Genomic DNA, 115343 nt, shown 5'->3' with positions numbered 1-115343 from the left:
CCGATGCCGAACCCGTCGTCGTCTGAAATGCCAAATCGGTAAAGCTCCGGAACCCCGCTGGCGAGGACCCCGGCTGCTGCTTCGATCACACTTGCCTCAATGCATCCACCTGAAACGGAACCGACCGGCGATCCGTCTTCGGTGACAAGCATGGACGTTCCGACTGCCCGTGGCGCGGAGCCCTCCGTGCGGACCACCGTGGCCAAGGCGACATGTTGATCGCCCAGCAATGATTTCTCCAGCGCCTCCATCACCTCACGCATTTCCATCAGCCCCGCCTTGGCGCACACGCGCAGCGCGGATGCCGTTGTAGACGCGTTCAGGCGTCATGGGCAACGATGTCAGCTGTGCCCCGGTTGCGTCAGCGATGGCTTGGGCAATCGCTGGAGCAATGGGCAGCATGCCCCCTTCGCCCATCCCCTTGGTCCCAAAGGGTCCGGCCCCATGGCCCTGTTCCTGGGTAATGGAGGAAAAGCGCCGGGGAATGTCCTCAGCCAAAGGCACCCGATAGAGGAGCGCCTCACCATTCAGCAGCACACCGTCGTCGTAACGCAGTTCCTCGAAGAGTGCCTGCGCCAGCCCGAAGACCGCTGCGCCCTCGTCCTGGCCGCGGCAACCCAACTTGTTCACCACCTTGCCGGCGTCCCCACTGACCACCAGCTGCAAAAGCTCCACCCGACCGGTTTCCGGATCAACCTCCACTTCGGCAGCTGCCCAACCGATCTCCCAAAAAATGCAGGGTGCTTCCAGGGGTGCGCTGCTGGAGTTACGGACCTTGTAGTAGCCGTCCGCCGTAAACTCGAATCCCGTTCCGCCGAATCTGTCCATAATCAGCGGCGGGAGCTCATAGGTGATGCCTTCAGCATCGACGATGTGCCAGTTGTCCAAACGGATCGACTGCCGGTCCAGCATCAGGTGTTCGGCCGCCATGTCCAGAACGGAACACTTCACTCGCTCTGCAGCCTGCAGGACGGCATGACCCATGACTGCGATGCCCGAAGAGGCGTTGGTGCCTTGGTCGAAAGGGGTGTTGTCGGTGTCAATAGCGGCATACTTCACCCGCTTCGGATCGCATCCGAGCGTCTCCGCCACGATCTGGCACAACGCCGAATGACCGCCTTGGCCCATTTCCACCAGGGCGCAATTCAGGAACACATCGCCGTTGGTGGTCACCTTCACCCTGGCTTGGGCAGGCTTGTTGACGCCGCCACCATCTTTGATGCCGATGGCCACGCCCATGCCACGATTACTTGAGCGCGTACGGTCGCGATAACCGATGGCGTCCGCCACCAGGTTCAGGCCATGCCTAAGGTCCGAATCGATGGGCGTTTCTCCTGGTACGAACTCCTCCCCCAATTCCTTGGCGTTTTTTAGTCGAAGCTCAAGGGGATCAAAACCCAGCCGTTCGGCGATCAGGTCAACCTGGCGCTCACTGGCCCAGGTGGCCTGCGTTGCGCCGAAACCACGGTAGGCGCCGGCAGGAACGGAGTTGGTGATCACTGCTTGGCAAACGGAATCAATACGCTTCCAGCGGTAGGCCCCGGGCATCCGATAGCCCGCTTTCTCCGCCACCAGCGGGCTGGCATCCGCATAAGCCCCACCGTTGAGCAGCACACGCGACTTGCGCGCCATGAACTCGCCGTCAGCCTTGAGCCCCGATGTGACCGTGAGGATGGCGTCATGCTGGCTCAGTGTCAGGAAGACTTCCTCTGTGCTCATGCAGTAACGCACCGGCTGCCCACCCGACAACTGTGAGAGCCGGATGGCGATCGCCTCCGTTTTTGGGCCGTTCTTGGCGCCAAAGCCGCCGCCCAGGAGTGGGACGTTGACCCGAATGTCGTTTTCAGGCAGCCCAAAAACCCTCGCCAGTTCCTTGCGCATTGGGAAAGGGCTCTGAGTAGAGGTCCACACTTCGATTTCGTTCTCTGTCGCCTCGGCAACCGTGGCAAAGGGCTCCAGGTGCATGTGGTTCATGCGGGAGAAGGTAAAGGTGTCCTCGAAGATGTAGTCGCAATCCGCCCAGACGCTCTCCTCTCCCGTTTCGTAGCGGAATTCGTAGCTCACGTTGTGGGCAGTGTGTGCCGCTCCCGAGGCTCCATCGCCGTACTCGGGATAGGCGGCGAAGGGCTGGTCGGGAAAAATGGCGGGCGCGGAGGGCTCCATCGCTGCTCTCACATCAAAGACAGCCGGCAGTTGCCCGTACTCAACACGGATCAAATCCAGTGCTGCGAAAGCGGTGCGTTCGTCCACTGCGGCCACTGCAGCGACGACGTCGCCAACATAGCGGACCGACTCTGTGGCCACAATCGGCTGGTCTTTGACGTAGGTGCCGTACGAGTGCAGTCCGGTGATTTCCTCCCGGGTGACCACGGCAGTGACTCCTGGCAGGGAGCGGGCGGCCGAAGCATCGATGCTCAGAATCCGGGCATGCGCGTGCGGGCTTCGCAAGACCTTCGCGTGAAGCATCCCGGGCTTCACAATGTCCACCGTGTAGACGGCACGGCCGGTTACCTTCGCGGTGCTGTCCAGGCGTGGGTGGTCGCGTCCCACGATCGGCGCATCGTCCGGAGTGCAAGGATTCACGAACCCGGTCATTCGAAATCCTGATCCTGCTGCTTGTCTGAGGCCAGTTCTGCGGCACGCTCCACGGATTCCAAGATCATCTCGTAGCCCGTACAACGGCAGGTGTTCGAACTGATCCATTCCCGGATCAGGTCCCGGTCCGGTTGCGGATTCTGCCGCAGCAGCCCCGTGGTCAGCATCAGCATGCCGGATGTGCAGAAGCCGCACTGGAAGCCGCCACATTCCCTGAATGCCTGCTGTTGGGCACTCAACGTGCCGTCCTGGGCTGCCAAGCCCTCAACGGTTTCAACACGCGTACCGTCAACATCGAAGGCAAACGTGGAACACGCAGCTACAGGAAGGTCATCAACCAAAACAGTGCAGGCACCGCAGACACTGCGCTCACACGACGCACGGACCCCCTGTTTACCGCAGCTGTTGCGAAGCAGGTCCAAGACCGTGGCACTCGTAGGGACACGATGCCGTTCCGGGCTTCCGTTCAGCTCGAATTCAACCTTGTGGGTGAATGCTTGCTCGCTTGATTCCGGTGATTCAAGGTTCATGGCTGGCTATCCTTTCCTTTGGTTACCGGTTGCTTGGGCAAGGAGACGGCGGCAGAGAACGCCCACCAAGTGTCGGCGGTAGTCGATGGACCCCGCGTAGTCGCCCGCCTCGTCCGGAAGCTGAGCCGCCAAAACCCCGCCCACGGAGACCGGGTCAAGCTCGGCGATGTCAGTTGCCTCGGCAGTATGTGACAGCACGAAAGGCTGCCGGTATTCACTGCCACAGACAGCAGAAACGGTGAGGCCGGCCACAGGGTCCTTTCGTACAGCGAGGGACACGGTGCTCACCGGGCGCATTGACCGCTCGTAGCCGAACCACAACAGGGACGCAGTGTCGACGGCGACGGCGGTCAGAATGCCTGCGTTGCCAAGGTTCCGGTCCCGGAGTGAGTCCTGGTCCCACAGTGAGGAGACGGGCAGGGATTCAACGTCACCCCCTTGAAACTGCATCTGCCCACCCAGCGCCGCCAGAATGACAGGCATTTCGTATCTATATCGACGGGACAGGAGATTGCCTCCGAGGGTGCCGCGATAGCGGATTCGAACTGTGGCAATTGATCCCCAGGCTGCTGCCAGGGCAGGCAGGGTGGACAGTATTTCCGGGCTTCTGCTGCCTTCAGCGTGTCTCACCAAGGAACCAATGCGCAGAACCCCGGCATTATTCGATATGGCCCGCAATTCCTTGATCCGTCGCACGGAAATCAGCACCTCCGGCTCCAATCCCTCGCGGAATTGCGCCACCAGGTCCGAACAACCCGCCGCAATCACAGCCTCTGGATGCTGCTGGGCAAGGGCCACAGCAACTCCGAGCGAAGTGGGCTGATGCAACATAAAGGGTGGAAGGGCGGACTGGCTCTGGGCTATCAGCCCCGCCCCTAATTTCTGGCCTCGCATTGGTCAGCCTTCTTTCGCGTTCGCCCGGTAGGGGGCTTTTTGCCGGGCGGCCCGCAACAGGCCGCCCGGCACGGTTCGGGCCCGGACTATGCCGGGCGGTCGCCCTTCAGGGTGACCCGGTGCATCAGTCGGTAGTGCGGGTGGTAGTCCCCCACCGCATAATGTTGGGTGGATCGGTTGTCCCAGATCACCAGGGAGTTCGGTTCCCAACGGAAGCGAACCTGGTATTCCGGAGTCCTGGCGAGGTCGGTGAGCATGTTTCTCAGCGAGTCCCCCAGCTGGGTGGAAATGCCCGTAAGCCGGGTGGTGAACAACGCGTTGACGTAGACAAGCTTTCGACCGGTTTCCGGATGCTTACGCACAACAGGGTGCGTCATGGGTGGATACTTCCGCCGGGTCTCCTCGTAGCGCGCCTCGCCGTCGGGACCCTGGCGGACAACTCCGGTGAGTTCCTTTTCCCAGTCGTGCACCCCCTCAAGCCCGTCAATGACGCTTTTCACGTTCTCCGGCAGAGCGTCATACGCGGCAGTCATACTCGCCCAGAGCGTATCTCCGCCGCACGGAGGAATTTCCTGGGCGTGGAGGCAGGTAGCGGAATTCGGCGTCGCCTGCCAGGTCAAGTCCGAGTGCCAGACGTCGGTCCCCGCAGCCCGGCCACGCGACTCCAGCACCTCAATGTGCGGATATTCGGGGAGGGAGGGGAAGAACGCACTTACTTCCTGGGGGTCGCCGAAAACCTTGGCGAATTCGATTTGATCATCCGGCGTGATGTGCTGATCGCGGAGAAACAGTACTTGGTGCTCGAGGAAAGCTTCCCGTAGTTCCGTCCGGCATTCCGGGGTGATCTCTTCACGTAGATCCAATCCATGGATGTACGCCCCGATGGTGGGTGTTGCTCGTTCCAGGGTGAATGTTTTGAACTGTTGATCGTTGCCGCTCATGGTAGTTCCTTCCTTTGTTGGCGTTTGATACAGCGGAATGCTTTGTGTCACTCCGAATACGTGGATGCGGGGACCTCATCAGCCCCGATCGCATCGCTGCGTCTCCCAGCCCGCGATGCCTTCTTTCGTATGACCCGACCGAGCAAAACAGCGCAAGTGATGGACACCGTTCCAGCGACGAAGACGTAAAGCGACGTCGAGACAGACGCATTTGTCGCAGCAAACAGGGCACCGGCAATAAGGGGTGCAATGGCGCTGCCGAAGAGATTGCCAAGAGTAGTAGCCAAGGACAACCCGCTATAGCGGACCTTTGCGTCAAAGGCGGTTGAGAAGTATGCCGGTGACAGTGCCCATGGGATATAGACGGCCACCGTTGCCGCAACGTAGCACACGGCGATGAGGCCATAAGTGCCCCCATCAAGGGCAAAATACAGGGGGAAAGCAACGATGACGATGAGCGCAAGGCCCCACAAGTACACCCGCTGCCCGCCGAATTTGTCTGAGAGCGCACCGGCGATCGGGGTAACTACAAAGCCAATCGCGGAGGTGACGATCACCAGGACCAACATCGCCGTCGAGTCCAGGTCTCCGGACTTCCCTGCGTAAACAAAGTTGTACACGGTGATCAGGTAGAAGAAGATTCCCGGTGCCAGACTGGCGCCGGCTACAAGGAACACTTGCTTGGGGTGTGTCCGAAGCACCTCGACTACAGGCAGACGCACAACGCCGTGGTCAGCCTTGACTCGATCGAACTCCGGGCTCTCCGCGACCTTCACACGAATAACCAGGCCAGTGATAACCAGTACCGCGCTGAGCAGGAACGGAACCCGCCAGCCCCAGGCCATGAAGGCGTCCTCCGACATCGACTCCAGGGGTATATACAAGGTCATAGCCAGGATCAGCCCGACTGCAACGCCTGCCTGCGGCCAGCTGCCGAAATAGCCTCGCTTGCCTTCGGGGGAATGTTCGGTAGCCATCAGTACTGCACCGCCCCACTCTCCCCCGAGTGCGAATCCTTGGGTCAGCCGCAGTACGACCAGCAGAATCGGGGCGAACACGCCTATCGAGTCGTATGTGGGCAGTAGTCCAATGGCTACTGTGGCAATCCCCATGATCAGGATGGTGAGGACCATCATCGGCTTCCGGCCTGCCCTGTCACCGAAGTGGCCGAAGACGATGGCCCCAAGGGGACGGGCGACGAAGCCGGCCGCGAAAGTCGAGAACGCAAGCAGGGTCCCGGTTGTCGGGTCGAAGCCAGGGAAGAAGAGGTGGTGAAAAACGAGCACCGCTGCGGTGCTGTAGATAAAGAAGTCGTACCACTCGATAGTCGTGCCGATGAGGCTCGCGAAGGCGACCTTCCTCGGAGAACTCGCGCCCGATGGTTGTGCGACCACTGCACTCATATTGTGCCTCCAGGTAATTTTGCGAACAGTCGGCCCCGCAATGCGTGGACCCTGGTGATCAGGGCTGCCTTAGGCACCTGTCTCAGAATGAGCTTTGAAGTGATGCAGATTACTTCAGTAGTCATTATCTTATGACTGAGATGCTTTGTGCGCAAGATCTCATTTCTCATGGAATGCGGCCGGAAAACTCAGGCAGTAAGTGGACTGGAGGGCGCGCGGCCCCTCACTGCGGCGTGGGAGCGATGAGGCCCCTGGCAATCTGTTCAAGAATTTCCTGGATGCCGCGGATGTCCCGGAGGAACGGGGTGCGGACAACGCTGCTGATCACGTGCAACGCCGCTTTCACCCTGGTCCTCACCACTTCCTGATCGGCGCCGGGGTAAACGTCCTGGACCAGCGAGGCCACATCGGTGATGTAGTCCCCCTGGGCCTCCATCAAGTTTCGCAACTCCCGTTCGGGAAGGTGCGGACGTTCGGACACTGCCAATTGCAGGAATTCAGGGCTTCCCAAGGAGAACGCAATGTATGAGGAAAGGATGCGCTCCAGCGCCTCGGCCGCATCAGCGGCTTCAGTGAGAGCCCGCGACATGTCCATCCACCGCACTTCCTTGGCGCGATGCAGTGCTGCGGCAAGCATTTCCGCCTTACTGTCGAAATGGCGGTAAATGCTGGGACCCGCCACTCCAACTTCAGCGCCGATGTCGTCAAGGCTGACGGCGTCAAACCCGTTCGCAGCGAACTGCCGGATTGAGGCTGCCAGCAACGCCTCGCGGCGGGTGCGCGGCAAGTCAAGGGGCCCGCTACGGTGATTCGCCGCCGCTTTGATCGGGGGCATTGGCATGACCAGTAGTGTGCGGGCGAGCGTGGTCAGCTGGGATTCTTCGTCCGCGCTGGAGAGCCGGTTTGGGTCGTGCGACACACTGATCATTGCCGCAAACATGGCCCACGCGCGCAGGTCCGCCTCGGCAGCGGGCAGAGCGGAGCTGCCGGACTGCAGCTTGCCACTGATGGCGAACTTGATACCGCTGGCAATATCGAAGCGGATGGCAGGCGGGAGATGGCGGGATTCACGCTCCCACAGGACACCATTTTCCCGGTGCACCAGGATGGCCCGCCCCAGCGCCGTGATCAACTGTTCGAGGTCGCCGTCGGGCGTCTGGGTGATGCTATCCAAAACGGGCTCGAGGCTGGCCACCACTGCCTCGCGAAGAAGCTCACCCTTGCCCGGGAAATGTCTATAGAGGGCGGATGGCTGCACTGCCATCGCCTTGGCTACATCGGTCATGCTGACCTGGGGATATCCCTTCTGCGCGAAGAGGTCACCTGCAGCAGCAAGAATCAGGGCGCGCCGGTTCCGCGGCCTAGTGCCGCGCTCCGGGGCGGTGGAGGACTTTTTCATGTTCACAAGATTAGTCGCATTCACTTATTGCGCAATAGCCCGCCACGTGCCAAAGTTTAAGAACAACCTGCGGATCACTGAACTTCACTTACGGAAACGCCAGCTGACGCGAGACAGCGATGCCTCACCCTGGCAGACACGCGAAGGTTCCTCCGCAACACAAGCACCGGCCAAAAGTACTTCACAGCCGATGCCGATTCACTTACGGGACGCCAAGGTGGCTCGTAGACCAAGAGAAACAACGCAAGAACGAGACACCCCGATGGACAGGTTTTCCCGGGCGCCAGCGGCGCCCCTTCCGCGAGTTTCCATCCCACGCGATAACTCAAAGCACCGTCCCAACCCAAAGTTCAGTGCCGTGACAAAGGAGTCCCACATGAAACGACGTGCAATAGTCGCTGTTGCCGCACTTTGCGGCTTCGCAGCTCTGACAGGCTGCAGCTCCGGGAATGACGCCCCCAACGCCTACGCCGTTAAGACGGACATTCCAACGGCAGCAGCAATGGAGCCGGCAATCCTGGACGCCGCCCGCAAGGAAGGCTCGCTATTGGTTTACGGCGAGGCGAATGAGGCGACCATGAAACCGGTCCTGGCTGCGTTCCAGAGCCAGTACCCCGATATCAAGACCAGCTACATCAGCCTCGGCGGAACCGAAAGCTTCCAGCGCTATCTCAACGAGAAAGCCACCGGCGGAAAGACGGCGGACGTCATCGTCAGCCTCCAAGGCGCGAACTTCCTGGATCTGGTCAAGCGTGGTGACATCCAGGACTTCACACCACCTGCTGCGGCGCCGCTGCCCGACTTCGCGAAACTCGCCCCCGGTGTCTTCGCAATGGAACTGAACCCGGTCATGGCGTTGATCAACACCACTCTCCTGCCCGAATCCGAACAGCCCGATTCCCTTGAAGCACTCGCCAAGATGTCCGGCGACCCCAAGCTCACAGGCAGGATCGTCACCTATGACGGCACTACGGAGTTTGGCTACACGGTTAATCACGCCTACATAGCCAAGGCGGGAGAGGCCGGATGGGACGTCCTGGATCAACTCGGACAGAACACCAAGGTGGAAGCCAGCGCAGGTCCTATGTACAACAAACTTCTGCAGGGCGAGTACACCATGTCCTACTTCCAGTCCGGCGCTACCCGGCCGCTCCTCACAGGCGCTACCGCGAAGGTGCTGAACTACAAGTTCTTCAAGGATGGATCGCCCTTCATGCCCCGCGGTGCCGGAGCAACAACCGGGGGTAAGTCACCCAACGCCGCCAAAGTGTTCCTCAACTTCCTGATTGACAAGGCAGGCCAGACGGCCGGTTGCGCCGGCGGGTTCGCACCGTACCTGGACGGTGTGGACTGCCCGGTGAACCTCGCGAAGGTTACAGAGCAATTGGGTGCAGAGAACATCAACATCGCCACCTGGGATGAGGCCCTGGTGAACGATGCGCCGGCCTTCAAGAACCGCTGGAAAGAAGCATTCGGGCGATGAGCATCTCCACCCTTACAGACCCCAAGGCCCCGCCCCCGCCGCCGCCGGGTGTTGGAAACATCAAGCGGGCATGGCTGCCGGAGAAAGTCATCCACTACGGCGTCTGGATCCTCGCAGTCCTGCTGATCCTCGGCCCGATCGTGCCGATCGTCTGGTCATCACTGTGGTCCACGCCGCTCTACGAGGGCGGCGGCAGCGGCACCCTGGACAACTTCCGTAAACTGGCGACCGATCCACTTTGGTGGTCAGCCGTCGCCAACAGTCTCCAGTTCGCCGTCTTCGCCACCATCGGCTCAGTTCTGGTTGGAACCACAGTGGCCTTGTTGGTAGCCCGCACCGACCTCCCGCTGCGGAAGCTCTACTCAGCCCTGATCGTCCTGCCCTTGGTCCTGCCTGGACTAGTGCTCATCGTCGGCTGGCAATCAATGTGGTCGAAAAACGGATATGCCACACATCTGCTGGAACAGTACACACCGTTCACTGTCCCCTTTGACCTCTACAGTGTTGCCGGAATGGTGGTCATGGGTACTGTCCTCGGCTCGCCTGTGGTCTATCTCTTTGCCCGCGGGACGCTGTCCTCAGGTGATTCCACACTCGAGGAAGCGGCCCGTTGCAGCGGCGCCGGTCCCTTCCGTGCCTTGATCACGGTGACTCTGCCGTTGCTGCGCCCGGCACTACTCAACTCCGGGCTGCTGGTCTTCGCGTTGGCGCTGGAAACGCTGGGAATTCCGCTCATCCTTGGTACTTCCAAAAACATCGACATGATGTCCACGTACCTGTACCGGCAGTGGACCGGAAGCGCCGACGGCGGTGGAGGAGTTCTGCCTGCAGGAGCGGTCATGTTGTTGCTCGCCGTCACTTTGCTGCTGTTGCTGCGCAACCGCCTGGCCGGCGACCTCGCCCGCTTCACCACCACCGGCGGCAAGTCATCCAGGCCGGCAAACGTCGTCAAATTAGGCGCCTTTGGCTGGTTGCTGTCCGCCGGCGTCGGAATTGTTCTGGGTTGCGCAACCCTGGTGCCGCTCAGCGGGGTGGTTCTCGCCTCCGTCACCGCTGTTCTGACCCCCGCGATCAACCCGTTCAGCCTGCTGACGCTTGACCACTTCTCCGCGATTTTGACCAACCCGCTCTACACCGGAGCTATTGGCAACAGCTTGCTGATTGCCACAGTCGGCGCTGCCATCGCGACGGCCTGCATCGCCGTCATCGCCTTGGTTGCCCACCGTTCCAGCTTTCGGTTCCGTGGATCCCTGGAGCACATCGTGCTTTATCCCCGTGCCGTCCCGGGCTTGATCACCGGCATGGCCTTCTTCTGGACGTTTGCCATCCTGGACCAGTCCGGAACTTTCAGGGCCACACTTTGGGCGGTGGGTATCGCTTTCGGGGTGCGGGCGCTAGCCATGGGCTACGCCGCGTTCTATCCCTCACTTGCCGCACTGGGTGCGGACCTGGACCGCGCCGCGCGCTCGGCCGGGGCGGATTGGTGGACGGCGATGCGCACCATCATCCTCAGCCTCCTGAGGCCAGCCATGGGCATCTCATATGTCCTGCTGTTTGTAGCAATGCTCAACGAAGCCGACGCCGCAGTTTTCCTGGTAACCCCTGAAACCCAGGTTCTGGGACTGGCCATGCTTCAGATCGCAGCAAATGGCCTCGGCGGCACCGTGGCCGCCCTCGGAGTCATCCAACTCGTCATCACCGCAGCTGTCCTGGGCGCAGGACGCATTCTGTTTGGAGTTCGCCCTAATGTCTGATCTGGTCATCACCAATCTCACCAAGAAGTTTGGCCGTCTGACGGTCCTGGACAACGTTTCGGTGACAGCCACCGACGGACAGATACTGACGTTGCTTGGGCCAAGCGGCTGCGGCAAATCCACAACGCTCTGGTCCATCGCAGGACTGCTCAAGCCGGACGGCGGCAGCATTGTTGTGGGCGACCAGACCTTGTTCAACCACGATTCCTCCGCCTTCCTGCCGCCGGAACGCCGCGACTGCGGCGTGGTTTTCCAGTCCTATGCCGTGTGGCCGCATATGAAGGTCCGCGACAATGTGGGCTATCCGCTGCGGCTGCGACGCTACAAGCCCGAGGCACTACGCAGACGCGTCGATGAAGTGCTCGAGCTGGTTGACCTCTCTGATCAGGCAGACCGCTATCCGCATCAGCTCTCCGGCGGTCAGCAGCAACGAGTGGCGCTGGCGCGCGCCTTGGCTTTCCCTCCGCGCTTGCTGCTCCTGGACGAGCCGTTTTCCAATCTTGATGCCAAGCTGCGGGAACGTACCCGCGATTGGTTGCTTCAGTTGCAACGCAAGATTGGCGTGACCACGGTGTTTGTGACCCACGATCAAGACGAAGCCCTGGCAATGAGCGACAAAATTGCTGTCATGTCGGCCGGAACCGTCCGGCAGATTGGTACGCCGGAGCAGATCTACAACGATCCTGCCGATCTCTTTGTTGCTGATTTTGTTGGCACCAGCAACTTGCTGGAGGGAACAGTGATTGGCCGCTCAAAGGGAATCCTGACGATCAAGATCGACGGGTTGGACCAAGCGATCCACGTACCATCCGCCATTGATTCCGACGGCGTCGTGGTTGCCGTTCGTCCGGAAGCGCTGGCGTTGTTGCCTGACGATGCGTCGTCTGACGGCTACGAAATGACTGTCAACGGGCCCGTCCTTGAGAGGTCCTATCACGGCCACCATTTCCGGTACAGGGTGGGCGTCGGCGAGCAGTCCTTGGTGGTCGAAACCCGTGAGCGCACGGATTCCCCGCACGTTCGCGTGGGCATTCCACGGGACGGGTACAAGTTGTTCCAGCCCCGCACTGCCAAGGCGCCCAAGGCCGCACAGTGATTCCCGTCGGATCAAGCTACCCCATCAGAATCGACCTTTTCAGCGACACTATTACCCGGCCAACAAAAGCTATGCGCCAGGCCATGGCCAACGCCGAAGTCGGGGACGAACAAAAGGGTGAAGACCCCTCCACCAACGAACTGGTTGCCCTGGCACGGGAGCTCCTGGGCAAGGAGGAAGCTGTCTTCCTGCCATCAGGAACGATGTGCAACCAGATCGCCTATGCTCTGCACTGCCGCCCTGGCGACGCGATTCTTGTTGACGAGACTGCGCATTCGCTGTGCCATGAGGAAACCGGGGCGCCCGCCCTGGCCGGTGCCCTGTACAGGCCGATCAAAGCAGACCATGGCGTGTTCTCGGTTGCCCAGCTTGAAGCGGCGCTCCGCCCCGAGGGGAGATCATTCGCCCGGAATGCGGTGCTCTCCATAGAGCAGCCGTCCAACCTCGGAGGCGGCACATGCTGGTCGCTGGAGGGCATCACGTCAGTGACGAACGTGGCACGGGCTCAACAGATCAAAACCCACATGGATGGCGCCCGCCTGCTCAATGCGGTGGTGTCCACCGGCGTATCTGCCCACGCTTTTTGTGCCCCGTTCGACTCAGTCTGGCTGGACCTCAGCAAAGGACTGGGCGCCCCAATAGGAGCCGTGCTGGCAGGCGACGCTGATTTCATCAATGAGGCCTGGCGGCTCAAGCAACGGTGGGGCGGCTCCATGCGTCAATCAGGCATTGTGGCGGCAGCGGGTACGTTTGCCCTCCGCAACAACGTGGACAGGCTCGCAGACGACCATGGGAATGCCCGCCTGCTGGCTGAACTGCTTGCTGTCAACCCTCATATTTCGATCGATCCGCTAACAGTCCAAACAAATATTGTCCTCTTTGACCTGGTCGACTTCCCTGTCACCGCGCACGTGCTGGTGGATCGCCTGCTGCAGACCAGCGGGATCCGGATGGGCGCCTTTGGCCCGTCCACGATTCGTGCCGTCACCCATCTGGACGTTGACACGGAAGACGTACGCCTCGCCGCTGACGCGCTCAGGGAATTGCTGGACGAAACCTACTCGCTGCACGTAAGCCCAAGGAGCAACTAACATGACCATCACTTTTGATGTGGCCGACCGCCCCGTACCGTACAGCGTCAGCCGCGCGGCCCGGACAGGCGACGACGTCACCGTGCTGCTCAATGCACGTGTTGTTGATCCCGAGTCGGGGACGTCCGGTTCCCTGAGCGATGTGTGGCTAAAGGCAGGACAGATCTCCCGTATTGTTCCTGCCGGCAGTGAACCGGGCATGGGCAGCGTCCTGGATCTTAAGGGCAGGTTCGTGGCCCCCGGACTCATGGATGCCCATGTTCACTTGGCCTTCGATGGTGGTGATGACCCGAAGGGAACCTATCAGGGCAGCAGCGATGACGAGATCGTTGCGCAGGTGGTGGCGAATGCGCGGATTGCGCTTCGTGCCGGAATAACCACGGTACGGGACTGCGGGACACCCAGGCACCTGCTTGCTCCCATGAGGGCAGCCCTGGGCATGGTGTCCGATGTCGCCACCGTGGTTCATTGCGGTGCGCCGATCTGCCGCGTGGGCGGGCACGGTCACGACATGAACGGAGAGGTACGCACCCGTGAGGATATCGAGGCCATTATCGCCGAACAGCACGCGGCCGGCGCCACCTGGATCAAGCTCATGGCCAGCGGCGGCGGATTTACTCCCGGAACCAGTCCAAGCGTCTTTGAATTCGATCCCGTCCTGCTCCGGGAGGCGGTGGTCATCGCCGGCTCCTACGGCATGAGGACTGCAGCCCATGCCCATGCCAGTTCCTCAATGGCCGCATGCATCGAGGCACGCGTGCACTCCCTGGAACATGCCTCGATGCTGGGGCCGGACGAGCAGTGCGCTCCCGATCGCGAGCTGTTGCGAAGGGCGGCCGATGCCGGGATCCATATTGTGCCCACCGTCATTTCAGCGGACATCGTTTCCCGGCAGTTGCGAGAGGGCCACCCAGTACTATCCAACCCCCAGGACCGCAATGTGGTGGCGCGGTTGGAATCGCGGTTTACCAACGTGACCGAGTTCCTCCGCTCCGGCGTGTCAATCGTGGCAGGGACGGACGCCGGCCCTGCCCACGTCACCTTTGATCTTCTTGCCCGCGAGTTGGAACGCTATGTCGACGCCGGACTGGCAGCACAGCATGCACTGAAATCTGCCACGTGTGAAGCCGCCGACATGCTTGGGATGGAGACGCAAGTGGGTCGCATCCGGCCCGGTCTGTGGGCCGACCTCATCGTCACGGCGGAGGACCCCATGCAGGACATCAGCACTCTCGCAACACCCCTTGGAGTCCTCAAGCGAGGACTACTGATCTCCCAATAACTGCTCGCGCCACCCCTGAACCACCAACACACCCTTAAGGCATCCCATGAACCTGACCCCAGTCAATGATGACTTGGCGGCGAAGACCGTCCCGCCCCTCGACGACCCCCAGCTGGAAGCACTTGCTGTGATAGAACGCCGTGTCCTGTGGCTTGCGACGTCCATCATCCACCACGCAAACAAAGTGCGGCCCAACACATCCGGCATCAAGGTGGGCGGGCACCAAGCCTCGAGTGCCTCCATTGCCACGATCATGACCTCGCTCTGGTTCGGGCAGCTCCGCGCCGAGGACCGTGTCTCGGTGAAGCCCCACGCCTCGCCGGTGCTCCACAGCATCAACTACCTGTTGGGCAGCTTGGATGAAAAGTACCTCACGACGCTGCGTGAGTTCGGCGGGCTGCAGAGCTACCCCAGCCGTTCCAAGGATCCGGATCCCGTTGACTACTCCACTGGCTCTGTCGGTATCGGGGCCACCGCGCCGATCTGGGGTGCCATCTCGCGGCGTTACATCGAGACCGTAAGCGGCACACCGAACCGTGGGCGCCAGTACTCGCTGGTCGGCGACGCCGAACTGGACGAGGGCGCTGTCTGGGAAGCCGTGCTGGACTCGAATGTTGCGGATCTCGGCGAGATCGTCTGGATCGTAGACCTGAACAGGCAGTCCCTTGACCGGGTGGTGCCAAACATTGCCGCGGGCAAGATTGAGCGCCTCTTCGCGGCCGCTGGTTGGCAGGTCATTACCGTGCGTTTCGGCCATCTTTTGGAAAGTCTCATGGCCAGGCCAGGAGGCGATGCACTCCGGGCACGCATTGTTGACATGTCCAATCCCGAATACCAGCGGCTTCTGCGTTGCTCCGCCGAGGAGCTGCGCCGCAGGCTCCCGGGTGAGGGCGCCGGGGGTGCGGCCATCGCGGAACTTATTGCCGGCGTCGAGGACCAGATCCTGACCCGGGCCATCAGGAACCTGGGCGGGCACGACCTTGCCGCGTTGCGCGAGGCCTACGCGCAGATCGATGACACCCGCCCCACCGTCATCATCGCCTACACCGTCAAGGGCAACGGGCTGCCCACCGAAGGCCATCCGCAGAACCACTCCTCGCTGCTTACTATCGATCAGTACCGACAACTCGCCCACGGAATGGGCGAGAACCCCGACGCGCCTTGGACGCGGTTCGACCCCGCAAGCACCGAAGGGCAACTGGTGGGAATGACGGCCGAAACCCTTCAGCGCTCCGCGCAGCCTGCTGTCGCCCCGCCCTCAGTACCGGCAGATTTCGGCAGGACGCCCTCGGGCACGGCAACCACGCAGGCGGCTCTGGGCCGTACCCTGCTGGACGTCACCCGTGCGGCGCCCGATGTGGCGCGCCGACTGGTGACCGTCAGCCCGGACGTGAGCTCCAGCACCAACCTCGCCGGCTGGCTGAACAAGGTGGGCGTCTGGTCAGTGGAAGAGCGCCGGAACTGGTTCAGCGACGATACCGAGACGGTCATGCACTGGCGTGAAAAGCCCACAGGGCAGCACATCGAACTCGGCATAGCCGAGGTCAACCTTGTCAGCCTCTTGGGCGAGCTTGGCGCAACCTGGAGCCGTTGGGGCCAGCCGTTGTTCCCGATCGGCGTGCTCTATGACCCATTCGTTGAGCGTGCCTTGGAACCTTGGTCCTACGGTATCTACGCCGGGGGGCAGTCAATCCTGGTAGGGACGCCGTCGGGCGTGACATTGGCGCCCGAGGGCGGTGCCCACCAGTCCATCAAGACGCCTTCCATCGGACTGGAACAGCCCGGCTGCACCAGCTACGAACCGGCCTTCGCGATCGACGTCGAGTGGACGTTGCTCGCCTCCATGTCCCAACTCGGACGCTCGGACGGCAAATCCGCGTACCTGCGTCTTTCCACAAAACCCGTCGACCAGCAACTGGCCGCCGTCCCGGAGGATCCCGCCGCCCGTGAGCGTCGCCGTCGCCAAGCGGTGGCTGGCGGCTACATGCTGCGCGCGGCCGCGACGCCGTCGGCGACGATCGTCGCCATGGGCGCCCTGGTCCCGGAAGCGCTTGCGGCCTCCGAGCGGCTCGCCGCCCAAGGCACCCCCGTGGACGTTGTCTGCGTTACGAGTCCCGGCCTTCTGTACGAAGCATTGCAGGGACGCAACGGGCAGAAGCAGGACGCACCGTCCTGGATTCTGGATCAAATCCTGCCCTCTGAGCGTGCCGTCCCCATGGTCACCGTGCTGGACGGTCACCCCCACACACTGGCGTTCCTCGCCAACGTGCACCAAGTCAGAAGCCGCAACCTCGGCGTCGATACCTTCGGCCAGGCGGGCGGTATTGACGACGTCTACCGCTACCACGGGGTGGACACCGACAGCATCGTCCGCGCTATCCTTGACCTGCTTTAGTGACAGCTAGTCAGGCATTGCCCGCACAGACGTGATGTGGTTGTCCCGCTTTGTTGACACTGCAACAGACAGGTGCCTTGCTTCATATTCACGGTGTGTATGGACTTAATAACTAAAAGACCTTTATGATCACGGCAACAGCTAAATTTGCTTACACGCAAAGCCTGCTGGAGCTGTAAAGAAACGCCTACTTGGCGATAGCTCAGTATCGCAAATCAGCCATAAATGACTCGCAGTAATTCCGTTCGCACCCGGGTCTCCCGCCAATGAGGCAATTGGCGGGAGACCATTTTATGTTTTATGAGAGAGCGCCCCTTGAGCACGTCACCTGATACGCCTATGCCCAGCCCCAAAGCGGGGCACCCCCGAAGGTCCCTCTTTTCCCGATCCAGCCGAACCGTCATGGTCGGCATTTTTTGTGCCTCCTTGGTACTTACCGGCCAGACGGCAGCAACAGCCGCCGGCGAAACAGAAAATGCCGTGACATTCACCGACGTACCCGCAGGCATGATGTTTGCGAAAGAAATGTCCTGGCTGGCAAATGAAGGCATCTCCACCGGCTGGTCCGACGGAACATACCGTCCTTTGACCGCCATCAATCGCGATGCAATGGCCGCGTTCCTCTACCGGCTGGCAGGATCGCCGGAGTTCACGGCACCAAGCACCTCCCCGTTCCAGGATGTCAGCCCCGGCCAGCAGCACTACAAGGAAATGGCATGGCTTCACCAGGAGGACATCTCCACCGGGTGGGATGTGGGAAACGGTAAACGGGAGTACCGCCCTACGGCCCCGATCAACCGCGACGCCATGGCGGCCTTCCTCTACCGCTTTGAAAACAAGCCTGATTTCCAGGCACCAGCAACGCCACCCTTCTCTGACATCACCAGCACGACGCAGTTCTACACCGAGATTTCCTGGCTCCATGCGAAGGGAATCGCTACCGGTTGGGATAACGGAGACGGCACGGCTTCCTACCGCCCGCTCTCACCCATCAACCGTGACGCCATGGCGGCATACTTGTACCGCTTATCTTTGCCCCCTGCAGCGGATGGTGTTGTGACCTCGCCGGATACCCTGGTGATTGATACCAACACCTTGGCACAGGAATACGTTCAGGGCGATACAACCATCACGTTCAACTCCGTGGGTGCGGGAGCACCGGATATCGACCCCGGCAACGTGCTTGTTTCTGGTTTCTCGGACTTTACTCCGGACGGAATGTTGGTTCGCGTCCAGCAGGTTACTAATGCTCCGGACGGAAAACAGACAGCTGTTGTCCAACAGGCCACCCTGCCGGACGCCATTTACGACACCAACGGTTTGGTCACCCCCACCACCACCATCGTGAAGCAGGAGTTCATTCCAGCGGATGGTGTGGACATTGTTGATAACGGGCAGGCCTCCGCGGCTCCCTTGAACCGTAACGGCGGTCGAATTCCAGCGGACGAGTTGGCCACCCCAAGTGACGTGTCCCTGCCCATCTTCGAGAAAACGTTCAAATTCTCTGACACCCTGAGCAAATCCGTCACAGGAACTGCGTGGAAGACCGTGGATGTGGAGGGCACCGGAACTCTGGCACTCAGCAGTGAAGTCGGTGTTGATTCTGCTGTCAACGCAGAAGTGGATATTCACTGGGCGTCACTGAAGGAAGCGAAGTTCACGCTGGACACTGGTTTGTCCGCCGAAACAACTGCACGCGCAACGGGAACGCTGACCGGAACCGCGGAAAAGAACCTTGGCACGGTCAATACCTGGGCGCATATCCAAGTTGGCCCAGTCCCTGTAGACATTCAGTTCATCTCCTCAATCGACCTCAAGGCCAAGAGCGAATGGACCGCAGATACCTACGTCACGGCTGCAGCATCTGCAACCACTACGGTTGGCATGTCCTACAAAGACGGCAACTTCCAGCCCGTCGCAGAGTACGGCGGCAACGCCGAAGCTACCTTCCAAGGCCCTCAGCTGACCAGTGAATCTTCAGTAACCATCGGACCCACACTGACCGCAAAGCTGTATGGAATCGCGGGACTTACGGGTGGATTCGACGCATACGCCAACTACGCCACCGGCCCGGAAACCTGTGCACACGAGGTAGGCCTGGCTGGCCGCATAGGCGTGATCGCCGGCGTCGAGGTCTTCGGCATGAAGCTGACAGACGAGTGGAAGAAGGAGATCACCAAGAACCTGGTTCTTTGGGAAGGTAACCTCTGCAAGCCCACACCGCCCGTTGGCGACGTCTCTGAGGAAGTATTCGGCGACGGCATCGCCGTGGAAGAAGACGGCGGAGCAGGTGACTCGTCCCAGTGGGGCAGGGCAACTGACTATGGTCCCGGTGGCGCCGCATGGATCCTGTCCACGGGCAACATGCAAAACTCCGTTGGCACACCTGAACAGCAGGCGTCCAGCGATCTGGGAACACCAGGAAACGCCACGCTGTCCAACTTCATCGGCGATCTGCCCACTTTTGATGCAGCCTCCTACTGGGCCAAAATCGTTCCTTCAGGCGACACCCTCCATGTTCGTTACTTCTTTGCCAGCGAGGAATACCCCGAATACGTGGGCAGCGCCTACAACGACGTCATGGGCGTCTTCGTCAACGGAACCAACTGCGCGTTGGTACCCGGTACCCAGAGCCCAATCAGTGTAAACAACGTCAACGATCACACGAATGAAAGTTATTACATTGACAATGCCGCCGGAGCAAGCGGATTCAACACCGCCATGGACGGGATGACCACCGCCCTCACATGTTCGGTTCCCGTGCAACCGGGCGTACCAGTCACCGTGGAAATTGCCGTTGCTGATACCAGTGATGGCATCCTCGACAGCGCCGTAGCGCTGCTCGACGGAGGCATCTGGTCCGACTAAGCGTTTAGAGAAAGACGAAAGGGCCCTCCGCCACATGGCGGAGGGCCCTTTTTCAGCGAAGTGAAATTCGACGACGACGGTCGGTTCCGCAGCGAAGGTCCCGGTTGAGCCTGCGGTCGCCGTGGTAGAGGATCGATTCCCAATCAACTTCCTCGGCCGTTTTGGGGACAACCAACGATTCGGGCTTTGCTTTCGGTTTGGGCGTCACGTAAAGCCAATTGACTGCTCCCAGGACAACATCCACCGCCGAGTTCCACAAGCCGATATACGACTGGATGCACATCATGGCCAACACTGCATTCAGTGAGGCGAAGGCAACGTTGCCCCAATTCCCCTGCTGGGCGTCCCTCCAAACGGTCAGTACCGAGAACGCGACGATTGCGTAAGGAATCAGGACATAAATGGCGGGGGCGGCTGTCCGGTCCTTGACCTTGGGGGTTCGGACAAAGGGGATCTTGTCCCCCGTCAGTCCTTGCTGGAGTGATTTCAGGACGCCGGCGAGGTTGACCGGCAGCAGGATGAGGTTGAAACCGTATATCCGGAAGATGTCGCTAAAACGATGGCCGCAATCGCGAAGGTCTGAACCCATGCATAGGAAGTACGGCAGGGCAGCTATAAAGACTGCAGGACTAAGGAGCCTGCTGTCATAGGGATAAGCCAGCAGGAAAAGGAGCCCGAAGCTGGCCCAGGTAATCGACGCCATGTAGTTCACGCGCAGGAGAACTTCGCGGATGAGTATTCTTTGCCGCTGGTTCCGCCGCTGCGAAAGTTGGTTCCAGAGCTTGGGAAGGATGAGCAAGCCACCGTTGGCCCAGCGTCGACGCTGCACCACCAGTGAACCGAAGTCCGGTGGTGTTGCACTGTAACTCAGGCGCTCCGGATAATTTACGAGCGTCCAACCGTGAGTGCCCAGGTCAATGCTGGATTCGGTGTCCTCAATGACGGTGCGGTCCTGGATATAGGTGCGGATTTCGAACCCGCCAACCGTCTCAACTTCAACGATGTCCTCGAGGGCGCGCTTACGGATAATCGCATTGGCACCCACCCAGAAAGTGGCTCCATAGTACGTCATGCCTTGGTGCAGAATGTGCTGGATATCCGTGGTGGCACCGGCAATCCTCTCAATCCGGGTAGGTGCACCCCGGAATGAGGAATACGGTGTTTGCGTCACTGCCACACGCTCGTTACCCGCAGATTCCAGGAAGTACACCAAGCGCAGGCAATAGTCCCGCAGCAGCAGGGAATCAGCATCCAAGGTCAGCAAATAGGTACTGTCCGGAACCAACAGATCGTCATCACGTGGCACCAGGGATGGACGCAGAACCATGCCTCCAGCAGTCTCTTCCCGCCGCCAACGTTTTCCCATGAGGGAAATGTAGGCGTTGAGGTTCATGGCCTTGTTGGCTTCGTGGGACAGACTGGCATACCTTTTACGCTCAAAAGTCTCGGTTTGAACGTTGAAAATCCACGTGAGCCTCAGGTAAAGCTGTTCCATCCGCTCCGGGTTTGGAGCCGTGTTCTGCGCCTCCGCTGCATTCAGCGCCAACAAAACCAAGCGAAGTTCACGAGCCAGTCCCATGATGACCAGGTCCACGAAGAATTCGTCCACATGGTCTTCCACGGTTTCAGCCTCAGCCATCGCTTCCAGCCACTCCACCGCTGCCTCATACTCCGCAATCAGGAGTTGGAGCTCGTCCGCTTCAATCGTGGCAGGGGTTTCCGCTGCAAGGGGCGACGCGTGTCTCTCCCGGAAAGTAGCCAACGCCTTGTTTGCGCGCTCTGCCGGAGCAGATAACGCATCTGCAATTTGCCCCGCCAGCGCCCTGGTCTGTTCAAGGCGGTGGATCTTCTCCGGCTCGGTAGGATGCGGAGGATCGTCCAGCAGGAGCACCACCCGCAGATCCGGGAATTCCTGAAGGGCGGCCGACCACAGCGTACCCCGCACAACCTGGGGTTCTTCTGCGTAGGACGGTACCAACACCGTCACGGCCTCTTTGTAGTTGGCGAAGTGATTATCAAGTTCACCTCGAGGGACCCTGCGATGTTCCTTGAACCGGTACAGAGCACCTTGCCGCGCCATAAGGTACATCAGGGCGGAGAACGTCAGGAACGTGACAACAATAAGGTACGAAATCGACTCAAATCCGAAGCGGAATCCTGAGTTCGGATTGTCAACAAGCTGCCGAATGATGGTGGAGACAACGTAATACAGCCATGCCCCAACCGTCACGAGCATGGCAAGCCTGCCAAGAACGATCTTTCGCGACGACGGCGTTGGGTGAACAATGGCCAACGGTTCGGACCGCCGTTCCGACCCCCACTGCCTCTTTCGCCCTGTATTTTCCAGACGCTCCGCGGGAAGCTCTTTGGTGTCCCGCTCTACATCGGACAAATCAACCAACTGGTCCGTCATTATTCCCCATCAAAACTGTGAACCGCGCCCTTCCGGCCCTGTAGCCGGTTGAACGTCCACCTTCTGTAACAAAGGCGTCGCCGATTGCCCTTATAGTAATCGATAGCAGGAGCCTTACGATTCCCGTGTGGTCCACGGAATTTGCTGAAACAGTTTCTTGGCCTCATTCATGGGTTTTAACTCTGCTCACTCGAATTTTTGGGTCTCAATGTTGGGGGATTAATGTCCAAGCACTTTCCTGGGCGAAAGCTGTCCTGGATTCGGCTCTCCGTACTGCTGGCTGTCATAGCTGTGGTGGTGGGGGCCGGCGTCGTTTCCTGGCGTAACTACACTGATACCCGTGCCGCGGCAGCGTCACCTTCACTTTTCGCTGGGTACGTCGACGTAACGGCGACACCTCGGTACGCGTTCGAGCAGCCAGTCAGCGACACCACCAAGTCCGTGGTTTTGTCCTTCATCGTGGCCGACGCCAAGGACGGGTGCACGCCATCCTGGGGCTCCTTCTACAGTCTGGACGCGGCCGCCTCAGACCTTGATCTGGACCGACGCATTGCCAGGCTCCGGCAAACCGGCGGTGACATCGCCGTTTCCTTCGGTGGGCTATCGAACAAGGAACTCACCACCGCCTGCACCGACGACGACCGGCTTCAGCAGGCCTACTCGAACGTGGTCGACCGCTACGACCTCAACACCATTGACCTCGACATCGAGGGAACCGCCCTGACGGATAAGGCAGCCATCACACGGCAAGCCAAAGCCATCGGCGCGGTGCAGCAAGGACGGCGGGCCGAGGGCAAGGGCCTCTCCGTCTGGCTGACGCTACCCGTGGCTCCGTCGGGGCTGACTACAGACGGGACGGCCGCCGTCGAGCAGTTTCTCTCATCCGGTGTGGAACTTGCCGGGGTGAACATCATGACCATGGACTACGGCGAAAGCCGAGTGGCCGGACAGTCCATGCTGCAGGCCTCAATCGCCGCAGCCGAGGCGACCCACTCCCAGCTGGGTGAAATCTACTCCGCAGCGCAGCAAAACCTTGGGGCACAAACCCTGTGGCGCAAAATTGGGTTAACCCCCATGATCGGCCAGAACGACATTGTGGCCGACGTTTTCACCCTCGCCGACGCCCAAGGTTTGCACGACTTCGCGCAAGGCAAAGGCATTGGCCGGATGTCCATGTGGTCCTTGAACCGGGACGCCGAATGCGGCCCGAACTATCCCACTTTGACTGTGGTGTCCGACGCCTGCAGTGGCGTGCCGCAGCGTGACACACGTTTCTCCGATGTGCTGGGTGCTGACATTGACTCAAAACCCACGGACTCCCCCGCTCCGGTGCAGCCAACGGGCACAACAACCGCCACGGCAGTAGTGGACGACCCCGCCACCAGCCCTTACCCGATTTGGTCTCCCGTGGCCACGTACGTGCAGTCAGACAGGATCGTTTGGCACGGCAACGTCTACGAGGCCAAGTGGTGGACCAAAGACGACGTGCCCAACGATCCCGTCCCGGACAAAGCTGCGGCGCCGTGGAAACTGATCGGCCCTGTCCTGCCCGGCGACCGGCCCAAGCCTGAAGTCACTGTTCCCGCCGGAACATATCCGGCATGGTCAGCCACAAGCGTTTATCACAAGGGCGACCGCGTGATGCTGGGTCAGCACGTCTTCGAAGCTAAATGGTGGGTCCAGACACAGAGTCCGGAAGCCGCGCTGCAGGGGTCCACAGATTCGGGCTGGATGAAACTCTCCAATGAGGAACTGACCAAGGTGCTATCTGGCGAAGCGGCAAAATAGCCTTCTCCCGCGTGTGGATATCCGAGCAAGCACGGGATCCGATGCGAACAAGGTCTGACCTGATCAGTGCATAAAGCCACTGCCGTCCCAGTCCCGGTCGTATTTGCCGCAGCGGGTGCATCGCCTGTACCGACCGCTGCCATCCTCTGCGGATTCAACGTGCCAGTGGTGATGGAGGTTTAGCTTGCACATGATCATCTGGAGCATGGCACTCTCCGTTCTCAGCACGCTGAGCCGCTAAGCGCGTTTCATACGTGTGACTAAGTTTAGGCCGCACGCCTTGTATTCTCTATCTGAGCCACGTCTTGTTGGCCTTTTCTGGTTTGGAACTACGCCCTGCAGGTGCTGAACCATGGACGTTCCTGGGGGAACCATGATCCAGTCCCGATCCGCACCTACTATTCGTCGGCCCTGTTGGACGCCCGGACCGGCAAAGCGAGCCTCACGAAACCTGTCTCTGTCCGACCTACTCGCCGTACAACGGTGAGGGGTGCGAACAAGGGCGGGACCCGTTGCGCGCAAGTAACCTAGCCCTTGAAAATCGGCGCCCGCTTCTCCTGGAAGGCACGGAAACCTTCGGCGTAGTCGTCCGTCTTGCAAAGCCGTGCCTGCTCTGTGTTTTCCTCGGCCATGGATGTCCACAGGCCCAGGCGCTGGTCTCGGATGTGTGCCACGAGTTCCTTGGACGCGTTGAAAGCACCTGTCGCCCCCGTGGCTACCCGCGACACGATCTCCCGCGTCACCGGCAAGAGGGAATCGGCCGGCATCGCCCGGCTGAACATCCCCTGTTCCACGGCTTCCGCGCCGGAAATGAGGTCGGCGGTGTAGATCAGGTCCAGCGTGCGGTGCATGCCCAGGCGTTCCGTGAAGTACCAGTGCCCTCCCGAGTCCAACGTGGCCCCGAGCTTGGCGAAGGGTGAACCGAACTTGGCGTTGTCCGCCACGTACACCACGTCCGTGGCCAACAACAGCCCCAGCCCTACCCCCAGGCAGGCCCCGTGGGCGGCAGCAAACGTGGGCGCCGGAAACGCTGCCATCTTCTTCAGCAGTGGTTCCACGAGTCCGCCGAGGTACGCCTGGGCATCATCGGTTTCCGGCGTTACTCCAGAGATGTCGCGGCCGGCACAGAAGGCCCGGCCTTCTCCGCGAAGCAGTAGCGCCCGCACTTCACCGCGTGAGGCGGCGGCAGCAGCAGCGTCGTCGTACGCTTTGTCCAGTTCGGCAAGCGCGTCCTCGTTGAGCGAGTTCAGCTTGTCCGGGTAATTAAGGACGATTTCGGCAATGCCGTTGGCAATGGAGAGCTCGATCATGGGGACTCCTTAGACGTCGAAGTCGACGGTAACTTCTTCGCTGGTGGGGTGGGACTGGCAGGTGAGTACGTAGCCCTTGTCCAGCTCGTCCTGCTCAAGGGCGTAGTTCTCATCCATGGTCACCGTACCGGTGACCAGCTTGGCGCGGCAGGTGCCGCAGACGCCACCGGCGCACGCGAACGGAACGTCCGGGCGAACACGCAAGGCAGCGTTGAGGATGGATTCGCGGGCGTGGGTGGGACTGGCGACGTCGCCGGTGAGACCATCCAAGGTAAAGGTGATCTTGTACGTGTCCTGCGACTCGTCCTCCACAACCGGTCGGCCAGCGTTGCCCTCGGGACGGTCCGGACGGCCAGTGGTGAACAACTCGAAACGAACGTGCTCGGGCTCAACACCGCGGGCAGCAAGGGTGTCACGGCACAATTGAACGAGCTCGAACGGCCCGCACAGGAACCACTCGTCCACATCCTCGGCACGGATGGCACTGCTCAGCAGCGCCTGCAGCTTCTCCGAATCAATGCGACCCGTCATCAGCGGAGCGATCCGCTGCTCGCGGGACAACACGTGATGCAGCGCCAGGCGGGACGGGTACTTGTCCTTCAGGTCCGCCAGCTCTTCAAGGAACATGACGTCCATGGCAGCTTTGTTGGCGTACACCAGGTCAAAGGTGGTCTCCGGATTGGCCGCCAGCAGAGTGCGCGCAATAGCGATGACCGGGGTAATGCCCGAACCAGCTGCGATTGCCACGAAGTTGCCCGGCTCCCCCGCCAGCTCCTCCGGGTGGTTCATGGAGTTCATGACGTTGTGCTGAACCGACGCGCCGTCCTTGCCGTGCCGCGAGATGAACGCACCCTGCGGGCTCATCACATCCAGGACATCACCGGCCTTCAGTTCGGCGTTGGCCCACGTGGAGAAGAGGCCGCCCAGGTCTTTCTTGATGGCCACGCGGATCTCGCTGCTGCCGTCCTCGAAGCTGCGCGGCTCTGCGCAAATCGAGTAACTGCGGCGGACCTCGTGCGGCTCGCCCTGCTCATCCGGCAACGTGGTGCGAAGGGCCACGTACTGGCCGGGCAGGTAGTCGTACTGCCCGGCAAGCTCGGCAGGAACACCAAACGTGACCTCAATGGCATCGTCCGTCAGGCGCCGGACCTCCGAGACAGTCAGGTTGTGGAAAGACGCACGACGGCGGCTGGCCGTCTGGGTTTCGGTGGTCATGGAATTCCTTAGAGGACTTTGAAGTAGTCGAACGGTTCCTTGCAGTCCTGGCAGACGAACAACGCCTTGCAGGATGTGGAACCAAAGCGGGTGAGTTCCTTGGTGTTCAACGATGAACACTGCGGGCATTTCACGGCCAGGCTCAGGCGGACGGGACCGGAATGGCCACCTGCGGCAGCCATGCCGCTGGGCGGGGCGATCCCGTATTCCTCCAGTTTGGCCTTGCCGGATTCGGTCATCCAGTCAGTGGTCCACGCCGGGGACAGCACCAGGTTGATGTGCACGCTGGCGTAGCCCTCATTCTCGAAGGCCTTCCGCAGATCGTCACCAATGGCGTCCATCGCCGGGCACCCGGAGTAGGTGGGCGTGATGGTGACCTCGACGGCGGCACTTGAGGCGCCGCCGTCGTGCTGGCTTGTTGTGTTGGTCGCCACCGGGACAACCCGCACGCTGCGGAGGATCCCCAGGTCCTCAATGGTGAGGACCGGGATCTCCGGGTCGCAGACCGTGGACGCAATGTCCCAGGCCCGCTGCTCAGCGGTCTTTTCCTGCGTCCGCGACAGAGTCGTCATGCTGCTCACCAGCTCGCGCCGGGGTGTTCGCGGGCCAGGACCTGCATTTCAGCAAGGATGTAACCCAGGAATTCGGAATGCTTGCCGTTGCGGCCGCCGCCCAGTGCCTGCGGGACGCCGGGAATTTCCAGCTCCGCTTCGGCCATGATTTCTCCGGTGAGGCGATCGAATTCTGCGCGGAGGCTTGAAGGCTTAACAGTGACGCCAGCCTCGGCCAAGCGGGTGGTCAGTTCGTCATCTTCGAAGAGTTCGTCCACATACGGCCACACGAGCTTGAAGCCCTGGATGATGCGTGCCCGGGACTCATCGGTGCCGCCAGCCAGGCGAAGCACCCACTGCGCGCTGTGATCGCGGTGGTAATCGACTTCCTTCACGGCCTTCGCGGAGATGGCTGCGATGGTGGCGTCGGTGGACTCCATGAGCTTGGTGTAGAGCTCGTACTGGTAGAAGCTCACGATGAACTGCCGGGCGATGGTCACGGCGAAGTCGCCGTTGGGCTGCTCAAACAAGTGGGCAGAACGGAACTCGTGCTCCCTGCGGAAGTAGGCGAGGTCATCCTCGGACTTGTCCCAAGCGGCACCGGCATAAGTCAGAAAAGAACGGGCGTGGCCCAACTGGTCCAGGGCGATATTGCCCAGGGCGATGTCTTCCTCAAGCTCGGGAGCACGGGAAATCCAATGGCCCAGGCGCTGGGCGAGGATCAGGCCGTCGTCGCCGATGCGCAGGGCGAACTCTGCAGCGTCCTCAGTGGGCTTGACCTGCCCGCGGCTGATTTCGAGCGCGATGTCTTCGGGGCGCAGCGCGTTGCCCGGCGTGATGCGGGTGGCACTGGCCGAGCCGTCGCCGGACGCGCCGGCTCCATGGACGCCCACTGAGATGTCGCCGTGGCCCTCAATGGCGAAGTCAGTGTCTTTAGCAGTTTCTTGAGTGCTCACAGGTGCTTCACGCCTTCGCTCTTGGTGTAGTACGTTGCGTGGCGGTAATCCTTGCCCTGCGGGGACTCGAAGAAGGAACCCTTGGAGTCGGGATCGCTGGAGGAAATCGCCTCGGCCGGGACAACCCAAATGGAGACGCCTTCGTTGCGGCGCGTGTACAAATCGCGGGCGTTCCGGAGGGCCATGGCCGCATCCGGTGCATGCAAGGAACCGGCATGTACGTGGGACAGGCCGCGGCTCGAGCGGACGAAGACCTCCCAAAGGGACCAGGGGGTTTCTTCCTTGGCGCCATGCGAGGTGATGTCCGGGCCTGAGGCGGGCGCCGTCGTCGTGCTTTCAGCGTTGGTTGCCGCAACCCTGGGGGCCTCGCGGTTGATTTCGCTGGCGGCGCTGGCCGGTGCTTCCGGGTTACCGTGAGGAGCCATTATGCTGCGTTCTCTTTCTGTGCTTGCTTGCGGGCGTAGGCCACTGCGGCTTCGCGAACCCAGGCACCGTTTTCGTGTGCCTCACGGCGGCGCTCGACGCGCTGCGAGTTGCAGGGACCGCGGCCGGCCAGGACTTCCTTGAACTCGTTCCAGTCCAGGGGTCCGTGCTCCCACTTTTTGGTTTCTTCGTTGAAACGGATGTCCTTGTCAGGCAGGGTCAGGCCGAGGACACGGACCTGCTCCACCATCATGCCGACGAACCGGCTTCGCAGTTCGTCATTGCTGAACCGCTTGATGTTCCATGCCATGGACTGCTTGGAGTTGGGTGAGTCGTCGTCCGGCGGGCCGAACATCATCAGCGACGGCGCGTACCAGCGGTTCACTGCGTCCTGGGCCATCTGCTTCTGCGCAGGCGTGCCGTTGGACAGCTCCAGCAGGATCTCGAAACCCTGGCGCTGGTGGAATGATTCTTCCTTGCAGATGCGCACCATTGCGCGACCGTAAGGACCGTACGAGGCGCGGCACAGGGGAACCTGGTTGCAGATGGCTGCACCATCAACAAGCCAGCCGATGGCCCCCATGTCAGCCCAGGAAATCGTGGGGTAGTTGAAGATGGACGAGTACCGGGCCTTGCCGGCAATCAGGTCTTCCATCATCTGGTCCCGGGACTGGCCCAGGGTCTCAGCGGCCGAGTAAAGGTACAAGCCGTGGCCGGCCTCGTCCTGGACCTTGGCCATGAGGATGGACTTGCGCTTCAGGCTCGGTGCCCTGGTGATCCAGTTGGCTTCCGGCTGCATGCCGATAATTTCCGAGTGCGCGTGCTGCGAGATCTGGCGCAGCAAAGTCTTGCGGTAAGCCGCCGGCATCCAGTCGCGCGGTTCGATGCGCGAGTCCTCCGAAATGATGCGATCAAAATACGCCTGTCCGGCTGCCTCCCGCTCCTGCTCTTCCGGGGACAGCTCAGCGGGCACTGACTGCAGATTCTGCGATGCCATGGTTGCTCCTAATAAATTACCGACCGTTCGTTCAGAATATGCGGACCGGGTGATTTCAGTCAAGCGTTCGAGCCTTTGGTGCGGCCGGCGCTTGGTCCTGTTTGCGTGGCCCTGCGTTGTTGACAAGGTCCTCGCTGCCCGCCGTGTTAACTTGGGGTGGGACCTCAGCTGTCCCAGTCACCGCTAGAAAAGAGCCTTACGTGGAATCGCCCCATCCCTTCAGGATTCTCACCGTCTGCACCGGGAACATCTGCCGCTCCCCCGTGGCCGAACGGTTGCTGCAGACCGGGCTCAACCAGGTCAGTCCCGGGTCCTTCGAAGTCCGCAGCGCCGGCACTCGCGCCATGGTGGGTGAGCCCATCCAGCCCCTCTCGGCCCGGATCATCAGCACTTTCCGCGGAAACCCTGACGGTTTTGCGGCCAGGCAGCTGACCCCCAAGATCCTCAAGGAAACCGACCTGGTGCTGGCCATGACGTCCAAGCACCGCGGCGAAGTCCTCCAGTTGGACGCGTCCCTGTTAAAGCGCACCTTCACCGTGCGGGAATTTGCCCGGATGCTGTCCGTGCTGGAGAACCGGGGCGATACGGCCCCGACCGGGGACATCACGGAGTTCTGGCGGGCGCTTCCCACCCGGGCAGCCTCAGTCCGCCACCTCGCGCTACCGTCCGATCCTGCAGACAACGACGTGGTAGACCCCTACCGACGAGCGGAAGAGGTCTACCACCAGATGGAGGATGAGCTGGCCCCGGCCATCCTAGGCATCCTCCGTTTCGCGCGCCTGACGGCGCCGGCCTAGTTGGTTATTGCTTAGTTGAGGGCGATCACCAGCATCTGGCTGGTGCCGGGGATGCAGGTCTGCAGGACAACTGCAGGGAATCCGCCGAACACTGCTGCGACGTCGTTGGTGCTTCCCGGGTTGGGTACCTGGCCCCGGCCCGTGGCCGTGAACGTTCCGTAGCCTGGGATCGACACCGTTTCCCCGACACCGATTCCCGAGAACCGTCCCCAACCTCCACAGAAATCGTGCTCCGTGATGAACGTCGCGTAGGCGTTGGTGGGCGTGTAGTGGATGGGCCCGATGCAGGCGTCCACCATCGACTGGCCACCGGCACCAGCCACGTAGATGGTCCGGACAGCGGGAGCCGGTGCGGGGGCCGGAGCTGCTGCGGGAGCTGGAGCAGCAGCTGCGGGAGCGGCCGGTGCTGGCGCGGGGGCAGCCTGCGCGGCGGGAGCGGCTGGAGCCGGTGCGGGAGCGACTACCGCGATGGGCGGTCCGGTGAGCTTCAAAACCTGTCCCGGGACAATCACCGAATAGGCGCTGAGCCCGTTGGCAGCCAACATCGCAGTGACATCCACCCCGAAACGGGAGGCAATGGCACCTACTGTGTCCCCGGAAGCCACCGTGTAGAGGTTGGGGTCACCAGCTGGCGCGGCGGGGGCCACCTCGACAGGAGCGGGAGCTGGTGCGGCTGGCTCAGGAGCGGGAGCGGGTGCTTCGGCAGCGGGAGCTGCTGGCGCTTCGGCTGCCGGAGCCGCTTGTACTTCCGGCGCTACCTCCGCTTCGGCATCCTGGACCGGCAAAGCTGCGGGTGCTTTTGCACTGTCGCCTTTTGAAAAAGGCGCTTGTTCCTGGGAAACATTTTGGTCGGTGTCACCCGCCGGTTGCGTCGCCCAGTTGACGACGCCAAAAAATAATGGGATCAACGCTAATATCGCGAGCACTGCGCCGGCAATCAACAGTTTGGATTTACGGGAGTGCGGCCGCCGAACATCGCCATTGCTCTTGGTTGACAGGGAAGATTGAAGATCTAAGTCATTCATGTTCATGGGAAACCCCGGACTCCATGGCTCTGGACCGCGCAAGACAGGCCCCTGTGGACCTGGGTAGGAAAGCGCAGCTACGTATTGGGAGGGGCACCGCCCACAATTGGTGGGGGTGCGGTCCACCGCTGAGCCGGAGGAACGGAATTGCTATAACCCTAGGAATTTCAATGGTAGGAATAGGTCCATGCCCGCCGCACGAGTAGGAACTACTCGACTTTCCTTCTGAAGGCTTGAATGGTTACTTGGGCATTACGCAGTTTCCGGAATTGGACTACTTGCTCCCGGGCACGCCGGCCGCCCTAACTAACTGGCATTTGTGGCTCTCCCAGCTCTGGTGGCAGCTACAAATGCGAGACAGTTGGGTTTCATCTCGCCCTCACCCTCCGTTCACGCTGGCCACGCACTGTGGAACCATGACTGACCTCTCGCGCCGCTCACTCGTCAAGACTTCCCTTGCCACGCTCGCCCTCGCCGGCATTACCACCAGCACAGCCGCACCCGCGTCCGCTACCCCTTCCGCCATCCCCCTGGTGCGCAAGCGGCTCACGCTTCCCACGGGGATTGCCACCGGCGACGTAACAACGGACTCCGCCGTCCTCTGGTCCCGCGCTTCCGGCCCTGGCCGACTCACGGCACAGCTTCAGGCGGTGGACAGCGCGGGCGAGATCCTTCGCGGACGCTACGGTTTCAGCCGGACCATCCGCGGACCTTTGGCCACGGACGCCAGCGACTTCACCGCCAAAATCCATGCCAAGGGCCTTCCCGCAGGCACACGTTTCGCGTTGGAACTGACCTTCGAGGACGAAAACGGTCCAGGCGAGGCAGTTCGCGGCACCTTCAGCACAGCGCCGGGTTCCACCGACGGAAAGCACGACGACGGCACTGAAGACGCGCGCGGAGGCGGCAGTTCGTCGTCGAACGGGCAATCCTTTGTGTGGACCGGCGACACCGCGGGCCAAGGCTGGGGCATCAACGAGGAACTCGGCGGCATGCGGGGCTACAAAGCGATGCACGCTACGAAGCCAGACTTCTTCATCCACTCGGGCGACACCATTTACGCCGACGGCCCCATTGCCGCAAGCGTGACTGAGAAGGACGGGCGAGTATGGCGGAACATCGTCACCGAGGAAGTCTCCAAGGTGGCCGAAACCCTGAAGGAGTACCGGGGCCGGCACCGCTACAACTCCCTGGACGCCAATATGCGGGCAATGTTCGCCGATGTCCCGGTGATTGCGCAGTGGGACGACCACGAAACCACCAACAACTGGTACCCCGGCGAAATCCTGGACGACCCCCGCTACACCGAACGGAACGTCAATGTCCTGGCGGCGCGCGGCCGTCAGGCATGGCAGGAGAACATGCCGATCGCCGACGCCGACGCACTCTGGCGCCCCGGGACGTACAACGCTGGCCAATACCAGCCCGCGCGCATCTACCGGAAAATCTCCCGCGGCCCGCAGTTGGACATCTTCTGCCTGGACATGAGGACCTTCAAGTCCCCCAACACCGACGGCAAGGAACCCTACGCCACCAACATCCTGGGCCAAGAGCAGGTGGACTGGCTGATCAAGGAAGTCCGCAAATCCAAAGCGACATGGAAGGTGATCGCCGCGGACCTGCCCCTGGGGATCATCGTTCCCGATGGCGCCGTGAGCCAGGAAAGCCTGGCCAACCGTGACCCCGGCGCTCCACTGGGACGCGAGCTGGAAATTGCCGGAGTGCTCAGCGCCTTCAAGAAACACGGGGTCAAGAACACAGTGTGGCTGACCGCTGACGTGCACTACTGCGCCGCCCACCACTACTCCCCCGAGCGGGCGTCGTTCACCGACTTCGACCCCTTCTGGGAGTTCGTGGCCGGGCCCATCAACGCCGGCTCCTTCGGTCCGAGCGAAATGGACAAAACTTTCGGGCCCGAAGTTCTGTTTGCCAAGGCCGGGCGCTTCCCGGGAGAGTCACCGCGTGACGGCGAGAACCAGTACTTTGGCCACGTGGACCTCGCGGCGGACGGTGTGTTCACGGTGAGCCTGCGCAACGCTTTGGGAGCGGTGATCTACTCGAAAGCCCTCACCCCACAGCGCTAACCCACGCAGCCTCACCCAACTGAGTCGCAGTTAATGCCGTTTTGAGCCCTCAAAACGGCATCTACTGCTACTTACTTGGGTTTCGGCGTATGCTCTCCTCAGCGCAGGCAAGACGCGTTGTTCGCTTTTGGGTGGGGCCACGTTCGAAGGCAGGGGTTCAGTGGCAGGAGTGAAGCACGGGGTTCTTCCAGTGCGCTCGTCGTTGCAGCAGGTTTGGCCACTCTTTCTGGTGCCCGCTGCCGTTTGTTTGGTGCTGCTGGCTTTCGGGCTGGCAAGCGGAGTAGGAACGACGACGGCGCAACTCGCCGGTGACTTAGCCATCCTTCTCGCCGCACTCACCGCGCTGACCACCCACACCCTCGCTGCCCGAAGGCGCCGGGACCACAAGGCAGCACGCTGGTTCGTAGTGGCGGGCTTGGCGCTCTGGTCCTGCGCCCAAGCATTCTGGGCGTTCAACGGAGTGGCACTGGACCACGCCTATCCCTTCCCCTCCGCCTCGGATATCGGGTTCGTTGGCTATGCGTTGCCCGTCGCCGTCGGGCTTGTCCTGCTCCCCAAGGGTGACGGGCCCCGGATGTCACTGTGGCGGGCGGTGCTGGATGTCGGGACGGTGGCGAGCGCCGTTTTGTTCATCGCCTGGGGCACCGTTCTTGGACCACTGATCGAAGCCGGCAACACTGACATTCTGGCTTTCCTGACCACACTGTCCTACCCGTTTGTGGACGTAGTCATGGTCTCGCTGGTGATCGTCCTGACCATGAGGGCCGCCCGTGGCCGAAGACTTCCATGGCTTTGCCTGGGGCTCGGCTTCCTGGTTCTGGCGCTGACCGACCTCACGTATGTGAGGCTGACCAGCGAGGGCGTCACCGGCATCACAGGATCTCCCCTGGCGATCGGCTGGGTTCTCGCCTTCCTGCTGGTTGCACTCAGTCCGCTGGCACCGGAGACGCCCAGCACCCGTAAAGACGGCCGCAGCTACGCGGCCATCCTGGAACTTTTGCCGTACGTCCCGGTGTTCATGGCCGTGTTCTTCAACCGAAGCCAGGCCATCAACATCAACGACCCAATCCTGCTGGTCACCGGCCTGGCTGTCCTGGGTTTCGTCATCGTGCGGCAGGTGCTGATCGTCGTCGAAAATGTCACGCTGACCCGCGAGCTCGAGTCAAAGGTTGCTGAACGGACGGCCGAACTTGAGGGTCTCGGAGCAATCGTGAACTCCTCCGGCGACGCCATCATCGGCGAAACCCCGGATGGCGTCATCACCAGCTGGAACCCGGGCGCCGAGCGTATTTTCGGCTACCCGGCGTCGGAAGCCGTTGGCCGGAAAGGCGACTTCTTTGTTCCACAGGACTTGGTGGAGAACGAACGCCAGGCGTTGGAACTTACTGCCCAAAGCGGCGGCGTGCAGAACTACGAAAGCCAGCGCCTACGCGGTGACGGAGAGGTTATCCCGGTGTCCGTGACACTGTCGCCGGTTCGGGGTGACTCCGGCATTCGTGGCGTCGCCACCATCTCCCGCGACATCACCGAACGCAAAGCCGCGGAGAAGGATCTCCTCGCCGCCCGCGAAGCAGCTTTGGAGGCCAGCCGTCTCAAATCCGAGTTCCTGGCCACCATGAGCCACGAGATCCGGACTCCCCTCAACGCGGTGATCGGCCTGACCTCGCTCATGATGGACACGCCCCTGAGCGAGGGCCAGCGGCAGTACGCCCAGGGAGTGAAGGGCGCCGGCGAGGTCCTGCTGACCCTCATCAACGACATCCTCGACTTCTCCAAACTCGAAGCCGGCAAAGTTGACCTGGACATCAACGTCTTCGACCCCCGGGCGCTGGTGGAAGAAGTGGCGGGACTGGTTGTGGAAGCTGCGCAGGGGAAGAACCTGGAGCTCATCTCTTACTGCCACCCGGACGTTCCCGCTCGCCTGATGGGCGACGCCGGCCGCATCCGCCAGATCCTCCTGAACCTCTCTTCCAACGCGGTCAAGTTCACTCCCTCCGGTGAGGTGGAAGTCCAGGTCTCCGTTCTTGCCCAGGACGCCGGCAAGGCGTCGTTGCGCTTTGAGGTGAGGGACACCGGCATTGGCATCACCGCCGAAAATCACCAGAGACTTTTCGAATCCTTCGCCCAAGCGGACGCCTCCACCACACGCCGCTACGGAGGGACGGGACTGGGCTTGGCCATCTCCCGGCGCCTCACGGAAGTCATGGGTGGCAGGATCGGCCTGGACAGCGAGGTTGGAGTTGGCAGCAGGTTCTGGTTTGACCTTGATCTCCCCGTTGGCCCGGCAGCCTCAGACACGGAATCTTTGCCAGCCAGCCTCTCCGGACGCCGGGTATTGGTGGTGGACGACAACGCAACCAACCGCCTGGTGCTCGAAACACAACTGGCCAGCTGGGGAATGTTTCCCCTTTCGGTTGCCGACGCCGCGTCCGCACTGGACGAGTACCGGTCCGCGGCCCTGTCCAGCCACCCCTACGACATCGCGGTGGTGGACATGTGCATGCCCGATATCGACGGCCTCCAGCTTGCCCGCAACATCAGGGACGAGAGCAACGGCTCCGGCAGCCCGGGGATCATCCTGCTGACCTCCACCATGCAGGTGGAAAGGAGCGACCTCACTTCGGCGGGAATTCGCGAATACCTCACCAAACCCGTCCGCAGCTCCGAACTCTACAACCGTCTGTTGCGTGTGCTGGCCACAAAGACAGCTGGCATGCCTACCCCGCCGCCAATGGCCCACCCGGTTGAATCGGCGGATCCTGTGCCGCGGCTCGGCAAGCTCCTGGTGGCCGAGGACAACGAAGTCAACCAGTTGGTGGCACGCGGCATGGCAAACCGCCTCGGCTATGAAGTGCACATAGTGGACGACGGCGAACAGGCCGTTTCCGCCGCGCTGACCGGCACATACGCAGCAGTGCTCATGGACTGCCACATGCCCGTCATGGACGGCTTCGATGCAACCCGGGCCATCCGAGCCCGCAACGGCCACTCCGCCCGAATACCCATCATCGCCATGACGGCCGGTGCGCTGGATGAGGACCGCGAGCGCTGCTTCGCTGCGGGCATGGACGACTACATCAGCAAGCCCGTGGATCTCGCCACACTCGCTGAGGTCCTCTCGCGCTGGGTACCGCAAACATCGACGGCGGACGTCGGGGTGGATGCCGCGGCTGCGGCGGACGTCCCGCAACAGCAGGCGGCAGCACCGGCGTCGAACTCCGTTGTTCTTGAACTCGAGCGGCTGCAGATCCTGCGCGAACTTGGACCTGCCGACGGTTTGGGCCTGTTGCCCGAAGCCGTCAGGGCTTTTCGGCAGGACTCCCAGGGAGCCTTGGATACATTGCGTGCTGCACTGGAAAACGGACAAGCCGCGGAATTGGAAGCGGCAGCCCACAAACTCGCGGGCGCGGCCGCCAATATCGGAGCGGTGGGCGCTGCCGGCCTTTGCAAGGAACTGGAACGGCTCGGACGCGATGCTGGACCGGAACTGGGATCCACCGGAGCGCTGCTGCTGGACCAATTGCACACTGAACTTGCCCGCGTGGACGAGGCACTCGAGCGCACACTTACTGAAGCACACTCACCTGGAGCACCGTGAAAATCCTCATTGCTGACGACGACCAGATCTCCCGGATGATCACCAAGGCCGCCGTCGAGCAGTCGGGCCACGAGTGCATCGTGGCCGTCGACGGTGACTCGGCGTGGCAACTCTATAAGGAGCACAGCCCGGAGGCTGTTGTGACCGACCTGATGATGCCCGGCCTCAACGGGCTGGATCTTTGCCGCGCCATCCGGGCGGCTGAAGAGGACCGGTATACCTACGTGATCCTGGTGACCTCGCACGGTTCCCGGAAAGACGTGCTGGCCGGAATGGAAGCCGGAGCAGACGACTATGTCACCAAGCCCCTGGATCCGTTCAGCCTGCACATCAGGCTCCTGGCTGCCCAACGCATTACCTCTTTGCATGCAGACCTGGCCCGGTACCGTTCCGCGCTGAGTGAGCAGGCTCGTACCGACCCCCTTACAAAACTCCACAACCGCCTGAAATTGGCCGAAGACCTGGGTGCCCTGCATAGCGGGGGCGTGACCGGGCACAACTACTGCCTGGCCATGGTGGACGTGGACAACTTCAAAAGCTACAACGACATCTATGGCCATCAGGCGGGCGACGCCGCATTGGTTGCCATCGCCTCGACGCTGGCTGGCGAGGTCAGGAAATCCGACGCCGTCTACAGGTTCGGCGGTGAGGAATTCCTGCTGGTCCTGCGGGATCAGGAGGCTCCCGGCGCTCGTATGGTCATGGAGCGTGTCCGCTCTGCAGTGCAGTCCCTGCGCATCGAGCACTCCGGCGATCCCGACGGCGTCCTGACCATCAGTGCGGGCATCTCGGCGTACACCGAGGGGCGCCGTGCAGGAACCGAGCAACTCCTGCGTGAAGCCGACCTTGCCCTGTACGCAGCGAAAGCCTCCGGCCGGAACCGGGTGTCCCTGGCCGATGCCCTCCGCTCAGAGTGAGCTTGCCGCAGACTTCAGCTGCTGGATGACTTCTTTGTAGTCATCCGTGCTGACACCACTGGCTTCCTCCTCAAAAAGGTCCTCTTCGAAGCCAAACAGGAACATTGTCATCCCACATTCCAAGGCGTACCCCGGAGCCGTACGCAGTTGTTCGGCGAGGCTGTGTGACTGCGGTGAGCCGCCGGTGAAAGGTGCATCGGGAGGACCGGGGTTTTCACCGACCAGTCCCAGCCCGGCTCGCCGAGCCAAGGCGCTCGTGTACCTGTGGGAGGACCACTGTGATACGTCGTCCGTCAGCACGTTCTCGGTGTCAGTGGGAAGGCAGTGGTCCTGGCGCGGCACGGCAGCGGCCGCTCTCACGGCCGATACGTCATCCAAGCCGGTGAAGTCCACGTCTACGCCCGGCAACGTTGCGAGCACAGCGAACTGAGCAGAATAGTCCAAGCCGCGTTCCTGGGCGCCATCCGGATTGGCCTGGCCGTCCAAGCCTCCTTCTATGGCTTTTGCTTTGTCATTCGGCAAGACTCCGCGGCCCGCTACCGGAACATGCACTCGCCCTTGATACCCAAGTTTCCGTAGCTCGCTTATCTGCCATACGGCTGCGTCCACCGTAGATCCGGAATACCAGTCCCACCACCGTTGGACCTGCTCGTCAGTTACGGACCGCCCATGCCATGAACTGGAGCCCGGAATCCACCCCGGCATGGGGGAAGGCGCAACGCCCTCAGCCAAGCCGATGCCGTACTGGGGGGCGTCACCAAATGCCCAGTACTCGCGTTCGTTTCCGCCGTCACTGGGCCCTGGGTACCCCAACTCCCCGCTGGCATTCGTCCCGACCCGTATTGCTGCTATGCCCTCAAGCCCTAGGTCCGACGCAACAATGGCCAAGTACTTTTGCGCCGCATCCCTCGCCGCGGCACTGAATACTAGCTCGGCCCCCTCGTCCTCCGGGACGCCCCCACCGCTTCCCCTCAGCACACCTCCGGGCAGACCTCTTACCCAATCCGGTGGGTAATGCAGGCCAGGGGACAGAACCACAGCCATACCGGCCTCACGGCAACTGTTCAGGCGTTCACGAACCTCTGCAACGTAGTGATGGTCCACTCGTCCGGCTCCCGGCTGGTACCGATCCCAGGCCAAGGGTAGTTCCACTACGGAAACTCCGGCATCGTGAAGTGCAGCCAGGCGTGCAGAGGCGCATGTGGCGCCTAGGACACCGAAAGACATGTGCTCCGGCGCTGGCTGGGTCTCCGCACTGCAACCGACGATCACAGTTGCCATGAACAGCAAGGCAACACGAAGCAGGCCTCTCACGGGTATCCGCCGCTCACGGGAGGGAAATTCAGCCCTCCTGCGACTGCAGCGTCCAGCTTGATGCGGTCCAATTGCCACACAACGGTGTCGCCTGATGTCGGTCCCCTGAAGGTGAAAACCGGTTGGGCGTTGTCCTCCAGCCAGTCCAGGAACTCAGGTGCAGCGAAGCCGTATCCCTCGCTCAATTGCCTCCCCTGTGTCAGGACGTACTGGGCATCGCGGTCATGCAGGGACTGCAAGGATGGCAGGACCTCCCACCCCTCATGAGGCATGAGGGCGAACTCACCGGTCACTGACGTCAAACCCACTTTGGAGGACGGTGGCAACTCGGCGTTCATCCAGTCCCGGGCACGGACAAGTCCGTCATCGACTACTGATCTTGCCTGAACACCCAGAAAAAGACTGAGCATGGTCATGATTACTGCGGCAGCCATGACGACCCCCCGGAGGCGGGGCCGCCATTTCACCACCATCACAGCGGCTACAGGCACCGAGACCAGGGCAGCCAGCACCACGCAGTAGCCAAACTGCTCCTCTGCCGCCCCGAAGAAGACGGAGTAGATACCCACTAAGCCGGTAAAAAGCGAGAACAAACCAATAGCCCGCCGTTCCACCAGCGGAGACATAGCAGTCACTGCCCCCGCAACGATGGAAAGGCCCAGAAGCAGATAGCTGGTGCCGAAGCGTCCGGCCAAGTCAATGAGGCGGTCTATAAGGCTAACGCTGTGGACTGAATTGAAGCCTGTCATCTGAACGACGCCCATCATCCGTAGGACACCCACAGACTTTTGTTCAATGAACTGCGGAAACAGCCCGCTGGCAGCGATCAAGCCCAGATAAAGCAGGTAGGGAACTGTGGAGCAGGCGAGGATCCGCAAGGCTGTTTGCAGGGGCACTGTCCTGCGCCAGACCACCGCGGCAAGCAACGGAACCACGGTGAACACGGCCGTCATGTCTTTCATGGCAATGGCCAGTCCGAAAACCAACCCGGCGCTGATTTCAAGCCACAGACGGGTTCGCCCCGACTTACGGTCGAGCAGCAACAGGACCAATAACCATCCCGATAGGACCGCCAGGCCAGCTGGAGTCTCCATCATCAACCGCCCATCCATGCGAAGGACAAACGGGTCGCTGGCCAGGATGACGCCAGCCACAACAGCAGGTGCAACACCCACCAGACGGCGAACCAACAGGAAACAGACAACCACCGCAACTGCTCCGAGGACACTATTGACCCAGCGCAACTGCAACACCAAATCCGTGGAGTGGCCTTCCAGGCCCAACACGCGGATCACCACAGCATTAAGGGCGTATGAGCCTGGGGGGTGCAGGAAAAACGGGGTGCCAAAGATTGATGGCATGTGCCCGTCCGCTATCTGCCTTGCAATGTCTGCGTAGGTTACTTCGTCAATGAAGACGTCATTGGCCCGTTGAACACCGAACACCCGGAAGACCGTGGCCAACAAGCCTACAAGGACTGCAACCCACAAGTGTCCCCGCAACGCCCTCTGCGAGGCACGGGCAGACCTCCGCGCTCGATTCCTCGGCCGAGATACCTTGAGTGCAACAGAAGTCATCAGGCACTGCCGTTAGTAAGTCCGGGTACAAAGTACGTTTCCGGTTTCCGTGGGATTACTCCGCTGGGGAATAGGGCATCTGCCTGCGTGGAATACTGCCTGATTCGCCCGGGTTTTGCGTCGAGTCCGGTATCCCAGGTCCATGGCACAAAGCCCAATTTGGACATATGCGTTTCGTCCGGGCCGGCTGCCAAATCATAGGGGAAGTCTGAATACATCACAACGTTGTCCGGGTGTCCTTTGCCTACCTCCCGGGTGATCAGGTGGTCCACATGCTTCCCCACCCCCGCGGGGCAAAACAAAAGCTCAGCTTGGGTTTGTGTCATGAGTCCGGCGACGTCGGAACGGAGTTGGCGGATGAGTGCTCGATCACCCTGGGCGATCCTTCCCAGCGCGATGTCGAACCGGTACGTGGGGTAGCGGTGGGTGAGCTCCGGGAGCAGCCTCTCCCACGCGCTGCTCCCCAGCACCGGTGGCTTGCGCCGTCGTCGAAACAGCGCGTCCACTTCACCGAGGTGGATGGATTGAACTCCCATGTCCTGCAGCACTGCGCGGTCCTCTGACTGCCTGGCTCGGAACAGTTCCCCCGCATCCGAAACGGTGCATTGGCGCATGAAGGAGCGGGCTGCACGCGTATGGGGTGATGGCACTGCCTCAGTGAACAGCGTGGCCACAATGATCTGCCGCCCTTGGGCCTGGGCTTCAATAAGCGCGCCGCATGACAGGACTGCATCATCAAGATGGGGTGACAGGAACAGCCAGGGGGCATCGCCCGCCATGGAATGTTCGACTCGTGATCGGAGCGGCATTCAAGCCCTTTCTGCGTCGCCGGCCTGTGGCCGCCGGATTTGAGGATTCTTCAGTTCAGTGAGAGCAGTGCGGTAAGCCTGCGCCTGCAAATCGGCGAGCGCATCCCAGTTGTAACCGGCGGCAAATTTCCGCCCTTGCTCAGCCACGTGCTCCAGTCCCGTCTGGGAGTAACGGGAGGCAATTTCATCAGCCAGTGCCAGAACATCGAAGGCCTCGACTATCCAGCCCGTACCCGGAGGAATGATCTCTCTCAGGCAAGGAATGTCGAAGGCAATAACCGGAGTGCCTGCCGCGAGTGCGTCGATGGCTACTAGCCCGAACGTCTCGTGCCGCGAGGGCACTACCAGCAACCGGGCGTCGGTGAGAGCCCGGAACTTTCTTTCCCCGGACAGCCACCCGAGCATCTGCACGCGCTCGGAGAGACCGGCCTCTTGAATTGATGTGCGCAACCGTTCCTCGTCCGGGCCTGTGCCCGCTATCAGAAGGTTGCCCTCAACCCTCTCGCAGGCATGTGCCCAGGCTTCCAGGAGGAGATCCAAGCCCTTGTGCCCGTACTCGAGGCGTCCGACGAAAAGGACGTCCTGCCCCAGTCGGGGCTCGTTGTTCCATACTGCGGGATCCACGCCGTTGCCGATGACGTCCACATGCACGTTGGGGTTCAGTCCCTTTAACCGATCTCCGATGCCTTGGGAAACCGAGATGAGCCTGCGGTGTTTCCGCACGCCCAGTCGCTCTATCCAGTGAAGAGGCAGCTTGTACTGCCGTGCTTTGTCCTTGGCATGCAGCCATTGGACAACACCGATGGTGGGGCGCTTGGTCCATAGCGGTGCGGCCATGGTGGAAAACGGGGCGAAGAAATCCTCCACCACCAGCTCAGCAGTTGACCGGCGCTTCCATACCTCGAAGGGCAGCCGGGCAACATAGGCCAACAGCCTGGTCAGGCGGTTACTGCCCGTTCCGAAGCCAATGGGCACATAGTGCACACCGTCTTCGATGCGTTCCTGCCAGCCCGGATAGCGCGTCGTCAGTACTGTGACATGGAAGCCCCTTCCCGCCAGGCGGCGATTGATTTCCTGGGTTCGCACGGATCCTCCGCCTGCCCCCGGCATGCGTGGATCTTCAAAGCCCAAATGCAAAACTCTCATCGCTGTCTTTCCGTCTCTGAATCTCTGAAGGGCATCCTGCCCGGTACACCTCCCCTGAATCAGGAGCAGTGGCATCGGCTTTGGGAAGCACGTCCGTGCGGTGCCTTATGCGACCGGCGGCCGGTTGATTTGCTGCGCCTGCCAACCTGCCGACGTCGGGAAATCTTGAAGTCATTTCTGCGCGGCAGCATGCCGCGCTGGTGGGCAAGAACGGTGGCACCGCTGATGCCGGCGAGAAGCAACCAGAGCAAGGGCTGCAGGTGGGCGGCGACGGCGAGGACCATGATCAAGGCGAACGCCAGGAGGGCGAACCTGCCCGTCCCCTTTCCCGGGTTGGCAGACGCCAGCACGGGACGCGCCAACAGTGTCAGGACCAAGCCAGCGGTGACCGCACCGACGGCAGATCCCACAGCCATTCCCGAGACGGCGTTTAGCTGCCAGCCGATCCACAGCCCGCCAATAACCAGAAGACACGCACAAGCGAGGCCGATTTGGCAGCGGCGGTAGGCACGCATGGCAAGGAGTATGGTGGCGAGCACCATCAGGACGGCATAGCCGAGGCCGGAAGCCGCCAGCCATGGCAGGAGTCCAAGGGAGCCGTGATACTTCTGCGGAACAATGACGCCGGACATCAGGGGCGGTGCCGTGGCGATGATGGCGAAGGCCACCACCACAAGCTGCCCGAACGAGGCGAAGGAAGCGCCCAGCACCTCGCCAACTTTGACCCCAGGGGTTCGAAGCAAGGGAAATGCAACCAGCGCGGTTCCCGCAGCTACGTAAACGGGCCCCTTTGCAATGGTGGCGAGCGCTTGGAAACCTGCCGCCTCAGCCGAGCCATTGTCCAGAAAGCCGACCACTACGACGTCGATCCCCACCAGCACGGACACGACGCACAGAACCGACGCGATATCGCTCGTTTCGGCCCATCGCCACTTCTCGAGCAACACCCGCGGACGCCAGCGGAGATCCCGATAGAACGACCACGGCACCACCAGCGGTGCCAGGCACCCCACGACAAAACCGAGGACAGCTCCCCCGGCACCCCATGCCATCACGATCACCAGCAGGCTGAAGATCAACCGCAAGACAACCTCGCCGATGGTTGACACTGCGTACCACGTGAAGCGGAGTTCGCCCTGAAGCCACCCGGCGGGCGCATTCACAACGAAAATGACAAAGGCTGCCAGAGCCACCGCTGCTGCCAGGACGGGAGTGGCAAGCGCGAGAGTTACGCCGCCGGCAATGGCGGCTGCGGAAGCACCCGCCAGGCAGGACACGAAGACGGAGAAGGCCACGCCGTTCCGCCGCTCTTCGGAGCCTTCCGGATGCACCGCAACCACATGCGACAGCGGAAGCGGAACCATCGCATTGGCCACGATCCCCACAACGCCGAGGATCATTGCGGCAGCCGCGAACTGTGTGTAATCCGCTGTCCCCAGCATGTTTGCCATCAGCAGCGTGCATGCGTAGCTCACCACGCCCACCAGGCCGGCGGACACAGCGAGGAAGCCACTGTTTTGAGCTATGTTGACGTCTTGGTCCGGCGTCCTTTGCCTGCTTTCAGCCCTGGGCCTCAAGTTCACTGCGGTGGTTATGGCCTGTTCGGATAAATCCACTGATCAGCTACCGTTGCTGGCCATCGTTGGCTTCGGCCGGAGCAAAGACACTTCCCGGTCCGGCAAGAAGCGTGCTGCGGCCTGCCGATCGGATGTCTGCAGTGGCCACGCCGATCTTCTTCATCGCGGCGAAAGCCTCGAACTCGTCCCTGCCCTTCATGATGATTGAGACGTGACCGTCGGCCAGGGCATACTCGTCGGTCGGCCTCAGGGCGGCTGTGAAATCAATACCGTCAGGCACTTCAAACTGCGCAGGCACTTCGAACTGAACCAGGGTGGACAAGTCCGAGTGGAAGGCCCGTGGATCTCCGCCGTCGCGGCGCATCTTCGCTTCCTCCAAGAGCACCCCTGTGAGCAGCATGGTGGTGCGGTCCCAGGTAAAGCAGCGGGCCCATTCACGACACTCGCCGGAGACGATGATGGCTGCCTCGGGTTCGGTCAACTCAGTGACTGCATCAACCATGGCAGATCCGAAGTCCGTGGGATGGTCCACCAGCCATCCCGTACGGCCGTCCACTACCGAATCCCTGATTCCGGGAACCCGCAGCGCCAAGCACGGCACTCCCCAGGCTGCGGCTTCGATTACTGAACAACCCCAGCCTTCTGATGCCGACGTGGTGGCAGTCATCCATGCCCGGCTCAACAGGTTGTCACGGACCTCGTTGGGTTGGTATCCGTGGAAAGTGATGGCGTGGTCCAGGCCGAGGTCCATGGCCAGTTGCTGAAGCCGCGCCCGTTCGGGACCGTCCCCGACGATGTCCATCCGCAGGTTGGGAAGTCTCCGGGCGGCCACGGCGAACTGGCCCAGCAGCAGGTCCAATCGCTTGTGGGGCACCAGCCGGCTCACGACGGCGATAGTCGGCTCAGCGGCCCGCGCGGCGACTGTGGGCGGAATGTCGATGGTACCGTTCGGCACCACGTGGATGGGGCCCCCGAATCCAAGCTTTCGCAGTTCCATGCGCGTTGACGGCGATACCGCTACGATGGCGCGCTGCCCATACACGGTCTTGGCGCCACTGCTTTCGAGGAAGCGGCCTACGGCGGCCATGGGCGGGGAGAACCGAGTGCGGAACTGCTCTTGGTGAACGTGGTGGACCAGTTGGACGATCGGGATTTCCCCGCGCAGGAACAACGGAGAAAAGAAGGGTATTCCGTTTTGGCAATCCACCACGGCATCGAACTGACCGTTGGTGCGCAGGAGCCTGAGTGCGGCCTGCCCATAGATGGAGAGCGCTCCGCCACCGCGCAATATACGGATGCCGTCAATGCTCTCCTCGGCTGACTGGCCGATGTCCTGGCCGGTAAACCATGTGACACGAACTCCGCTGTTCACCCATCTACGGGAGATCTCATGCATGTACTGCTCGGCGCCGCCAGCCTGCGAGTGCTTGACGTCGCGCCAGTTGAGCACCAGTACGTGCTTCCCAGCGAGTTGGGTTGGGGAGTTCATGTCAGTTGAGCCGTCCGTCACGATGTTGCTTTCTGAAGTTGAATCACTGAGGCAAAGCTGGCCACTCCGTCCTGGAAGGGACGGAACGTGGACTCGGCTCCATCGGTCCAGGCCACGGGGAGTTCCACAATGCTGGCGTCGTTGTCCTGGAGCCGAAGAAGCAGTTCCACATCGAAGGCGAAGCCCGTGCTGCGGCACTGCACCATGGCAGCGGTGAGGGCATCACGTTCGAAAAACTTGAAGCCGCACTGGGTGTCCTGGATGCCTTTGACCTTTGATTTGGTCAGAGCCCGGAAGGCCGTGCCGCCCATTCGGCGCCCGATGTGCTGGGGCACAACAAAGGTGGATCCCGGGGCGTGACGGGAGGCGATAACCGCTGCAGCGCCACTCGCGAGTTGCGCCATGGCTTCAGTGAGCGTCGCCAGCGGCGTGGCGAGATCGGCGTCAAAGAAGCCCGTGTACCTGGACGTCCCGCTGAGGAGGCCACGGCGGACAGCTGCCCCTTTTCCGCGACGGGAACACCCCAGCACTGAGATCGGCACTGCATCTCCCTTTTCCCGGGAGATCCGGTGGACCACCGCAGCAGTCTCATCCACGCTGCCGTTATCCACCACCACAATGCGCGAAGACCACGGCTGAACGGCCAGGAAGTCCACTGTTTGCGTCAGTGTGCTGGCAATTCTTCCTGCCTCGTTGTAGGCAGGAATGATGACTTCGAGGTCTACGTGGGAGCGACGCAACGAGTCTGGATGTCGCCGTGCTTGAAGGCGACCCCTCTTGCCGACATGAACGCTGTGTGCGTGAAGCGGAACCATCAGAACCTCCAATATCCGGGAACGGGGACAAAATTCGTGCTCGCAATATATGCAGTGGGGTTACTACGCAAGTCATGACGCGAATCCGGGCGTTGTGCTCCACGTCATGGATTAATATGGCTGCCAAAGGTGTCCCGGGCGCTCTGAGCGAAATTGCTGGTTCTGTGTCAGAGCCCGTCTATAGAGTGGCCACATGAGCCACACTTCTTCCGCGCCTGCCGCTGCCAAGGAACCCACACTCCAGCCTCCTGTCGCCAAGCAGGTCCCCACCCGCCGCGAACACCATGGCGATGTCTTCGTGGACAACTACGAGTGGCTCAGGGACAAGGAATCGGCCGAGGTTGTTGACCATCTCAAGGCAGAGAACGCGTACCAGGAAGCGGTGACGGCGCACCAGGAACCGCTGCGCGAAGCGATGTTCCGGGAGATCAAGGGCCGCACCCAGGAAACGGATCTGTCGGTACCCAGCCGCAAGGATGGCTGGTGGTATTACAGCCGTTCGGTGGAGGGCAAGGAGTACAGCATCCAGTGCCGCGTCCTGGCCGCCAACACGGGCGATCCTGTGGCTGACTGGACTCCCCCGGCGGTTGAAGCAGGCGTTGAGCTTCCCGGCGAGCAGGTGCTCCTGGACGGCAATATTGAAGCAGAGGGCCAGCCGTTCTTCAGCGTGGGCGGTGCCGCGGTGACTATCGACGGCAACCTTTACGCCTACGCGGTGGACAACTCCGGAGACGAACGCTTCACCTTGCGGATCAAGGATCTGCGGACCGGCGAGCTTCTCCCGGACGTTATAGAAGACATCTTCTACGGGGTGGCTTTCTCCCCCGACGGCACCAGGCTCTTCTACACCGTGGTTGATGATTCGTGGCGTCCCTACCAAGTAAAGGCCCACGTCCTGGGCACGCCTGTGGCTGATGATGAGGTCCTCTACCAGGAGGACGACGTCGCCATGTGGCTCGGCTTCGACCTCTCCTCCGACCGCCGCCACCTGGTGCTCAGCATCGGCTGTTCCGAGTTCAGTGAAACGCGGCTGCTCCGCTTCGACGATTACGACGCCGGCCTCAGCACCGTCATTTCCCGCGACCACCGTGTCCTCTACGAGGCCGAGCCCTTCCTCCTTGACGGCAAGGAAACACTGCTCCTGACCCACAACAAGGGTGCCATCAATTCGATGGTGAGCCTGGTGGATCCGGCAGAGCTCTCCAGGCCGCTCGCCGAGCAGGACTGGCGGACCGTCGTCGAGCATTCCGACGACGTTCGCGTCAACGGCGCGGGCGTGACCGCCACGCACCTAATGTTGTCCGTGCGGAAGGACACCATCGAGCGCGTGCAGGTACTCCCGCTGGCGGGCCTGGGCACAGCTGCTCAAGGGGCGCCCGTGGAGCCTGCCTTCGATGATGAGCTTTACACCGCGGGTGTATCCGGCTCCGACTACGAAGCTCCGGTGATCCGCATGGGCTATACCTCCTACTTCACGCCGTCGCGCGTCTACGACTTCGTCCTGCCCACTGCAGAACAACCCGGTGGCGAGTTGCTGCTCCGCAAGGAAAGCCCGGTTCTGGGCGGCTACTCGGCTTCCGATTACGTTGCAACCCGTGAATGGGCCACGGCCGACGACGGCACAAAGGTTCCGCTGTCAGTGCTGCGTCACGCATCGGTCCAGAAGGATGGCACGGCCGCCGGATTGGTTTACGGCTATGGATCCTACGAAATGAGCATGGATCCGGGCTTCGGAGTGGCCCGCTTGTCTCTTCTGGACCGCGGAATCGTCATGGTGATCGCCCACATTCGCGGCGGCGGTGAACTGGGACGCAAGTGGTACGAAGACGGCAAGAAACTCACCAAGAAGAACACCTTCACGGACTTCATCGCAGCCACCGACTGGCTGGCGGAGTCCGGTTGGGTCCACCCCACGCGTATAGCTGCCATGGGCGGATCCGCTGGCGGCCTGCTCATGGGCGCGGTCGCCAACATGGCCCCGGAAAAGTACGCCGCCATAGTGGCGCAGGTGCCCTTTGTGGACGCCTTGACCACCATCCTGGATCCTGAGCTTCCGCTATCCGCCCTGGAATGGGAGGAATGGGGCAACCCCATCACGGACCCGGAGGCCTACGCGTACATGAAGTCCTACACTCCGTACGAGAATGTGGGGACCGTGGCCTACCCCAAGATCGCCGCCGTCACCTCGTTCAACGACACGCGTGTGCTTTATGTGGAGCCCGCAAAGTGGGTCCAGGCGCTGCGCTCAGCGTCCACGGGGACCGAGCCGATCGTCATGAAAATCGAGATGGACGGCGGCCACGGCGGCGCATCGGGCCGCTATGTGCAATGGCGCGAGCGGGCCTGGGACTACGCTTTCGTGGCCGACTCCCTTGGTGCCACGGAACTGCTTCCGGGCGCCGGTCTCAAATAGCTACGCTCGGCGTGCCCGTAGCAATGCGTAGTAGCCAGGGATAATGTCCGGGGATGACGGATTGCTCAGCGGGCGCGTCTCGATGCTCGCTGAGCCTTCCTCCACAAGGTTCCAGTCCGCCGTCGGGAAGGCCTTGGCCCGTTGCGCGGCACCAAAGCGGCCAGGCATCGGAAGTCCCCGGATTGCCCCCTCGAGCGGCGCAGGAATCGAGTTTCGGGTTGCCCCGAGGTGGCTGACGTAGTCCACAGGCGTGCCAGGGAAGTTGGTCTCGGCCAGGAAAACGCCACCGCGGCTTCCGACGACGGGCAGAAGGTTCGCGGCCAAAGCGGACTGGCCGCTGCGGTCCAGTACGTGCAGGACACCTCGGATGAACACGTTTGCGTCCCCGGCCCAACCCGCAGCTTCAAGGGCCGTCGCCACGGCCTCCACGGCGCCAGGTGCCGTCATGTCACACACGGCGAATGACGCCGTCGTGATCCCGGCCGCTTCCTGGCGCGCGCGGTCCACGGCATTAGCGGAGTAGTCGAGCCCCAGTGCGTGTGGAAAATGCTGCGCCAGCAGCCGGGTGAAGCTACCGTTCCCACACCCGACGTCAACTATCGGGAGCGTGGGGTCCAGTTGCTTCAGCGTGTGGAGATAGCCATTGAGTTCATGGGCGCTTCCCGAATCCCACAGGACATCGCCCGTTGCGCCGGTTGAACGAACGTTTCCCCAGTACTGGTCCCAGGCTGTGAGCGGGTCTTTCGGGGCTGCAGAGGACAGCCTGATGAGGCGAGGTATCAGCAGGTACTTCCTGAGCGCAGAGAACATTCTCCAAATATATGGGGCTCTATGCCTCCACCAGCCACTCCAACGCTTCTGTTTCGGAGGTGAAGAACTTGGTGGGGCACGGCGGCTTCATGATGCCCAGGAAGAAGTTGGCGATGACCCTGTCCACTGGGGACGAACCCCACAGGGCGATGCGGGAAGCCTGGCAAGGTTTGGCAAACACCGATCGGGCGCCCCTGGTGACGTCGTCCGTAGTTGCCATGTCAACAATCATGGGATGCCGGTCCGACCCGCAAATTTCGTTGACCCTGTCCATGGCCCTTTGGGCATCCTGTTCCTTAATCCGGGCGCCACGCGGCCATGTCAGGCGCAGGATCCCAGGCTCTTCGAGTTCCAACTCGAATGTCACCTGTTGGTGGTCTTGCGGTGTCGCTGGGTGGTCCACGATTCTCCTCGCACTGTTTCCAAACGGCTGCGGTGGAAATCCGAAATGGATCCCCCACACTCACTGCCTCAAGGCTGTCGAATCCGGGAGCCAAAGTAAAGGTGTGTCCCACGACTCAAAAAGCTCGTTTGGAGTTGGGCGGCCACTGGCCGCTATGCCGCTGATAGGGTGTTGCCAAATCCTGAAATATTGTGGACCAATGGTGGAACGGAAGGGGCTCAGTGGGCGAGACCGTTGCCGGTGAACAGCATGCCTCCCGCTCGGCTGTCGTGGCGGACTCAGACCATGACCGTCTGACGGCCACCACGTCCGTGCTTCGTGCAGCGGGCTTCCAGGTTTTCCCCGCCGCAGACACCGCCTCCATGGCCTTGCATCTCCAGCAACTCCGCCCCTCAGTGGTGGTGGCTGAGAACGCCCTTGCCCATGAACTTGGCAGTCCAGGGGTTCCTGTCCTGCTGCTTCTTGGTGCTCAGGAGTCTGTAGACCTTGAGGAAGTGGAGTCCTGGCGCGTAGCTGACTACCTCATCAACCCGGTCCGGCCCGGGGAACTCGTCCACCGGGTTGAAACCCTGATCGGTCGTGCAAAGGAGCGTGCACGCTCCCGTGGCGAAATCGAAGCACTGCGGGAAAGCCTCCGGAACGTCTCTTCGGCAATTCGGCAGACCAACGATCCGCAGCTGATCGCCGAGCACGTGGTTCGCGGTTTTGGCGAGGCCTTAGGCGCAGACCATGTTTGGTTCGCCACCTTCCGCGATGAACGGGTCCCCAGCATCCGGGCGCAATGGAACCGTCCGGGACTTCCGCTGCTGCCGGCAAGGCTGGGCGAGAGCGAAAACATCATCATCGAAACGGCAAACCGGCTCTGGGCCGAGGCGGACGTCCTCGCGGTAGCGGACCACCGGGAAGACCCTGACTCGAAGATCGCCAAAGCACTTCAGGAGTGGTCCGGCGAACTTAAACCCATATCCACTGTGCTGCTTCCTGTCGGCGAAGGCGCTTCCGCCATGGGCATCATCCTGTTGTCCACTGTGCAGGAGCGTCACGACTGGACGCGTGCCGAGATCGCCTTGATGCAGCACGTCGCCGGGAACGTAGCCCACGGGCTCATCCAAGGCCACCTCATCAGTGCCCAGCAGCGCGTCCTGCACCAGTTGAGGCAACTGGACAAGGCTAAGACTGATTTCCTGGCCACCGTAAACCATGAGCTACGGACACCCCTCACCTCCATCACCGCCTACCTGGATATGATCCAGGACGGCTCCGGAGGCCCGGTTCCCGAGGGCATCAGGAAAATGCTGGACGTTATTGCCCGCAACTCGGACCGCTTGCGCAGGCTGATTGAGGACATGCTCACAGTCTCCATGCAGGACGGCAGCAACCTGGACCTCAAGCCGGTCGACCTCGACAAGCTCCTGCAGGTGGTGGTGGCAACTCTCCGGCCGTTGGCAGAATCGCGCCATGTTTCCGTGTCCTTTACGGAGGCGACCGAAGACATTGAAGTCACTGCCGATGAAGCAAAGCTTGAACAGGTGTTCACCAACATCGTGGCCAACGCCATCAAGTTCACTCCCGAGGGCGGCCGTGTTGGCATCACCAGCGCCATGGCAGCTTCCGAGAATGGCGGACGGGCAGCCCTTGTGCAGATCGAAGACAATGGCCTTGGCATCCCGGAACACGACCTCCCCCACATCCTGACGCGCTTCTACCGCGCGTCCAACGCCACCTCTGCGGCAGTACCGGGCAGCGGATTGGGGCTGGCGATCGCAAACGACATCATCAGCCGCCATATGGGCCGCATGGCCTTTGACTCCATTTTGGGATCCGGGACCACGGTATCCGTGGAGTTGCCGGTGGGAGGACCCTAGGCTGGCTAGCTGTAACCGGCCGCTTCAGTGACAGGTTTCGGCTGCGCCCTCCGGGACTGTGACAGCGGTGTCGTTGCCAGGCCCGGAAGATGTGATCCGTGGTCACTAATGCTCGACATGCAAAGAAACAAAACTGATGCCCCGGGCAGCAGCCCAGGGCATCAATTTAGCTCGTATGGCCTTGAGAGGCGCTCCCCCAATGTTTAGTTCGGCCACCAACCGATGCTGGTGGTGTTCGTCTTACCTGTGGTGGTGCTGTTCGGCCACCAGCCGATTGCCGTACTGTCCTGCGTAGGCTCGGCATTAGCCGGAGCAGCGAATCCCGTTACTGCCAGAACTGCCGCCATGAGCAGGGTTGCCGCAAATTTTTTCATCCGCTATGCCCTTTCGTACTGATGCGAATTTATTGACTGTGACTTGAATAAAGTCACGGGGCAAACTATACGAGCTTTTCTTCCGCAATGACATGGATAATGGGCACATGCAAAGTCCTCACCTGGCCACCCACCTTGTTGCCGGACTCAATGCACGCGCCAAATGGAAGGCGCGGGACTTTGACGAGGCCTTCAAGATGGCAGCAGAGGCTGCGGAACTCGCCAGGGAGGCCGGCGACGAACTGGCCTGGTGGAACATGCGTTACCTGCAGGCGGAGTGCCTCCGTGACCAGGGGACCATCGAGGAATACCTGGCACTGGCGACCTCCCTCAATGATCACAGCCTCACAGCGTCCTCAGCCGAGCTCGGTGCCAAGGCAGGAACAATGGTAGCCATCGGGCTGCAAGGCCTCGGCCGACTTGCCGAAGCCGCAACCATGGCGGCCGACGCCGCAAAACTTGCCGCCACGGACCCGGATCTCCTCTATGTTCAGGTCCTTGCCCAACGCGCTCTCATCGCGGCCTTGGCTGAGAGCCGGCTGCTGGACGATGCGTGGCGGGAATGCCTTGTTCTTGAGACGTTGATTTCTGATGACATTGATGAAGACACCGCGGGCAAGGGTTACTGGGTCATCGGAAACGTTGCTTTCCTGGCTGATCGCGTTGCAGATGGGGGTCGGTACCACGATCTGGCCGCCGAAAGGCTTTCACCGTCAAAGGACGTTGATTTGTGGGCTCGCTTCAACCGCGCCTCCGCGGAAATGCGGTTGCAGGCAAAACTCGGTGACGCGGCGACCCTTCGCTGCATTGAAAGGGCAGAGCTCGCTACCGATATTGTGGGCGGTTCCGAGCGGGATCATCTGGAAATGTCCTTGGTCCGCGCCCATTGGAATTACCTCGCCGGCGATATGCAGGAAGCCCTGGCGATCCTTGAACCCCTTTGCTCTCGTTCCTCCATTCTGGCTACCCAAACGTCCGCCGAAGCCCATTTCCTGTTCGGACGGACCTTGCTGGCGTCCGAGCGACATGAAGAAGGCATGGCTGCTTTCGAAGAAGCAGCAAAGCTCTTCGACCAAGCGGCCCTGCCCGAGCGCAGCGCAGCCGTTCGCGAGCATCTTCGGCAAAGCGTCCGGGGCGGGCCGCACGGGGAGTGAGCATGTCTGACTCAGAAATGTACTCCGCGAATGACCCCCGTTTGGGGCTCCTACTGGAAGGCATCGTCAGGTTGGCGGCCGGAGACCTGAACACCAGGATCCGGGTCTCCGAGGCACGCGACGAGATTGACGCCGTGATCATGGGCACCAACCTCTTGGCCGAAGATCTACAGATCGTCTATGAGGAGCTGGAGCAAAGGGTGCAAGCCCGGACACAACAGCTCAACGAAGCGCACCTTGCGATGCAGCGCATGGCCATGACGGATCCCCTGACGGGTTTGAACAACCGCTCCGCTTTCGCCACCGCCCTGAGCAAGGCGCAAGCGAACGGCGTGCAAGGCAACAAACGGCCGGGGATCCTCCTGCTGGATATGGATGGCTTCAAGGCCATCAATGATTCACTTGGCCACACCATCGGTGACAAAGTCCTGGAAACGGTGGCGAACCGTATCAGCGGTGCGGTCCGCGAGCAGGACATGGTTGCCCGCATGGGCGGCGACGAGTTCGCTGTCCTGCTTCCGGAGGTGACCCCTGCAGAGGCCAGCGCCATTGGCAGCCGAATCCTCGCCGCCGTGGTGGGGGCGATGGAGATTGAGGGCCAACACCTCCGCTGCGGGGTCAGCATGGGGCTCCGGATGGCCGATCCAGGCCAGCGTGCAGAAGAGCTCATGATGGAAGCGGACATCGCCATGTACGAGTCCAAGGCGGACGGGCGCGGCAAGCTCAAGGTGTTCGCCCCTGACATGCTGCTGGCCCGGCAAATGCGGAACCAACTGGTGGGCGAGCTCAAAGAGGCGATCACCGATTCTCAGCTGGTGCTCTATTACCAGCCCATCATCAGGCTGGATACCCGCGAGATTGAGGGGGTGGAAGCCCTGGTCCGCTGGAACCACCCCACCCGTGGAATCATCATGCCGGATGAGTTCATTCCCATTGCCGAGGAAACGGGAATGATCTCCGATCTGGGCGGCTGGGTGCTCCGCACCGCCGTCGAGCAGTTGAAGCAATGGCGTACCGACCCTCTGACGGCGGGCCACAACTTCAGCATGCGCATCAACGTTTCAGCTGCGGACCTGCAGCGTCTTGAGTTCATTGAAGACGTTCGCGAGGCGCTGGTATCAGCCGACCTGGACCCGTCGCTACTGGTCCTGGAGCTGACCGAAAGCGCCGTGATCCAAGGCAACGACCTGGACCGTTACACGCTCAACAGCCTGCGCCGCCTTGGCGTGGGACTGGAGATTGACGATTTCGGCACCGGCTACTCCTCCATCAGCTACCTTCGCCAACTGCCCGTGGATACGGTCAAAGTGGACCGGACGCTGCTCTCCGCCCTGGGCAGCGACCCTTCGCAGCCAGCCCTTCTCGCCGCCGTACTGCAGCTCATCCGCGCCTGCGGCCTGGCTGCTGTGTGGGAGGGCGTGGAAACCGCCGAGCAGGCCGAGTACCTCCTGAGCATCGGGTGCACCAGCGGCCAAGGCTACTACTTCAGCCGTCCTTTGCCTGCAGCGCAATTGACCGAACAGCTGAAACACCACAAGACGTGGCCCGTCAGCTGATTTTCCGGGTCCACGGATGGTGCCGCGTGCGCCACTCCGAGTCCAGAATCGCGTAAATGTTCTCGGTGGCCCACTGGCCTTTGTAGTGCCAGTTGTCCACCAGGGTGGCTTCGAGCCGCATGCCCAGGCGTTTGCAGATACCAGCAGAACCGGCGTTGAGTGCATCCAGCTTTGCGTCGATCCGATGGAAGGCCAGTTTCTCGAATGCCAGCTTCATGACGGCTTCCGCTGCCTCCGTGGCAATGCCGTGGCCACGCGCCTCCGGATGCAGTATCCAGCCCAGCTCACCTTGTCCGGTACCCTCCAACCACTTCAGCACCACCTCGCCCATCAGGCCGGGGTGGTCCTTGCGCTCGATGGCAAGGCATACCCAGTCGCCTTCCTGGTTGAACTCGAAGTTGGCGTACCTGCCGAGGACCTCCATGGACTTTGTCTTGGTCAGCTCGTTGCGCAGGAGGTACCGGGCAGTTTCGGGAAGCGACTGATAACCGTGGAACCGTTCAAGGTCCTCGGCCTCGAACCGCCGCAGGATGAGTCGATCGGTGATGATGGGAAGCTCAATTTCGGGCATGACTCCGAGGCTACTAGGTACGGGCGAATCATGGTCCAGTCTTGACACGTGGCGCGATCTGGGATTACCTAATGAACATTCGGTAAATAAAGCTGGAGGCAATGACGCATGGTTGAAACAACCCTCTCCGGTGCACAGCACCACATCCTGACGAACGACTACGCGTCCGAATGGATGGGCATCGAGGTCCTCAAGCTCGACGACGGCCACGCCACCATCCGCATGCATCTCCGCCAGGAAATGCTCAATGGGTTCGGCATGGCACACGGCGGAATGATCTTCGCCTTCGGCGACACCGCCTTCGCACTGGCCTGCAACCCGGCCAACCCCACGCCAAAGCAAGCCGCCAACATCACGGTGGCGTCCGGCGTCGATATCAACTTCATCAAGCCGGCGTTCCAGGGCCAGGTGATCACCGCCGTCGCAAACCGCCGCGCGAGCACCGGCCGAAGCGGCCTTTACGACATCCAGATATATGCGGCTTCCCCGGACGAAGACGCCTCTGATCCCACAGCTTCCGATCCCGCTAGCGGGGAGCTCATCGCTGAGTTCCGTGGCCGCAGCCGCACCATCTCCAAGAAGTAGGAAACCCATGACGCAGAACACCGTGGCCGCACCCGCAGCTTCCTCAACCAAGGAAACCGCCCCAGTGCTTGACCGTGAAGAAACCATCTCCCGCGACGAACTCGAGGCCTTGCAGCTCACCCGCCTCCAGCACACGGTGGCGTACGCCTACGATCGCGTGCCGCTGTACAAGCGCAAGTTCGACGAAGCAGGCGTGCACCCCACGGATCTCCGCGAGCTGAGCGACCTCGGCAAGTTCCCCTACACCACCAAGGAAGACCTCCGGCTGGAGTACCCCTTTGGTATGTTCGCCGTCCCGCAGGATCAGGTGGCGCGAATTCATGCGAGCTCCGGCACCACCGGCCGCCCCACCGTTGTTGGCTACACCAAGAACGACCTCGCCAACTGGGCAACCCTGGTTGCACGCTCCTTCCGCGCCTCCGGCGTCCGGCCCGGGATGAAAGTCCACAACGCCTACGGCTATGGCCTGTTCACCGGCGGCCTCGGCGCGCACGCGGGTGCTGAAGCGCTCGGCTGCACCGTCATCCCCATCTCCGGCGGTCAGACCGAACGCCAGATCCAGCTCATCCAGGACTTCAAGCCGGACGCCATCCTGGCCACTCCCACCTACCTGCTCACCATCGCCGATGCCATGCAACACCAAGGCATCGACCCCACGTCCACTTCGCTCAAGTACGCCGTCCTGGGCGCCGAACCGTGGACCGAAGAAATGCGCCACGAGCTTGAAACCACCATGAACATCAAAGCCTCGGACATCTACGGGCTCTCCGAAGTCATGGGCCCGGGCGTCGCCGGCGAAGCTGTTGAAACGCAGGACGGCTGCCACATCTGGGAGGACCACTTCCGCCCCGAAATCATCGATCCGTTCGACCACTCGACCGTGCTGGCCGACGGCGAACCCGGCGAACTCGTCTTCACTTCCCTCACCAAGGAAGCGTTGCCGATCATCCGGTACCGCACCAAGGACCTCACCCGCCTGCTGCCGGGCACCGCACGCCCCGCGCACCGCCGCATGGGCCGCATCACCGGCCGCAGCGACGATATGATCATCCTGCGCGGTGTGAACCTGTTCCCATCGCAGATCGAGGAAATCGCGCTGCGCATCCCCGAGCTCAGCCCGCACTTCCAGCTCGAAATTACCCGCCCCGAAGGCAAACGCATGGATTCCCTGACCGTGAAGATCGAGCGCCGCGAGAACGTTCCGTCCGAGGCAGGTACGACGGCGGCACACACCTTGCGTGAACAGATCAAGATTCACGTCGGGTCATCTTGCGTGGTTGACGTTGTAGAGCCCGGTTCCCTTGAGCGGTCCAACGGTAAGCTCCGCCGGATTTACGACATGCGCCCCAAGGGCTGAACGCGTTCACCCGTAGAGATCGTGAGAAAATGCCAGCATGCCTACTGAGACCACCACCAAGCGCGGACGGCCCGGTTATGACCAGCAGTCGGTGCTCCGCATCGCCGTCGACGTCTTCAACCGCCACGGGTACGACGCTACGTCCATGGGCATCCTGGCCGAAAACCTCGGGATCTCGAAGTCAGCCATCTACCACCACGTGCCGTCCAAGGGCGATCTTCTGAAGCTCGCCCTTGACCACGCATTGGGAGGGCTGGAAGCCATCCTGGAGGAGCCAGCCGCTACGTCCGGGCCCGCCGATGCTCGGCTGGAGTTCGTGCTGCGGCAGACCATTGCGGTGCTGGTGGACAGGCTCCCGTTCGTGACCCTGCTGCTGCGATTGCGGGGCAACACGGAGATCGAGCGTGATGCACTGGAACGTCGTCGCGCCTTCGACCACAAGGTGGCCGAGCTGATTGCCGCTGCCCGGGAAGATGGCTCGCTGCGCCAGGACATCGATCCGCGCACCGTCACACGCCTCCTGTTCGGTACCATCAACTCGATCGTGGAGTGGTACAAGCCGGGCGGCTCGCTGTCCCCGGAGAAGCTCGCCGACGACGTCATCACCATGGCCTTCGACGGCCTCCACACGGCCGCCTGACGCTCTCTCACATCCCGCGGGGCTTCCCGCCGCCCCTCTCTCACATCCCTAGGGCTTCCCACCGGCCTTCTCTCACATCCCTCGGACTCCCGGCCGACCGTCTCTCACATCCCCCGGGGCTTCCCGCCGATCGTCCAGGAGCCGGATCCGCCGGCGGACACCCCTCCTGACCATTGGTCCCCCGAACGCGAAACGCCCTCCCACGTAACGTGGAAAGGCGTTTCGTCGTAGGTAGAGAGCGACCCCCCTCAAACCCGCGGAACGTGATAGAGCGACACCCTCAAACCCGCGGGATGTGGAAGAGGGCTATTTCTCCACGAGGGTGAGGACGTCGTACGTGGCCACGATTTCGTCGTTCTGATTGGTCAGGACGGCGTCCCAAGCCACCTCACCGTATTCGTCGGTCTCGCGGGGGGTGATCTTCTTGGCCGTCAGCGTGACCCGGATGGAGTCGCCTGCTGCAACAGGGGTGATGAAGCGCAGGTTCTCCAAGCCGTAGTTGGCCAGCACGGGACCCGGAGCTGGCTCAACAAAGAGGCCTGCAGCCCAGCTCAAAAGCAAGTAACCGTGGGCCACAATACCGGGGAAGAACGGGTTGGCCTCGGCGGCTTCCTGGTTGGTGTGTGCGTAGAAGGTGTCACCCGTCGAGTTCGCGAAGGCAGTGATGTCCTCAAGCTTGACCTCACGAAGATCCGAGCGAACAGCGTCACCGATGCGGAGGGTGGAGAGGTGCTTCCGGAACGGGTGCTCCCCCTCGGTTTCTACGGTGAAGTTCCGGTCAGCGCCCGTATGCCAGAGGCCGGTAACGGCGGTCAGCATGTTGGGGGAACCCTGAATGGCCGTGCGCTGCATGTGGTGCAGGACGGATCGGATGCCGCCCAGCTCCTCGCCGCCACCTGCGCGGCCGGGACCGCCGTGAACCAAGTGTGGGACCGGGGAACCGTGGCCGGTGGACGAGCGCGCGTCTTCACGGTTGAGCAAGTGAACGCGGCCGTGGTGGGCAGCGATGCCCAGCACCAGTTCCTGCGCCACGGAAGGATCGTTGGTGCACACCGATGCCACCAGCGAGCCGGAGCCGCGGGCTGCCAGACGGATGGCGTCGGCGAGATCCGAGTACCCGATCACCGAGGACACTGGCCCGAAAGCTTCGAGTGAGTGGACCTCTTCGGCTTCGGCGTCTGCCCAGCTCAGGAGGACCGGCGACATGAAGGCACCGTCTTCCACTACGCCCACTCCGCCGCCAACGGAGGTGACCGACGGCGAATCGAGAGATCCGTACGCAAGCTCACCGCCGGCGTCGATCATTGACTGAACCGCCGCACGGACGTCGGCGAGCTGTTCCAGCGACGCCAAGGCGCCCATGGTGACGCCATCGGCGCGCGGGTCGCCAACCACGACGCGTTCGTTGATTCGCGCACCGACGGCAGCAGCGACGTCGGCCGTCAGCTCCTGCGGGACGATAACGCGGCGGATCGCGGTGCACTTTTGGCCGGCCTTGACGGTCATCTCAGTGACCACCGCCTTGATGAAAGCGTCGAACTCCGGGGTGCCGGGGACCGCGTCGGGGCCGAGGATGGCTGCGTTGAGGGAGTCGGTCTCGGAGGTGAAGCGGATGCCGCCCTGCACCACGTTCTTGTGCCCCTTAAGCGAGTTGGCAGTGGATGCCGAGCCGGTGAAGGAAACGAGGTCGCGGTAGTCGAGCTCATCAAGGATGGTCCGGGCAGAACCGGAGATCAGCTGAAGGGAGCCTGCCGGGAGAATTCCCGACTCAACGATTGCCTTGACCGCCGCAGCAGCAACGTAACCCGTGGGCGTGGCCGGCTTCACGATGGTGGGGACGCCGGCGAGGAACGCCGGAGCGAACTTTTCCAGCATGCCCCAGACCGGGAAGTTGAACGCGTTGATCTGGACTGCGACGCCGGGAATCCTGGTGTAGATGTGCTCGGCGACGAACGATCCGTCCTTGGACAACGTCTCCATGGGACCGTCCACCACAACCTGCGAGTTGGGCAGTTCGCGGCGACCCTTGGAGCCGAACGTGAAGAGCACACCGATCCCGCCATCGATATCGATCATGTTGTCGATCTTGGTGGCACCGCTCTGCGAAGAGGATTCGTACAGTTCTTCGCGGCGCCCGTTGAGGTACATGGCCAGCTCTTTGAGCTTGAGCGCACGCTGGTGGAACGTCAGCTTCCCAAGTTCAGTTTGCCCGGTGGTGCGGCCGTAATTCACGACGGCGGCAAGGTCCAGTCCGTCGGTGCTGACGTTGGCCAGCAATTCTCCGGTGCTGGCATCACGGACCGGGACTTTCCTGGCTTCGGCTGCCGGCGTCCACCATGCATCCTGGACATAGCTGGGGACGGTTGCAACGGCTGTGGTTTCCGGGGCGACTGCGGTAGTGGTCATCGTCGACGGGTCCTTCCAAGGCACGTGAAATCGGCACGGTCCCTGCTGACTGGAGTCAACATTACTGACCGGCCGTTCGGTAATATATACAGGGTACATGAATGCCCGGTGGAGTACAGCAGGAATTTTGCTGCTTGGTTGGAACACAACGAAGGGCCGGCCTCCCTGGTGGGAGACCGACCCTTCGCGTGTCCTGGCTTGAGACCGGTGACTCGGCTAGATGGCGCCGAACTTTGCGTCAAACCTGAACATGAATGCTGCCATCGCATCTCGGTTCACGGGCAGCAGCGGCTTGAAGGACTTGCCAGCTGATTCGGCCCAACCCGTTGAGATGCCCTGAGCTGCAAGCCAGGTGATCTCCTTGTAGAACTGAGCGCCGACCGGAACATCAACGAACGGCGAAGTTGCCGGCGCCGTGAACTCGGGCTGCTCAGCCAAGCGGTACATGAAGGCAGCCATCGCGTCTCGGTTCACAGGCTGCAACGGACGGTACGTCTTGGTCTTGTCAGCCTCTTCCCAACCCGTGGAGATGCCTTTGTCAGCAAGCCAGGTGATCTCCTTGTAGAACTTGGCGTCCGTGGGGAGGTCAGCGAAGGGAGAAACAGCAGGCGGCGTGAACTCAGGCTCACCCGACAACCGGTACATGAACGCAGCCATGGCGTCACGATTCACCGGGGTCAGGGGCTGGTAAGTCCTGGACCCGTTGGCTTCCCAACCGGTGGAGATTCCTTCGTTGGCCAACCAGAGGATTTCATTCTGGAACTGGGCGCCTAGGGGAACATCGTCAAAGCCCCGGGTACCCTGCGTCGCAGTCGCGTAGCTCAGCGTGCCAAGGTCCGTATTCTGGCCTACGAAAGAGGAAACGGACCGGGCGTTGGCCTCTGCGAGAACGTTGCCGGAGAAGATCGGACCGGACTCACCAGCAGGTTCCGCTGAGACAAAGTAGAGTCCCGTGGTCAGGCCAGTGACCTTGAAGGTCCCGTCCGCTGCGGTGTAGGAGAAACGGGTAACGAGAGACTCATCCTTGGTGTAAACGTTGACCCGCACACCGTTCAGGGGAGTACCAGTAGAGCCCAGAACCTTCCCGGTCAGCGTTCCGCCCTGGCGAACGGTTGCGTTGACGCTGGAAACGGTCTGGCCGGCGGCTACAGTCACGGGAGTCGCGTTAGCCGCGCCCCCGGACTCCGGGAGGTTCTTATACAACTGGGCCTCGTAATTGGAGATGAATCCCTTGGTCCGGTTGAACTGAACCTTGTACGCACCCGGCAACAGGTTCTTCAGCGCGTAGGTGGTCTGCGACGTTTCCATGACCGTAGACGCTGCAACAGTGCCGTCTTGGGCAATGGCAGTAATACTCATGCCCGGACCACTCATCGTGGGGCCCGGAGCAGGTGCGCCCGCGATGGAACCCGCGATAGTGGCGGCCGCAACTGCAGTGTCCTGAATGCCCGCGAGCTGCTGCCCTTCAGTCACTGTCACCGACGGCGAACTGCCGGCAGAGGCCACACCGCCGTGCCACATGGTGGCCCACTTGTCGCTGAATGACGCAAAGCGAAGCTTGTAGGTTCCGGCTTCCAAACCGCCGATGGTGTAGTTCCCCAACTTGTCGGCACTAATCCACGCCGAACCCACGAACTCATTCTTGGTGTAGTCAGGCCCGGCCTCAAGGCTGACCTGCCCGGTGAAAGCGGGCATACCTGCTGGAACCGAGATATTGCCCGAGACCATCGCAGCGGGCTTCAGCGTCTGATTGATGCCAGAGGTAGTGGCACCCGCTGAAACGCTGACGAGCGTTCTTGAACCATCCGGAGAGGTTGAGTAATAGGCCCCGACTACCGGAGACGGGGATTCGAAGTAAGAGAAATTTACCCAGTGGTTAACCGCGGGAAGTCCACTGACCGTGAACGTTCCATCCGAGGCCACACTGGCCGTTTGATAGCCACCGATTTCCGGGCCAGCGAAGACTGTTACCTTGGTGACATCCACGCCCGCAGGCACGGTGACCGTTCCTGAGATACTGCCCGTAGTTGCTGCAAACGCCGGGGATGCGATCCCGGCAGGCAAGGCACCCAAGATGAGTGCTGCTAATAGAGTGAGTGCGAGCCGAAAACGGCCGCGAGAATAACCCCTCATGGGTCCCCCATGTTTCATGCGAACGAAGGGGCCGCAAATGGCGGCCCCTCGCGATCCTAGTGCAGAAAACGATTTATTCTAAACGCCGTTGTTTGACCTGGACTCTGTGCAGAAAGGGTTGGTTTCCGTTCGAATTGGAGCCAACCCTTTCTGGTTGATCGGTCAGGCTAAATGGAGCCGAACTTCGTGTTGTAGCGAAACATGAACGCTGCCATTGCGTCACGACTCACGGGCAGCAACGGCTTGAAGGACTTGGTGTTGCCCGATTCAGCCCAACCCGTGGAGATGCCCTGAGCTGCAAGCCAGGTGATTTCCTTGTAGAACTCGGCTTCGACGGGCACGTCGATGAATGGTGATTCCGTGGGTGGAGTGAACTCAGGCTCGCCAGCCAAGCGGTACATAAACGCCGCCATCGCATCACGGTTCACAGGCTGCAAGGGACGGTAGGTCTTGGTTTGGTCGGCCTCTTCCCAACCTGAGGAAATGCCCTTGTCCGCTAGCCACGTGATTTCTTTGTAGAACTGCGCCCCCATGGGCAGGTCCGTGAAAGGGGAACCGGTTGGTGCAGCGAAGGCAGGCTTGCCCGATAACCGGTACATGAACGCAGCCATTGCGTCCCGATTAACAGGAGTTAGCGGTCTGTAGATTTTGGCCCCATTCGACTCCCACCCTGTGGAAATCTGCTTGTCAGCCAACCACTGCATTTCATCCTCAAACTGCGCACCGAGCGGAACGTCATCAAAGCCCCGGGTACCCTGCGAAGCGGTGGCGTAGCTCAGTGTTCCGATGTCGGTGTTCTGCCCGGAGAACGTGGAAACGGACCTGGCATTGACCTCGGTGAGAACATTGCCGGAGAAGATCGGACCCGACTCACCAGCAGGTTCCGCTGACACGAAATAGAGCCCCGTTGTTAAACCAGTTACGTTGAATGTGCCGTCCGCCGCCGTTGTCGCGCGACGGGTAACCAGAACCCCATCCTTGGTGTAAACCCGAACAGCCGCATCTTTCAAAGGTGCGCCATTGGCACCCAAAAGTTTGCCTGCTAAGGTTCCGCCGATACGTCTCACTTGGTTGATGTTCGAGACAGTTTGGCCCGGAGCAACCGTAATGGCGGCGGCACTCCCCAGGCCGGCGTTTTCGGGCACGGCGTTGTAATACTGCCCTTCCTGGGCAGTCCGGTAGCTGTCATGGTCATAGCGATTGAATTGGACTTTGTAGGTCCCGGGAAACAACCCACTGACCGCGTACTCGTTGGGCTCAAGCAAACGTACTGTGTTGACATAGTTCGCCACCGTTCCATCAAGGTTCACGACGTCCACGCTCGGATAGTTGACGTCGCCGTCCGCGAAGCCTCTAATCGTGGCACCTCTCACGGCTGCGTCCGTCAGCCCCTGAATATGCTGCGTACCAGTCAGAGTCAAGGACGGGGCTGCAGATGGATGAGCAACTCCGCCGTGCCACATGGACGCGTAAGTGGCATCGTGGGATTGGAATTCAAGTTTGTAGGACCCCGCTTCAAGCCCCCCAATAATGTAGGCTCCCGCTTTCACATCCGTGCGCCCTGCAGCCTTGGCAAGATCATTGATTGGTCTCGCTAAGACGGTTCCATCAAACCTCGTTGGGCTGAAGAGGGTCCCAGAGATCAATGCAGACTGCTTCAAGACCTGATCTATTCCCGTGGTGGTCAGCCCGTCAACAACCTTGATTCTTGTCGCCTGGTCACCACTGGGAACTCCCGGATAGTGAGTCTCGACAAAAGGTTCGGAGCCAAAAGTCTGCCTGAAAAAGACTACGTACTCACCCGGCGCCAGGGGACCAAGCTCGAAGTTTCCATCGCGGTCAGAAAGGTGGGACCAGTCATTGTCCGCTTCATGATCCCCGTGAACCTCAGCATGTACGACAACATTCCCGGGATTAGTACCTGTCGGCAAAGCGACCTTTCCCTTAATCCTGCCACCAGGGGTCATCGTGTGTTTGATTCCGGCGATCACCTCACCTTGGGCCAGGGCGATCGGGGTGGCGTCTTCAAATTTGAAACCACCGTAATAGGAGGGGATGACCAAATGGGAGAATCCAGAGCTCCTGAAATACAGCCGATATTCATCAGCATCGAGGCCCTGGATGGTGAACTGGCCAGCAGCGTCTGGCCGGACAGTCTCAGAAAATGATTTACCTTGGGCATAAATGTCAACCGAGGTAACGTTCACCCCCGCAGGCACCGTCACCGTTCCTGAAATACTGCCCGCAGCTGCTGCAAACGCCGGGGATGCGATCCCGGCGGGCAATGCGCCCAAAATGAGTGCTGCTAAAAGTGCGAGTGTGAGCCGAAAACGGCCGCGCGAATTACCCCTCATGGGTCCCCCATGTTCATGCGAACGAAAGGGCCGCTTGGTCAGCGGCCCGCTCGTGATCTTATGGCCTCAACCGGTGCACAGTCGATAGTCGAGGCTCAGATGACGCATGAGAGTGAGAGAACACTTCCGCGCGGGAACCGCCTAGCCCCGCCTGAGCAGCTTCCGCACCAAAAGCATGGGCTTCTTCAAGAACTCCCCCACGCTGGTCCGCACAACCACGGTCTGGTTCAGCGCCTCCAGGCGTTCCAGGATGTGGTCGAGCTTGGCTGCGGACTCGTCCAGGCGTCGCTGCTGGGCAACGATGAGTTCCTCTTGCTCAGAAAGTACGCGCGTCAGGTAAAGCATGGTGCCGAGTCCACCCTGCGCGGCTTGGTCGCGGAGGTAATCGTCGCGGACCAGGGCGTCGTACTGTGCATGCTCAGCAACCTTCGCGAAGATGCTGTTGCTGTGGTGCCCTGCGGATTCCGGCCGCTGCGACCAGAAGGCGAGAGGTTCGCCGTCGAGGAAGCCAACACGCGAGTGGCTCAGGACGCGAAGGTGGAATTCCCAGTCGCCCACCACCGGCAGGTTCTCGTTGTAGTAGCCAACATGATCGTGAAGATTGCGTCGGTACAGGAAAGAAATAGGAACCGCGCGGTTGATCTTGAGCATGTCTGCCAGCGTTATCTGCCGCATGTCGGCCCAGAAGATCTCACGGCGGATGGGCTCGATCCTGTCCTCCACAAGCTCCTCGATGACGATCTCGGTACGCACCATCACACCGCTTTCAGCAGCGTGCGCGGGATCGTCAAGGTAGGCCACTGTGCGGGCCAGGAACTCGGGGGCCCAGAAGTCGTCGTCGTCATGAATCACCACGAACTCGCCGGAACCGGCCTTGAGGCCAGCGTTCGATGCCCCCTCCATGCCGGCTGACTCAGCATGGTGAATGGTGGTGATGCGGGACCGTTCCGCTTCCGACCGCTGGGAGGTGAGGTGTTCGACGTCGGCCGGGTTACCGCCGTCGTTGACTATCACCAGCTCGAAGTCCTGGAAAGTCTGGGCGAAGATGTCATCCAAAGCACGTGCCAGGAAGATGGGTCGGTTCTTGGTTCGGGTCACGATGGTGACGCGGGCGCCGGAAGTCATGCGGATCCATCCATGTCAGAGATTAGTCAACCTGCATCTTAGCAGCGCTGGCTACTCCGAGTTTTGCCCGGACGGCGGTCAACTCCGGACCGGAAACACCGTTCTCTGCCAGGAACCCGGCCGCATCCAGCGACGCCAGGAATGCCCTCAGACTCGCCCGCCGCTCGGTCAACATGGCCTCCAGCGCGGTCTCGGACAGGTAGGGATCGTGGGCATGCGGCGCCCCGTGGGTGCGATGCCGCTCGTTGATCCCCCGCGCTGCGAGTTCGTATCCGTGCACGATTTCCTCATCACCAACCCCGGCCAATCGCTGCAGGATCAAAGCGATCACGCCGCTACGGTCCCTTCCCGCAGAGCAGTGAACCACCACCTTGCCGGGCGACGCCGCAATGGCTTTGAAGACCGCCGCGATTTTGTCAGCGAACAGCTCAAGATAATCACCGTACTGCGCAGGGTACTTCAGGTACGGGCCGAAAAGCTCGCTGAAGTCCCGATGGTCCGGATCTTCTGTTGGGCAATGCACGACGTCGATACGCGCCTTCACGTCGTCCGGCACCTCGGGATCGGTGTCGCGTTGCCGCCGCTCGCGCGAGGCGCGGAGATCGATCACGGTACGGACGCCGTCGTCGTACATCTGCTGCCACCCGGCTTCGGTGACCCATTCGTGGCGCCCCATCCGGTACACGTCCCCGGCGATCGGCCATGCGTTGACGGCACCGTCCCAGTGGACGCCCTGGTGAGCTGAAGTCGTCCCATCCATAGGAGCCAGCTAAGCACAAAGTTTGGGAATGAGGTCTTGCGGAGGCTGAGTGACCTATGTCATACTCATTCTCGATGCGCATCGACGATACGTATCGACAAGCCACAGGAACTGTTCAGCAGAGAGCACAAGGAGGTCAGGGCATGCCCACCAGCAAGGACGTTGCCCAAGCCGCCGGAGTAGCTCAAAGCACAGTCTCCTACGTACTGAGTGGCAAGCGGCCGATCTCCGAGAAGACCCGCAAGAAGGTTGAAGACGCTATTCAGCAGTTGACCTATCAGCCCAATGCCGGCGCTCGCGCCCTTGCCAGCCGCAAGACCCGGGTCATCGGCTTGGTGATCCCCTTCATACCCGAACTGCACATGGCCTCGATCATGGAGTTCGTGTCCGTCATCGCCAACACCGCCAGACTCTATGATCACGACATTCTCCTGGTCACGGAGGACGAAGGCGCACCCGGGCTGAAGCGCGTGGTGGGCCAGCAGATTTGCGATGGCCTGATCCTCATGCAGGTTGAAGGGGATGACGAACGCCTCCCCGTGGTTCGCAGCCTTAATGTACCCGTGGTGCTGATCGGAATCCCGCACGACCCCTCCGGCTTGGTCTGCATCGATGCGGACTTTGAAATGGCCGGGGAACAATGCGTCCAAGATCTGGCAGCGGCCGGACACAGTGTCATTTCTGTGATCGGTTGGCAACCGGAGGTGGTGGAGCGCCACGTAAATTACGTAGAACGCTTCATGTCCGGCACCGACAAGGCGGCCCAAGATGCCGGCGTCCGCGTACTGCACCTGCCAGGCGGCACCGACCGCGATGTCATCGCCACCTCTGTTGACAAGGCTCTTGCCGAAACCACCGGAGTTCCGGCGTTCATCGCACCGGACGGGACTGTCCAGGACGTACTCCGTCGGGTGTTGAACAACCGCGGCCTGACTCCGGGGGTGGATGTCTCCGTTATTGGCAGTGCCTCCCCCACCCTGGCTGAACTCCAGCCCATTCCGCTTTCCACCATTGACCTCCGCCCGGCTGAGGTATCCCGCCGCGCGGTGAAGATTATTTGCGACCTCCTCGAAGCCGAGAACCAAGGACCACACGAATCCCTGGAACTGGTACCTACGGTCATTACGCACCGTTCAAGCACGCTCCGCCCACCCCACGGCAGCTAAGTCCCTCTCTGTAGCCCCCGATCCGCATCCCTTTCCGAACTCATCGATACGCATCGTCGATACGCATCGATAAATCGATCCCCAGAAGAAGGAACAGACAATGAAGTCAGCACAAAGGACATCCCGTCCGCTCGCACTGGCAGTGGCCGCCCTGGTCGGCCTGCCGCTGGTCATCTCCGGCTGCGGCACCTCCACTGCCGCTTCGTCCTCCGAGGCCGTCACGGAACTCTCCGTGATGGACTACTACAACAACGAGCCGGACAAGTCGTTCATCGGCGATGCCCTAACCAAGTGCGGTACCCAGCTGGGCGTTACAGTCAAGCGGGAAACTGTCCCCGGAAAATCACTCATTTCCAAAGTTCTCCAGCAGTCCTCCTCCAAGACCCTCCCTGACGTCCTCATGTTGGACAACCCGGATCTCCAGCAAATCGCGGCCACCGGCGCCCTGGCTCCCCTTGCCGATTTCAAAGTCAGCACGGAAAACTTCGCTGAAGGCGTGCTGAGCGCCGGCACGTACAAGGACAAGGTGTACGGCCTGGCACCCACTGTGAACACCATCGCCCTGTTCTACAACAAGGACATCCTGGCCAAGGCCGGCGTCACTCCGCCCACAACGTGGGATGAGCTCAAGGCAGCCTCCGCAAAGCTCACTGCTGGTGACCAGTACGGACTGGCATTCAACGCCAACCCGACCTACGAGGGCACATGGCAGTTCCTTCCTGTCATGTGGTCCAACGGTGGCGATGAGAAGAAGATCGACACCAAGGAGACCGAGCAGGCACTGCAGCTGTGGACCGACCTGGTCAAGAGCGGTTCGGTCTCCTCCTCTGCCCTCAACTGGACCCAGGCTGATGTCAAAGACCAGTTCCTGGCGGGCAAGGCCGCCATGATGGTCAACGGACCGTGGCAGATCCCGGCGTTGGACAAGCAGCCCACGCTTCAGTACGGCGTAGTGAAGATTCCTGTGCGTGAAACCGGACAGACGTCCGTGGCTCCGCTCGGCGGCGAGGTATGGACTGTCCCGCAGACCGGGAACAAGGCCCGGCAAGCCAAGGCAGCAGAGATGGTTGCCTGCTTGAACAGCGACGAGAACCAGCTCGCCATGGCTAGCGCCCGCAACACCATTCCCTCCAAGACCACGCTCTCGGACAAGTTCGCCAGCGACAACCCCAAGCTCGCCACGTTCACCGAGCTGATCAAAACAGCCCGCGCACGCACCGGCCAGCTCGGCGAGGAATGGCCGGCACAGGCCACCAAGATCTACACAGCCATCCAGACCTCACTGACGGGCAACGCCTCCCCGGCCGACGCCCTCAAGCAAGCCCAGGGTCAGTAGGCAGCCTGCCATGTCATTAGCTACCGATTTACCTCATTCAGAAGGGCAGGCCGCCGGCACAGCCGTGAAAACCCGCGGCTCCGGGACCGAAAAGCCGGCACCCAGGCGCCGCAGCCGACAACGCCGCGAGCGCATCTTCCAGTGGCTCTTCCTGGTCCCCGCAGTGGTCTACATGACGTTGTTCTTCGGCTATCCGGTAGTCAAGAACGTGGTCATGAGCTTCCAGGAATACACCACCTCCACGTTCTTCACCGGAGAAGCCCCCTGGGTAGGGTTCACCAACTACGTGACTGTATTGTCGTCGTCGTTGTTCTCAACCTCGCTGCTGAACACCGTCCTGTTCACCATCGGCTCCATTATCGGCCAGTTCGTGATCGGGCTGGCGCTGGCCATCTTCTTCCAGCGCAAGTTCCCGCTCAACGGAATCCTCCGGTCCCTGCTCCTGCTTCCCTGGCTCCTTCCCCTGATCGTCTCGAGCGCTGTGTGGCGCTGGATCCTGGATAAGGACAGTGGCGCGCTGAACCGTTTCCTGGGTGACCTCGGCATCATCGATACCGGTATTCCGTGGCTCACCAGCACCTCGCTGGCCCTCATTGCCGTGGTGGGCGTGAACATTTGGATCGGCATCCCGTTCAACCTGACCATCCTCTACGGCGGCCTGCAGGAAATCCCGGACGAACTGTACGAGGCTGGATCACTGGACGGTGCCACCGGTTGGAAGGCCTTCCGGCACATCACCTGGCCCATGCTGCGGCCAGTGGTGAGCGTGGTCCTGGTGCTCGGCGTCGTCTACACGCTCAAGGTGCTGGACATCATCCTGGGCCTCACCAACGGCGGGCCCGCCAATTCCACCCAGACCATCGCGACGCAGTCCTACAACCTCTCCTTCCATGAATTCAAGTTCGGTGAAGGTGCGGCCCTGGGCAACGTGCTGGTGATCATCTCCCTGGTCTTCGCAGTCCTGTACTTGCGGGCCAGCCGACGCGCAGTGGACGAGTGAGGACAGCATGACAACCGTACTGAAAGCCCCCACACTCCGGCGAACCGTCCCAAAACCAACGGGACGCAAGAACTGGGGCTACACGGCACTTGCCATCTTCTTCCTGGCCATCATGCTGTTCCCGGTCTATTGGATGGTCAACGCCTCCCTGCAACCCAACGGCACCACCTTGGAAACCTCGTGGTTCCCCGTGAAGCCGGACTTCACGGGTTACGCCACAGCCCTCAACGAGCAAGCAGGCAACCTGGGAACCAGCCTCATCATTTCGCTGGGCAGCGTAGCGCTGAGCCTTGCCATTGCAGCCCCGGCCGCCTATGCCTTGGCCTACTTCAAGGTCCGCGGCGCAGGAGTGGTCCTGTTCGCAATCCTCATCAGCCAGATGATCCCGGGAATTGTGGTGGCCAATGCCCTGTACACCGCCTACAACGATCTCGGTCTGCTCAACTCCATCCCCGGACTGATCCTGGCTGACTCGGCCCACGGCATCCCGTTCGCCATCCTGATCATCCGGGCCTTCATGAACGGCATGCCGGCCTCGGTGATCGAGGCCGCACGGGTTGACGGGGCGGGACACCTCCGGGCGTTCTGGTCGATCGTGCTTCCGCTGAGCCGGAACTCCCTGATCACCGCGGGGCTGTTCACGTTCCTGTTCGCGTGGAGCGACTTCCTGTTCGCGCTGACCCTGACCACAACCGAGGCCGTCCGACCCGTCACCCTGGGCATCTTTCAGTACATCGGCGCCTACGTGAACGACTGGAGTTCCGTCATGGCGACGGCGGTACTCGCCTCCATCCCGGCCATCGTCCTTTTGGTCGCGGCCCAAAAATACATCGCCGCCGGCACCACCGGCGGTGCGGTCAAGTAGACCGCTCCCACACCTTCAGAGGAGAAATCATGACTGAGAGCAAGCCCATCCGCGTCACCGTATGGTCCGAGAATCGCCACGAGAAGCGCGACGAACTGGTAGCCCGCCTCTACCCGGACGGTATGCACGGCGCCGTCAAGGCGGGCATCGAGGAGAACCTGGGTACCGCCGTCGAGGTCCGGACCGCAACCCTGGACGAACCGGAACACGGCCTCACCGAGGAAGTCCTCGCCAGCACCGACGTGCTTACGTGGTGGGGACACATGTCCCATGCAGATGTTGAGGACGAGATCGTGGAACGCGTCCACCGGCACGTCTTGGCCGGAATGGGCCTGATCGTGCTGCACTCCGGGCACTGGTCCAAGATCTTCACCAAGCTCATGGGAACCTCGTGCACGCTGCGTTGGCGTTCCGAGCAGGACCGCGAACTTGTGTGGACCGTGGACCCCACGCACGCCATCGCCAAGGGCATCCCGCACCCCATCGAGATCCCGCAGCAGGAAATGTACGGCGAGTTCTTCGACATCCCCACACCTGAGGAACTGGTGTTCATCAGCTCGTTCAGCGGCGGCGAAGTCTTCCGTTCGGGCTGCACGTTCCGGCGCGGTCACGGCAAGATCTTCTTCTTCAGCCCCGGCGACCAGGATTACCCCGTCTACCACCACAAGGACGTCCGTCGCGTGATCGCCAACGCCGTGGAGTGGGCCGTTACTGACCGCCCCGAACGCGCTGTTCCGGAGCTGCTTCGCTACGAGACCAATGACTTCTTCAACGGCAAGAGCTACCAAGGAGCCAACGCGTGAGCACGCCCTTCGCTACCATTCCCGACGACGGAACTCCCCTCCGCGTCGTCGTAGTCGGTGCGGGAGGCATGGGACGCGCATGGCTCCGGACCGTGGAAGAGTCGCCGTCGGTTGAGCTGGCGGGCATCGTTGATCTTGACCTTACGGCTGCCTCTGAGGCGGCAGCGTCCTTGGGGCGCCCCGACCTCCCCATTGGTGCTGGTACCGCTCAGTTGGCGTCCGACGTCGGCGCTCAGGCGGTCATCAACGTCACCGTCCCTGCCGCGCATCATCCGATCACCACCGAAGCACTTGCCGCGGGCTTGCCGGTCCTCGGTGAGAAGCCAGTGGCTTCCACTGTGGCGCAAGGACTCTCGCTGGCCGCCGCCGCAGAGCTTCACGGCCAGATGTTCATGGTCAGCCAGTCCCGGCGCTACAACCGCCAGCTGTTTTCGGCCAAACGCCTGTCCTCCGCCCTGGGATCCGTTGGAATCGTGTCAGCCGAGTTCTTCAAGGCCCCGCACTTCGGCGGTTTCCGCGACGCCATGGATCACCCGCTCCTGCTGGACATGGCCATCCACCAGTTCGACATGGCCCGCTTCCTGCTCGACGCCGATCCCGTCTCCGTATTCTGCGAGGAGTACAACCCGCCTTGGAGCTGGTATCGCGGAGATGCAGGTTCCACGGCCATCTTCGAGATGACCGGCGGCGAGCGCTTTGTTTTCACCGGCAGCTGGTGCAGCCCTGGCCAGGAGACCTCATGGAACGCCTCATGGCGGATCAGCGGTGAGCATGGCACCGTCGTGTGGGACGGCGACAATGAACCGGTCTCCTCCGTTCCCGTTTCCGGCGATGCTGCCAGTTCTGAAGATCCCGGCCAGGAGATTGCCGGGTCCTTGCGGGACTTCGTGGCCGCTGTGCGCACGGGAAGCACACCGATGGGACGGGTTCACCAGAACATCATGAGCTTGGCCATGGTGGAGGCCGCGATCCTCAGCGCTTCCACCGGCGCCCGCGTTTCCGTGGATTCCCTGCTTGAGGACTCGTACCGACAAGCCATCCTGGCCGAACGCGATCCCGCTGTGCTGGAGGTGCTGAAGTCCTGGACCTCAGTGCGGAGTGCGCTTGCGGGCGAGAGCGTGGCGTTGTGACGGGCACGTCTTTGTGAGCTCGCCGAGGGGTTAGCTCTCGGGGTTATCGCGGGCCTTTTGTCCCGAAAGCCCGCCCCTCGGCGAACGGGCTACTTCTTGGCTAGCTGGGCGGGCTTGATGGTGGACAGGAGGGCTGCAGCGTATGCCTGATGCCCGGCCGGATTTGGATGGAAATTGGCGTCCGGCAGCCGCTCGAACGGGGGCACGGGAGCCGGGACCAGCACAACCCACGGTTCCGCGGAATTGACTGCATGCCCGCGGAATCGTTTGGTCACGTCAACGAACACCGCATTGGCATCACTGGCTTCCACCGCTGCTTCAATAGTCATGTTGAGGGCATCGACGGCCCGGTTGACCTCAATCTGGTGCTCCACGGAAATAATGGGCACGCCGTTGACGGGATCAAAGAGCCTGGGGTAACCCATCACCGCGATGGTTGCATTTGGCGCTGCTTCAGCGAGGTCCTTATAAAACTCTGCCAGCGTCAACTCGAGGCCCGGCAAGAGTGACATGGCACTATTCACAGCAGCCTGGCAGACGACGAGTGTCTGCGTGAGGCAAGCAACCAGGGCATCCCCGCTCCGAATGTCATTAGCACCGGCCGTAATACTGACGAGCTCCGCCGCTGCAAGGTCACTTCCCAGAATGTCTATTTGCTCCGAAACCGATGGAATGGGCACTCCGAGGACAGGGAACAGGAGCGCCCCATGGCACGCCCCGTTCTCCAAAAGGTTCACGCGGCCTGTCTCGGCAACCACATCCACGTAGCCGCCCTCGCTCTGCCAACAAAGGGCGTCTGCATACAACCCGCCCGCTCCAGTCCCCGCTGTGTATGAATCCCCGAGAGCTACGTAATCAACAGGTGGCGGCGGTGCGGCGGTCGCCGGACTGGCCGTGAATCCTAACGTGAGTGCCAGGGCGGCGAGTCCGCCTGCAAAAGCCAAGTTCCGGCGTCGTGCTCGATGAGTTGCCATGATGCTTCCCCTTCATGCTGCTCTTTGGGGCTCCGGTGATCCATGAAAAGGGTCACTTCGCGGCTCGCCCACCCGTCGGCCGCGTACGGGGCAATGTGTTGGCAAGGTTACGCCTGGCAGGCAACGCGGTACAGACGTCTGGCTACCCTACTTTTGGTAAGACCAGCTATGCGCCGTACTTCGCCAGCCGGAACTCCAGCCCGTTCCGGACCGCGGGCCATTCGTGATCGAGGATGGAGAACACTACTGTGTCGCGGAGGGCGCCGTCCTTGCTGCGGGAGTGGCTTCGAAGCACGCCGTCCTGTTTGGCGCCAAGCCGGGTAATGGCTTCACGGGATTGCTGGTTCATCCAGTGTGTGCGGAACTCCACGGCCGGGCAGCCCAGCGTTTCGAAAGCGTGCCGCAGGAGCAGTAACTTCGAATCGGGGTTGGTCCCCGTGCCGTGCGCCGACGCGGCGTTCCACGTGGATCCGATCTCCAAGCGAGGCGTCTCGGCGTCGATGTTCATGTACGTTGTCATACCGATCAGCTTGCCCGTCGCGTTGGAGCGCGTGGCAAACGGCACCATGGACCCTTTAGCCTGTAGGTCCAGGCGGCGATCTATTTCCGCGGCCATGGCCTCCGGCGTCGGGACGGAGGTGTACCAAAGCTTCCAGAGATCGCCGTCCCGGGCTGCATCTGCCAAGCCGTCATGGTGTTCCTGGCTCAACGGTTCCAGCGTCACGAATTGTCCGGACAGGGTGATGGGTTCGATAGAAGTCACCCGTTTAGCCTAACCGGCCCGGGGTTTCAGTCGTTCCAGTCGAAGAAGCCTTTGCCCGTCTTACGTCCCAGCTCGCCGCGCGCCACTTTGTCGCGGAGGATCTGCGGCGGAGCGAAACGGTCGCCCAGGGTGGAGTGAAGGTACTCGGCAATGCCCAACCTGACATCCAAGCCAACAATGTCAGTGGTCTTTAGCGGGCCTGTGGGGTGCTTGTATCCGAGGACCATGGCAGCATCGATGTCTTCCGCCGACGCCACTCCCTCTTCCACCATGCGCATCGCTTCAAGGGCAATGGCGACGCCGAGCCTTGAGGACGCAAAGCCCGGAGCGTCATTGACTACGACGGCGGTCTTACCGAGTGCCTCAGTCCAGTTTTTCGCCGCCTCAGCCAGTTCGGGAGAAGTCTCCTTGGCCAGCACCACCTCAATGAGGGTTGATGCGGGCACAGGGTTGAAGAAGTGCAGGCCGACGAAGTTGGCTGGACGGCGAAGTTCGTTGGCGAGCCCCGTGACCGAGAGCGAGGACGTGTTCGAGGCCAGGTAAGCATCCGCGGACAAGTGGTCCTCCACAGCCTTCAGGGCTGTCACCTTGAGGTCGTAGTCCTCAGGCACGGCCTCCACAACGAGGCCGCAGTGGATGAAGGACTCGTAGTCCGTGGAGGTGCTGAAGCGGGACATCGCTTCTTCGGGCGTTTCGCTTAAGGTGCCGCGGGCGGCGGACTTGGCTATGGCATCAGCAACGCGGCCCTGCGCTCCGGCCGCTGCCTCGTGATCGCGTTCCACCACGATGACGGTGGCGCCCTTAGTAAGGAACGCATGTGCAATACCAGCACCCATACGGCCACCGCCGAGGACTCCAACGACGTGCGGGATGGCGGGAACTTCGGTCATTTCTGTGTCCTGTCTTGCGTCGGAGCGGCAGTGGCGGGCACCTTGGCGTCGGGCATCTCGGCGTCGGGTGCGGCAGCGTCGCTCGCGGCTGTGTCTTGCGGAGCCTTCGCCGATTTCTTGTCCAAGAACGCCTGCATGCGATCAAACTTGGCCTGGGACTCGAAAAGGATCCCCTGGGCGAGTGTGTCGATCAGCGGGTGGGCTTCAGCCGGGGCGTGGAACACCGACTTGGTAATACGCACCGCCAGAGGGTCCTGGCGTCCAATTCTGTCGGCCAGTTTGTGGGCTGCATCCATCAGCTCCGGAGCTTCATGGATCTCCGTGATCAGGCTGATCCGTAGGGCTTCTTCCGCGCGGAGCACGGCACCGGCCAGGAGGATCTCCTTGGCTTTGGGCTCCCCCACCAACTCCTTGAGCCGCCAGCTGGCTCCAGCTGCAGCCAGGATCCCAAGCCCGGTCTCCGGATTGCCGATGCGGACGCTCGGAGTGCCGATGCGGAAATCGGCGGCGTAGGCGAGCTCGGCTCCCCCGCCAAGGCAGTACCCGTCCAAGGCCGCGATAACGGGCATGGGCAATTTGGCGATGCGGACAAAGATCGTGGAGTTGATCCCCTGCAAGGCATCGTCGCGCCGACGTTCGCGGAGCTGTCCGATGTCCGCACCGGAGGCAAAAACGCCCTCGGTCCCGGCAATAATCAGCACCTTGGGATTCCGCTCAAGTTCGGCGCAGACAAGGTGGAGTTCGTCCACCATTGTCTGGTCGATCGCGTTACGGACCTCTGGACGGTTCAGCAGAACAGTGAGCCGGTCTTCGCGTTCCTCGATGAGAAGTGTCGTGAAGTCTTTCGCATCCAGTGCCATTACACGCCTTCCAGCAGCATCGCGGTGCCCTGTCCGACACCGATGCACATGGTGGCCAACCCGAGCTTAGGTCCGGAAGATGAAGCGAGCTCGCGTTCCATACGGCCCAGCAGCGTAATGGCTATGCGCGAGCCGCTGGAACCCAGCGGGTGCCCCAAACTGATGGCACCGCCGTCGTTGTTCACGATGTCCGGGTTCAGCCCAAGGCGACGCATGCTCGCCAGCGATTGCGTAGCGAAAGCCTCATTGAGTTCCACGGCGCCCAACTGATCCACCGTGAGGCCGGACCGTGCCAGGACCTTTTGGGTGGCAGGGACCGGGCCGATGCCCATGATTTCCGGTTCGCATCCTGCCGAGGCGCCGTCGATGATACGGGCGCGGGGCGTCAGGCCGAAGTTTTTGATGGCGGCCTCAGAAGCGACGATGATGGCCGAGGCGCCGTCGTTGAGCGTGGATGAGTTGCCGGCAGTGACCACGGAACCCCCAGGAACGACGGGCCGCAACCCGGCCAAAACGTCCATGGTGGTGCCTTCGCGAGGGCCTTCATCAGTGTCCACCACGGTCTCCGACTTTCGGGTCTTCACCGTGACGGGGACAATTTCGTCCTTGAACCGGCCACCGGCGATGGCGGCCAGCGCAAGCTCGTGGGAGCGGACAGCAAAGGCGTCAGCATCCTCGCGGGAGATATTGTCCACGTGGCCCACTTCCTCCGCCGTTTCAGGCATGGAGTAGGTCATTTTGCCGTCGCGGGAAAGCTCTCCCTTGGTGAAGAGCGGATTGGCGAAGCGCCAGCCGATGGACGTATCGAAGATTTGTCCGGGCTTGGCGAACGCCGTGGTCGGCTTCTCCTGCACCCAAGGCGCCCGGCTCATGGATTCAACGCCACCCGCCACCACGATGTCCGCAGCTCCGGATTTGATCATCTGGCTGGCCATGATGATCGCGCTGAGGCCTGAGGCGCACAGGCGGTTCACCGTGATGCCGGGGATGTGGAGGGGAAGTCCGGCCAGAAGGGTGGCCATGCGGGCCACGTTCCGGTTTTCCTCGCCCGCGCCGTTGGCATTGCCGAGGATTACCTCATCTATGGAGTCAGGGTCGACGCCGGCACGCGCCACCGCTTCCCGGACCACCAATGCTGCGAGATCGTCCGGGCGGACGGAGGACAGTGCCCCACCGTAGCGACCTACAGGCGTGCGCGCGCCGCCAACAAGAAAAGCCTCGACCATGAGAACATCCTTCGCGAAGTGAAAGGGACCGGCTCGGAATAATATACCGACCGTTCGTTCTATAAAGATTACACGGCCCAGCGGGCCGGTCAACAGTTGAGTCCGCAGTTACGGACCAGCAGAGACCGGCCCCAGCCCGGATCAGACCACCCGGATTCCCAAGTGGCCAGCCAGCAGCGGCGCCATAAGGCTCAGCTGATAGTCATCGATCACCACTCCTGCAAGCCCTGCCAGTCCGTTGATGCCCCGGAACTCCGAGGTGCGCAGATCCACGTCCTTCAGCTTGGCGCCCGTCACATCCAGCGTGCCGATAGTGCAGTTCTTCAGTGCCAACCGCGTTCCCGTGCAGCCCCCGAGGTCGAGCTCATTGATGATGCAGTCGGAGATCTGGATATCCATGAGCTTGGAGCCGCGCAGGTTTACATAGTCCAGCTTGCCGCCGTCAATACGGACGGAGCGCCAGTTCCCCTCATACAGTTCGGCAGACCCCCACCGTGGATTGGTGATCTCCACGTCATGCCAGGAAGTGCGGGCCGCCATGAAGACCGGAGCATACGGCTCGGAAAAGATGCACTCGCGGAAGGTTGCGCCCCGCAGCTGCGCTTCGTTGAAGGAGACACCGTTTAGCTCGCACTCAATGAAATCGGCGCCGCTCAGTTCCTCTCCGTCGGCAGAAACCCGGGTGAGCCGGACGCCGTCGTACCGTTCGCCACGCTGGAAGTCCGGGGCGTCGTCGTCACGCAATTCGTCCAACCGCACAGGCGAAATCTTAGGTGCCGCAACCTTCGCTGCCGCCATCAGAGCGATTCCGCTTTGGCTGCGATCTCAGCGAGGTCTTTGCTGAGGGCCTTGCGGGTCATGTTCATCCCGATTTTCCCGAACAGGGCCATGCCCACCCTGCTAAGAAGGCTGGGATTTATCATCTCTGCGCCGAAAGTCAGCGCCAGATCCGTGCCGCCGTCGCGCTCGTTCAAGGTGAATCGGCTGGTGTAATCCGCGCCACCTTGGAGGGCCTTGATCGTGGTGCTGCGCGGAGGGTCGGTTTCGGAAACCCACATCTCGACAGTCTCCTGCCTACCCATCATGGTCCTGGTCTCTTTCCAGCGGGTGCCCTCACCATAGGGGCCCTCGCTGAGCATCTGGATTGAGTCGATGCCGGAGAGCGTCCCGGCCGAGCCGGGAATGTCCGAGATGACGGCCCAAACCTTCTCCGGGCTTGCGTTCACGTGCTGCGTCAGGGTGGTGGTGTGTTCCATACATCGAGCCTAGACCCGACCCCCGACACTCCCAACCGGGGTGTTCGTTGCGAGGCCCACACTGCACGACTCACCCCTTGAATAAGGCGCAAAGCGGGCCCCACAACGCCAACAGCGCGCGCCCCCATAGGGAGGCACGCGCCGTCGGACGTTTGAAGCGTTTGAAGCGTTTGAAGCGTTTGAAGCGTTTAGAACTTGAGCCTTAGCTGAACAGCTCGCTCTTGGGTTCGTTGTTCTTGACTTTCTGCCATCCGAGCCACAGCACCAGGGCGAAGAACGGAATGGTCGCGAGGGTCCACAGGCCAAGCAGGAAGACCTCGCCGGTTTCCTTGTCCGTCATGGAATCGAAGCCGATCAGCACGGTGATGGCCAGCAGGGCGATGAGACCCACCCAGCTGGTCCACGGCGAACCGGGCATCGGCAGGCTGGAGACGTTGCCGCGCTTCTTCCGCAGTGCGATCTGGCTCGCGAAGATCGAGCCCCACGTGAAGATCACGCCGATGGATGCCGTGTTCAGCGCAAGGTCGAACGCGTGCGAGCCACCCAGCCAAATGTTGAGCAGGATACCTACGAGGTAGACGCCACCGATAGCCAGGATGGCAGCGTACGGCACGTGGCGGGTGGACATCTTGGTGAGCCACTGCGGGGCGTGGCCGTTGTTGGCCATGGTGCGGAAGATTCGGCCGATCGAGTACAGGCCTGAGTTGCAGGAGGACAGCGCGGCGGTGATGACGATCATGTTCATGACGTCGCCCATCCAGCCGAGGCCCATCTGGCCGAACACAGTCACGAAGGGCGAGGTGCCGGCCACATACTGGTCGGAAGGCAGCAGCATCGCGAGCAGCGTCACCGAACCGACGTAGAAGACCACAATACGGACGACGACGGCGCGGATCGCCTTGGGAACTTCGCGTTCCGGGTTTTCCATCTCACCAGCGGTGATACCGACCAGCTCAATGGCGTTGTAGGCGAAGATCACGGCGTTGAGGACAAGGATCATCACCAGGCCACCCTTGGGGAACATGCCGCCGTCTTCGTGGAAGAGGTTGGCCACGGACGCGTTGCCGTCGCCGACCTTGGCGTTGGTGACAACCATGAACGTGCCAACGGCCAGGAAGATCACGATGGCCGCGACCTTGAGGCAGGAAGCCCAGAATTCGAACTCGCCGAACGCCTTGACGCTGAACAGGTTCACGGCCACCAGCAGCACCAGCGCTGCGATGGCGGACAGTTCGATGGGCACGTTCGGGAAGAAGAACTGGAAGTACAGGCCGATCGCGATGAGCTCAGCAATGCCTGTCATGGCCCAGTTGATGAAGTACATCCACCCGGAAAGGAAGGCGCCCTTCTTGCCGAACATTTCACCGGCGTAGCTCACGAAGGAGCCGGAGGTCTGGCGGTACATGATGAGTTCGCCGAGGGCGCGCATCAGCAGGTAAGCGATGACGCCGGCAATGGCGTAGGAGAAGATCAGGGCCGGGCCGGTGGAGGCCAGACGGCCACCGGCACCCATGAACAGGCCGACGCCGATAGCGCCACCCATGGCGATCATGGTGACGTGGCGGCGGCTCAGGGTCTTCTGATATCCCTCGGCGCTGAGGTTGGAGTCCGAGGCTGCGGATGAGGCCTTGGAGCTCTGGAGATCTGTGGGAGTACTTTGCGGCACAGCTGTTCCTTGTGGGTTGGGGTGTTGCTGTAGGTGTTACACCCATGCCGGAACATGGGCCTCTTTGGCACACATAATTCGAGCTTTTCCCCGTTAGAGGGCCCGAAGTGTGACAAAGAACGCAGAACGCCGAAGCTTCGCGCAACCCGTCTATCTTACGGGATTAACCCCAATGCCCGTGACGCAGGCAACAAGGGGCTGTGGAAAAGCGCCTCTCAGGTCCACTTCAGCACGATGTTCCCGGCCTCATCTGCGAAGACTCCGTAAGAGCGCAACGGCTTGGTGCCCGTGGTGGAACACCCGGTTGCCAGCTCGAAGGCGTGCTGGTGCAGGGGACAGATGACCACGTTGTGGTCGATTGTGCCGTCGGCTATCGGGCCGCCTTTGTGCGGGCAGACGCCGGACACTCCCCGCAGCGATCCGTCCCGTAACCTGAACACCGCGACCTGCTCGCCGTCCACTCCGAAGGCCCTTCCCTCGCCGAACGGAATTTGGTCAACAGGCCCTAAGACGCGTTGAACGTTCGGTTCGACGGCGGGCACGGACTGGGCGCTCATCGGACCGGCACCTGCGGCAGCACGGTCAGCGGCAAAGAAGTCCGGAACTGGCCCGGCGTGAGCGGATCATCGCGTTCGCTCCATGGATCGGCATAGGCATCCACCGAGGCCTGCATGGCGGCGTCCAAACGACTGGCGATGCCCTCGGAGTCCTCCAGGATGACGCTGCGAAGATGCTCGATGCCCACTCGGGGCACAAAGGCGTACGTCCGTTCGAGCCAGTTGGCGTTCTCCCTGTAGTACTGCATGAACCGGCCTGCCAGGAGGGTGACCTCTTCGGGTGTATCCACGGTGACCAGCAAGTCTCCTTTACGTATGTGGGCGCCGGCCGCTCCGCCCACATAGATCTCCCACCGACCGCCTTCCACCGCCACTACGCCGACGTCCTTGACCAGCGACTCCGCACAGTTGCGCGGACAGCCGGACACCGCAAGTTTCAGCTTGGCCGGTGCCTCAATTCCCTGGAAACGGGATTCCAGTCCAATGCCCAAGCCGGTTGAGTCACCAGTTCCAAACCGGCAATAGTCCTTGCCGACACAGGTCTTGACGGTCCTGAAGCTCTTGCCGTAGGCGTATCCGGACGGCATGTCCAGATCAGCCCAAACTTGAGGCAGGTCCTCTTTGGGCACCCCCAGCAGGTCGATCCGCTGTCCGCCGGTCAGCTTGATCATGGGAATGCTGTGTTTCTCAGCGACGTCGGCAATCCTCCGGAGTTGCTGCACCGACGTCACCCCGCCCTTCATCTGCGGGACCACGGAGAACGTGCCGTCGCGCTGGATGTTGGCGTGCACGCGGTCGTTGATGAACCGGGCGTCGCGTTCGTCAACGTACTGATCGGCGAGCATCATTTTCAGGAGGGACGCAAGGGCCATCTTCGATTTAGCGTCCTCAAGCCGTCCCGGGGCGAGAGCGGAAAACACCTGGGAAACGGACCGCAGCCCCCTGGCCCGGATCTCAGCCATCAGGGCGGGCTTGTCCAGCGGAATCCCTGGAACGTAGTAGCTCGCTGCCGGGTCCTCCTCCACAGCCCCACCCGCGGCCCATTCCACCACCTGGCTGACCATGAGCTTGCACGAGCCGCAGCCTTTTCCGGCCCGGGTGGCGTCCATGGCCGCCGACATCGAGGTGCAGCCACCCTTCACCGCAGCAACAAGAGCCCCTTTGGAAACCCCATTGCAGTTGCAGACCTGCGCGTTGTCAGCCAGCTCGGCCACGCTCTCCTCTGCACCCGGTGAGCCGAGATCGAACATCAGCGAGAGCCGCTCCTCCGGGAGGGGTAAGCCCTGATCAAAAGCCTGGGTCAGGTAGGCCACCTTCCGGCTATCCCCCAGCAACGTGGCACCCACCATTTTGTTGTCGCGGATGACGATCGACTTGAACACCCCTCGGCTGGGCTCCGAAAACACGATGTGTTCATCCGTCTCCCGTTCCGGGCCGGCAAGCCCCATGGACGCAACATCGACGCCGGCGACCTTCAGTTTGGTGGCGGTCCGGGAGCCTAAGTACACCGATGAACGATCCACCCCCGTGACCTGATCGGCCAGCACGGCGGCCTGCTCCCACAGTGGCGCCACCAGTCCGTACACCTCGCCGCGATGCTGCACACACTCCCCTACTGCGTAGATGTCCTCTTCATCCATGACGCGTAGGCGGTCGTCCACCACAATGCCCCGCTCCACGGCCAGGCCACTCACGACGGCGACATCCACGTTGGGTCTGATGCCTGCGGTGACCACCACCATGTCGCAATCGAGGTCGGGTTGATCGCGCAGGCTCACTCCGGTGATTCGCTCCCTACCAAGGATCGCCGTCGTCCGGCTTCCCGTGTGCACTTCGATGCCCAGCGCCTCGACGCTCCGCCGCAGTATTGCACCGCCGTCGGGCCCCATTTGGGCATTCATGAGATGCCCGCCCGAGTGGACCACCGCGACATCCAAGCCGTAGGCCTGCAGGCCGTGGGCTGCTTCCAGCCCCAGCAAGCCGCCGCCGATCACCACTGCCCGGCTATGGTGCTCGTTGTTGGCGAACTGAATCATCTTCCGGGTATCGTCCAAGGTCCTGAACGTGAAGACACCGTGCCTGACAGCGCCACTGGGGGCATAGGCACCCTCCATGGGCGGCAAGTGCGAGCGGCTGCCGGTCGCGATGATCAGGTCGTCGTAGGGTTCCACGCGGCCGTCCGCGGCAAAGACGTGTTTGCTGAACCTGTCGATGCGGTCAACCCGGACACCCGCATGCAAGGTGATGTTGTTCTGCTGGTACCAAGTAAGAGCGTTGAGGAAGATGTCCGCATCGCTCTCCTCGCCGGACAGGACATGGCTGAGCATGATCCGGTTGTAATTCCCATAGGGTTCGTCGCCAAACATGGTGATGTCGAAGAGCTCCGCGCCACCCCTGGCCAGGATTTCCTCCACGGCCCGGGCGCCAGCCATTCCGTTGCCAATGACCACAAGCCGCCGGCGCATCAGTGCTCCACCATTCCGAGGTCCACCACAACGGAACCCCTGACGCCGGCAGGTGCCACGATATACAGCTCAATCATGGAACCCCCTTCAATGTCCTCCACTACCCTGAGCGGAACGTGGACGTCGCTTTTGGCTCCGATGGGGAAGTAGCGCATGGGCACGCCGTCGCGCATGAGGACCACCGTGATGAGCTCGGGACTGGAGTTGCCGCCGCGGAAGTACAGCGTCTGGTTCACGACACCGTCCGGGACAAAGTGCGCCAGCTCGCTGTGCAACGGGACCGGCTTTTCCATGCCGATGCCTTCGAACGCGTAGATGCCTTGGAGGAAGAGGTTCTTGGAGATCACGGAAGTTCCTTTCGGCCGGCTTCCTTCCATGGTGCTCCGCCCGTGTTTCAAGACGCTCGCCGCTGTGTTTCGGCCTGCAGCATTGGGAGTAACGATCCCTTTGCGGGCGCCTCACGAGCTACAGCAATTCGCCGCCCTGCATCCCGTACCGCACCCAGTGTCCGCCCGTGCCGACGGGACCACTGCGGTGTTCGACGGCGACATCGGCACGTGCGCAGCGGTCAAACCACTCGCCCAGGGCGCGGTCGTGGCTCACAATCACCAAGGTTCCTTCGAAGGAAGCGAGCGCTGCCTCCAACTGCTCCACCAGCACCGGCGCCAAATGGTTGGTGGGCTCGTCCACGATCATGGTGTCGTAGCCGCCCAGAAGGAGTCGTGCAAGGGCGAGCCTACGCTGCTGCCCGGCTGAAAGACCTCCAACGGGAACGTGGAACTCAGCGGGCCGGAACAGCCCCAGCCGCAGCAAGCCCTCAGCGTGTTCGTCAATGTTCCCACCCAGCCCCGCAGCGAACGCAGGAAGCAGGCGCAGCCCCGGCCGGGCGGGCACCTCAAGTTCCTGCTGCAGGTAACCCACCCTGCCGTTCACCGTGACAGACCCGGTGGCTGGCTCCAGCGTCCCGGCAAGGATGGACAACAGCGTGGATTTGCCCGCACCGTTAGGACCGGTGATGAGCACTTTTTGTCCGGCTTCGACCCTGAGGTGGGTGGGCTGGAGCCGGCCGGGGGCGCTGATGCCGTGAGCTTCCAGCGCGGGTTCGGACGCCGCCAAAGCTGTAACTCCCAGCGGTGCTGCCAGTTTCAGCGGCACGGGCGGCCGGTCCACCGGATTGTCCTCGAGCCTGCGGAGCCTCTCCTGAGCATTGCGAACCTTGCTGGCCGCCGCCCGCTGCCACGTTCCCGCTTTGAAGTCGAAACCCATTTTGTCGTTGTCGCGTTTACGGCCGTAACCCATACCGTCTGCAACGGTGGCGGCTTGGAGTCGTTCGGCGGCCATGGCATCGAGCCATTGCTCGTACTCTTGGATCCACCGAGACCGTTCGGCGGCCTTCTCCCGCAAGTAGCCTTCGTAACCGTTGCCGTAGCGGTTCACGGACCGACGGTCAGCGTCCACCTCGATGATGGTGGTGGCGACCTTCCGCAGCAGGACACGATCGTGCGAGACCACCACCACCGTCCCGCGATGTGCGGCCAACCGCGATTCGAGCCAGGCCGTGCCGCTCGCGTCCAGATGGTTGGTGGGCTCATCCAGGAGCAACGCTTCTGCTGGATCGGCCAGCAGGCAGGCGAGCGCCACCCGCTCCTGCTCGCCTCCGGACAAAGATCCAAGCGTTCGACGGCGGTCCAGGCCTCCCAGCCCCAGCTTGTCCAGCGCTGCTTCCACCCGGGACTCGGCAGCGTAGCCCTCACGGAGTTGGTATTCGGTTTGAAGGCTTCCGTAGAGCTCGAGTTCTTCGGAGTCGGCGTCGGCAAGGCCGGATTCCAGTTCCAGGATGCGCGCCTCCAAGGAACGCAGGGAAGCCAAGGAAGTGTCTATGGCGTCTCCCACGGTGAGAGACTCGGAGAAACCGTGCGTTTGCGCGAGGTATCCCACGCGGTAGCCGGGGTTGCCTGATAAACCTGCCGTGCCGTCGTCGGGCGTTTCAACGCCGGCCATGAGCCGGAGCAGGGTGGATTTGCCGGCACCGTTTTCGCCGACGATCGCCACGTGTTCGCCGTGGTGGATGGCGAGGTCAACGGCGTGGAAAAGTTCGCGGTCCCCGTAGCCGTGGGAAACGCCGGAAAGGTGAAGGTGGTCAGTCAAGAGGAGTCCTCGCAGGTCCGCAGTGGGTGGCAAAAGGCCGGGTGTGTACTGGGGATGCAGCCGGGAAGAAGGGCTGCGCTCAAGACTTCATCGCTCCAGACTGCCCGGCATCAGGAGTTCCGTCAAGCCAAGACACCACAAATGACACCAAAAAGGTTCCGGAATCCATTGACCCGACACCATAGTGGCGTCAAAATGGTGTCATGCAGCTAAACCAGTACGTCGCCACTCTCAAGCACCAGCTGGAAACCGCGGCCGAGGCCGGCGGCCCGGAAGCGCGGGCCCTCAGTGAGCGACTCACCGCGGCGCTCGAATCCGCCGTACGATTAGTCCTCCTCGAGGCCCTTTCCGACGCCGCCAACGAAATCACCCTGGAGCTGGCGCCCGGCTCCGTGGAGGTCAGGCTCCGAGGCCGTGACCCCGAATTCGTGGTCAGCAACCCGCCCGGCGACAACGACTTCGAGGCAATGATCGAACAGTCCATACGGGGCACCATAGCGTCAGAAGACTTCGACGGCGCCAGTACTTCACGGACCACGCTCCGCCTTCCGGACCAGCTCAAGCAGCAGGTCGAGGCAGCAGCAAGCCATGACGGCCTGTCCGTGAACTCCTGGCTGGTCCGGGCCGTCGCCGACGCCCTCAACGGACGCTCCCCAAGCAAACGCGCTACGCGGGGCGAACCCGGCGAGCAGAACTTCACAGGATGGGCACGCTAATGGCAACCTTCCAGACACCGCAGCCGATCGCCGTCGTCGTTGACGTTTCCGTACGTGCCGACATCTGGACAGTTGCGCGTGAAGGCAAAGACACGGTGGTCAACGTCCGGCCCCGTAAGGAAAAGCGAAGCCTGGACGTCAGGATGGCTGAGCAAACCACTGTGGACTATTCGGACGGCCGCCTGCAGGTCAGGCTTCACCCCGGCTTCCGCCACAGCTGGTTCAGCGACGGCGGCGCGGTGGAGATCACCGTGGAGGTTCCCGTAGGCAGCAGCCTGGAACTGAAGTCCGCAATGGGAGACCTCCGCTGTGACGGCGAATTCGGCGCTGCTGACCTAAGGACCGACTTGGGCCACATAAGCATCGATCACTGCGGCGAACTGCGGGCGCACACCGACATGGGCGACATCACGGTGGAGCACGCCTCGGGCAGGTCCAGGATAAAGACCGGCTCAGGCAAAATCCGAATCCGTCACATCGACGGTGTTGCCACCGTAAAAAACGGCAACGGCAGCACGTACATCGCGCACGCTTCCGGCGAAATCAGCGTCAGCGCAGCCAATGGCGACATTTCGCTGGAGCGGGCCGGGCTTTCCACTACCGTCAAAACCTCCAGCGGTGACATCACGGTGGGCGAAGTGGCCGCCGGCAGCCTTACGGTTCAGACCGCTGCCGGCACACTGGCCGTCGGCGTGCGTGAAGGCACGGCCGCGTGGCTGGACCTCAACACCAAATACGGGCGCGTTCGCAATGCCCTTCAAGCCACCAACGGGCCGGGCGACACCGCGGACAAGGTGGAGATCCGCGCCCGCAACGCTTATGGCGACATCGCGGTGACCCGATCACCCGTCAGCGCCCGGTAGGCATGGCTACACCGTGGCGACGGCCCGCTTCCGGCGGGCCTTCGCGAGTCGCGTACCGATCAACCCCTGCCGCGGACTGAATAGATATACCGCGCCGAACACCACGCCCTGGGTGAGGACCACCATGGCTCCCGACGCCGTGTCCAGGTAGTAGCTGAGATAGATGCCGGCCACGGAGCACACCACGGAGATCACCGGGGCAATGACCAGCATCCGGGAAAAACGGTCGGTCAGCAGGTAGGCCGTGGCGCCTGGAATGATCAGCATGGCCACCACCAGCACCACGCCCACGGTCTGGAGTGCCACCACGGAGGTCAGTGCCAGCAGCCCCAGGAGCAGGGCCCCGAGCCGTTTGGGTGACAGTCCGATCGCGTGGGCATGCGTAGGGTCAAAGGCATAGAGCGTGAGGTCACGGCGTTTGAGGATCAGGATCGCAAAGGCCACGACACCCAGGACCACCACCTGGATAAGGTCAGGGAGACTGACCCCCAGCAGGTTTCCGAAGATGATGTGGTTAAGGTCGGTCTGGCTCGGGGTCACGGAGATCAGCACCAAGCCCAACGCGAAGAGCGACGTGAACACGATCCCGATCGCTGCGTCTTCTTTCACGCGGCTTGTATTGCGAACTACCCCAATCAACGTCACCGCGATCAGGGCGAAGACCAACGCGCCGAGCGCGAACGGCGCCCCCACGATGTATGCGAGCACGACGCCGGGAAGCACAGCATGCGAGACGGCGTCGCCCATGAGGGACCAGCCGATGAGGACCAGCCAGCAGCTCAGGACAGCACAGACCACGGCAGCGATGGCTGTTGTTGCCAGGGCACGGACCATGAAGTCGTAGCTGAGGGGTTCCAGTAGGAATTCCATGGCTAATCCCTGTTCATGACGTCGAGGCCGAAAGCCATGGCCAGGTTTTCCGGTTGGAGCACTGTGTCCGGGCTTCCATGCATGAGCACCTTGCGCATCAACAACACAGCTTCGTCGCATAGTTGGGGCAGGGCATGGAGGTCGTGGGTGGAGATGAGGATGGTGGCGCCGTTGTCGGCCAGCTCGCGGAGGAGCCTGGTGATGGTGGCTTCAGAGCGTTTGTCCACGCCCGCGAACGGCTCGTCCAGCAGCATCATGGTGGCACCTTGGGCGATACCCCGGGCCACGAAGGCCCGCTTCTTTTGCCCTCCGGAAAGCTGCCCGATTTGCCGATCCGCGTACTCGTTCAGCTCCACGCGTTCCAAGGCATGGTCGACGGCGTCCCGGTCCGCTTTGCGGGGCCGGCGCGTGAATCCCAAATGCCCGTAGCGGCCCATCATCACCACATCCCGGACCGACAGGGGGAAAGCCCAATCAACGTCTTCGCTTTGGGGAACGTAACCGATGCCGGCGTCCTTGCGCATCTTTACCGGGGGTTGGCCGTTGATGAGCACCCTGCCGGAATCGGGCTTCACCATGCCCATGATGACTTTGAACAGGGTGGACTTGCCGGAGCCGTTCATGCCCACCAGCCCGCAGATCCGCGAATGTTCCAGGCTCAGGGACGCAGAGTCCAAGGCCAGGACCTCGCCGTAATGGACGGTGACGTTCTCAACAGCGATCGCGGGAGTGCTCATGGCGTTCCTCCGGTGAGTGCAGTGGTGATGACTTTGGCGTCGTGACGCATGAGGTCAAGGTAGGTGGGAACGGGTCCGTCCGCTTCGGAAAGGGAATCGACGTAGAGAGTCCCGCCAAACTTGGCGTCGGTGGCACCAACTACCTGTTGCATCGGGGCGTCTGACACTGTGGATTCACAGAACACCGCCGGAACCTGGTTGTCTCTAACGAATTCGATTGCCCGGGTGATCTGCTGTGGCGTTGCCTGTTGCTCAGCGTTCACGGCCCAGATGTAGACCTCTTTGAGGCCGGCGTCGCGGGCCAGATAGGAGAACGCTCCTTCGCAGGTGACCAGCGCCCTCTGCTTCTCCGACAGTACGGACAGTTTGGACACCATCTCGTCCTGCACGGTCTGGAGTTGGGCGTTGTAGGCCTCGGCGTTTGCTTCGAATTCGGCAGCGTGCGAAGGGTCCAGCTTGGCGAAGGCCTTGGCCATGTTGCTTGCGTAAATCTGGACGTTCTTGGGCGACATCCAGGCGTGCGGGTTCGGCTTGCCTTGGTAGGAGTCCTCGGCGATGGGCATGACGTCCACGCCGTCGCTCACTACTGCGTGCGGTACGTCGAGGTCCTCCACGAACTGGGAAAACCACGCTTCCAGATTGAGGCCATTGTCCAGGATGAGATCGGCTTGGGCGGCTTTCCGGATGTCACCCGGGGTTGGCTCATAGCCGTGGATCTCAGCTCCGGCTTTGGTGATGGATTCGACGCGGAGCTTATCTCCGGCAACATTCTTGGCGATGTCTGCCAGGACGGTGAAAGTAGTGAGGACCACGGGCTTGTCATCTTCTCCCGCAGAGGAGTTCCCACCACAGGCGGAGACTCCCAAGGCAAGGGCGATCGCGGTCAGGACAGCAGCGAAACGGCGGACATCTTTGGCGCGCCGAAACGGAAAGTTAGGCATACCGAAAAGTGTAGCCAAGCATGGCCCACGCAGCAAAGCTAGGCTGGTCACATGGGCACTCTTTCCACCAAGGCACCTTTGTACAAATTCACTGCCCTGGATGCCATCGCCGTGGCAGCATATGTGGGCTTCACCGCCTACTTCCTGCTGGCTGGGCAGACGCTCAACCGGCTGATGCTTGAGCTGTTTTCTGACCCGGCAACAGCGTCCTATGCCGTCAACGCGATCTTTTATGCCGGCGTCGGAATATTTGCGGTGGCGTCTGCCTGGCGGGTGGTGGGCCGTGACCTCCGGATCCTGGGGACCCGGCCGTCGTTCACGCTGGGCATGGTCCCCCTGACCTTGGTGGTCATGCTGATTCTCACAGCCCTTCTGGTGGCGGCCTTCGGGACCGCCCAAAGCTCCGAGAACCAACTGGGCATCCAAGGCATGCTGCAACACGTGCCGGCGTGGCTGATGGTGCCTTTGCTGGTCATCCTTGGTCCGTTCGTGGAGGAATATCTCTTTCGGCACCTCCTGATCGGCAAGTTGTCGCGATACCTGAACATCTGGGTTTGCTGCGTGATCTCCGTGGTGGTGTTCTCGTCCATCCATGTAGTGGGTCGCGAAGGACTCGCTTTGTCTGCGCTGGCCCCGTACCTGGGAATGGCCGTGGTGCTGGTGGCTGTCTACGTTTGGACGGGCAAGAACCTGATGTTCTCCTACCTTGTGCACGCCGCCAAGAACCTCATGGCCGTCGTCCTGATCTACGCGGTACCGCCCGAACTCCTCCCCCACTAGGTCGCACTTAAGCACGTTTTGAGCGCCCAAAACGCGCTTAAATGCGACCTACTTGGGAACCCGGACGGAAGGTGACCGCAACCCCCTACCCAGCCACCCGCCGTCGGAATAGCTTGTAGAGCATGACACTCAACATCCAGGTAGTAGTCGATTGCAAGAAGCCGCACGACCTCGCCGACTGGTGGGCTGAGACCCTCGAGTGGAACGTCGAGCCGCAGGACGAGGCATTCATCCGTTCCATGATCGAGCAGGGCTACGCCACCGAGGACCAGACCATCACGCACAACGGCAAGCTGGTGTGGGCGGAGGGCTGTGCGATCGTACCCGCCGAAGACACGGACCCCAAGACCGGCCGGCGGATCCTGTTCCAGACTGATCGCAACGAAAAATCGGTAAAGAACAGGGTGCACTGGGACGTCCGGTTGGACGGCCGGGACAAGGATGACGTGCGGAAACAGCTCGAAGCCCGCGGTGCCAAGCACCTGTGGACCGCCAATCAGGGACCCCACGAATGGCACACCATGGCCGACCCCGAGGGCAACGAGTTCTGCATCAGCTAAGGCCATTACTAGACTCGGACTGTGAACAACCAACTCCCTGCCAAGGTTTCCGACGTCTTTGACCCCTCACGCTGGCGCACAGTTTCCGGCTTCGACGACTTCAAGGACATGACCTACCACCGGCAGGTTGAGCGTTCAACGGACGGCACAGTCAAGGACCTCCCCACGGTCCGCATCGCCTTCAACCGGCCCGAGGTCCGCAACGCGTTCCGCCCGGGCACCGTGGACGAGCTCTACCGGGCAATGGATCACGCCCGTATGACGCCGGACGTCGCCACAGTCCTCCTCACAGGTAACGGACCTTCTGAGAAGGACGGCGGACACTCGTTCTGCTCCGGCGGCGACCAGCGGATTCGTGGCAGGGACGGCTACCGCTACGCCGAGGGGGATACACAGGAAACCATCGACCCTGCCCGCGCCGGCCGCCTCCATATCCTGGAAGTCCAGCGGCTCATGCGGACCATGCCCAAGGTGGTTATCGCGGTGGTCAACGGTTGGGCTGCCGGCGGCGGCCACTCGCTGCACGTGGTCAGCGACCTCACCATCGCCTCGCGGGAGCACGGCAAGTTCAAGCAGACCGACGCAACCGTAGGAAGTTTCGACGCCGGATACGGCTCTGCGCTGCTGGCCCGCCAGATCGGGCAGAAAGCCGCACGGGAAATCTTCTTCCTGGCCCGCGAATATTCCGCGGAGGACATGGTCAGGATGGGCGCCGTGAACGAGGCAGTTGACCACTCCCGCCTCGAAGAAGTTGCTCTGGAGTACGCAGCGGACATCGCCCGCCAGTCCCCGCAGGCCATCCGTATGCTCAAATTCGCTTTCAACCTGGCCGACGACGGCCTGGCCGGCCAGCAGGTCTTCGCCGGTGAAGCCACCCGTCTCGCGTACATGACTGACGAAGCCGTGGAGGGCAAAGAAGCGTTCCTCCAGAAGCGCGACCCCGACTGGTCCAACTTCCCCTACTACTTCTAGGACCACCGTGAACATCGATCCCCTTTTGAAAGCCCTGATGGCCGCCCTCCATGGCGAGGGACCCGCCGTCGAAATCGTGATGGATGAAAACGGCGAGCCGCAGGCTGTTCCCGTGGAGACCGGCGTCGAAGAGGCAGCTGTGCTGGTCCGCACCTCCGGTTCCACGGGGACGCCCAAGGCAACCGTACTGACCATCGATGCCCTCGCAGCTTCCTCTGTTTCCACCGCCGTGGCCCTGCGTGGCGAAGGACAGTGGTTGCTGGCACTCCCGCTGCAGTATGTTGCGGGTGTGCAGGTGCTGGTCCGCTCGCTCTACGCAGGCACGCGTCCGTGGGTCATGGATCAGTCGGACGGCTTCACGCCCGAAGCCTTCACGGCCGCCGCCGAGGAACTGACTGACAAGATCCGCTTTACCTCCCTGGTGCCCACGCAGCTGCGGCGGCTCCTCGACTCCCCCGCGCCGGAAACCCTGGCCGTGCTGCGCCGCTTCAACGCGATCCTGCTGGGTGGTGCGCCGGCGTCTGCTGAGCTCCTTGCCGCCGCCCACGCCGAGGGGCTGAAGGTGGTGACCACCTACGGCTCAGCCGAGACGTGCGGCGGGTGCGTTTACGACGGCGAGCCGTTGGACGGCGTCGAGGTCCGCATCGGTGAAGGCGAACTGGAAGGCCGCATCCTGCTGGGTGGCGACACCGTGGCGGCGGGCTACCTGGACGCCGCCCGCGCCTCAAAAGCGGCATTCTTCGAGGAAGACGGCGTCCGCTGGTACATCACCGGCGACCTTGGCACGCTGTCCGACGACGGCAAGCTCACAGTGCTGGGCCGCGCCGATGACGTGATCATCACCGGAGGCGTCAAAGCCTCCGCCGCTTATATCCAAGGCAAGCTGGAAGAGCTCGACGGCGTCACCGCGGCTTTCGTAACCGGCCTCCCGTCGCGGGAATGGGGCCAAGCTGTGGCGGCTTACGTTGCCGTCACTGATCCGTCGCCTGCGGGCCTCAAGGGATTCACGGCCCGCCGGGAGGAATCACTGGGTGTCCTGGCGCCCAAAACCGTGTTCGCTGACAAGGCTTTGCCGATGCTTCCCAACGGAAAGCCGGACCGTATGTCCATGATTGACCGGCTTTCCGAGCTGCATCAGGGACAATAGACAAGTTCTTCCCTCCCGCCCCCTGACTAAGATCAACCGCGAAATACACGAGGTACTACACGTGGCGACAGCTGCACAATGGATTCAAGGAGCCCGGCTCCGCACACTGCCCGCGGCCATCGCGCCGGTCCTCATCGGTTCGGCAGCGGCGTACGAGCTCCAGGCTTTCCGGCTGCCGAACGCGATCCTGGCAGCACTTGTGGCTCTCCTGCTTCAAGTTGGCGTGAACTACGCCAACGACTACTCCGATGGCATCCGCGGCACGGATGAGGACCGCGTGGGCCCCCTCCGTTTGGTCGGTTCAGGCGCCGCAAAGCCGGAGCAGGTGAAGTGGGCTGCCTTTGCCCTCTTCGGGGCGGCGATGGTTTGCGGCCTCATTCTGGTGATCATCACCCAGGCATGGTGGCTGATCCTGGTAGGTATCGGCTGCATCATGGCGGCTTGGGGCTACACCGGCGGCAAGAACCCCTACGGCTACCTGGGCCTGGGCGACGTCTTTGTGTTCGTATTCTTCGGACTCGTGGCCACCCTGGGAACCACCTACACCCAGGCCGGGCAGGTCAGCCTCGCCGCGGTCATCGGTGCGATCGGCACCGGACTCATTGCCTGTGCACTGCTGATGGCCAACAACGTCAGGGACATCCCGACTGATGCGGCCGCAGGTAAGCGAACCTTGGCCGTCAGGCTGGGTGACCGGCACGCCCGCGAAAGCTACGTCCTGATGCTGGCCGTGGCCATCCTGCTCGTGATCGTCCTGGCGCCCACCAAGCCGTGGATGCTGATCGTGCTGCTGCTGATTCCGGCCTGCCTGATGCCGGCCTGGCTCATGGTGAACGGCAAGAAGCGCAAGAGCCTGATCCCGGTTCTCAAGCAGACCGGCATGATCAACCTCGGCTACAGCCTGTTGTTCTCGCTGGGACTGATCCTGAGCCGCGGCTTCTGAGTTTTTGTACAAATAACGCCCCTAAGAAGCTTTCTTAGGGGCGTTACTTGTACACAAAAAGTTCTAGGCAGTGCCAGGGCGTTTGTCGTTGTTCACGGCGATGTCCGGGTTCTTCTCCACCAAGCCGTCCTCGACGGCAGCGTCTTCAACCTCACCGGCAGTACGGATGGGCTTGGCCCGCCCGGAGAACCGCTCGCGCATGGCTGCCGTGGCGGCGTCGCGCTGTTTCTGGAAGAACAGGTAACTGATAGCGAAGGCAATCAGCCCGGCGAAGACCACAGCGAGGATCCAGCCCACCCCCAAAAAGGCGAACAGCACGAACAACGGCACGAACAGCGCCAGACGGATGAGGGAATACTTCAGGAAAGCCACCATCCAAGTTTAGCCGCCCGGATGGTTGCACTCTGATCACAGCCGGAACAGGGCGTCCAGTGATCGGCTTCAGGCGACTAGACTTGGTGCATGCTCCGGGTTGTAGGCGTCGTTATTGTTCTAGTCATCTTCGTCTATGCCCTGGTGGACGTCATCCGCACGGACGGCAACCAAACACGCGGGATATCCAAGCCCGCCTGGATCATCGTGATGATCCTCCTGCCGCTGCTGGGAGCAATCCTCTGGTTCATTTTCGGCCGGCCCTACGGCAAGCCCACTGCCAAGCCCGTACGCCGCCAGCCCACAGCCCCGGACGACGACCCCGAATTCCTGCGCAACCTGGAAACCCGACGCCGTAACCAGGCTGCAGAGGATCGCCTGAAGAAGCTCAAGGCAGACCATGACGCCAAGGACAGCGATACGGGCGACAAGCCAAACGATGGCAGCGGCGACGCCAAAAACAACGGCTTCAAACCGGGCGACGCCAAGCGCAGCGAGCCGGATCCCCATGACACGGACGAGCTGAAGTAGGCAAAAATGGCCCAGCAAGCTGATGGATCACGGCAGTCACCCTCCTCCACACCATCAGTCAGCGGGCCCGCATCACCCTCCGCACCGCCCCCACGCCCAGGTATTTCCCTGTCCACGCCGCCGCCCATAGCGGCGGTTGTTCGTCCTCCCGGACCTGCACGCTTGTCCCGCACTCTCTGGGTGGCCAGCTTCGTGGCCGGAATCGCCGTCGTGGTAACAGGCTTTCTCGGCCGCGATTCCCACTTCGAACGCCTGAAGGGCGTCATCGGAGGAATGGTCCCCGACGGCGACGCTGACGCAGTGGAGGGAGCCACCGCCGTCGTGTTCCTGGGAAGCCTCACCATGCTCGCCCTGGTAGTAGCCATGGAAGCTATCCTGTTGGCGGTCCTCTTCAAACGCCGCATCTGGGCTCGCTGGGCCCTTGCCCCGTTGGTCCTTCTCCATGCGGTGGTCACTGTCATTACCGCCGACTTCGTGGTGGCCCCCGGCGCGGACGGTGTCCTGACGATCGTGCTGTTGGCGGCCCAATTCATCCTGGCCGCAGCCGCCCTGATCCTGCTGTTTCTCCCCTCCACCACCACCTGGCTGCTTAGCGAACGGGTTCCTTAGCGAACGGGTTCCTTAGCGAACGGCGGGAATAGCGGCCAACATCCCCTCGCAACTGCGAAGGACTACACGGCACGCTTCAAGCGCGGCCGGCGCAGTGAGCGGGTTCTCCGCGAGCAACCGCCAACGGTTCAGGCTGTTTCGCGCTGCCTCACTGATCTGCTCCGGGCTTGCCTCCGCATCCAGGCCCAACCTCAGCGGTGGCGTACTGCCACGGCCGCCCACCAGCCGCTCAGCCTCTGCTGATTGCTCCGGGGTCAGGCTTAGGCCTTCGGTCCGGAGCGTTGCCAGAAGTTTCAATTCCCGGAACTCGTGGGCGCCCGTTCGAAGCCTTTCCAAGTTGGTTTCCAGGAGCAGCGCGACATCTCTGCGCGAAGTGCGCAGCAGTGCTTCCAAACCCACGACGGCGGCACGCGCCTTGAGTGCCTCCGCCCGGGTTTGGAAAAGAAAAGCGATGTTGTCGAGCAACTGGCCAAGGCCGCTGCGCCGTGCCAGCTCATGGGCAAGTTCCGTCGGATTGCTGATGCCACCCCGGATCAGGGCAACACCAAGGCGTATTCCGAACAGGCCGAATCTTTGCACGAGGGACGCTTTGGCCGCCCGGCCCAAACCTTCGGGCTCGGTGGACCGGACAAAGAGGTCCGCTGAGAGCATCAGCCTCTCCCTCTGGTTTCTGTCCATTTGCGCCAACAGTTTCATGGCTTCGAAATCGGTCTGGCGCATGGTCCGCGAACTTTGCGCCAGCAAACCGGCAACCGGGACAACACCCAGGGCAAGGGGCTTGAGGTTCTGGTCCCGGCTGTATCTATCGGCGATCACTGCTGCGGAAATGAGGGAATCAATTCTTCCCGCGCCGATCTCGTCCGCCCGGGACAGGACCGCCAAGGCGTTGACAGTCCCTGATTGACCCGCGGCGTTGTCCTTGAAGGATTCCAGGAACCGGACATCGGAGGAGTGGAGATGCCGCAGGAGATAGATGACGGCATCGGCGGCCATGGGGGCATCTTCGGGGAGGAGGAACTCCGTGGAGCGGCCTGACACATCCTGGGACAACGAGGCGATGCCCGGGGTATCAATCAGGGTAAGCTCCCGCAGGCTGGCAGATGGCCAGTCCACCACCAGCCGCTCCACGTCCTCGGCCCGGATATCCCCCATGTTGAAGACCAGCCGGCCGTCTTCGCGGGTGACAGGGAGCGCTAATGGCTCCCCGACGATCGGATGGAGCGTGATCCTTGGCGTGTGCCCGTAGCGGTACCACGTGACGATCCGGGTGCATTCCCCGGCGTCGGTGGGTGCGATTTCCTCCCCGATGATCGCGTTGAGGAGAGTGGACTTGCCAGCCTTAACCATGCCTGCCACTGCTATTCGCAAAGGCCCTTCCAGCCTGCCCTGGAGCTCATCCACCACTGCGAGCGCCGCTGCGTCGTCGTGGAAGGCCTCCCGTGCTTGCCGGAGCAGATCCGCGACTCCGGCGATCCCCGACTCGATCATCCTGCCGGCACCGAGGACGGTGCTGTTTTGGCCTGGGTGGCGGGTTTGGCCTGGGGCGTGGGGCCGGTCTGCGGGACGGACGGCTCTTCCTGCAGCTGCTGAGAAGCTTTGGCCAGGGCATCCACTACCTTGAGCTGGTTCCGTATTTCTTTGATTCTCGTGTCCCGCTCCACGGCGTAGGTAGCAGCCGCTTTCTGCGCGGCCGCCACGGATTCCGTCAGAGTACGGTGGTGTTCTTCGGCGATCTCCGTGAAGTGGTCCCGTGTGGCCCGTTGGACCAGCCGCAGCCTGTCCTTGAGCTGCTTGCCCACTTGGAACACAACATCGTCAACATGCTTGCGGACCAGGACCTTGGCTTCTGATTGCCGTTGCTTGAGCCTGGCTTCTTTGTCTTCCCGGTAGGCTTTCCGGCCCAGCATCAGGCCGGCTCCTACGGACAGCGGATTAATGAGGGCCATCCCGAAAATGCCGGTTAGCAGGCCAAACATCAGCACGCCACCGTAGGACCCGCGCATCCCGATCAGCACCTTCTGCAGAGGCCCGAGGCGCCCGTCTTCCATGTCCTGGATGTCAGCCACGGGGTCCAGCACGCCGCCGGTGTCGGCTACCTTCAACGCGGGGAGGGCCACCTCATCTTCGGAGAAGTGTTCCGCCACATGCGTGGCCAACCATTGGGCACGTTCGCTGGTCCACACGAAAGTATCCGAAACCGCTGCGGCCGTGCTCTGTTCCAGCCACTGTGTGAACTGCTCCCACGCTGGCCCGGGATCTCCTTGATCTATGGCAATTTCGGCCTCGCGCTGGATCCTGCGCAGCCTGTCCCTTAGGTCATATTCCAGGTCGGCGATGAGGTCGCCGATGCCATCGTTGAGGGTTATCTGCCAACGCGCGGAGCGTTTGCGCAGCGCGTCGGCGTCTTCCTTGGCCGCGTTCAGGCCAGCGATCATCTGCGGAGTTCCCGCCGGATTCTCAAGGGCTTCCAGCTCCGACTGCAGCGCCAGCCTGAGGTTCTCACTGACGGTCAACAGGTCGTTGCCCACGGATTTGCGTTGAATCCTTGCCGCCCCGCCCACAATGTTGTTCCGCAGGTGGGCGATCAACGCCGGAAACCCTGATTCGGTGTTCAGCTCGGGGTCCTGCAGCCGCGCTGCGTGGAGTCGCAGCTCCGAGGACACCGGAAACAGGGGAATATCAGGCCCGACATCGGCCAGGTGCCTCCTATCCAAGTCAGCAATCTGGCGCCAGCTCGGATAAAGGTCGGTCTTGGACAGCACGCACAGGACGTTGGGGTTGATGCGCATCGCCTGGCGAAGGAACCGCATCTCGGGCTCGGTGAATTCCTGGGAAGCATCGGTCACAAACACCATGGCGTGCGCCGATGGCAGGGCAGTCAGCGTGGTCAAAGTGTGTGTTGAGCCCAGACCTCCAACGCCTGGAGAGTCCACGATTGTCAGTCCGCCCGCCAGAATCTTTCGTGGCAGGGAAACTTCGGCCGCAACGATGTTCTTTGTGTTGCCCGGGTTGCCCTTTTCGGAGACGTATTCCGCAAGGTGCTCCAGCTCCACCGGTTGCCGTTCCAGTCCGCCTTCCGGCCCGCTTGCGTCCCGTTCCGGGTCCGTACCGTGCTCGCCGGGGACAAGGACAACGGCCGACGCCGGGTCCCCCTGACGTACGACCGTTGGGACGGAGGTGGCAATGTCGTCATCAACCGGGCACACAGGTGCGTTAACCAAAGCGTTGATGAGCTGGCTCTTACCCTGTTTGAACTCACCCACCACCATCACGCGAACGCTGGGATCCCGCAAGCGGTTGAGGGTATTTTCCAGTCGGCGCCGAAGGTCGTTCCGGTCCCCCACCAGCGCCATGCCCTGCTCAACCAACGTGGTCATGTGTCCTGTTTCCGCCACCATTTGTCCTTTGCTCTGCCGCCTCGCCGTTGAGGCCACGAAGTGCCCGGCAGACGCTTGGCGCCTGCCGGGCATTGCTGGGGTGTTCGTAAACGTCGTGTCTTGGATCGTTACGACGTCTGGATTTTTTTGGTGCTAGTCGATTTCCACATCGTTCTTGGCCACGACGATCGAGTCGTCGATGTCGTTGTATTCGACGTCCACATCGAGCTCGTTGTCGGCGATGACCGTGTTGTCCTCCACGTTGGTGTATTCGACATCCACCTCGTTGTCCTGGATAACCGTGGAATCGTAATTGACCTGGACATCTTCGACGTCGATCTCCTTGGAGTTGTCGATCTCCAGCTCGTTGTCCTGGATGACAGTGGAGTCGTAGTTGACCTGGACATCTTCCAGTTCCACGTTGGTGGAGTGGTCGTTGGTGTACTCCAGTTCCACCTCGTTGTCCTTGATGATGGTGGAGTTCTCGATGTTCGTGTACTCCACGTCCACGTCGCCGACTTCCAGCTCGGTCTCGTTGTTGTAGGAGTCCTTGTTGAAGGAATCCGTGTTGTGGATGTTGGTGTGGGAATTGTCCACGGAGTTGTCCTCGTTGAAGGAATCCTCAATGTCAACGTCCACGTCTACATCGGTGTTGTAGGAGTCCTTGGTTACGGAGTGATCGTCGTTGAACGAATCCTTGACCTCGATGTCCGTGTTGCCAACCTCAACGTCACCGGGACCCGATTCACTGATATTCACCGAGTTGTCCGTTGAATGGTCATCAGTGTTGGTGGTCGTTGTGCTGGTGTTACCGGAATCCTTCACATCGTCGCCGGCAGCAATCGCACCGTCGCCCGAGGCAACCACAGCGTCCTGGTTGAAGAGCTGCGTAACATCGCCGTCTGCCCAGATGTTCTGGTTGACCGACTGGTCGGTGATCGTGTCGCGGTCGTCGATGGTGGTGGTGTACGAGTAGTTGTTCACCACGTGGACCAGCTGCTGAACGGCATGTGCGTGGTCATCCCAGTCGCCGCCACCGCCGCCGCCACCGTGTCCGCCGCCGTCGTGATCATCGCCGCCATGGCCATCCCAGCCACCGCCGCCGCCACCGTGTCCGCCGCCGTCGTGATCATCGCCGCCATGGCCATCCCAGCCACCGCCGCCGCCACCGTGTCCGCCGCCGTCGTGATCATCGCCGTCATGGCCATCCCAGCCACCACCGCCGCCGCCGCCGTGGTCGCCGCCGCCGTGGTCGCCGCCGCCGTGTCCACCACCGTCGTGATCATCGTCGTCGTGTCCACCCCAGCTGCCACCCCCGCCAGTGGAAGCGTTGTTGCCGCCGGTGTTGTATTCGCGGTCGAACGACGAACGGGCGTTGATGGGTGCGTAGTCGAGGACCACCGGGCGGACGGCGTCGACGTCGGCCGAAGAAACGTCGCGCAGACCCGCTGCGGCGAGGGCTGCTTCGGGATCCCGGACGAATTCTTCAGCGGCATCAGGATCGTTGAACAGGCTCATCAGGAACTGCACGAGCTGTTGTGCGAGTGTTGGCATTGGAGTGCTCCCTCAAATTCTGTGATGGAAAAGGATTCGCCCGGCGCCTTTGCCGGGCTTGCATTCAACGTATTGCCGGGGCTGGCCACCGGGCATCGGGTGTGGTCCCCCTACCGCTTCCCGCACCGTTAGGGGATGGTGTGGTTTTCCGTTAGGGGATGGAGGGGGTTACCGCTTATGGAGGCGGGTGCCCCTCCCCCAATGCCAACCGCAGGCGGACCAGGAGTTCGGAACGGTTTTCGGCCCCCAGGCGTCGTCGCATGCGTGCCACGTGGTGCTCCGCCGTGCGGGGTGAGATGTAGATGGCTTCGCCGATTTCCCGATAGGTCTTGCCCTCCAAAATGAGTCGACCCACTTCACGCTCCCTGGCGCTGAGCCCGGAGGAGTCAGGAGCTCCGGGGCCACCCCCGTTGTCCATGACGGGATGAGCAGGAACGGCAGTGCGAGCATCCACCTGCCGCTCTGAAACCCCGGCCGACGGCGCCGCACCCTGCGGGTGGATGTCCCTGGCGCACGCCAGCAGTTTCACCATGTCACGTCGTTCATCCGCATGTGCAGCGGCATGGCCGGCCAGGCGGGCGCCCTCCCATGGCATGCCGACGGCGGCCAACCCGCGGGCCGCTGTTTCAACGTCGGACGCCTCAAAGCGGCTGGCCAGGACCGAGACCCAGGCCTTACCGCCAGCGGCGAGCACTGACGCCAGATGGCTGCGCTCCGATGCCCGCACCAGTGCTGCCGCGTGCGGTGCAAGCCCTGCGGGGTCTTCGCTCAGCAAGGCCGCCTGCACCGCCGCCCAGTGCAACGGCACCGACCATAACGACGGATTGCCCAGCTTCGCCAGCAAATCCCAAGCGCCTTCCAGATAGTGCGAAACCCTCCTTGATTCCCGCAGTCGCGCAGCCGTGATCATCAGTTCGCCCCATGGCAGAAGGCTGTAGAGATCCACCGATACGTGCATCATGGTTTCGCGGGCCCTGTCCCAGGCCAGCACAAGCTCGTGTGCGTCGCTGCCCCGCCGGGCAAGGCCTACTTCCAAGGCCGACAACAAGAACTCGTCCCGTGGCGCGAGGGACCAGTGATTGGCTTTGACGGCCTCGTTGATGGCCAGGCGTGCGTCATCTGCGTTGTCCTGCTGCATCGAGGACCAGGCACGCAACAGAAACAGCCGTGGACGGGCTGCGTCGCCGCCTTGGCCCGCAGCCAGCGCTGCCTTGAGCACAGTGTCCGCCACCGCCGGCTCCCCGCTGTGGAGGGCGCATAAGGCGGCCAGGGCACCGGGCGTTTCCGGCAACGGGATGGATGTTCCCGCCGCGTTCATCATGTCGGAAGCCCTGATGAGCTCGGCCAGCGCCAGTTCCGGTGCAGGTCCCAAGGTTTGTCGGAGCCCTTGCTGGGTCAGTGACAACGCCACAGCCAGGAGCGTGGGCGAACCGCTCGGCGGAGCAGCTGCCAGAAGCTCCTCGGCACCCAAGGGGTTTCCCGAACCGATCATGGCCACCGCAGCGAGCGGGGCCGAGGCATCGATCCTGTCCGACCCCAGCCAGTTGTACGTATCTGCGCTCCGGGCAAGCATTCCACGCTGGGCCCAGACGGCCGCGGCCACGTCCACTCCCAGCCGAAGGTCGGGCGCTTCAGGCACTGCCAGGAGGCGGTCCACGATCCTGCCGGCGGTGTCCAGGTCACCGGTTGCCGCTGTAGCCTTTGCACGTCTCGCGGCCTTGGCAACCTCGTCTCCCCCGGCCATGAGGGCTTCCGCGTACAGCTCGGCGGCCAAACGTGGGTCAGATTCCAAGGCCTCGTCAGCAGACCGTTCGAGCTCAGCCACCACATGGGGGTCCTGAAAGCCACTCCTCGCCAGCTCACGGGCCAAATCCCCTAAGGCCCGGCCCTCGTGGAGAGTCTTGTCCACCAGTTCCCTTTGCATCGCCCTGATGCGGGCAGTGGGAGTTCCTTTCAGCAAGGCGTACCGTGCAGTACCCACCACAGTCCCATCCGGCAAAAGCAAGCCGGTGTCCTTGGCAGCGGCAATGATCGAGTCCAAGCCGCCGGGGTGGCCCAGGCCGTCAGCGTCACCCAGGCTGTCAGGAAGGGGCGATGGAAGGGAGAACCCCACGGACAGGGCCAGAAGCAGCTCGCGGACAGGGGCAGTCCCGCCCGTCAGCATGGGCGCCAGATCTGCGCGCATGGTGTCATCTGCGCCCGGGGTGTCGATAGCTTGGTTGATGGGGTGATCCTCTGCGCCGGGGCGGAAGTGCCCGGGCTTATGGTCGTGTCCCGCCATGGGTCAGACCGCCGATAGCAGCGCTGGATCCGGAGTAGGGCTGGTTTCGGTTGGTAGGGGGTCAGGGACGGCCGGCGGGGTGGTCTCTTGGGGCAGTACCGGGTCCGGCGACGCCGGTGGGTCCTGGACCACCGTGGGCTCGGGCTGCGGCACCGTTGGTTCCGGCGACGGCGGTGGCGGCGGTGGGGTGCCCGGGTCTGTAGGAGTGACGGGCGGCGTTGTTGGTTCCACTACCGGCGGAGTTGTTGGGTCCGTGGTTACCGGTGGTGGTGTTGTTGTTGCGGGAGGAGGCGTTGGTCCGCTCGCGGCACCCCCTGTGGGATCAGGTTCAGGGGTGGTTGGCGGCGTAGTAGCCGGAGGCGGAGTCTGAGTGCCCGGAGCCTGAGTACCCGGAGTGGAAGTTCCCGTTCCGGGGGCAGCAGGCGTGGTGGTGCCTCCCGTCCCGCCGGCTGCTGTACCGGAGGAGGTGCCGACGGCACCCGACCCGGCCGTGTTGCCCGAACCATTGGCCGCGGCGCCTGTCCCCGCGTTAGCCGTACCCGGGTTCGTTGCATTCTGCCGGGCCGGAGCCCGTCCGTTGGACCCGGCCCTCGTGACGCCGGTCTTGGCGCTGGCTTCGAGTCCAGCCGCGGGTCCCCCGATGACGGGGGTCGAGCCAGCGCCAGCGCCGGATGCTTGGGCCGCGCCGGCCGCCTGCGCACCGCCGTCGCGCATGACGTCGGCCGCCTGGTTACCGAATACGGTCGCCAGCAGTCCGGTGCCTTCGGGGCTCTGTGCCGCGGTGGCAGTCGCGATGGTCAGCACCGTTGCGGCGGCAGCGGCTGCTGCGGCCATGCGAACGCGGGGCCGCGGGGCGTGGCGGCCTGGCTTGGCCGACGCAGCTTTGAGGTGGTTGAAAGCCGGAGCCCTGTCCGGGACGTGCGGCCTCCCCAATGCAGCGGCCGCACTTTTATCCGCGGCACTTGATTCCTCAGCCGCGGAGGCCAGAGCTGAAGCGGTTGACGCGGCATCCACTGCACTTGAACCGCTGGGGCGCAAGCCAGCCACGGCGGCGCCAAGGCAGATGGATGACTTGGGATCGGCGTCGACGGCGATCGGACGGTCCAGTTCCACGGAAATCAGCTCTGCCACGAGTGGAATCCGGGACGATCCGCCGATGAGCAGCACTGCGCTCAGGTCCTGCGCTTCAAGGTTCATGCTCCGCAGGCTGCGTTGGAGGGCGTCCACCGTATCCCGGACAGGGGCCTCGATCATTGCCTCGAATTCCGAACGGACCAGCCGCACGGACAGCTGGGTGCCGGGTAGGGATACGGCCACGCTGGCTTCGCTGTCCAGGGAAAGTGCTTCCTTGGCCTCGCGGCATTCGCGCCGTAACCGTGAGAGGGCCGCCAAAGTCTCAGGAGAGCTCGCATCCAAGGCCGCGCCCTCGCCAAGGTGACCCATCACATGACGCAGGACGGCGGCGTCGAAATCGGCGCCGCCAAGGGTCTCAATACCATCGGGACGGCCCAATAGTTCAAAGTTACCGGCGCTGGCTTTGCGGAGCACGGCGGTGTCGAAAGTGCCGCCGCCGAGGTCGTACACCGCGACGATGCTGCCGTCTTCCACCCGGGTTTGGGAGGCGTAGTGCAGGGCTGCCGCTTCCGGCTCGCTGATCAGGGTGATGTCCTGCAGACCGGCCACGTTGAGCGCTGCAAGGACCAGTGAGGTGCGGTGCTGCCCCCACGCTGCGGGGTGCGTCATGATGATCGACGACGGCGCGCTGCGCTCGCGTTCTTCGGCCCTGTCCACCACCCAACGGGCCATTCGGGCATACACGTCCTCGGGGGCCAGCCAACTATCCCCGACAGCCAAGGGAACGGAATCACCTATCCGGCGCTTGAATTCCCGCACCATGCGCCGGGGGTCGTCCAAGCCACGGCGTTCGGCCGCTTCACCTACCAGGACACGGCCATCATCCGCATAGAACAAGACGGATGGCACGGCACTGCCGTGCAAGCCCAACGACAGAATCTCCGGGGCTGGAATGGGGCCTTGGCCAGGCTTGACAAGGGCTGCGGCGGTAAAACTCGTCCCGACGTCAATGGCGAGAACATAGCTCATGGTTACCTCGAAGAGAACACGGCGCGACGCTAGCGGGCTGCATCACAAGCGGGTTCTGAACAAGTTAGCACCTGCCCCGGACGGGCAAAAGGCTTCGTAGCAACACCAAGTTGTCATGGTTGCTACACCAATTTGTCATATTCCAAGACCGCTATACGCACACAGGAGCGAAGCCCCTGCTCAGGCGGGGATCCCGGTCATGGGGTTACGGAGCTTAGAGCCCGGAGTAGGAATGCAGGCCGTTGAAAACTGTATTCACGAGTGTGAAGTTGATGATGACGCAGGCGTAGCCAACGATCGACAACCACGCTGCGCGGGTTCCGGTCCAACCACGGGTGGCCCGGGCGTGCAGGTAGCCCGCATAGACCACCCAGATCACGAAGGTCCAGACTTCCTTGGGATCCCAGCCCCAGAAGCGGCCCCAGGCCTTTTCAGCCCAGATCGCCCCGAACATGAGGGTGAACGTCCAACCGATGAAGGCGATGGCATTGATGCGGTAGGAGAGATTCTCCAGGCTCAGCGCGTTGGGAACCAGGCGCATGAAGCCCAGGTTGTCCGCGCGGCCCGCGGCAAGGTTCTTCTGGCGGTACGACTGCAGCAACTGCAGCACAGACATGGCGAACGTCAGTGTGAACAATGCAGAGGAGAGCACGGCGATGGAGACATGGATGATGAGCCAGTAGCTCTGCAGGGCCGGAACCAGGTGCCCAACCGGGGTCCAGAAAGCAGCCGAAGCAGCAACCAGCATGATGATGGCCAGGCCGATCACGAACGTGCCCAGGAAGCGCAGATCCCTGCGGATGAGAACCACCAGGAAGACAGCTACGGCAACGAAAGCACCCGTGGTGAGGAACTCGTACATGTTTCCCCACGGCACGCGGCCTGCACCAAATGCACGGGTAACCACACCGGCGCCGTGGATCAGCACACCCAGCACCGTCAGCGCTACGGCCACGCGGGCAGGCGCGCGGCGTTCGCCCGCATACTTCATGTCGCCGGCGGCGGTGCCGCCCTCAACGGTGAGGCCCGACGTCGGACGCTCGGCACGTCCAGCCGGCCCACCGGCGTCGGGACCTCCCAAGCCTGCCGCGACGCGGCCTGCAGAAACCGTGACCTTCTCGCCGGCGGTGCTGGCTGCGGCCTTCAGGTCCACGGCGCGGAGCATCTTGCTGCTCTTCGCCAGGTCCCAGGCAAAGGCGATGAACGCCACGGTATACGTGCCGGCGGCCAACAGCATGAACAGCTCGCTGTACTGGCCCAGGGTTTCGTTGATGACGGGCATTACTGGTCCTTCGAGGTTGAGGAGGATCCTGCTGTTGTTGTAGCCGTGTCCGGCGCCTCGGGGATGTTCCATTCCCGGGCAAAGATCTCGCGGAGTGCGGCGGCTTCGCCGGCCAAGCGGTGGTCTTCACCGCGTGCCAGCAGGCCGTATTCCACCATGGTGCGGCCGTCCGCGTGGGTTCCGGTGCGAACCCAGACGCGGCGGCGGTTGATGTACAGCGACATGACCAGGCCTGCGACTGCGAGGAAACCGAAGATCAGCGCATAGAGCTGGCCGGGGTTGTGGTGGATGTCCACCCCGATGTACTTCTTCACGCCATCGAACGTGATGCTGCCCTTGCCTTCTGGCAGGTTGACTGTGGCACCCGGACTCAGGGTGATACCGCCGGCAGGGAGGTCGCGGCCGTTGAGCTGCTGGAGGTCCTTGACGTCCAGCTCAAACACGTTTTGAGGCACACCCTTGTCCAGGCCGAGGTCGCCGTAGAACGAGTTCAGGCTCAGCTGCGGGTTGATGAGTTCGGGGGCGCCGCTGAAGGAAATGCCGTCCTCGGTGACGAAGGCCGTGGGCAGGAAGAAGCCAACAAAGCCCAGCTGTTCCGGCTTGGCGTCCGGGACCTTGATGACCACGGAGGAGTAGTAGTTGTCGCCCTGGACCTTGGCAGTTACGGGACCTTGGAAAGCGACGTTGCCCTCACCGTCCCGGACCGTGATCAGGGGTGCATAGCCGTTTCCGGTCAGGTAGAGGCTGGTATTCCCGAGGGAAACGGGGTCGTTGACCTTGAGGGTTTCCTTCTTGCCCGGAGAGTCCGGGGTTTCCTTGGTGGTCACTTCGGCGGTGTAGTCGATGGGCTGGCCGGCTTTGCCCGGCGATTCGCGGTCGAACCTGGCCTCGAACTTGTCCAGTTGCATCGAGTACGGCTGGAGTGAGCTGCTCTGGAAGTTGGTTCCGGGAGTGAATTGGTCGTAGCCCACCAGGGTGTTGACGAAGGTATCGCCTTCCACCAGGATCCGCTGGCCGCTGTACCCGTACAAGCCACCAATGGCCACGGACACCAGCACTCCGATCAAGGAGGTGTGGAACACCAGGTTGCCCACTTCCTTCAGGAAGCCGCGCTCGGCACCCAAGGACGGCAGGGCGCCGTCGACGTCCCTGACCTCCACCCGGTAGCCGCGTTTCTTCAGCAGCCCGGCGGCATCGTTGATGGCTTTCGACGCCGGGATCCCTGCGTCGGCAGGCACAGCCAAGGTGCCGTACTCCGGCAGGCGCGAAAGGCGCTTGGGGGTGCGCGGCGGCTGCGACTTCATGGCCTTGTAATGGGCGATGGCACGCGGAGTGACGCAGCCGATCAAGGAGATGAAAAGCAGGATGTAAATGGCCGAGAACCAGGCCGACGAGTAGACATCGTAGAGCTGCAGGGCGTCGAGAAGCTCGCCGTAGGAAGGGTTGTCCTTGATGTACTGCGTGACCACTGAAGGATTGGCCGGCCGCTGCGGGAACAGGGAACCCGGCACAGCGCCAACGGCAAGCAGGAGGAGCAGGAAGAGGGCCGTGCGCATGCTGGTCAGCTGGGTCCAGGACCACCGGAGCATGCCCTTGAAACCCAGCGCGGGCAGGGCTGCCTCGGACTTGGCCTGCTGGAGTTTTCCGTCCGCTGTGTTTTCAGCGGCTGGTGACTTCTTCTTGGCTTTCACGGACTCGCTCATCAGATTGGCAACTTCACATCGTTTTGGAACCAGTACTGCAACTCGGTCACCCAGGTTCCCCACACACCGGTGGCCATCAGGATGCCGAGCAAAATCAGGATGCCTCCGCCGATCCGCTGGATGGCCAGCCGGTGCTTGCGGAAGAAGGACATCACTCCCATGCCCCGGCGCACGGCCAAGGCAATAAGGAGAAACGGAATGCCAAGGCCAAGGCTGTAAACGAACGCCAGGAGGGCGCCCTTGGCCGCCGATGAACCGCCGGACAAGCTCAGCAACTGTACCGCGGAGTACGTCGGACCAATGCAGGGCGCCCAGCCCAGCCCGAACGTCAGTCCCAGCAGGGGCGCGCCCCACAAGCCCGCCGGAGGTTTTGCGTGGATCTTGGCATCACGCTGCAACCAGCCGAAGCCGCCCATGAACACCACACCCATGATGATCACCAGGATGCCCAACAGCTGCGTGATCCAGGCGTTTTGGGGACCGGTCAGCAACGTACCCAGCTGCCCGAAGGCGCCGCCCAGCAGAACGAAAATCACCGAAAAGCCCAGGACGAACAACCCGATGCCGGCCAGCATGCGGCCCCGCCGCTGCTTTTGGAGGTCGACGCCGGTCAGTCCCGTGACGTAGCCAAGGTACCCCGGGACCAGCGGCAACACGCATGGCGAAAGGAACGAGACCAGCCCGGCCAGCAGTGCCACTGGCACAGCCAGCAGCAGTGATCCGTTGAGGATCGTCTCGGCAAAAGGACTGTTCATGGGTGCTACTCGGCCACTGCAGAGGTGATGAGGGCTTTCAGGGTGCTCTTCTCGATCTCGCCGAGGACGCGTGAGGCAACCTTGCCCTCCTTGTCCAGGACCAACGTTGTGGGAACTGCACCCGGAGGCACAATGCCGGACACGGACAGCAGCACTGCCCCATCCTTGTCATTGAAGCTCGGGTAGGTGATGTTGAAGGTCTTGTCGAAGGCCTCGGCGGTGGCTTGTTCGTCGCGCAGGTTAACGCCGAAGAACTGGACCCCCTGATCTTTGAAGTCCAAGTGCAGGGCTTCAAGCTGGGGGGCTTCGATGCGGCACGGAGCGCACGCGGCAAACCAGAAGTTCAGGACAGTGACTTTGCCCAGCAGATCCTCCGGCTTTACCGTCTGCCCGTTAAAGAGAGTGCCTTTGAGCGCGACGGGTGCGGCACGGTCCGCCTTGGCGAACTCCGTCACCGAACCATCACCTGCCACGTAGTTCTTGTTGTCGCCTGCCTTGGCTTGCTTGGCCAGGGAGTCTTCCTGAGCACACGCGGACAGGCCCATGGTCAGTCCTGCCAGGAGGACACCACCGGCGGTCAGCACGCCGCGGCGCGAAAGATTGTTGTCCATGCTTCTACGCTCCCGGGGTGCTCGCCGCGCCGGGAAGCAGGACGGCAGCGGGCTCGGTGTACTCAACGCGCACGATCTTGCCGTCGTCGTCGAGTGTTAGGGACGTCAACGACGTGAGGGTGCATTCGCGCTTACGGGGATCATGCGCCAGGCGGCGGCCCTCGGCAGTCAACCGGGTGGACCAAATGGGAAGTTGGTGGCTGACCAGAATGGCTTCCGCGCCGTCGCCGCCAAGTTCGATGGCCTTCACACGTGCGTCTTCAACCGCGGCCAGCACGCGGGCTGCCTGCTCCTTGTAGGGCTCGCCCCATGAAGGGCGCAACGGATTCCGGAAGTAGATCCAGTGCTTGGGCTTCAGGAACTCGCTCTTGGTGGGGTGGAGTCCCTCGAAGTGGTTCTCTGCTTCGATAATGCGCGGCTCGGTGGTGATCTCCAGGTTCAGTGCCTCGGCCGTGGGCATGGCCGTTTCCTGGGCGCGCGTGAGCGGCGAGGCTACCAAATGAACAATCTTGGCACCCTGGTTGACGCGGGCCGTGAAGTGGTCCGCCAGCATCCGAGCCATCTCCCGGCCACGTTCGGAGAGGTGGAATTCCGGCAGCCGGCCATAGAGGACGGCGTCGGGATTGTGGACCTCGCCATGGCGAAGCAGATGGACAGTTGCTTGGGGCATGTTTACCAGTTTCTCAAAGAAGCGGGGCGATCCGAAATCTTCTACCGCTAGTAGAACTCAAAGTTTTCCCGAAATGTTCCACGGAGTTGGAATAAAAGATGCATATGCATGTTTATACTGGATACGAAGCTCGGTTGACGCTTCAAGCAATGAGCTCGACCAGGCAAGCAAGCAGTACCTACCACTCGATATAGGAGCAACACCATGATGACTCTCCCCACTTCCGTCACCACCGGCACCTGGGCCCTCGACGCCTCCCACAGCGAGATCGGCTTCACCGTCCGCCACGCAGGCATCAGCAAGGTCCGCGGCCAGTTCAAGGATGCTGCTGCCACCCTGGAAGTTGGCGAAACGCTGACCGATTCCAAGGTCACCGCCACCATCCAGACCGCCAGCTTCGACTCCGGAGACGTCAACCGCGACGGCCACGTCAAGGGCGAAGACTTCTTCGATGTGGAGAAGTTCCCGGAAATCACCTTCGTGTCCCGCCACGTCAAGGCCAACGGCAACAGCTTTGACCTCGTGGGCGATCTCACAATCAAGGGCGTGACCAAGGAAGTTTCCATCGAGACCGAATTCAACGGTGTGGCCGTGGATCCGTTCGGCAACACCCGCGCCGGCGTTTCCGGCGAAACCACCATCAGCCGCAAGGACTTCGGCCTCACGTGGAACGCCGTCCTCGAAGCCGGCGGCGTCCTGGTCAGCGACAAGGTAGTCATCAACCTCGAGCTCGCCTTCATTGCACCGGCTGCGGCGTAGCCCGCACGCCTCAGCAAACGGCGCCCTGCACAGTTCACGCTGTGAGGGGCGCCGTTTCGCGTAAAGGGAAGTCACCCCGCAATTGTTCGGCAAACAGCCTGTATTTAGCTGCGCGTTAGCTCCGAATTTCCTATGCATCCTTCAACCTGCGGTCTAAAGTGATGCCATGAGTACCCCAGACGAAACACCACAGCCACAGCAGCCCGGCTCCCAGCCTCCGCAGCCCGGCAATGTTCCTCCTGCGGGTCACCAGCCTCCGCAGGGCTACCAACCGCCCCAGGGTTACCAACCCCCGCAGGGCTACCAGCCGCCGTCGCAACCGGGGCAATACTCACAGCCCGGACCAGGCCAGCCTGCCCCCGGACAGTCCGGTTTCCACTTCGAAATGCCCACTGACGGACCGCGTAGCTTCAACGACGTCATGCCTCAAGGCGGCTTCTCGGGAATGTTCAAAACCCAGGGCCTGCCGACGGAGCTGAAAGTTTCCTACTTCATTTGGGTGATCTCGGGACTCCTGGGCCTGCTGTTTGGCCTCATCGCTTTCTTTGCCGTGATCGCTGCCTTCGCGTTCGCTCCGGCATTCGCCGCCATCGCCATGATCCTCCTCCTGCTCACTTTGGCGGTCGCCGCCGCCCAAGTGATCCTGGCCATGAAGATGAAGGAAGGTAAAGAGTGGGCACGCCTCGCCTTGACCATCCTGGCGGGCGTTTCCTTACTACTGGCCATTTTCGGAGCGGTAAATGGTGGCGGCTCCGGGATGGGCCTGGGCGGCAACTGGTTCGGTTTCCTGGTGAGCGCAGTCGCCGTTGTCTTGATGTGGCTGCCCAATGCGCAGCTCTGGTTCAAGACTGTGAAGGGCCACGCTTAGCACTGACTCAACTGCCGTCGTCGTGCGATATCGGCGGTAGAGCGAGGCTGAAGGCCGCGGTCAGATCCTTTCGGATCCCGCGGCCTTCATCATGAAGGCGTAAGCCGACATGATGATTTTTTCCCGTGAGCTTGAAATACCTGCGTGTGATCATCTGCAGTGTCGGACGCTGGAGGTACGGTGGTACCAGAACCACGCTGGGGGCAGGGTCATTTTGCTGATCCCGGCGGCCGCACCAGCAGTCGAACAAGCAAAGGAATGCCATGAGCAACCCTCCGTACCCGCCCTCAAATCCGGGCGACGACAACAAGCCCGAGCAGCACGGCGCCCAGCCTTCCACGCCGCAGCCTCCGGCACCCCAGTACGGTCAGCCCGCCGCGCCGCAGTACGGGCAGCAGTCCCCCGCCGCACCCCAGTACGGGCAGCAGTCCCCCGCCGCACCCCAGTACGGGCAGCAGTCCCCCGCCACACCCCAGTACGGGCAGCAGTCTTCCCCGTATGGTCAGGCTCCCGGAGCTCCGCAGTATGGCCAGGGCAACAACTGGCCGAGCCAGCAACCCGGTCCTACAACTATCCCTCCAATGGTGAACTACGCGTTCTGGATGATCATTGCGGCAGGCATCCTGTCTGCCATCAGCTCGCTGCTCCTGGCCACCACCGGAGCCGATTCCTTCATCAACGTGATGAACCAGCAGGCCGCGCAGCAGGGCACTGAATTCCCCGCGGAATCCATTGAGGGGATGCGCGGTGCTATCGCAGTGGGCGCCATTGTCGGTGCCATCTTCTCATTGGGACTTTACGCGCTGGTCGCCTTCCCCGTCCGGAAGGGCAAGAACTGGGCCCGGATCCTGGGCACCGTGTTCGCTGCCATCTCTGTTCTGGGCCTCACCGGACTGTTCCAGTTCGGCGCAACCTACGGCATCATGCAGCTCATCGTGATCCTGCTGGGCGTTGCAGCGATCGTCATGCTGTACCTGCCGGCGTCGGCTCCGTACTTCCGTAAGGCCCAGCCTTTCGGAAACCCATACCAGAACCCCTACGGTCGCTAAACCCTCACGCTTCCAAGTATTAAACGCGGGCGCGGACCCGGCGAAGGCTAAACAGCCTGGCCCGGCGTCTGCGCCCGTTGTGCATGGTAGGCCAGGATCTGGAGCTCGGTTGCCATATCCACCTTGCGAAGGTTGACGTGCGGGGGAACCTGCAGGAGCACCGGGGCGAAGCTCAGGATGCTCCGTATGCCGGCAGCAATGACGCGGTCGCAGACAGCCTGGGCCACGGTCGCAGGTAGCGCAAGCACCACCATGTTGGTATGGGTGCGTTCCAGCACGCGCTCCAGCTCGGCCGAATCACTCACCCGCAACCAGCCCACCTCGTTGCCGATCACCATGGGGTCCGCGTCAAAGATGGCCACAACGTCGAAGCCCCGGGACTCGAAGCCACCATACCGTGCAAGGGCTTTGCCGAGGTTACCGGCACCCACAATCGCGACCTTCCAGTCGTGGGTCAGGCCGAGTGCGGCGGCTATGTGCCGGCTCAAGTACTGGACTTCATAGCCAACGCCCCGGGTCCCGTACGAGCCGACGTAGGAGAGGTCTTTGCGGAGCGTGGATGAACTGACGCCTGATGCCTCCGCCAACGCTTCCGAGGAAACGCGTTCCACACCTTCGGCCAAGAGAGAGTTGAGCGCGCGCAAATAGAGAGTCATCCGGGCCACAGCCGCGGGCGGGATCTGCTTGGTGGCAGGTTCGTTTTCCCCGGTTGTTGCGTCCGGGGACGGTTCCAGCGCAGTCACGGTATTCTCCATTGCGTCGCTTTGTTGTTCCACTCTATGACCCTCGGCGGGACTCAACAAAAGCCATTACCTGCGGGTAACCCCACCTCAATCTTCCAGGACTTTCTTCAGTGTGCGGGTGAGCCGTTCCTCATCGATCTTCCAAAAATCCCGCTGGATGCCGTCAACCAGCACCACAGGAATTTCCTCTGCGAAGCGCTCCTGGAGTTGGGAGTCGCCGTCGATCTTCTGCTCGGTCCACTGCACGCCAAGGCTTTTCGTGACGCGCTCGACGGCGGCACGCGCTTCCGTGCAGAGGTGGCAGTCAGCTTTGGTCAGAAGTACGACGTCGGGAATAGCCATGTCTCAAAGGTAACCGCCCCAACGCTCGCTCACACCCCACCCCCTTCCCACCAACGCTCACTCACACCCCACCCCCTCCCCACCAACGCTCACTCACACCCCACCCCCTTCGGCGACTCCGCCTGTGCGCCCTCAACGCAGTTCCCGGCGATTGACTAGACTCAAGGCATGCCCGAGGAGAAGAACGCCGCCGTGGTCGCAGATGCCTTGGTGCAAAACACCGCGCAGAGGGACGCGGCAAAACAGGATCTCGTGCGGAAGCACGCTGGCGAAGCCGCCTTCTTCGACGTCGACAATACGTTGATGAAGGGTGCAAGCCTCTTCCACGTGGCGCGCAAAATGTACGAACGCAAAGCGTTCACACTTTCCCAGGCCGCCGGTTTCGCTTGGAAGCAGTTCAAGTTCGTCATGCGCGGCGAAAACATGGAAGACGTCCACTCCGTACGCGACTCTGCGCTGACCCTTGCTGCCGGCATCACTGTTGATGACATCAAGGCCTTGGGCGAAGAGGTCTATGACGAAATGATCGAGTCACGGATCTGGCCGGGAACCAAGGCGCTGGCAGAACAGCACCTTCGGGTCGGCCGGAAGGTGTGGCTCGTGACTGCTACGCCCATTGAGGTGGCCACTGTCATTTCCACCCGGCTCGGCCTAACCGGCGCCTTGGGCACAGTGGGTGAGGTGGACGAAGGTGTGTACACGGGGAAGCTCGTGGGGGACATCCTCCACGGACCTGCCAAGGCGATCGCGGTCCAACTCGTTGCCGATCGCGAGGGATTGGATCTGGACCATTGCTGGGCCTACAGCGATTCCGCCAACGACATTCCTTTGCTCACCATGGTGGGTCACCCCGTGGTGATCAACCCCGATGCGAAGCTTCGGCGGCACGCTCGTGAGAACAATTGGCCCGTTTACGATTTCCGCTCCGGACGCCGCGCGGCCACGCTCGGCCTCAAAGCCGCGACCGTCGGCGGAGCTGTGTATGGGCTGTGGCGCGGGTTCTCAAAGTTCCGTGGTCCCCGCATCTAACGCTCTCTCACATACCTCGCGCTTAAACCCGTC

97 protein-coding genes (1 of these 97 running past the window's edge) are annotated in these 115343 nt (G+C 62.0%); 38 read left to right on the top strand and 59 right to left on the bottom strand.

Translation table 11 applies throughout. The features are described from left to right. The 7 genes from AC6CH8_RS15655 to AC6CH8_RS15625 form a co-directional block, all read right to left on the bottom strand. Positions 1-269, bottom strand: partial view of an XdhC family protein gene (locus tag AC6CH8_RS15655; protein WP_420178848.1) — the 5' end (the start) only. 892 nt of this gene lie to the left of the window's left edge; only the first 269 of its 1161 coding nucleotides appear in the window; the start codon lies at positions 267-269; its stop codon lies beyond the left edge, outside the window. Next, positions 256-2595, bottom strand: a complete 2340-nt coding sequence (locus AC6CH8_RS15650) for a xanthine dehydrogenase family protein molybdopterin-binding subunit (protein ID WP_420178849.1) — start codon at positions 2593-2595, stop codon at positions 256-258. The genes AC6CH8_RS15655 and AC6CH8_RS15650 overlap by 14 nt, the downstream gene beginning before the upstream one ends. After that, positions 2592-3125: a (2Fe-2S)-binding protein gene (locus AC6CH8_RS15645; RefSeq protein ID WP_420178850.1), complete on the bottom strand. Its 534-nt coding sequence runs from the start codon at positions 3123-3125 to the stop codon at positions 2592-2594. The genes AC6CH8_RS15650 and AC6CH8_RS15645 overlap by 4 nt, the downstream gene beginning before the upstream one ends. A 6-nt stretch (positions 3126-3131) precedes the next feature. After that, on the bottom strand, positions 3132-4019 hold the full coding sequence (locus AC6CH8_RS15640) for an FAD binding domain-containing protein (protein ID WP_498191431.1): 888 nt from the start codon (positions 4017-4019) through the stop codon (positions 3132-3134). A gap of 86 nt (positions 4020-4105) precedes the next feature. After that, a complete protein-coding gene (locus AC6CH8_RS15635; RefSeq protein ID WP_091470611.1) occupies positions 4106-4960 on the bottom strand; it encodes a TauD/TfdA dioxygenase family protein in 855 nt (284 codons plus the stop codon). A gap of 47 nt (positions 4961-5007) precedes the next feature. Further along, entirely contained in the window at positions 5008-6363 is a 1356-nt protein-coding gene (locus AC6CH8_RS15630; RefSeq protein WP_498191430.1) for an MFS transporter, read from the bottom strand. Positions 6364-6586: 223 nt separating this feature from the next. Next, positions 6587-7762, bottom strand: coding sequence for a TetR/AcrR family transcriptional regulator (locus tag AC6CH8_RS15625; RefSeq protein ID WP_498191429.1), 1176 nt, complete (start codon positions 7760-7762; stop codon positions 6587-6589). A gap of 376 nt (positions 7763-8138) precedes the next feature. Between AC6CH8_RS15625 and AC6CH8_RS15620 the strand changes: the two genes are divergently transcribed. From AC6CH8_RS15620 to AC6CH8_RS15590, 7 genes are all read left to right on the top strand, one after another. After that, positions 8139-9245, top strand: a complete 1107-nt coding sequence (locus AC6CH8_RS15620) for an ABC transporter substrate-binding protein (protein ID WP_498191428.1) — start codon at positions 8139-8141, stop codon at positions 9243-9245. Next, positions 9242-10999: an ABC transporter permease gene (locus AC6CH8_RS15615; RefSeq protein WP_498191427.1), complete on the top strand. Its 1758-nt coding sequence runs from the start codon at positions 9242-9244 to the stop codon at positions 10997-10999. Before AC6CH8_RS15620 ends, AC6CH8_RS15615 begins: the two co-directional genes overlap by 4 nt. Next, entirely contained in the window at positions 10992-12095 is a 1104-nt protein-coding gene (locus AC6CH8_RS15610; protein WP_091470605.1) for an ABC transporter ATP-binding protein, read from the top strand. Before AC6CH8_RS15615 ends, AC6CH8_RS15610 begins: the two co-directional genes overlap by 8 nt. Further along, positions 12092-13186, top strand: coding sequence for a threonine aldolase family protein (locus tag AC6CH8_RS15605; RefSeq protein WP_498191426.1), 1095 nt, complete (start codon positions 12092-12094; stop codon positions 13184-13186). The genes AC6CH8_RS15610 and AC6CH8_RS15605 overlap by 4 nt, the downstream gene beginning before the upstream one ends. A gap of 1 nt (position 13187) precedes the next feature. Next, on the top strand, positions 13188-14468 hold the full coding sequence (locus AC6CH8_RS15600) for an amidohydrolase family protein (RefSeq protein ID WP_420178859.1): 1281 nt from the start codon (positions 13188-13190) through the stop codon (positions 14466-14468). Positions 14469-14514: 46 nt separating this feature from the next. After that, positions 14515-16863 (top strand): thiamine pyrophosphate-binding protein, encoded by a 2349-nt coding sequence (locus AC6CH8_RS15595; RefSeq protein WP_498191425.1) that lies wholly within the window; start codon positions 14515-14517, stop codon positions 16861-16863. A gap of 402 nt (positions 16864-17265) precedes the next feature. Further along, positions 17266-19731 carry a choice-of-anchor L domain-containing protein gene (locus AC6CH8_RS15590; RefSeq protein ID WP_498191424.1) on the top strand — a complete coding sequence of 822 codons (2466 nt, stop codon included), beginning with the start codon at positions 17266-17268 and terminating at the stop codon, positions 19729-19731. A gap of 52 nt (positions 19732-19783) precedes the next feature. On the opposite strand, the gene AC6CH8_RS15585 is transcribed toward AC6CH8_RS15590, so the two are convergent. Continuing rightward, positions 19784-22144: a glycosyltransferase family 2 protein gene (locus AC6CH8_RS15585; protein ID WP_420178862.1), complete on the bottom strand. Its 2361-nt coding sequence runs from the start codon at positions 22142-22144 to the stop codon at positions 19784-19786. 222 nt (positions 22145-22366) lie between these two features. Here AC6CH8_RS15585 and AC6CH8_RS15580 point away from each other — a divergent pair, with 222 nt between their 5' ends. Then, the gene (locus AC6CH8_RS15580) at positions 22367-23932 is read left to right on the top strand and encodes a chitinase (RefSeq protein WP_498191423.1); all 1566 of its coding nucleotides are present in this window, start codon (positions 22367-22369) and stop codon (positions 23930-23932) included. Positions 23933-24459: 527 nt separating this feature from the next. Here the strand turns inward: AC6CH8_RS15580 and AC6CH8_RS15575 are convergent. From AC6CH8_RS15575 to paaA, 6 genes are read right to left on the bottom strand one after another with little or no spacing between them, the layout of a single operon-like run. After that, positions 24460-25242, bottom strand: a complete 783-nt coding sequence (locus AC6CH8_RS15575) for an enoyl-CoA hydratase/isomerase family protein (protein ID WP_498191422.1) — start codon at positions 25240-25242, stop codon at positions 24460-24462. Between the two features lie 9 nt (positions 25243-25251). Continuing rightward, positions 25252-26457 (bottom strand): 1,2-phenylacetyl-CoA epoxidase subunit PaaE, encoded by a 1206-nt coding sequence (gene paaE, locus AC6CH8_RS15570; RefSeq protein WP_498191421.1) that lies wholly within the window; start codon positions 26455-26457, stop codon positions 25252-25254. A gap of 8 nt (positions 26458-26465) precedes the next feature. Continuing rightward, the gene (gene paaD, locus AC6CH8_RS15565) at positions 26466-27029 is read right to left on the bottom strand and encodes a 1,2-phenylacetyl-CoA epoxidase subunit PaaD (RefSeq protein ID WP_498191420.1); all 564 of its coding nucleotides are present in this window, start codon (positions 27027-27029) and stop codon (positions 26466-26468) included. Between the two features lie 5 nt (positions 27030-27034). Beyond that, positions 27035-27964 (bottom strand): 1,2-phenylacetyl-CoA epoxidase subunit PaaC, encoded by a 930-nt coding sequence (gene paaC, locus AC6CH8_RS15560; RefSeq protein WP_498191419.1) that lies wholly within the window; start codon positions 27962-27964, stop codon positions 27035-27037. After that, the gene (gene paaB / locus AC6CH8_RS15555) at positions 27961-28389 is read right to left on the bottom strand and encodes a 1,2-phenylacetyl-CoA epoxidase subunit PaaB (protein WP_498191418.1); all 429 of its coding nucleotides are present in this window, start codon (positions 28387-28389) and stop codon (positions 27961-27963) included. Before paaB ends, paaC begins: the two co-directional genes overlap by 4 nt. Further along, positions 28389-29384: a 1,2-phenylacetyl-CoA epoxidase subunit PaaA gene (paaA, locus tag AC6CH8_RS15550; RefSeq protein ID WP_024817856.1), complete on the bottom strand. Its 996-nt coding sequence runs from the start codon at positions 29382-29384 to the stop codon at positions 28389-28391. The genes paaB and paaA overlap by 1 nt, the downstream gene beginning before the upstream one ends. Positions 29385-29584: 200 nt before the next feature. Between paaA and AC6CH8_RS15545 the strand changes: the two genes are divergently transcribed. Further along, on the top strand, positions 29585-30181 hold the full coding sequence (locus tag AC6CH8_RS15545; protein WP_498191417.1) for an arsenate reductase/protein-tyrosine-phosphatase family protein: 597 nt from the start codon (positions 29585-29587) through the stop codon (positions 30179-30181). Positions 30182-30192: 11 nt separating this feature from the next. On the opposite strand, the gene AC6CH8_RS15540 is transcribed toward AC6CH8_RS15545, so the two are convergent. Next, on the bottom strand, positions 30193-31212 hold the full coding sequence (locus tag AC6CH8_RS15540) for a LysM peptidoglycan-binding domain-containing protein (RefSeq protein ID WP_498191416.1): 1020 nt from the start codon (positions 31210-31212) through the stop codon (positions 30193-30195). Between the two features lie 410 nt (positions 31213-31622). Between AC6CH8_RS15540 and AC6CH8_RS15535 the strand changes: the two genes are divergently transcribed. The 3 genes from AC6CH8_RS15535 to AC6CH8_RS15525 all read left to right on the top strand — a co-directional run bounded on the left by AC6CH8_RS15535 (position 31623) and on the right by AC6CH8_RS15525 (position 37805). Next, the gene (locus AC6CH8_RS15535) at positions 31623-33290 is read left to right on the top strand and encodes an alkaline phosphatase D family protein (RefSeq protein WP_498191415.1); all 1668 of its coding nucleotides are present in this window, start codon (positions 31623-31625) and stop codon (positions 33288-33290) included. A 160-nt stretch (positions 33291-33450) separates the two neighbouring features. Further along, positions 33451-36888, top strand: coding sequence for a hybrid sensor histidine kinase/response regulator (locus AC6CH8_RS15530; protein WP_498191414.1), 3438 nt, complete (start codon positions 33451-33453; stop codon positions 36886-36888). Continuing rightward, positions 36885-37805, top strand: a complete 921-nt coding sequence (locus tag AC6CH8_RS15525; protein WP_091470578.1) for a GGDEF domain-containing response regulator — start codon at positions 36885-36887, stop codon at positions 37803-37805. The genes AC6CH8_RS15530 and AC6CH8_RS15525 overlap by 4 nt, the downstream gene beginning before the upstream one ends. Here AC6CH8_RS15525 and AC6CH8_RS15520 read toward each other — a convergent pair. From AC6CH8_RS15520 to AC6CH8_RS15490, 7 genes are all read right to left on the bottom strand, one after another. Further along, a complete protein-coding gene (locus tag AC6CH8_RS15520) occupies positions 37797-39119 on the bottom strand; it encodes a hypothetical protein (protein ID WP_498191413.1) in 1323 nt (440 codons plus the stop codon). The two genes, AC6CH8_RS15525 and AC6CH8_RS15520, sit on opposite strands and share 9 nt — an antisense overlap. Further along, the gene (locus AC6CH8_RS15515; RefSeq protein ID WP_498191412.1) at positions 39116-40480 is read right to left on the bottom strand and encodes an ArnT family glycosyltransferase; all 1365 of its coding nucleotides are present in this window, start codon (positions 40478-40480) and stop codon (positions 39116-39118) included. Before AC6CH8_RS15515 ends, AC6CH8_RS15520 begins: the two co-directional genes overlap by 4 nt. Before the next feature lie 215 nt (positions 40481-40695). Then, entirely contained in the window at positions 40696-41505 is an 810-nt protein-coding gene (locus tag AC6CH8_RS15510; protein WP_498191411.1) for a PIG-L deacetylase family protein, read from the bottom strand. Beyond that, positions 41506-42591, bottom strand: a complete 1086-nt coding sequence (locus tag AC6CH8_RS15505) for a glycosyltransferase family 4 protein (RefSeq protein WP_498191410.1) — start codon at positions 42589-42591, stop codon at positions 41506-41508. 119 nt (positions 42592-42710) lie between these two features. Then, entirely contained in the window at positions 42711-44234 is a 1524-nt protein-coding gene (locus AC6CH8_RS15500; RefSeq protein WP_498191409.1) for a lipopolysaccharide biosynthesis protein, read from the bottom strand. Positions 44235-44274: 40 nt separating this feature from the next. Further along, on the bottom strand, positions 44275-45717 hold the full coding sequence (locus AC6CH8_RS15495; protein ID WP_498191408.1) for a glycosyltransferase family 4 protein: 1443 nt from the start codon (positions 45715-45717) through the stop codon (positions 44275-44277). Between the two features lie 17 nt (positions 45718-45734). Then, entirely contained in the window at positions 45735-46532 is a 798-nt protein-coding gene (locus AC6CH8_RS15490) for a glycosyltransferase (RefSeq protein ID WP_420178879.1), read from the bottom strand. Between the two features lie 193 nt (positions 46533-46725). On the opposite strand from AC6CH8_RS15490, the gene AC6CH8_RS15485 reads away from it, so the two are divergent. After that, a complete protein-coding gene (locus AC6CH8_RS15485; protein ID WP_498191407.1) occupies positions 46726-48945 on the top strand; it encodes a S9 family peptidase in 2220 nt (739 codons plus the stop codon). On the opposite strand, the gene AC6CH8_RS15480 is transcribed toward AC6CH8_RS15485, so the two are convergent. Next, on the bottom strand, positions 48946-49755 hold the full coding sequence (locus tag AC6CH8_RS15480; RefSeq protein ID WP_498191406.1) for a class I SAM-dependent methyltransferase: 810 nt from the start codon (positions 49753-49755) through the stop codon (positions 48946-48948). It abuts the gene before it with no gap. 19 nt (positions 49756-49774) lie between these two features. Next, positions 49775-50158, bottom strand: coding sequence for a DUF7793 family protein (locus tag AC6CH8_RS15475; RefSeq protein WP_498191405.1), 384 nt, complete (start codon positions 50156-50158; stop codon positions 49775-49777). A 221-nt stretch (positions 50159-50379) separates the two neighbouring features. Here AC6CH8_RS15475 and AC6CH8_RS15470 point away from each other — a divergent pair, with 221 nt between their 5' ends. Beyond that, entirely contained in the window at positions 50380-52023 is a 1644-nt protein-coding gene (locus tag AC6CH8_RS15470) for an ATP-binding protein (RefSeq protein ID WP_498191404.1), read from the top strand. Between the two features lie 203 nt (positions 52024-52226). Here the strand turns inward: AC6CH8_RS15470 and AC6CH8_RS15465 are convergent, their stop codons facing one another. Further along, entirely contained in the window at positions 52227-52397 is a 171-nt protein-coding gene (locus AC6CH8_RS15465; RefSeq protein WP_017199100.1) for a hypothetical protein, read from the bottom strand. A gap of 107 nt (positions 52398-52504) precedes the next feature. Here AC6CH8_RS15465 and AC6CH8_RS15460 point away from each other — a divergent pair, with 107 nt between their 5' ends. Together AC6CH8_RS15460 and AC6CH8_RS15455 are read left to right on the top strand one after the other, a co-directional pair. Continuing rightward, positions 52505-53551: a hypothetical protein gene (locus tag AC6CH8_RS15460; RefSeq protein WP_498191403.1), complete on the top strand. Its 1047-nt coding sequence runs from the start codon at positions 52505-52507 to the stop codon at positions 53549-53551. Between the two features lie 2 nt (positions 53552-53553). After that, the gene (locus tag AC6CH8_RS15455) at positions 53554-55107 is read left to right on the top strand and encodes a putative bifunctional diguanylate cyclase/phosphodiesterase (protein ID WP_498191402.1); all 1554 of its coding nucleotides are present in this window, start codon (positions 53554-53556) and stop codon (positions 55105-55107) included. On the opposite strand, the gene AC6CH8_RS15450 is transcribed toward AC6CH8_RS15455, so the two are convergent. After that, entirely contained in the window at positions 55100-55678 is a 579-nt protein-coding gene (locus AC6CH8_RS15450) for a GNAT family N-acetyltransferase (protein ID WP_091470562.1), read from the bottom strand. The two genes, AC6CH8_RS15455 and AC6CH8_RS15450, sit on opposite strands and share 8 nt — an antisense overlap. A 108-nt stretch (positions 55679-55786) precedes the next feature. On the opposite strand from AC6CH8_RS15450, the gene AC6CH8_RS15445 reads away from it, so the two are divergent. From AC6CH8_RS15445 to AC6CH8_RS15435, 3 genes are read left to right on the top strand one after another with little or no spacing between them, the layout of a single operon-like run. Next, positions 55787-56263, top strand: a complete 477-nt coding sequence (locus tag AC6CH8_RS15445; RefSeq protein WP_091470560.1) for a hotdog fold thioesterase — start codon at positions 55787-55789, stop codon at positions 56261-56263. A 7-nt stretch (positions 56264-56270) separates the two neighbouring features. Next, positions 56271-57620, top strand: a complete 1350-nt coding sequence (gene paaK / locus AC6CH8_RS15440) for a phenylacetate--CoA ligase PaaK (RefSeq protein ID WP_091470559.1) — start codon at positions 56271-56273, stop codon at positions 57618-57620. A 37-nt stretch (positions 57621-57657) separates the two neighbouring features. Continuing rightward, the gene (locus AC6CH8_RS15435; protein ID WP_091470557.1) at positions 57658-58260 is read left to right on the top strand and encodes a TetR/AcrR family transcriptional regulator; all 603 of its coding nucleotides are present in this window, start codon (positions 57658-57660) and stop codon (positions 58258-58260) included. A gap of 306 nt (positions 58261-58566) precedes the next feature. Here the strand turns inward: AC6CH8_RS15435 and paaZ are convergent, their stop codons facing one another. From paaZ to AC6CH8_RS15410, 5 genes are all read right to left on the bottom strand, one after another. Continuing rightward, a complete protein-coding gene (paaZ, locus tag AC6CH8_RS15430) occupies positions 58567-60666 on the bottom strand; it encodes a phenylacetic acid degradation bifunctional protein PaaZ (protein ID WP_498191401.1) in 2100 nt (699 codons plus the stop codon). Positions 60667-60882: 216 nt separating this feature from the next. Further along, positions 60883-62799: an S-layer homology domain-containing protein gene (locus AC6CH8_RS15425; RefSeq protein WP_498191400.1), complete on the bottom strand. Its 1917-nt coding sequence runs from the start codon at positions 62797-62799 to the stop codon at positions 60883-60885. 167 nt (positions 62800-62966) lie between these two features. Beyond that, positions 62967-65153 (bottom strand): carboxypeptidase regulatory-like domain-containing protein, encoded by a 2187-nt coding sequence (locus AC6CH8_RS15420; protein WP_498191399.1) that lies wholly within the window; start codon positions 65151-65153, stop codon positions 62967-62969. Positions 65154-65294: 141 nt separating this feature from the next. Then, a complete protein-coding gene (locus AC6CH8_RS15415; RefSeq protein WP_091470550.1) occupies positions 65295-66278 on the bottom strand; it encodes a glycosyltransferase family 2 protein in 984 nt (327 codons plus the stop codon). Between the two features lie 22 nt (positions 66279-66300). Continuing rightward, positions 66301-67038 (bottom strand): tyrosine-protein phosphatase, encoded by a 738-nt coding sequence (locus AC6CH8_RS15410; RefSeq protein ID WP_498191398.1) that lies wholly within the window; start codon positions 67036-67038, stop codon positions 66301-66303. Positions 67039-67181: 143 nt separating this feature from the next. Here AC6CH8_RS15410 and AC6CH8_RS15405 point away from each other — a divergent pair, with 143 nt between their 5' ends. From AC6CH8_RS15405 to AC6CH8_RS15380, 6 genes are all read left to right on the top strand, one after another. Beyond that, the gene (locus AC6CH8_RS15405; protein WP_498191397.1) at positions 67182-68204 is read left to right on the top strand and encodes a LacI family DNA-binding transcriptional regulator; all 1023 of its coding nucleotides are present in this window, start codon (positions 67182-67184) and stop codon (positions 68202-68204) included. Between the two features lie 100 nt (positions 68205-68304). Beyond that, complete coding sequence (locus AC6CH8_RS15400; RefSeq protein ID WP_498191396.1) at positions 68305-69540, top strand: sugar ABC transporter substrate-binding protein; 1236 nt, start codon at positions 68305-68307, stop codon at positions 69538-69540. A gap of 10 nt (positions 69541-69550) precedes the next feature. Continuing rightward, the gene (locus tag AC6CH8_RS15395; protein ID WP_364306439.1) at positions 69551-70540 is read left to right on the top strand and encodes a carbohydrate ABC transporter permease; all 990 of its coding nucleotides are present in this window, start codon (positions 69551-69553) and stop codon (positions 70538-70540) included. A 7-nt stretch (positions 70541-70547) separates the two neighbouring features. Further along, a complete protein-coding gene (locus AC6CH8_RS15390; protein WP_498191395.1) occupies positions 70548-71405 on the top strand; it encodes a carbohydrate ABC transporter permease in 858 nt (285 codons plus the stop codon). A 29-nt stretch (positions 71406-71434) separates the two neighbouring features. Further along, on the top strand, positions 71435-72208 hold the full coding sequence (locus tag AC6CH8_RS15385; protein WP_498191394.1) for a ThuA domain-containing protein: 774 nt from the start codon (positions 71435-71437) through the stop codon (positions 72206-72208). Then, positions 72205-73338, top strand: coding sequence for a Gfo/Idh/MocA family protein (locus AC6CH8_RS15380; protein WP_498191393.1), 1134 nt, complete (start codon positions 72205-72207; stop codon positions 73336-73338). The genes AC6CH8_RS15385 and AC6CH8_RS15380 overlap by 4 nt, the downstream gene beginning before the upstream one ends. A gap of 89 nt (positions 73339-73427) precedes the next feature. On the opposite strand, the gene AC6CH8_RS15375 is transcribed toward AC6CH8_RS15380, so the two are convergent. From AC6CH8_RS15375 to AC6CH8_RS15320, 12 genes are all read right to left on the bottom strand, one after another. Then, positions 73428-74312 (bottom strand): SGNH/GDSL hydrolase family protein, encoded by an 885-nt coding sequence (locus AC6CH8_RS15375; protein WP_364306431.1) that lies wholly within the window; start codon positions 74310-74312, stop codon positions 73428-73430. A gap of 166 nt (positions 74313-74478) precedes the next feature. After that, complete coding sequence (locus tag AC6CH8_RS15370) at positions 74479-75075, bottom strand: GNAT family N-acetyltransferase (RefSeq protein ID WP_498191392.1); 597 nt, start codon at positions 75073-75075, stop codon at positions 74479-74481. Positions 75076-75101: 26 nt separating this feature from the next. Next, entirely contained in the window at positions 75102-75965 is an 864-nt protein-coding gene (locus AC6CH8_RS15365) for a 3-hydroxyacyl-CoA dehydrogenase family protein (protein ID WP_364306429.1), read from the bottom strand. Further along, entirely contained in the window at positions 75962-76825 is an 864-nt protein-coding gene (locus AC6CH8_RS15360) for an enoyl-CoA hydratase/isomerase family protein (protein WP_498191391.1), read from the bottom strand. Before AC6CH8_RS15360 ends, AC6CH8_RS15365 begins: the two co-directional genes overlap by 4 nt. Further along, positions 76825-78051: a thiolase family protein gene (locus AC6CH8_RS15355; protein ID WP_498191390.1), complete on the bottom strand. Its 1227-nt coding sequence runs from the start codon at positions 78049-78051 to the stop codon at positions 76825-76827. The genes AC6CH8_RS15360 and AC6CH8_RS15355 overlap by 1 nt, the downstream gene beginning before the upstream one ends. 141 nt (positions 78052-78192) lie before the next feature. Next, on the bottom strand, positions 78193-78849 hold the full coding sequence (locus AC6CH8_RS15350) for a pentapeptide repeat-containing protein (protein WP_498191389.1): 657 nt from the start codon (positions 78847-78849) through the stop codon (positions 78193-78195). Then, positions 78849-79307 (bottom strand): SRPBCC family protein, encoded by a 459-nt coding sequence (locus AC6CH8_RS15345; RefSeq protein ID WP_498191388.1) that lies wholly within the window; start codon positions 79305-79307, stop codon positions 78849-78851. Before AC6CH8_RS15345 ends, AC6CH8_RS15350 begins: the two co-directional genes overlap by 1 nt. Before the next feature lie 202 nt (positions 79308-79509). Beyond that, positions 79510-80973 carry an amino acid permease gene (locus AC6CH8_RS15340; RefSeq protein ID WP_089596046.1) on the bottom strand — a complete coding sequence of 488 codons (1464 nt, stop codon included), beginning with the start codon at positions 80971-80973 and terminating at the stop codon, positions 79510-79512. 215 nt (positions 80974-81188) lie between these two features. Further along, positions 81189-81530 carry a Rieske (2Fe-2S) protein gene (locus AC6CH8_RS15335; RefSeq protein ID WP_498191387.1) on the bottom strand — a complete coding sequence of 114 codons (342 nt, stop codon included), beginning with the start codon at positions 81528-81530 and terminating at the stop codon, positions 81189-81191. Next, positions 81527-83995 carry a nitrite reductase large subunit NirB gene (gene nirB, locus AC6CH8_RS15330; protein WP_498191386.1) on the bottom strand — a complete coding sequence of 823 codons (2469 nt, stop codon included), beginning with the start codon at positions 83993-83995 and terminating at the stop codon, positions 81527-81529. Before nirB ends, AC6CH8_RS15335 begins: the two co-directional genes overlap by 4 nt. Then, a complete protein-coding gene (locus tag AC6CH8_RS15325) occupies positions 83995-84342 on the bottom strand; it encodes a molybdopterin oxidoreductase (RefSeq protein WP_091471083.1) in 348 nt (115 codons plus the stop codon). The genes nirB and AC6CH8_RS15325 overlap by 1 nt, the downstream gene beginning before the upstream one ends. A gap of 118 nt (positions 84343-84460) precedes the next feature. Then, positions 84461-86143 (bottom strand): ABC-F family ATP-binding cassette domain-containing protein, encoded by a 1683-nt coding sequence (locus AC6CH8_RS15320; protein WP_498191385.1) that lies wholly within the window; start codon positions 86141-86143, stop codon positions 84461-84463. Positions 86144-86346: 203 nt separating this feature from the next. Here AC6CH8_RS15320 and AC6CH8_RS15315 point away from each other — a divergent pair, with 203 nt between their 5' ends. Beyond that, positions 86347-86859 carry a histidine kinase gene (locus AC6CH8_RS15315; RefSeq protein WP_498191384.1) on the top strand — a complete coding sequence of 171 codons (513 nt, stop codon included), beginning with the start codon at positions 86347-86349 and terminating at the stop codon, positions 86857-86859. After that, positions 86859-87722 (top strand): DUF4097 family beta strand repeat-containing protein, encoded by an 864-nt coding sequence (locus AC6CH8_RS15310; RefSeq protein WP_498191383.1) that lies wholly within the window; start codon positions 86859-86861, stop codon positions 87720-87722. Before AC6CH8_RS15315 ends, AC6CH8_RS15310 begins: the two co-directional genes overlap by 1 nt. 6 nt (positions 87723-87728) lie before the next feature. Here AC6CH8_RS15310 and AC6CH8_RS15305 read toward each other — a convergent pair whose 3' ends face one another. The 3 genes from AC6CH8_RS15305 to AC6CH8_RS15295 are packed head-to-tail and all read right to left on the bottom strand — an operon-like array spanning position 87729 to position 90270. After that, the gene (locus AC6CH8_RS15305) at positions 87729-88592 is read right to left on the bottom strand and encodes a metal ABC transporter permease (RefSeq protein WP_420178904.1); all 864 of its coding nucleotides are present in this window, start codon (positions 88590-88592) and stop codon (positions 87729-87731) included. A 2-nt stretch (positions 88593-88594) separates the two neighbouring features. Beyond that, positions 88595-89329 carry a metal ABC transporter ATP-binding protein gene (locus AC6CH8_RS15300; protein WP_498191382.1) on the bottom strand — a complete coding sequence of 245 codons (735 nt, stop codon included), beginning with the start codon at positions 89327-89329 and terminating at the stop codon, positions 88595-88597. Then, complete coding sequence (locus AC6CH8_RS15295) at positions 89326-90270, bottom strand: metal ABC transporter substrate-binding protein (protein WP_498191381.1); 945 nt, start codon at positions 90268-90270, stop codon at positions 89326-89328. Before AC6CH8_RS15295 ends, AC6CH8_RS15300 begins: the two co-directional genes overlap by 4 nt. A gap of 51 nt (positions 90271-90321) precedes the next feature. Between AC6CH8_RS15295 and AC6CH8_RS15290 the strand changes: the two genes are divergently transcribed. The 5 genes from AC6CH8_RS15290 (at position 90322) to AC6CH8_RS15270 (ending at position 94672) form a co-directional block, all read left to right on the top strand. Continuing rightward, positions 90322-91050, top strand: coding sequence for a CPBP family intramembrane glutamic endopeptidase (locus tag AC6CH8_RS15290; protein ID WP_498191380.1), 729 nt, complete (start codon positions 90322-90324; stop codon positions 91048-91050). A 122-nt stretch (positions 91051-91172) separates the two neighbouring features. Further along, positions 91173-91610, top strand: a complete 438-nt coding sequence (locus AC6CH8_RS15285) for a VOC family protein (protein WP_420178908.1) — start codon at positions 91173-91175, stop codon at positions 91608-91610. A gap of 21 nt (positions 91611-91631) precedes the next feature. Then, on the top strand, positions 91632-92582 hold the full coding sequence (locus AC6CH8_RS15280; RefSeq protein ID WP_420178909.1) for a 1,4-dihydroxy-2-naphthoyl-CoA synthase: 951 nt from the start codon (positions 91632-91634) through the stop codon (positions 92580-92582). Positions 92583-92589: 7 nt separating this feature from the next. Beyond that, positions 92590-93729, top strand: coding sequence for an AMP-binding protein (locus tag AC6CH8_RS15275; RefSeq protein WP_498191379.1), 1140 nt, complete (start codon positions 92590-92592; stop codon positions 93727-93729). Positions 93730-93790: 61 nt separating this feature from the next. After that, positions 93791-94672, top strand: coding sequence for a 1,4-dihydroxy-2-naphthoate polyprenyltransferase (locus AC6CH8_RS15270; protein ID WP_498191378.1), 882 nt, complete (start codon positions 93791-93793; stop codon positions 94670-94672). A gap of 63 nt (positions 94673-94735) precedes the next feature. Here AC6CH8_RS15270 and AC6CH8_RS15265 read toward each other — a convergent pair whose 3' ends face one another. Continuing rightward, a complete protein-coding gene (locus AC6CH8_RS15265; RefSeq protein ID WP_091470505.1) occupies positions 94736-95047 on the bottom strand; it encodes a DUF4229 domain-containing protein in 312 nt (103 codons plus the stop codon). 87 nt (positions 95048-95134) lie between these two features. Between AC6CH8_RS15265 and AC6CH8_RS15260 the strand changes: the two genes are divergently transcribed. Both AC6CH8_RS15260 and AC6CH8_RS15255 read left to right on the top strand, forming a co-directional pair. Continuing rightward, positions 95135-95575 carry a PLD nuclease N-terminal domain-containing protein gene (locus AC6CH8_RS15260; RefSeq protein WP_091470504.1) on the top strand — a complete coding sequence of 147 codons (441 nt, stop codon included), beginning with the start codon at positions 95135-95137 and terminating at the stop codon, positions 95573-95575. Positions 95576-95581: 6 nt separating this feature from the next. Continuing rightward, positions 95582-96184, top strand: a complete 603-nt coding sequence (locus AC6CH8_RS15255; protein WP_498191377.1) for a hypothetical protein — start codon at positions 95582-95584, stop codon at positions 96182-96184. 12 nt (positions 96185-96196) lie between these two features. Here the strand turns inward: AC6CH8_RS15255 and AC6CH8_RS15250 are convergent, their stop codons facing one another. The 10 genes from AC6CH8_RS15250 to AC6CH8_RS15205 form a co-directional block, all read right to left on the bottom strand. After that, positions 96197-97672, bottom strand: a complete 1476-nt coding sequence (locus AC6CH8_RS15250) for a dynamin family protein (RefSeq protein WP_498191376.1) — start codon at positions 97670-97672, stop codon at positions 96197-96199. After that, complete coding sequence (locus AC6CH8_RS15245) at positions 97669-99561, bottom strand: dynamin family protein (protein WP_498191375.1); 1893 nt, start codon at positions 99559-99561, stop codon at positions 97669-97671. The genes AC6CH8_RS15250 and AC6CH8_RS15245 overlap by 4 nt, the downstream gene beginning before the upstream one ends. 153 nt (positions 99562-99714) lie before the next feature. After that, on the bottom strand, positions 99715-101115 hold the full coding sequence (locus AC6CH8_RS15240; RefSeq protein ID WP_498191374.1) for an IniB N-terminal domain-containing protein: 1401 nt from the start codon (positions 101113-101115) through the stop codon (positions 99715-99717). A gap of 175 nt (positions 101116-101290) precedes the next feature. After that, positions 101291-103396 carry a LuxR C-terminal-related transcriptional regulator gene (locus AC6CH8_RS15235; RefSeq protein WP_498191373.1) on the bottom strand — a complete coding sequence of 702 codons (2106 nt, stop codon included), beginning with the start codon at positions 103394-103396 and terminating at the stop codon, positions 101291-101293. Between the two features lie 3 nt (positions 103397-103399). Then, positions 103400-105499, bottom strand: coding sequence for an Hsp70 family protein (locus tag AC6CH8_RS15230; protein ID WP_498191372.1), 2100 nt, complete (start codon positions 105497-105499; stop codon positions 103400-103402). A 214-nt stretch (positions 105500-105713) separates the two neighbouring features. Continuing rightward, positions 105714-106781 (bottom strand): c-type cytochrome biogenesis protein CcsB, encoded by a 1068-nt coding sequence (gene ccsB, locus AC6CH8_RS15225; RefSeq protein ID WP_091470494.1) that lies wholly within the window; start codon positions 106779-106781, stop codon positions 105714-105716. After that, on the bottom strand, positions 106781-108484 hold the full coding sequence (resB, locus tag AC6CH8_RS15220) for a cytochrome c biogenesis protein ResB (protein WP_498191371.1): 1704 nt from the start codon (positions 108482-108484) through the stop codon (positions 106781-106783). The genes ccsB and resB overlap by 1 nt, the downstream gene beginning before the upstream one ends. Beyond that, complete coding sequence (locus AC6CH8_RS15215; protein ID WP_014922639.1) at positions 108484-109239, bottom strand: cytochrome c biogenesis CcdA family protein; 756 nt, start codon at positions 109237-109239, stop codon at positions 108484-108486. The genes resB and AC6CH8_RS15215 overlap by 1 nt, the downstream gene beginning before the upstream one ends. Positions 109240-109244: 5 nt before the next feature. Continuing rightward, positions 109245-109850, bottom strand: coding sequence for a TlpA family protein disulfide reductase (locus AC6CH8_RS15210; RefSeq protein ID WP_091470491.1), 606 nt, complete (start codon positions 109848-109850; stop codon positions 109245-109247). Positions 109851-109854: 4 nt separating this feature from the next. Continuing rightward, the gene (locus AC6CH8_RS15205) at positions 109855-110520 is read right to left on the bottom strand and encodes a histidine phosphatase family protein (protein WP_178995153.1); all 666 of its coding nucleotides are present in this window, start codon (positions 110518-110520) and stop codon (positions 109855-109857) included. A gap of 207 nt (positions 110521-110727) precedes the next feature. On the opposite strand from AC6CH8_RS15205, the gene AC6CH8_RS15200 reads away from it, so the two are divergent. The 3 genes from AC6CH8_RS15200 (at position 110728) to AC6CH8_RS15190 (ending at position 113196) form a co-directional block, all read left to right on the top strand. Beyond that, complete coding sequence (locus AC6CH8_RS15200) at positions 110728-111279, top strand: YceI family protein (protein WP_498191441.1); 552 nt, start codon at positions 110728-110730, stop codon at positions 111277-111279. A 166-nt stretch (positions 111280-111445) separates the two neighbouring features. Continuing rightward, positions 111446-112147, top strand: coding sequence for a hypothetical protein (locus tag AC6CH8_RS15195; protein WP_166660331.1), 702 nt, complete (start codon positions 111446-111448; stop codon positions 112145-112147). Between the two features lie 263 nt (positions 112148-112410). Continuing rightward, positions 112411-113196: a hypothetical protein gene (locus AC6CH8_RS15190; RefSeq protein WP_498191370.1), complete on the top strand. Its 786-nt coding sequence runs from the start codon at positions 112411-112413 to the stop codon at positions 113194-113196. A 47-nt stretch (positions 113197-113243) separates the two neighbouring features. Here AC6CH8_RS15190 and AC6CH8_RS15185 read toward each other — a convergent pair whose 3' ends face one another. Then, positions 113244-113951, bottom strand: a complete 708-nt coding sequence (locus tag AC6CH8_RS15185; RefSeq protein ID WP_091470485.1) for a redox-sensing transcriptional repressor Rex — start codon at positions 113949-113951, stop codon at positions 113244-113246. A gap of 75 nt (positions 113952-114026) precedes the next feature. Further along, positions 114027-114281, bottom strand: coding sequence for a glutaredoxin family protein (locus tag AC6CH8_RS15180; protein ID WP_498191369.1), 255 nt, complete (start codon positions 114279-114281; stop codon positions 114027-114029). A gap of 168 nt (positions 114282-114449) precedes the next feature. Between AC6CH8_RS15180 and AC6CH8_RS15175 the strand changes: the two genes are divergently transcribed. Continuing rightward, positions 114450-115310, top strand: a complete 861-nt coding sequence (locus AC6CH8_RS15175; RefSeq protein ID WP_091470483.1) for an HAD family hydrolase — start codon at positions 114450-114452, stop codon at positions 115308-115310. Positions 115311-115343: the final 33 nt, after the last annotated feature.

This window comes from Paenarthrobacter sp. GQ52, from assembly GCF_059759005.1.
The sequence above is the reverse complement of the archived record's forward strand: the minus strand, read 5'-3'. Positions and strand labels throughout refer to the sequence as shown.

Excerpts from the sequence above, each read along its gene's own strand:
- AC6CH8_RS15250 (WP_498191376.1), bottom strand. The coding sequence starts at position 97,672 with ATGATCGAGTCGGGGATCGCCGGAGTCGCGGATCTGCTCCGGCAAGCA.
- AC6CH8_RS15445 (WP_091470560.1), top strand. The coding sequence starts at position 55,787 with ATGGTTGAAACAACCCTCTCCGGTGCACAGCACCACATCCTGACGAAC.
- AC6CH8_RS15315 (WP_498191384.1), top strand. The coding sequence starts at position 86,347 with ATGCAGCTAAACCAGTACGTCGCCACTCTCAAGCACCAGCTGGAAACC.
- paaB (WP_498191418.1), bottom strand. The coding sequence starts at position 28,389 with ATGGCTCCTCACGGTAACCCGGAAGCACCGGCCAGCGCCGCCAGCGAA.
- AC6CH8_RS15645 (WP_420178850.1), bottom strand. The coding sequence starts at position 3,125 with ATGAACCTTGAATCACCGGAATCAAGCGAGCAAGCATTCACCCACAAG.
- AC6CH8_RS15510 (WP_498191411.1), bottom strand. The coding sequence starts at position 41,505 with ATGCCGCTCCGATCACGAGTCGAACATTCCATGGCGGGCGATGCCCCC.
- AC6CH8_RS15230 (WP_498191372.1), bottom strand. The coding sequence starts at position 105,499 with ATGAGCTATGTTCTCGCCATTGACGTCGGGACGAGTTTTACCGCCGCA.
- AC6CH8_RS15335 (WP_498191387.1), bottom strand. The coding sequence starts at position 81,530 with ATGAGCGCCCAGTCCGTGCCCGCCGTCGAACCGAACGTTCAACGCGTC.
- AC6CH8_RS15540 (WP_498191416.1), bottom strand. The coding sequence starts at position 31,212 with ATGAACATGAATGACTTAGATCTTCAATCTTCCCTGTCAACCAAGAGC.
- AC6CH8_RS15215 (WP_014922639.1), bottom strand. The coding sequence starts at position 109,239 with ATGAACAGTCCTTTTGCCGAGACGATCCTCAACGGATCACTGCTGCTG.
- AC6CH8_RS15580 (WP_498191423.1), top strand. The coding sequence starts at position 22,367 with ATGTCCAAGCACTTTCCTGGGCGAAAGCTGTCCTGGATTCGGCTCTCC.
- AC6CH8_RS15185 (WP_091470485.1), bottom strand. The coding sequence starts at position 113,951 with ATGGAGAATACCGTGACTGCGCTGGAACCGTCCCCGGACGCAACAACC.
- AC6CH8_RS15425 (WP_498191400.1), bottom strand. The coding sequence starts at position 62,799 with ATGAGGGGTTATTCTCGCGGCCGTTTTCGGCTCGCACTCACTCTATTA.
- AC6CH8_RS15620 (WP_498191428.1), top strand. The coding sequence starts at position 8,139 with ATGAAACGACGTGCAATAGTCGCTGTTGCCGCACTTTGCGGCTTCGCA.
- AC6CH8_RS15310 (WP_498191383.1), top strand. The coding sequence starts at position 86,859 with ATGGCAACCTTCCAGACACCGCAGCCGATCGCCGTCGTCGTTGACGTT.
- AC6CH8_RS15610 (WP_091470605.1), top strand. The coding sequence starts at position 10,992 with ATGTCTGATCTGGTCATCACCAATCTCACCAAGAAGTTTGGCCGTCTG.
- AC6CH8_RS15265 (WP_091470505.1), bottom strand. The coding sequence starts at position 95,047 with ATGGTGGCTTTCCTGAAGTATTCCCTCATCCGTCTGGCGCTGTTCGTG.
- AC6CH8_RS15240 (WP_498191374.1), bottom strand. The coding sequence starts at position 101,115 with ATGCCAACACTCGCACAACAGCTCGTGCAGTTCCTGATGAGCCTGTTC.
- paaE (WP_498191421.1), bottom strand. The coding sequence starts at position 26,457 with ATGACCACCGAAACCCAGACGGCCAGCCGCCGTCGTGCGTCTTTCCAC.
- AC6CH8_RS15400 (WP_498191396.1), top strand. The coding sequence starts at position 68,305 with ATGAAGTCAGCACAAAGGACATCCCGTCCGCTCGCACTGGCAGTGGCC.
- AC6CH8_RS15350 (WP_498191389.1), bottom strand. The coding sequence starts at position 78,849 with ATGGCGGCAGCGAAGGTTGCGGCACCTAAGATTTCGCCTGTGCGGTTG.
- AC6CH8_RS15355 (WP_498191390.1), bottom strand. The coding sequence starts at position 78,051 with ATGGTCGAGGCTTTTCTTGTTGGCGGCGCGCGCACGCCTGTAGGTCGC.
- AC6CH8_RS15590 (WP_498191424.1), top strand. The coding sequence starts at position 17,266 with ATGGTCGGCATTTTTTGTGCCTCCTTGGTACTTACCGGCCAGACGGCA.
- AC6CH8_RS15390 (WP_498191395.1), top strand. The coding sequence starts at position 70,548 with ATGACAACCGTACTGAAAGCCCCCACACTCCGGCGAACCGTCCCAAAA.
- AC6CH8_RS15345 (WP_498191388.1), bottom strand. The coding sequence starts at position 79,307 with ATGGAACACACCACCACCCTGACGCAGCACGTGAACGCAAGCCCGGAG.
- AC6CH8_RS15515 (WP_498191412.1), bottom strand. The coding sequence starts at position 40,480 with ATGCCATCAATCTTTGGCACCCCGTTTTTCCTGCACCCCCCAGGCTCA.
- AC6CH8_RS15585 (WP_420178862.1), bottom strand. The coding sequence starts at position 22,144 with ATGACGGACCAGTTGGTTGATTTGTCCGATGTAGAGCGGGACACCAAA.
- paaD (WP_498191420.1), bottom strand. The coding sequence starts at position 27,029 with ATGACGACTCTGTCGCGGACGCAGGAAAAGACCGCTGAGCAGCGGGCC.
- AC6CH8_RS15485 (WP_498191407.1), top strand. The coding sequence starts at position 46,726 with ATGAGCCACACTTCTTCCGCGCCTGCCGCTGCCAAGGAACCCACACTC.
- AC6CH8_RS15395 (WP_364306439.1), top strand. The coding sequence starts at position 69,551 with ATGTCATTAGCTACCGATTTACCTCATTCAGAAGGGCAGGCCGCCGGC.
- AC6CH8_RS15210 (WP_091470491.1), bottom strand. The coding sequence starts at position 109,850 with ATGGACAACAATCTTTCGCGCCGCGGCGTGCTGACCGCCGGTGGTGTC.
- paaA (WP_024817856.1), bottom strand. The coding sequence starts at position 29,384 with ATGGCATCGCAGAATCTGCAGTCAGTGCCCGCTGAGCTGTCCCCGGAA.
- AC6CH8_RS15180 (WP_498191369.1), bottom strand. The coding sequence starts at position 114,281 with ATGGCTATTCCCGACGTCGTACTTCTGACCAAAGCTGACTGCCACCTC.
- AC6CH8_RS15290 (WP_498191380.1), top strand. The coding sequence starts at position 90,322 with ATGGGCACTCTTTCCACCAAGGCACCTTTGTACAAATTCACTGCCCTG.
- AC6CH8_RS15295 (WP_498191381.1), bottom strand. The coding sequence starts at position 90,270 with ATGCCTAACTTTCCGTTTCGGCGCGCCAAAGATGTCCGCCGTTTCGCT.
- AC6CH8_RS15600 (WP_420178859.1), top strand. The coding sequence starts at position 13,188 with ATGACCATCACTTTTGATGTGGCCGACCGCCCCGTACCGTACAGCGTC.
- AC6CH8_RS15575 (WP_498191422.1), bottom strand. The coding sequence starts at position 25,242 with ATGATCGAGCTCTCCATTGCCAACGGCATTGCCGAAATCGTCCTTAAT.
- AC6CH8_RS15450 (WP_091470562.1), bottom strand. The coding sequence starts at position 55,678 with ATGCCCGAAATTGAGCTTCCCATCATCACCGATCGACTCATCCTGCGG.
- AC6CH8_RS15650 (WP_420178849.1), bottom strand. The coding sequence starts at position 2,595 with ATGACCGGGTTCGTGAATCCTTGCACTCCGGACGATGCGCCGATCGTG.
- AC6CH8_RS15615 (WP_498191427.1), top strand. The coding sequence starts at position 9,242 with ATGAGCATCTCCACCCTTACAGACCCCAAGGCCCCGCCCCCGCCGCCG.
- AC6CH8_RS15305 (WP_420178904.1), bottom strand. The coding sequence starts at position 88,592 with ATGGAATTCCTACTGGAACCCCTCAGCTACGACTTCATGGTCCGTGCC.
- AC6CH8_RS15410 (WP_498191398.1), bottom strand. The coding sequence starts at position 67,038 with ATGGATGGGACGACTTCAGCTCACCAGGGCGTCCACTGGGACGGTGCC.
- ccsB (WP_091470494.1), bottom strand. The coding sequence starts at position 106,781 with ATGCCCGTCATCAACGAAACCCTGGGCCAGTACAGCGAGCTGTTCATG.
- AC6CH8_RS15640 (WP_498191431.1), bottom strand. The coding sequence starts at position 4,019 with ATGCGAGGCCAGAAATTAGGGGCGGGGCTGATAGCCCAGAGCCAGTCC.
- resB (WP_498191371.1), bottom strand. The coding sequence starts at position 108,484 with ATGAGCGAGTCCGTGAAAGCCAAGAAGAAGTCACCAGCCGCTGAAAAC.
- AC6CH8_RS15495 (WP_498191408.1), bottom strand. The coding sequence starts at position 45,717 with ATGAACTCCCCAACCCAACTCGCTGGGAAGCACGTACTGGTGCTCAAC.
- AC6CH8_RS15255 (WP_498191377.1), top strand. The coding sequence starts at position 95,582 with ATGGCCCAGCAAGCTGATGGATCACGGCAGTCACCCTCCTCCACACCA.
- AC6CH8_RS15190 (WP_498191370.1), top strand. The coding sequence starts at position 112,411 with ATGAGCAACCCTCCGTACCCGCCCTCAAATCCGGGCGACGACAACAAG.
- AC6CH8_RS15535 (WP_498191415.1), top strand. The coding sequence starts at position 31,623 with ATGACTGACCTCTCGCGCCGCTCACTCGTCAAGACTTCCCTTGCCACG.
- AC6CH8_RS15460 (WP_498191403.1), top strand. The coding sequence starts at position 52,505 with ATGCAAAGTCCTCACCTGGCCACCCACCTTGTTGCCGGACTCAATGCA.
- AC6CH8_RS15415 (WP_091470550.1), bottom strand. The coding sequence starts at position 66,278 with ATGACTTCCGGCGCCCGCGTCACCATCGTGACCCGAACCAAGAACCGA.
- AC6CH8_RS15435 (WP_091470557.1), top strand. The coding sequence starts at position 57,658 with ATGCCTACTGAGACCACCACCAAGCGCGGACGGCCCGGTTATGACCAG.
- nirB (WP_498191386.1), bottom strand. The coding sequence starts at position 83,995 with ATGCGCCGGCGGCTTGTGGTCATTGGCAACGGAATGGCTGGCGCCCGG.
- AC6CH8_RS15595 (WP_498191425.1), top strand. The coding sequence starts at position 14,515 with ATGAACCTGACCCCAGTCAATGATGACTTGGCGGCGAAGACCGTCCCG.
- AC6CH8_RS15385 (WP_498191394.1), top strand. The coding sequence starts at position 71,435 with ATGACTGAGAGCAAGCCCATCCGCGTCACCGTATGGTCCGAGAATCGC.
- AC6CH8_RS15625 (WP_498191429.1), bottom strand. The coding sequence starts at position 7,762 with ATGAAAAAGTCCTCCACCGCCCCGGAGCGCGGCACTAGGCCGCGGAAC.
- AC6CH8_RS15455 (WP_498191402.1), top strand. The coding sequence starts at position 53,554 with ATGTCTGACTCAGAAATGTACTCCGCGAATGACCCCCGTTTGGGGCTC.
- AC6CH8_RS15285 (WP_420178908.1), top strand. The coding sequence starts at position 91,173 with ATGACACTCAACATCCAGGTAGTAGTCGATTGCAAGAAGCCGCACGAC.
- AC6CH8_RS15360 (WP_498191391.1), bottom strand. The coding sequence starts at position 76,825 with ATGGCACTGGATGCGAAAGACTTCACGACACTTCTCATCGAGGAACGC.
- AC6CH8_RS15365 (WP_364306429.1), bottom strand. The coding sequence starts at position 75,965 with ATGACCGAAGTTCCCGCCATCCCGCACGTCGTTGGAGTCCTCGGCGGT.
- AC6CH8_RS15175 (WP_091470483.1), top strand. The coding sequence starts at position 114,450 with ATGCCCGAGGAGAAGAACGCCGCCGTGGTCGCAGATGCCTTGGTGCAA.
- AC6CH8_RS15420 (WP_498191399.1), bottom strand. The coding sequence starts at position 65,153 with ATGAGGGGTAATTCGCGCGGCCGTTTTCGGCTCACACTCGCACTTTTA.
- paaZ (WP_498191401.1), bottom strand. The coding sequence starts at position 60,666 with ATGACCACTACCGCAGTCGCCCCGGAAACCACAGCCGTTGCAACCGTC.
- AC6CH8_RS15405 (WP_498191397.1), top strand. The coding sequence starts at position 67,182 with ATGCCCACCAGCAAGGACGTTGCCCAAGCCGCCGGAGTAGCTCAAAGC.
- AC6CH8_RS15200 (WP_498191441.1), top strand. The coding sequence starts at position 110,728 with ATGACTCTCCCCACTTCCGTCACCACCGGCACCTGGGCCCTCGACGCC.
- AC6CH8_RS15635 (WP_091470611.1), bottom strand. The coding sequence starts at position 4,960 with ATGAGCGGCAACGATCAACAGTTCAAAACATTCACCCTGGAACGAGCA.
- AC6CH8_RS15195 (WP_166660331.1), top strand. The coding sequence starts at position 111,446 with ATGAGTACCCCAGACGAAACACCACAGCCACAGCAGCCCGGCTCCCAG.
- paaK (WP_091470559.1), top strand. The coding sequence starts at position 56,271 with ATGACGCAGAACACCGTGGCCGCACCCGCAGCTTCCTCAACCAAGGAA.
- AC6CH8_RS15375 (WP_364306431.1), bottom strand. The coding sequence starts at position 74,312 with ATGGCAACTCATCGAGCACGACGCCGGAACTTGGCTTTTGCAGGCGGA.
- AC6CH8_RS15480 (WP_498191406.1), bottom strand. The coding sequence starts at position 49,755 with ATGTTCTCTGCGCTCAGGAAGTACCTGCTGATACCTCGCCTCATCAGG.
- AC6CH8_RS15300 (WP_498191382.1), bottom strand. The coding sequence starts at position 89,329 with ATGAGCACTCCCGCGATCGCTGTTGAGAACGTCACCGTCCATTACGGC.
- AC6CH8_RS15630 (WP_498191430.1), bottom strand. The coding sequence starts at position 6,363 with ATGAGTGCAGTGGTCGCACAACCATCGGGCGCGAGTTCTCCGAGGAAG.
- AC6CH8_RS15245 (WP_498191375.1), bottom strand. The coding sequence starts at position 99,561 with ATGACCACGTTGGTTGAGCAGGGCATGGCGCTGGTGGGGGACCGGAAC.
- AC6CH8_RS15465 (WP_017199100.1), bottom strand. The coding sequence starts at position 52,397 with ATGAAAAAATTTGCGGCAACCCTGCTCATGGCGGCAGTTCTGGCAGTA.
- AC6CH8_RS15235 (WP_498191373.1), bottom strand. The coding sequence starts at position 103,396 with ATGGCGGGACACGACCATAAGCCCGGGCACTTCCGCCCCGGCGCAGAG.
- AC6CH8_RS15260 (WP_091470504.1), top strand. The coding sequence starts at position 95,135 with ATGCTCCGGGTTGTAGGCGTCGTTATTGTTCTAGTCATCTTCGTCTAT.
- AC6CH8_RS15205 (WP_178995153.1), bottom strand. The coding sequence starts at position 110,520 with ATGCCCCAAGCAACTGTCCATCTGCTTCGCCATGGCGAGGTCCACAAT.
- AC6CH8_RS15490 (WP_420178879.1), bottom strand. The coding sequence starts at position 46,532 with ATGGTTCCGCTTCACGCACACAGCGTTCATGTCGGCAAGAGGGGTCGC.